At 67.1% G+C, this 111,655-nt stretch carries 109 protein-coding genes, 1 tRNA gene, 1 pseudogene and 3 riboswitches (2 of these 114 only partly in view); of the genes and pseudogenes, 68 read left to right on the top strand and 43 right to left on the bottom strand.

All coding sequences use genetic code 11. From position 1 onward, the window contains the following. The 4 genes in view from ACFX59_RS02365 to ACFX59_RS02350 are tightly spaced (at most 3 nt apart) and all read right to left on the bottom strand, a layout consistent with a single transcriptional unit that may run on beyond the window. On the bottom strand, positions 1–86 hold the start of the coding sequence (locus ACFX59_RS02365) for a hypothetical protein (protein ID WP_387429287.1). Its footprint begins 937 nt before the window's first position; only the first 86 of its 1,023 coding nucleotides appear in the window; its start codon is at positions 84–86; its stop codon lies beyond the left edge, outside the window. 3 nt (positions 87–89) lie between these two features. Further along, positions 90–413, bottom strand: coding sequence for an HNH endonuclease (locus ACFX59_RS02360; protein ID WP_387429284.1), 324 nt, complete (start codon positions 411–413; stop codon positions 90–92). Next, a complete protein-coding gene (locus tag ACFX59_RS02355) occupies positions 410–835 on the bottom strand; it encodes a hypothetical protein (RefSeq protein ID WP_387429281.1) in 426 nt (141 codons plus the stop codon). The genes ACFX59_RS02360 and ACFX59_RS02355 overlap by 4 nt, the downstream gene beginning before the upstream one ends. Next, complete coding sequence (locus ACFX59_RS02350; RefSeq protein WP_387429279.1) at positions 832–1,050, bottom strand: hypothetical protein; 219 nt, start codon at positions 1,048–1,050, stop codon at positions 832–834. Before ACFX59_RS02350 ends, ACFX59_RS02355 begins: the two co-directional genes overlap by 4 nt. A gap of 71 nt (positions 1,051–1,121) precedes the next feature. Here ACFX59_RS02350 and ACFX59_RS02345 point away from each other — a divergent pair, with 71 nt between their 5' ends. From ACFX59_RS02345 to ACFX59_RS02325, 5 genes are all read left to right on the top strand, one after another. Continuing rightward, positions 1,122–1,391, top strand: a complete 270-nt coding sequence (locus tag ACFX59_RS02345; protein WP_387429276.1) for a hypothetical protein — start codon at positions 1,122–1,124, stop codon at positions 1,389–1,391. A gap of 1 nt (position 1,392) precedes the next feature. Continuing rightward, positions 1,393–1,719, top strand: coding sequence for a DUF4236 domain-containing protein (locus tag ACFX59_RS02340; protein WP_387429273.1), 327 nt, complete (start codon positions 1,393–1,395; stop codon positions 1,717–1,719). Positions 1,720–1,786: 67 nt separating this feature from the next. Beyond that, entirely contained in the window at positions 1,787–2,302 is a 516-nt protein-coding gene (locus ACFX59_RS02335; protein ID WP_387429271.1) for a MucR family transcriptional regulator, read from the top strand. Between the two features lie 5 nt (positions 2,303–2,307). Then, positions 2,308–2,556 (top strand): hypothetical protein, encoded by a 249-nt coding sequence (locus ACFX59_RS02330; RefSeq protein WP_387429268.1) that lies wholly within the window; start codon positions 2,308–2,310, stop codon positions 2,554–2,556. 1,186 nt (positions 2,557–3,742) lie between these two features. Beyond that, on the top strand, positions 3,743–4,519 hold the full coding sequence (locus ACFX59_RS02325; RefSeq protein WP_387429265.1) for a hypothetical protein: 777 nt from the start codon (positions 3,743–3,745) through the stop codon (positions 4,517–4,519). Positions 4,520–4,654: 135 nt separating this feature from the next. On the opposite strand, the gene ACFX59_RS02320 is transcribed toward ACFX59_RS02325, so the two are convergent. The 3 genes from ACFX59_RS02320 to ACFX59_RS02310 form a co-directional block, all read right to left on the bottom strand. Next, positions 4,655–5,179 (bottom strand): hypothetical protein, encoded by a 525-nt coding sequence (locus ACFX59_RS02320; RefSeq protein WP_387429263.1) that lies wholly within the window; start codon positions 5,177–5,179, stop codon positions 4,655–4,657. Positions 5,180–5,193: 14 nt separating this feature from the next. Then, positions 5,194–5,589 (bottom strand): hypothetical protein, encoded by a 396-nt coding sequence (locus ACFX59_RS02315; RefSeq protein WP_387429261.1) that lies wholly within the window; start codon positions 5,587–5,589, stop codon positions 5,194–5,196. Positions 5,590–5,696: 107 nt separating this feature from the next. Further along, complete coding sequence (locus ACFX59_RS02310) at positions 5,697–5,915, bottom strand: hypothetical protein (RefSeq protein ID WP_387429258.1); 219 nt, start codon at positions 5,913–5,915, stop codon at positions 5,697–5,699. 441 nt (positions 5,916–6,356) lie between these two features. Here ACFX59_RS02310 and ACFX59_RS02305 point away from each other — a divergent pair, with 441 nt between their 5' ends. The 7 genes from ACFX59_RS02305 (at position 6,357) to ACFX59_RS02275 (ending at position 9,936) form a co-directional block, all read left to right on the top strand. Further along, positions 6,357–7,790, top strand: coding sequence for a hypothetical protein (locus tag ACFX59_RS02305; protein ID WP_387429255.1), 1,434 nt, complete (start codon positions 6,357–6,359; stop codon positions 7,788–7,790). Positions 7,791–8,364: 574 nt separating this feature from the next. After that, positions 8,365–8,619, top strand: coding sequence for a hypothetical protein (locus tag ACFX59_RS02300; protein ID WP_387429253.1), 255 nt, complete (start codon positions 8,365–8,367; stop codon positions 8,617–8,619). Then, a complete protein-coding gene (locus tag ACFX59_RS02295) occupies positions 8,612–8,800 on the top strand; it encodes a helix-turn-helix domain-containing protein (RefSeq protein WP_387429251.1) in 189 nt (62 codons plus the stop codon). Before ACFX59_RS02300 ends, ACFX59_RS02295 begins: the two co-directional genes overlap by 8 nt. Further along, entirely contained in the window at positions 8,797–9,150 is a 354-nt protein-coding gene (locus ACFX59_RS02290; RefSeq protein WP_387429249.1) for a hypothetical protein, read from the top strand. Before ACFX59_RS02295 ends, ACFX59_RS02290 begins: the two co-directional genes overlap by 4 nt. Positions 9,151–9,198: 48 nt before the next feature. Then, positions 9,199–9,531 carry a hypothetical protein gene (locus ACFX59_RS02285; RefSeq protein WP_387429247.1) on the top strand — a complete coding sequence of 111 codons (333 nt, stop codon included), beginning with the start codon at positions 9,199–9,201 and terminating at the stop codon, positions 9,529–9,531. A gap of 56 nt (positions 9,532–9,587) precedes the next feature. Next, positions 9,588–9,746 (top strand): hypothetical protein, encoded by a 159-nt coding sequence (locus tag ACFX59_RS02280; RefSeq protein ID WP_387429244.1) that lies wholly within the window; start codon positions 9,588–9,590, stop codon positions 9,744–9,746. Beyond that, entirely contained in the window at positions 9,730–9,936 is a 207-nt protein-coding gene (locus ACFX59_RS02275) for a hypothetical protein (protein WP_387429242.1), read from the top strand. The genes ACFX59_RS02280 and ACFX59_RS02275 overlap by 17 nt, the downstream gene beginning before the upstream one ends. On the opposite strand, the gene ACFX59_RS02270 is transcribed toward ACFX59_RS02275, so the two are convergent. The 3 genes and pseudogenes from ACFX59_RS02270 to ACFX59_RS02260 form a co-directional block, all read right to left on the bottom strand. Continuing rightward, positions 9,933–10,265 (bottom strand): hypothetical protein, encoded by a 333-nt coding sequence (locus ACFX59_RS02270; RefSeq protein ID WP_387429240.1) that lies wholly within the window; start codon positions 10,263–10,265, stop codon positions 9,933–9,935. The two genes, ACFX59_RS02275 and ACFX59_RS02270, sit on opposite strands and share 4 nt — an antisense overlap. Positions 10,266–10,319: 54 nt before the next feature. Then, entirely contained in the window at positions 10,320–10,919 is a 600-nt protein-coding gene (locus ACFX59_RS02265) for a hypothetical protein (RefSeq protein ID WP_387429238.1), read from the bottom strand. Positions 10,920–10,999: 80 nt separating this feature from the next. Further along, positions 11,000–11,443, bottom strand: a pseudogene (locus ACFX59_RS02260) (hypothetical protein); the annotation flags it as partial. Between the two features lie 127 nt (positions 11,444–11,570). Here ACFX59_RS02260 and ACFX59_RS02255 point away from each other — a divergent pair. The 13 genes from ACFX59_RS02255 (at position 11,571) to ACFX59_RS02195 (ending at position 24,808) form a co-directional block, all read left to right on the top strand. After that, positions 11,571–14,747, top strand: a complete 3,177-nt coding sequence (locus ACFX59_RS02255) for a YdbH domain-containing protein (protein WP_387429236.1) — start codon at positions 11,571–11,573, stop codon at positions 14,745–14,747. Between the two features lie 29 nt (positions 14,748–14,776). Next, a complete protein-coding gene (locus tag ACFX59_RS02250; RefSeq protein ID WP_307100536.1) occupies positions 14,777–14,965 on the top strand; it encodes a YnbE family lipoprotein in 189 nt (62 codons plus the stop codon). Between the two features lie 2 nt (positions 14,966–14,967). Beyond that, on the top strand, positions 14,968–15,348 hold the full coding sequence (locus ACFX59_RS02245) for a YdbL family protein (RefSeq protein ID WP_387429232.1): 381 nt from the start codon (positions 14,968–14,970) through the stop codon (positions 15,346–15,348). A gap of 356 nt (positions 15,349–15,704) precedes the next feature. After that, positions 15,705–16,022: an AtpZ/AtpI family protein gene (locus ACFX59_RS02240; RefSeq protein WP_307100533.1), complete on the top strand. Its 318-nt coding sequence runs from the start codon at positions 15,705–15,707 to the stop codon at positions 16,020–16,022. A gap of 33 nt (positions 16,023–16,055) precedes the next feature. Further along, positions 16,056–16,847: a F0F1 ATP synthase subunit A gene (locus ACFX59_RS02235; protein WP_387429230.1), complete on the top strand. Its 792-nt coding sequence runs from the start codon at positions 16,056–16,058 to the stop codon at positions 16,845–16,847. 80 nt (positions 16,848–16,927) lie between these two features. Continuing rightward, positions 16,928–17,158 carry a F0F1 ATP synthase subunit C gene (locus tag ACFX59_RS02230; protein ID WP_307002385.1) on the top strand — a complete coding sequence of 77 codons (231 nt, stop codon included), beginning with the start codon at positions 16,928–16,930 and terminating at the stop codon, positions 17,156–17,158. Positions 17,159–17,218: 60 nt separating this feature from the next. Next, on the top strand, positions 17,219–17,713 hold the full coding sequence (locus ACFX59_RS02225; RefSeq protein ID WP_261269959.1) for an ATPase: 495 nt from the start codon (positions 17,219–17,221) through the stop codon (positions 17,711–17,713). Beyond that, complete coding sequence (locus ACFX59_RS02220) at positions 17,706–18,368, top strand: hypothetical protein (protein ID WP_387429227.1); 663 nt, start codon at positions 17,706–17,708, stop codon at positions 18,366–18,368. Before ACFX59_RS02225 ends, ACFX59_RS02220 begins: the two co-directional genes overlap by 8 nt. Positions 18,369–18,714: 346 nt before the next feature. Beyond that, positions 18,715–19,035, top strand: a complete 321-nt coding sequence (locus ACFX59_RS02215; RefSeq protein ID WP_309697098.1) for an SMR family transporter — start codon at positions 18,715–18,717, stop codon at positions 19,033–19,035. A gap of 216 nt (positions 19,036–19,251) precedes the next feature. Further along, the gene (gene uvrC, locus ACFX59_RS02210; protein WP_387429224.1) at positions 19,252–21,171 is read left to right on the top strand and encodes an excinuclease ABC subunit UvrC; all 1,920 of its coding nucleotides are present in this window, start codon (positions 19,252–19,254) and stop codon (positions 21,169–21,171) included. A 699-nt stretch (positions 21,172–21,870) separates the two neighbouring features. Then, positions 21,871–22,602: a DNA repair protein RecO gene (gene recO, locus ACFX59_RS02205; protein ID WP_387429222.1), complete on the top strand. Its 732-nt coding sequence runs from the start codon at positions 21,871–21,873 to the stop codon at positions 22,600–22,602. Positions 22,603–22,658: 56 nt separating this feature from the next. Next, positions 22,659–23,702 carry a 3-isopropylmalate dehydrogenase gene (gene leuB / locus ACFX59_RS02200; protein ID WP_387429220.1) on the top strand — a complete coding sequence of 348 codons (1,044 nt, stop codon included), beginning with the start codon at positions 22,659–22,661 and terminating at the stop codon, positions 23,700–23,702. 5 nt (positions 23,703–23,707) lie between these two features. Continuing rightward, positions 23,708–24,808 (top strand): glycosyltransferase family 2 protein, encoded by a 1,101-nt coding sequence (locus ACFX59_RS02195; RefSeq protein WP_387429217.1) that lies wholly within the window; start codon positions 23,708–23,710, stop codon positions 24,806–24,808. A gap of 106 nt (positions 24,809–24,914) precedes the next feature. Here ACFX59_RS02195 and ACFX59_RS02190 read toward each other — a convergent pair whose 3' ends face one another. Further along, complete coding sequence (locus tag ACFX59_RS02190) at positions 24,915–26,159, bottom strand: phospholipid carrier-dependent glycosyltransferase (protein ID WP_387429215.1); 1,245 nt, start codon at positions 26,157–26,159, stop codon at positions 24,915–24,917. A gap of 197 nt (positions 26,160–26,356) precedes the next feature. On the opposite strand from ACFX59_RS02190, the gene ACFX59_RS02185 reads away from it, so the two are divergent. Further along, on the top strand, positions 26,357–28,216 hold the full coding sequence (locus tag ACFX59_RS02185) for a beta-galactosidase family protein (protein WP_387429212.1): 1,860 nt from the start codon (positions 26,357–26,359) through the stop codon (positions 28,214–28,216). 69 nt (positions 28,217–28,285) lie between these two features. Here ACFX59_RS02185 and ACFX59_RS02180 read toward each other — a convergent pair whose 3' ends face one another. Continuing rightward, positions 28,286–28,597 (bottom strand): hypothetical protein, encoded by a 312-nt coding sequence (locus ACFX59_RS02180; RefSeq protein WP_307100514.1) that lies wholly within the window; start codon positions 28,595–28,597, stop codon positions 28,286–28,288. Between the two features lie 129 nt (positions 28,598–28,726). On the opposite strand from ACFX59_RS02180, the gene ACFX59_RS02175 reads away from it, so the two are divergent. From ACFX59_RS02175 to ACFX59_RS02165, 3 genes are read left to right on the top strand one after another with little or no spacing between them, the layout of a single operon-like run. Continuing rightward, entirely contained in the window at positions 28,727–29,935 is a 1,209-nt protein-coding gene (locus ACFX59_RS02175; protein WP_309697079.1) for an aminotransferase class I/II-fold pyridoxal phosphate-dependent enzyme, read from the top strand. After that, on the top strand, positions 29,932–30,330 hold the full coding sequence (gene apaG / locus ACFX59_RS02170; protein ID WP_387429209.1) for a Co2+/Mg2+ efflux protein ApaG: 399 nt from the start codon (positions 29,932–29,934) through the stop codon (positions 30,328–30,330). The genes ACFX59_RS02175 and apaG overlap by 4 nt, the downstream gene beginning before the upstream one ends. Next, positions 30,327–31,118: a LysR family transcriptional regulator gene (locus ACFX59_RS02165; protein ID WP_387429206.1), complete on the top strand. Its 792-nt coding sequence runs from the start codon at positions 30,327–30,329 to the stop codon at positions 31,116–31,118. The genes apaG and ACFX59_RS02165 overlap by 4 nt, the downstream gene beginning before the upstream one ends. A gap of 218 nt (positions 31,119–31,336) precedes the next feature. On the opposite strand, the gene ACFX59_RS02160 is transcribed toward ACFX59_RS02165, so the two are convergent. The 4 genes from ACFX59_RS02160 to parE form a co-directional block, all read right to left on the bottom strand. Beyond that, positions 31,337–32,251 carry an Hsp33 family molecular chaperone HslO gene (locus ACFX59_RS02160; protein ID WP_307100506.1) on the bottom strand — a complete coding sequence of 305 codons (915 nt, stop codon included), beginning with the start codon at positions 32,249–32,251 and terminating at the stop codon, positions 31,337–31,339. Between the two features lie 118 nt (positions 32,252–32,369). Further along, positions 32,370–33,293, bottom strand: a complete 924-nt coding sequence (argF, locus tag ACFX59_RS02155; protein WP_387429202.1) for an ornithine carbamoyltransferase — start codon at positions 33,291–33,293, stop codon at positions 32,370–32,372. 53 nt (positions 33,294–33,346) lie between these two features. Beyond that, positions 33,347–34,537 carry an aspartate aminotransferase family protein gene (locus tag ACFX59_RS02150; protein ID WP_307100501.1) on the bottom strand — a complete coding sequence of 397 codons (1,191 nt, stop codon included), beginning with the start codon at positions 34,535–34,537 and terminating at the stop codon, positions 33,347–33,349. A gap of 99 nt (positions 34,538–34,636) precedes the next feature. Continuing rightward, complete coding sequence (gene parE / locus ACFX59_RS02145; protein WP_387429200.1) at positions 34,637–36,616, bottom strand: DNA topoisomerase IV subunit B; 1,980 nt, start codon at positions 36,614–36,616, stop codon at positions 34,637–34,639. Positions 36,617–36,766: 150 nt separating this feature from the next. Between parE and ACFX59_RS02140 the strand changes: the two genes are divergently transcribed. Next, positions 36,767–37,627, top strand: coding sequence for an outer membrane protein (locus ACFX59_RS02140; protein ID WP_387429198.1), 861 nt, complete (start codon positions 36,767–36,769; stop codon positions 37,625–37,627). A gap of 184 nt (positions 37,628–37,811) precedes the next feature. On the opposite strand, the gene ACFX59_RS02135 is transcribed toward ACFX59_RS02140, so the two are convergent. Then, positions 37,812–38,462, bottom strand: a complete 651-nt coding sequence (locus ACFX59_RS02135; protein ID WP_387429195.1) for a GcrA family cell cycle regulator — start codon at positions 38,460–38,462, stop codon at positions 37,812–37,814. Between the two features lie 87 nt (positions 38,463–38,549). Here ACFX59_RS02135 and ACFX59_RS02130 point away from each other — a divergent pair, with 87 nt between their 5' ends. The 3 genes from ACFX59_RS02130 (at position 38,550) to queE (ending at position 40,968) form a co-directional block, all read left to right on the top strand. Then, a complete protein-coding gene (locus tag ACFX59_RS02130) occupies positions 38,550–39,401 on the top strand; it encodes an ABC transporter permease (RefSeq protein WP_309701153.1) in 852 nt (283 codons plus the stop codon). Positions 39,402–39,635: 234 nt separating this feature from the next. Further along, positions 39,636–40,331, top strand: coding sequence for a 7-cyano-7-deazaguanine synthase QueC (queC, locus tag ACFX59_RS02125; protein WP_387429192.1), 696 nt, complete (start codon positions 39,636–39,638; stop codon positions 40,329–40,331). A gap of 4 nt (positions 40,332–40,335) precedes the next feature. After that, complete coding sequence (gene queE / locus ACFX59_RS02120) at positions 40,336–40,968, top strand: 7-carboxy-7-deazaguanine synthase (protein ID WP_387429190.1); 633 nt, start codon at positions 40,336–40,338, stop codon at positions 40,966–40,968. Between the two features lie 230 nt (positions 40,969–41,198). On the opposite strand, the gene ACFX59_RS02115 is transcribed toward queE, so the two are convergent. The 6 genes from ACFX59_RS02115 to ACFX59_RS02090 form a co-directional block, all read right to left on the bottom strand. Then, entirely contained in the window at positions 41,199–41,996 is a 798-nt protein-coding gene (locus ACFX59_RS02115; RefSeq protein WP_387429187.1) for a LytR/AlgR family response regulator transcription factor, read from the bottom strand. Continuing rightward, positions 41,993–43,132 carry a histidine kinase gene (locus ACFX59_RS02110; protein WP_309697052.1) on the bottom strand — a complete coding sequence of 380 codons (1,140 nt, stop codon included), beginning with the start codon at positions 43,130–43,132 and terminating at the stop codon, positions 41,993–41,995. Before ACFX59_RS02110 ends, ACFX59_RS02115 begins: the two co-directional genes overlap by 4 nt. Before the next feature lie 127 nt (positions 43,133–43,259). Continuing rightward, positions 43,260–46,013 carry a TonB-dependent receptor gene (locus tag ACFX59_RS02105; protein ID WP_387429185.1) on the bottom strand — a complete coding sequence of 918 codons (2,754 nt, stop codon included), beginning with the start codon at positions 46,011–46,013 and terminating at the stop codon, positions 43,260–43,262. 329 nt (positions 46,014–46,342) lie between these two features. Then, positions 46,343–48,475, bottom strand: coding sequence for an NAD-dependent DNA ligase LigA (gene ligA / locus ACFX59_RS02100; RefSeq protein WP_387429183.1), 2,133 nt, complete (start codon positions 48,473–48,475; stop codon positions 46,343–46,345). Between the two features lie 359 nt (positions 48,476–48,834). Beyond that, complete coding sequence (gene recN / locus ACFX59_RS02095; RefSeq protein WP_387429180.1) at positions 48,835–50,499, bottom strand: DNA repair protein RecN; 1,665 nt, start codon at positions 50,497–50,499, stop codon at positions 48,835–48,837. A 216-nt stretch (positions 50,500–50,715) separates the two neighbouring features. Continuing rightward, the gene (locus tag ACFX59_RS02090; RefSeq protein WP_307100473.1) at positions 50,716–51,651 is read right to left on the bottom strand and encodes an outer membrane protein assembly factor BamD; all 936 of its coding nucleotides are present in this window, start codon (positions 51,649–51,651) and stop codon (positions 50,716–50,718) included. A 180-nt stretch (positions 51,652–51,831) separates the two neighbouring features. On the opposite strand from ACFX59_RS02090, the gene ACFX59_RS02085 reads away from it, so the two are divergent. Beyond that, positions 51,832–52,656, top strand: coding sequence for a phosphoheptose isomerase (locus tag ACFX59_RS02085; RefSeq protein ID WP_387429178.1), 825 nt, complete (start codon positions 51,832–51,834; stop codon positions 52,654–52,656). Between the two features lie 61 nt (positions 52,657–52,717). Here the strand turns inward: ACFX59_RS02085 and ACFX59_RS02080 are convergent, their stop codons facing one another. Next, complete coding sequence (locus tag ACFX59_RS02080) at positions 52,718–54,163, bottom strand: S41 family peptidase (protein ID WP_387429175.1); 1,446 nt, start codon at positions 54,161–54,163, stop codon at positions 52,718–52,720. Positions 54,164–54,397: 234 nt separating this feature from the next. Here ACFX59_RS02080 and ACFX59_RS02075 point away from each other — a divergent pair, with 234 nt between their 5' ends. Continuing rightward, a complete protein-coding gene (locus ACFX59_RS02075) occupies positions 54,398–55,594 on the top strand; it encodes a glycosyltransferase (RefSeq protein WP_387429173.1) in 1,197 nt (398 codons plus the stop codon). Here the strand turns inward: ACFX59_RS02075 and ACFX59_RS02070 are convergent. From ACFX59_RS02070 to yajC, 4 genes are read right to left on the bottom strand one after another with little or no spacing between them, the layout of a single operon-like run. Next, complete coding sequence (locus ACFX59_RS02070; RefSeq protein WP_354296424.1) at positions 55,576–55,959, bottom strand: Mth938-like domain-containing protein; 384 nt, start codon at positions 55,957–55,959, stop codon at positions 55,576–55,578. The genes ACFX59_RS02075 and ACFX59_RS02070 overlap by 19 nt on opposite strands. Before the next feature lie 9 nt (positions 55,960–55,968). Continuing rightward, positions 55,969–56,949 (bottom strand): protein translocase subunit SecF, encoded by a 981-nt coding sequence (gene secF / locus ACFX59_RS02065; protein WP_307100464.1) that lies wholly within the window; start codon positions 56,947–56,949, stop codon positions 55,969–55,971. Positions 56,950–56,965: 16 nt separating this feature from the next. Next, positions 56,966–58,570: a protein translocase subunit SecD gene (gene secD / locus ACFX59_RS02060; protein WP_387429168.1), complete on the bottom strand. Its 1,605-nt coding sequence runs from the start codon at positions 58,568–58,570 to the stop codon at positions 56,966–56,968. Positions 58,571–58,574: 4 nt separating this feature from the next. Beyond that, positions 58,575–58,925, bottom strand: coding sequence for a preprotein translocase subunit YajC (gene yajC / locus ACFX59_RS02055; RefSeq protein ID WP_307100460.1), 351 nt, complete (start codon positions 58,923–58,925; stop codon positions 58,575–58,577). A 192-nt stretch (positions 58,926–59,117) separates the two neighbouring features. Here yajC and ACFX59_RS02050 point away from each other — a divergent pair. Continuing rightward, a tRNA-Pro gene (locus tag ACFX59_RS02050) sits at positions 59,118–59,194 on the top strand. A 131-nt stretch (positions 59,195–59,325) separates the two neighbouring features. Here the strand turns inward: ACFX59_RS02050 and ACFX59_RS02045 are convergent. Next, positions 59,326–59,892, bottom strand: coding sequence for a septal ring lytic transglycosylase RlpA family protein (locus ACFX59_RS02045; RefSeq protein WP_354296426.1), 567 nt, complete (start codon positions 59,890–59,892; stop codon positions 59,326–59,328). Positions 59,893–60,001: 109 nt separating this feature from the next. Then, positions 60,002–60,204, top strand: a riboswitch (cobalamin riboswitch). Positions 60,205–60,368: 164 nt separating this feature from the next. On the opposite strand from ACFX59_RS02045, the gene ACFX59_RS02040 reads away from it, so the two are divergent. The 7 genes from ACFX59_RS02040 (at position 60,369) to cobJ (ending at position 69,479) form a co-directional block, all read left to right on the top strand. Further along, positions 60,369–61,439, top strand: a complete 1,071-nt coding sequence (locus ACFX59_RS02040) for a HoxN/HupN/NixA family nickel/cobalt transporter (RefSeq protein WP_387429164.1) — start codon at positions 60,369–60,371, stop codon at positions 61,437–61,439. 22 nt (positions 61,440–61,461) lie between these two features. Then, positions 61,462–61,663: riboswitch (cobalamin riboswitch) on the top strand. Positions 61,664–61,843: 180 nt separating this feature from the next. Further along, positions 61,844–62,881, top strand: coding sequence for a cobalamin biosynthesis protein CobW (gene cobW, locus ACFX59_RS02035; protein ID WP_387429161.1), 1,038 nt, complete (start codon positions 61,844–61,846; stop codon positions 62,879–62,881). 5 nt (positions 62,882–62,886) lie between these two features. Beyond that, a complete protein-coding gene (cobN, locus tag ACFX59_RS02030; RefSeq protein WP_387429158.1) occupies positions 62,887–66,270 on the top strand; it encodes a cobaltochelatase subunit CobN in 3,384 nt (1,127 codons plus the stop codon). Next, on the top strand, positions 66,267–67,379 hold the full coding sequence (locus tag ACFX59_RS02025; RefSeq protein WP_387429155.1) for a cobalamin biosynthesis protein CobG: 1,113 nt from the start codon (positions 66,267–66,269) through the stop codon (positions 67,377–67,379). The genes cobN and ACFX59_RS02025 overlap by 4 nt, the downstream gene beginning before the upstream one ends. Next, positions 67,379–68,008, top strand: a complete 630-nt coding sequence (locus ACFX59_RS02020) for a precorrin-8X methylmutase (protein WP_387429152.1) — start codon at positions 67,379–67,381, stop codon at positions 68,006–68,008. The genes ACFX59_RS02025 and ACFX59_RS02020 overlap by 1 nt, the downstream gene beginning before the upstream one ends. Beyond that, the gene (cobI, locus tag ACFX59_RS02015) at positions 68,005–68,733 is read left to right on the top strand and encodes a precorrin-2 C(20)-methyltransferase (RefSeq protein ID WP_387429149.1); all 729 of its coding nucleotides are present in this window, start codon (positions 68,005–68,007) and stop codon (positions 68,731–68,733) included. The genes ACFX59_RS02020 and cobI overlap by 4 nt, the downstream gene beginning before the upstream one ends. After that, a complete protein-coding gene (cobJ, locus tag ACFX59_RS02010; RefSeq protein ID WP_387429146.1) occupies positions 68,730–69,479 on the top strand; it encodes a precorrin-3B C(17)-methyltransferase in 750 nt (249 codons plus the stop codon). The genes cobI and cobJ overlap by 4 nt, the downstream gene beginning before the upstream one ends. Here the strand turns inward: cobJ and ACFX59_RS02005 are convergent. After that, a complete protein-coding gene (locus tag ACFX59_RS02005; RefSeq protein WP_387429144.1) occupies positions 69,455–70,201 on the bottom strand; it encodes a cobalt-precorrin-6A reductase in 747 nt (248 codons plus the stop codon). The genes cobJ and ACFX59_RS02005 overlap by 25 nt on opposite strands. Here ACFX59_RS02005 and cbiE point away from each other — a divergent pair. From cbiE to cobF, 6 genes are read left to right on the top strand one after another with little or no spacing between them, the layout of a single operon-like run. Next, a complete protein-coding gene (gene cbiE, locus ACFX59_RS02000; protein WP_387429141.1) occupies positions 70,200–71,399 on the top strand; it encodes a precorrin-6y C5,15-methyltransferase (decarboxylating) subunit CbiE in 1,200 nt (399 codons plus the stop codon). The two genes, ACFX59_RS02005 and cbiE, sit on opposite strands and share 2 nt — an antisense overlap. Continuing rightward, on the top strand, positions 71,393–71,749 hold the full coding sequence (locus tag ACFX59_RS01995; RefSeq protein WP_387429138.1) for a cobalamin biosynthesis protein: 357 nt from the start codon (positions 71,393–71,395) through the stop codon (positions 71,747–71,749). Before cbiE ends, ACFX59_RS01995 begins: the two co-directional genes overlap by 7 nt. After that, positions 71,746–72,510 carry a precorrin-4 C(11)-methyltransferase gene (gene cobM, locus ACFX59_RS01990; protein WP_387429135.1) on the top strand — a complete coding sequence of 255 codons (765 nt, stop codon included), beginning with the start codon at positions 71,746–71,748 and terminating at the stop codon, positions 72,508–72,510. Before ACFX59_RS01995 ends, cobM begins: the two co-directional genes overlap by 4 nt. Beyond that, positions 72,507–73,826, top strand: coding sequence for a cobyrinate a,c-diamide synthase (locus ACFX59_RS01985; RefSeq protein WP_387429132.1), 1,320 nt, complete (start codon positions 72,507–72,509; stop codon positions 73,824–73,826). The genes cobM and ACFX59_RS01985 overlap by 4 nt, the downstream gene beginning before the upstream one ends. Further along, entirely contained in the window at positions 73,823–74,545 is a 723-nt protein-coding gene (cobA, locus tag ACFX59_RS01980; RefSeq protein WP_387429129.1) for a uroporphyrinogen-III C-methyltransferase, read from the top strand. The genes ACFX59_RS01985 and cobA overlap by 4 nt, the downstream gene beginning before the upstream one ends. Next, positions 74,542–75,306, top strand: a complete 765-nt coding sequence (gene cobF, locus ACFX59_RS01975) for a precorrin-6A synthase (deacetylating) (RefSeq protein ID WP_387429126.1) — start codon at positions 74,542–74,544, stop codon at positions 75,304–75,306. Before cobA ends, cobF begins: the two co-directional genes overlap by 4 nt. 179 nt (positions 75,307–75,485) lie before the next feature. Here cobF and cobO read toward each other — a convergent pair whose 3' ends face one another. Together cobO and cobU are read right to left on the bottom strand one after the other, a co-directional pair. Then, positions 75,486–76,085, bottom strand: coding sequence for a cob(I)yrinic acid a,c-diamide adenosyltransferase (cobO, locus tag ACFX59_RS01970; RefSeq protein WP_387429123.1), 600 nt, complete (start codon positions 76,083–76,085; stop codon positions 75,486–75,488). Next, complete coding sequence (cobU, locus tag ACFX59_RS01965; protein ID WP_387429120.1) at positions 76,085–76,609, bottom strand: bifunctional adenosylcobinamide kinase/adenosylcobinamide-phosphate guanylyltransferase; 525 nt, start codon at positions 76,607–76,609, stop codon at positions 76,085–76,087. The genes cobO and cobU overlap by 1 nt, the downstream gene beginning before the upstream one ends. Before the next feature lie 27 nt (positions 76,610–76,636). Here cobU and ACFX59_RS01960 point away from each other — a divergent pair, with 27 nt between their 5' ends. The 3 genes from ACFX59_RS01960 to ACFX59_RS01950 are packed head-to-tail and all read left to right on the top strand — an operon-like array spanning position 76,637 to position 79,999. Beyond that, a complete protein-coding gene (locus ACFX59_RS01960) occupies positions 76,637–77,626 on the top strand; it encodes an aminotransferase class I/II-fold pyridoxal phosphate-dependent enzyme (RefSeq protein ID WP_387429117.1) in 990 nt (329 codons plus the stop codon). After that, positions 77,619–78,557, top strand: a complete 939-nt coding sequence (gene cbiB, locus ACFX59_RS01955; protein ID WP_387429114.1) for an adenosylcobinamide-phosphate synthase CbiB — start codon at positions 77,619–77,621, stop codon at positions 78,555–78,557. Before ACFX59_RS01960 ends, cbiB begins: the two co-directional genes overlap by 8 nt. Beyond that, positions 78,545–79,999, top strand: a complete 1,455-nt coding sequence (locus ACFX59_RS01950) for a cobyric acid synthase (protein ID WP_387429111.1) — start codon at positions 78,545–78,547, stop codon at positions 79,997–79,999. Before cbiB ends, ACFX59_RS01950 begins: the two co-directional genes overlap by 13 nt. On the opposite strand, the gene cobS is transcribed toward ACFX59_RS01950, so the two are convergent. The 6 genes from cobS to ACFX59_RS01920 form a co-directional block, all read right to left on the bottom strand. After that, the gene (gene cobS / locus ACFX59_RS01945; protein ID WP_387429108.1) at positions 79,984–80,700 is read right to left on the bottom strand and encodes an adenosylcobinamide-GDP ribazoletransferase; all 717 of its coding nucleotides are present in this window, start codon (positions 80,698–80,700) and stop codon (positions 79,984–79,986) included. The genes ACFX59_RS01950 and cobS overlap by 16 nt on opposite strands. Continuing rightward, the gene (locus ACFX59_RS01940) at positions 80,697–81,254 is read right to left on the bottom strand and encodes a histidine phosphatase family protein (protein ID WP_387429105.1); all 558 of its coding nucleotides are present in this window, start codon (positions 81,252–81,254) and stop codon (positions 80,697–80,699) included. Before ACFX59_RS01940 ends, cobS begins: the two co-directional genes overlap by 4 nt. Next, positions 81,251–82,261 (bottom strand): nicotinate-nucleotide--dimethylbenzimidazole phosphoribosyltransferase, encoded by a 1,011-nt coding sequence (gene cobT, locus ACFX59_RS01935; RefSeq protein ID WP_387429102.1) that lies wholly within the window; start codon positions 82,259–82,261, stop codon positions 81,251–81,253. The genes ACFX59_RS01940 and cobT overlap by 4 nt, the downstream gene beginning before the upstream one ends. Further along, positions 82,258–82,665: a DUF1636 domain-containing protein gene (locus tag ACFX59_RS01930; protein WP_307100414.1), complete on the bottom strand. Its 408-nt coding sequence runs from the start codon at positions 82,663–82,665 to the stop codon at positions 82,258–82,260. The genes cobT and ACFX59_RS01930 overlap by 4 nt, the downstream gene beginning before the upstream one ends. A 91-nt stretch (positions 82,666–82,756) precedes the next feature. Further along, a riboswitch (cobalamin riboswitch) is annotated at positions 82,757–82,940 on the bottom strand. Positions 82,941–83,111: 171 nt separating this feature from the next. Further along, positions 83,112–85,379, bottom strand: a complete 2,268-nt coding sequence (locus ACFX59_RS01925) for a DPP IV N-terminal domain-containing protein (RefSeq protein ID WP_387429099.1) — start codon at positions 85,377–85,379, stop codon at positions 83,112–83,114. Next, on the bottom strand, positions 85,376–88,504 hold the full coding sequence (locus ACFX59_RS01920; protein WP_387429096.1) for a glycoside hydrolase family 2 TIM barrel-domain containing protein: 3,129 nt from the start codon (positions 88,502–88,504) through the stop codon (positions 85,376–85,378). The genes ACFX59_RS01925 and ACFX59_RS01920 overlap by 4 nt, the downstream gene beginning before the upstream one ends. 142 nt (positions 88,505–88,646) lie before the next feature. On the opposite strand from ACFX59_RS01920, the gene ACFX59_RS01915 reads away from it, so the two are divergent. The 6 genes from ACFX59_RS01915 (at position 88,647) to ACFX59_RS01890 (ending at position 92,903) form a co-directional block, all read left to right on the top strand. Continuing rightward, positions 88,647–89,093 (top strand): MerC domain-containing protein, encoded by a 447-nt coding sequence (locus ACFX59_RS01915; RefSeq protein ID WP_387429093.1) that lies wholly within the window; start codon positions 88,647–88,649, stop codon positions 89,091–89,093. A gap of 38 nt (positions 89,094–89,131) precedes the next feature. Then, entirely contained in the window at positions 89,132–89,929 is a 798-nt protein-coding gene (locus ACFX59_RS01910) for a phosphatase PAP2 family protein (protein WP_387429091.1), read from the top strand. A gap of 83 nt (positions 89,930–90,012) precedes the next feature. Then, a complete protein-coding gene (locus tag ACFX59_RS01905; protein ID WP_387429088.1) occupies positions 90,013–91,002 on the top strand; it encodes an SDR family oxidoreductase in 990 nt (329 codons plus the stop codon). Between the two features lie 107 nt (positions 91,003–91,109). After that, positions 91,110–92,015 carry an ROK family protein gene (locus ACFX59_RS01900; RefSeq protein ID WP_309701230.1) on the top strand — a complete coding sequence of 302 codons (906 nt, stop codon included), beginning with the start codon at positions 91,110–91,112 and terminating at the stop codon, positions 92,013–92,015. Between the two features lie 58 nt (positions 92,016–92,073). Continuing rightward, entirely contained in the window at positions 92,074–92,634 is a 561-nt protein-coding gene (locus ACFX59_RS01895) for a glycoside hydrolase family 108 protein (RefSeq protein WP_387429084.1), read from the top strand. Next, entirely contained in the window at positions 92,631–92,903 is a 273-nt protein-coding gene (locus ACFX59_RS01890; protein ID WP_387429081.1) for a 3TM-type holin, read from the top strand. Before ACFX59_RS01895 ends, ACFX59_RS01890 begins: the two co-directional genes overlap by 4 nt. A 4-nt stretch (positions 92,904–92,907) precedes the next feature. Here the strand turns inward: ACFX59_RS01890 and ACFX59_RS01885 are convergent, their stop codons facing one another. Further along, positions 92,908–94,158, bottom strand: a complete 1,251-nt coding sequence (locus ACFX59_RS01885; protein WP_387429079.1) for an aspartyl protease family protein — start codon at positions 94,156–94,158, stop codon at positions 92,908–92,910. A 326-nt stretch (positions 94,159–94,484) separates the two neighbouring features. Beyond that, positions 94,485–96,005 (bottom strand): ATPase, T2SS/T4P/T4SS family, encoded by a 1,521-nt coding sequence (locus ACFX59_RS01880; RefSeq protein ID WP_387429076.1) that lies wholly within the window; start codon positions 96,003–96,005, stop codon positions 94,485–94,487. A gap of 109 nt (positions 96,006–96,114) precedes the next feature. On the opposite strand from ACFX59_RS01880, the gene ACFX59_RS01875 reads away from it, so the two are divergent. Then, a complete protein-coding gene (locus ACFX59_RS01875; protein ID WP_387429073.1) occupies positions 96,115–97,638 on the top strand; it encodes a S1C family serine protease in 1,524 nt (507 codons plus the stop codon). 92 nt (positions 97,639–97,730) lie between these two features. Beyond that, positions 97,731–99,287 carry a hypothetical protein gene (locus ACFX59_RS01870; protein WP_387429070.1) on the top strand — a complete coding sequence of 519 codons (1,557 nt, stop codon included), beginning with the start codon at positions 97,731–97,733 and terminating at the stop codon, positions 99,285–99,287. 270 nt (positions 99,288–99,557) lie between these two features. Here ACFX59_RS01870 and ACFX59_RS01865 read toward each other — a convergent pair whose 3' ends face one another. Beyond that, positions 99,558–100,388, bottom strand: coding sequence for a bifunctional transcriptional activator/DNA repair enzyme AdaA (locus ACFX59_RS01865; RefSeq protein WP_387429068.1), 831 nt, complete (start codon positions 100,386–100,388; stop codon positions 99,558–99,560). A gap of 251 nt (positions 100,389–100,639) precedes the next feature. Here ACFX59_RS01865 and ACFX59_RS01860 point away from each other — a divergent pair, with 251 nt between their 5' ends. The 6 genes from ACFX59_RS01860 to ACFX59_RS01835 all read left to right on the top strand — a co-directional run bounded on the left by ACFX59_RS01860 (position 100,640) and on the right by ACFX59_RS01835 (position 106,127). Continuing rightward, positions 100,640–101,209: a F0F1 ATP synthase subunit delta gene (locus tag ACFX59_RS01860; protein ID WP_307104613.1), complete on the top strand. Its 570-nt coding sequence runs from the start codon at positions 100,640–100,642 to the stop codon at positions 101,207–101,209. 6 nt (positions 101,210–101,215) lie between these two features. Then, entirely contained in the window at positions 101,216–102,745 is a 1,530-nt protein-coding gene (atpA, locus tag ACFX59_RS01855; RefSeq protein WP_007406897.1) for a F0F1 ATP synthase subunit alpha, read from the top strand. Positions 102,746–102,872: 127 nt separating this feature from the next. Beyond that, the gene (locus ACFX59_RS01850) at positions 102,873–103,748 is read left to right on the top strand and encodes a F0F1 ATP synthase subunit gamma (protein ID WP_387429065.1); all 876 of its coding nucleotides are present in this window, start codon (positions 102,873–102,875) and stop codon (positions 103,746–103,748) included. Next, complete coding sequence (locus ACFX59_RS01845; protein WP_387429063.1) at positions 103,748–104,329, top strand: hypothetical protein; 582 nt, start codon at positions 103,748–103,750, stop codon at positions 104,327–104,329. Before ACFX59_RS01850 ends, ACFX59_RS01845 begins: the two co-directional genes overlap by 1 nt. Further along, positions 104,329–105,801 carry a F0F1 ATP synthase subunit beta gene (gene atpD / locus ACFX59_RS01840; RefSeq protein ID WP_307100383.1) on the top strand — a complete coding sequence of 491 codons (1,473 nt, stop codon included), beginning with the start codon at positions 104,329–104,331 and terminating at the stop codon, positions 105,799–105,801. Before ACFX59_RS01845 ends, atpD begins: the two co-directional genes overlap by 1 nt. 74 nt (positions 105,802–105,875) lie before the next feature. Further along, positions 105,876–106,127, top strand: coding sequence for an ATP synthase F1 subunit epsilon (locus ACFX59_RS01835; protein ID WP_007405041.1), 252 nt, complete (start codon positions 105,876–105,878; stop codon positions 106,125–106,127). A gap of 332 nt (positions 106,128–106,459) precedes the next feature. Here the strand turns inward: ACFX59_RS01835 and ACFX59_RS01830 are convergent, their stop codons facing one another. Continuing rightward, positions 106,460–108,631, bottom strand: a complete 2,172-nt coding sequence (locus ACFX59_RS01830; protein ID WP_387429058.1) for a primosomal protein N' — start codon at positions 108,629–108,631, stop codon at positions 106,460–106,462. Between the two features lie 48 nt (positions 108,632–108,679). Continuing rightward, positions 108,680–110,179 (bottom strand): diguanylate cyclase domain-containing protein, encoded by a 1,500-nt coding sequence (locus tag ACFX59_RS01825; RefSeq protein WP_387429055.1) that lies wholly within the window; start codon positions 110,177–110,179, stop codon positions 108,680–108,682. A 360-nt stretch (positions 110,180–110,539) separates the two neighbouring features. Here ACFX59_RS01825 and ACFX59_RS01820 point away from each other — a divergent pair, with 360 nt between their 5' ends. Both ACFX59_RS01820 and ACFX59_RS01815 read left to right on the top strand, forming a co-directional pair. Further along, complete coding sequence (locus ACFX59_RS01820; protein ID WP_307100376.1) at positions 110,540–111,232, top strand: response regulator transcription factor; 693 nt, start codon at positions 110,540–110,542, stop codon at positions 111,230–111,232. After that, positions 111,229–111,655, top strand: partial view of a sensor histidine kinase gene (locus ACFX59_RS01815; RefSeq protein ID WP_387429051.1) — the start only. Its footprint extends 929 nt past the window's final position; the window shows 427 of its 1,356 coding nt (coding positions 1–427); its start codon is at positions 111,229–111,231; its stop codon lies beyond the right edge, outside the window. The genes ACFX59_RS01820 and ACFX59_RS01815 overlap by 4 nt, the downstream gene beginning before the upstream one ends.

Genomic DNA, 111,655 nt, shown 5'->3' with positions numbered 1-111,655 from the left:
ATGGATGAAATCGCGTTTTCGAAAAGTGAAGCCAATGTATCCTCCCGTTTTAACGAGAGAATTGTCGATTGACGTGGCGTGGTCAATCCTCATTGGTTGGCAGGGTGCTGGGGATCGATCGGATAACCATCCTGATCGCACGCACTATCCCATCCGCCACGCTCCTGACGCGCCTTTCCAGCGTCATGGCAGACCTGACAGAGGGATTGTAGCTCACCGTCCCAGAACAAGCTCTCATCACCCTTATGGGCAACGATATGATCCGCGACCGTTGCCGGGGTCACGCGGCCCATCGCCTCACACATCCGACAGAGATATTCGCGGCCTAGCTGGTCGGCGCGGCGATCTTTCCAGCGCTTAAGCCCGTACCAGTTATGCCACACGCGGGCAGCTTCCAACCTGTCGCGCTTCACGATGGCAAGACGATCCCGGTCGTGCTGGTCATCAGTGACCGCTTGGATGCTGATCGGCGACCAAGCGCGAGGCCAGCTTCTACGCTGTGACCGCCCGGTAGGCCGTCGAGTTGTGCAGGCTGAGCGCTAAAGACCATCATATATCTGATGATCCGATCCGCGAGTGCGTCGAGATCAGCGCGGCGGCTGGCGTCGGTTGCGCCACTGGTGCGCCACCTCATCATCTCTTCGATTATAATGGCCGACACATTGTCAGGCGAAGGCCGCAACGCGGCATCGTCAGTTGCGAAGGCGTCGATCAGCGCCATGGACAATCGCGACATTTCGCTGCGACACTGTTCCTCTGTTCGGTTGACCGTGCGCCATGACATCATCTGACGCGTGATGAGCGCTGCAATATCGCCGGTCGTCGGGCTGATCATCGTGAACGCTTCCACCGGATCGCGGTCAGCGCCATTCCCCCCAATGCGATTGCGAGTGAGCCGAGGCACAGGGCTGCGAAGACGTTGGTTTGTAGGATAAGCGCGCTGTCGAGCGGCGCGGGCATCTTGGGGGCCACTACCTCAGTCGCCGCAGATGCCAGCATCAAGACATCGGATAAAAGGAACCAAATCAAAATTTCACGAAGATCACGCATGTAAAACCTCATTGTTGAGCAGAGGTATTTATGCGTCTGGATGTGTTCGCTGATCGTGCTACATAGAATATATGGTCGCCTTCCTCATCGTCGCAGTTCTAGCCTTTCTCGTAATCGGCCTTCGGATTTTGGTCCGAAAGCGGAATGAAATTCGGCGCGCGATGTTGTCAGATGGTTTTGCGCCCCACGAGATGCGAAAGGCCTTGCGTCTTTTCGATCGGAAGAAATACGCTGAAATGGCGATCTATTGCCACGAGATTATCGATAGAAAGGCACTTGCCGTCCATCGCGACTGGACGGATATTTCATCTTATCAACAATTGCCAAACAGGGGAGAGTAAAATGGGGTTTCGGTTCCGTAAGTCGATCAAGATCATGCCGGGCGTTCGGGTGAACGTTAGCAAAAGCGGTTTTAGCACGAGCGTAGGCGGTCGCGGTGCGACCATGAACGTGAGCAAGCGCGGCGTTCGGACAACCGTTGGAATTCCGGGCTCCGGTCTTTCTTATTCGACGCTGCATGGGAAACCCAAGGCGCGCGCGAAGAAAGCGGCCATGCCACAGACGGCGTATAGCTCTCCTGTCCAATCTTCCGGTTCAGGTTTAGGAGTCACAGGAGTGATGGTGACGGCATTCGTTATTCTAATTTTGGCCGCTGTGCTCTTTAGCTGAAGATAATCACTTGTGCATATGGCCATGCAGACTATCTGCGAACGTCTCCCATCCAAGGATCGAAAACATGGCCGACGAAAACTTTGAAATCGACGCTGTCGAACTCGCAACCGAACTGACCGTGGCGTGGCTCGCCAACCCCAACACGCGCACTTCGGCCGACGATGTCCCCGCGTTTCTTCATAAGATGCATGAGACGGTCGCAAGCTTGATGGGCGGTGGTACCGCGACGACCGAGGTTGAAGCTCCGGTCGAATACACGCCCGCCGTTACCGTCCGTAAGTCGTTGGCATCGCCGGACGCGATTATCTCGATGATCGACGGTAAGCCCTATAAGACGTTGCGCCGCCATCTGGCGACCCATGGTCTGACCCCTGAGGAATATCGCGAGCGCTACGGCCTGAAGCCCGACTATCCGATGGTCGCCCAGACCTACTCGGAAAGCCGCCGGGCGATGGCGAAGAAGATCGGCCTTGGCCGCAAGCCCGGCCAGAAGGTCGAAGCCAAGCCCGCCGCCAAGCCGACGAAGGCTCAGGCCGCTAAGGCTGCTGCGAAGGCGCACCTTGGCGGTTCGGAGGGCTGATTATCATGATGACCAATGCAGAGTTGACGAAGCTGAAGCAGCGCCTTGACACCGATTTGGCATCGGCAACACCTCAGGCTTGCATTACAGTGGGGGTAGATGCGTTTCTTGCTTTTGTGGCTAAGGGATGGATCGTCTACAAACCCTTCCAGCCTGTTGGCGTTCAGTCGATTAAAATCGACCTTCCCACATACAATGATCACTTCGCAAGTTGCGACCCCCGACTGCCGCTCGATGATGCGCAGATCAAATAAGTAATCTCGAACACCATCGAGAAAGGAAAAGGGCCGGTGCGAACCGGCCCTTTTTTCATGACATGACGACATTCCGCCCCTGCCCCTCATATCCCGGCTATTCCGCGTCACTTGATGGCACGATCCAACGCGACGCCACGACCAAGCTGGGCAAGCGTGGCAACCAGTTGCAACGACCAGCAACGATCATCGCCCATGTTGGCCGGGGTCGCGCGTATGTGACGCTGAGCGGCAAATTCGTCAGATGGTCAACCTTGGTCGCAGATGCATGGGCGGACGACGATCGGCCAGCGCCGCTTTATCGTGATAGCGTCGTGATCACGTTGGACGAATATCGCGAATGGCTCCGCAACCGGGCTGAGCGACCAGCGGGATAACGTTATCCCGGCGGGGGCGATAACGTTAGCACCACCGCATTCGCCGCAATTTTATCAATGACACGTGAAAAGCTATCGTAGCTATCATCGCCATATATGCGCTTAAACTAACGCGGATATAAAAGCCGGTAATAGCTGCGGTATTATAGCAATCATTAAATGCGTTATGAAGGTCGCTATAACCGCAACCGCTTTCTACAAATGTAGGAAACCAATATGGAAACCACTGTTAGTTTAGATAACAAAAAGAAAGTAAGCCTAACAGTGTGAAGGTAGGTTGGGTTTGAAAAGGACCATGCAACGCCCCTGCAATGCGTATGCAACGTTTAAAGGCGGGATGGCGGCGTTTAAACGCATTGCGACGAAAATTTGGTCAGGTCGCGATTTTTCGCTTGCAACGCGACGAAATCGGACGCAAAACGCATTCCGGGCTGGCGAACCAGCCCGGAAGTGTTGAAGTCGAGGGTGTGAGAGCTTCTCAGCTTCAATTTTGCCAAACCGTCCCGTGGTATGGGCAGAACAGGAGTGGCCTCGTGCATCTCAGGAGAGATAAGCACGGGATGTATCCATAGGCGGCATCCCGTGGGCCTGTCCAGTGTTTTCGAACATTGGGCAGGCCTTTTCTTTATGTAGCGAAGACGCTAAAGTTCACGCAAGATAATTTGGCTAAAGACGGGCCTAACGCAGATTATCGCAATCATTATTTGGGCTGGCATCCTACAGCGCGGATTGCGCCGGGATGCCACATTTGCCTTTATTTCGGAATTTGCCTTGTTCACAGTGATATCACAAGATTGACTGGAACTGACATGGCAGAAAACCAAAACGGACAGATTGTAAAAAAATCATACAAAGCAGTTATTGAGACATTCTCCATATGGGCAGCGGTAGGCTTTGTCATTTCTGGTATAGTTAGCGCGATAACATTCTACAGCCAATTCCGAATGAATTATTTTTCAATTGCCCAACCGACCGACATTGTAATGGGCGGATTCATAAACATATCTCTCGTTGTTGCAATGGTTATCATTTTTTCGATTGGCTTCTATGCTCAATATAACGTTGCGCGCTTTGTATACTACTGCCGCAACCTCGTTAAAGAGCAATCATACGACCAGCACATTTTCGCCAGAAAAGAATTTCGGCATAGGCGCTTTATCAAAGTGTGGGCACCCGCCTCTTACGCTCTTTCTTTAGCCATTGTATTTGGCTTTGACCTTCTATCGAATGAACCGCCGCTTTATGTGGACCGCTACGGCATCCATTTCTCAAAGGCACCATTCGGAGATTATTGGGAAAGACCTCTTTCTGTCGAAGGACTCGACAACCTGTATCTTTCGGCGTCCAGTGATCAATTTGCGACTTGTGGCCACGCGCCCGTGCTATGGATGGGATCAAGCACAGTCATTTTAAACTGTCGGGGCTACGTCCGCCTGATCCAAAATACGGAGAACCTGCCACTCGATCGCCTGTCGCCAACGGACATTGAGCAAATGCGACGCGCTGAATTTTCCGCAACTAATTCTGCCGAGCGTAAATCCACATTGACGCCACCGCCCTCAGGCCCATCGCCCCAGAAGCGCTGATATTGGTATCGTCTCGACTGCGACAATCGTCGCAAAGAACGACCCCGGCTTTCGACGGGTTGAATAGGCGACCTGCCCAAGACGCAAAAAAGGGCGGGAGTGACCCCGCCCTTTTCCCCACTTCACATCTGTCAGCTACTTGGCAGGAACCGTCGTTGCCGCTGGCGTGGTGACAGCCTTGGTTGCGGTGCGTGTGAACACCGCCTCGTCAATCTTGTCCCATGCCGCCTTATAGGTCTGCGGGTCCATGATCGGACGATCTTCGGAGGAGTTACCACCCCAATAACCGCTGGTCGTCTTGGAGTTAACAAAATTCAGGCGCACGCGCGAGGTGCCAGCGGGCATCTGCTCAACAAAGGCCGTCACCTTCGTGTTGCCGCTTCCCTGCTGCTTGGCCAGCGCGTCGAGAAAGCTGGTTTTGTTCTTCATCGGCGACGATGCGGTGATGAAGCCGCTACCCATGTCGGCGTTGGCAAGCTGGTAGCCAAGATCCTGTAGAACGCTGACGACCGATGCGAACAGCACGTCCTTGGTCGTCTCATATTCGTGCGATTGGAGCGCCTGAATCTCCATCGGCGTCAGTTCGGGCTTCTTCTTCGCATCAGCCCCCGAGCCTGCCACCAGTGCCAACGTCGCAAAAGCGATTGCAAACTTCTTCATTTCTACCTCCCCGTTTAAAAATCGCTAGTGCGGCTGCGGAAATCGCTGACCACATCTTTGTTGTCGAACTTGATGATCAGCGTCATCGTCCGCGAGGTTTGCGAGAAACCTGCGGCGGATTTGCTCTGGCCGGTCAAAAAGATCGTCCAGTAGCTTTCCGACGACGACGACTGTGAGACGGTCGCCATACGCTGATAGCTCCAGACCTCTTGGCCAGCACCGTCGCGAGTCGTGATATTTGGCGAACCAAACTTTTCCAGCACCTCAGCCTTGGTGGTCTTGCCAACCTGAAGGTTAAGCTGGACGTTACCCTGCGTCAGTTCGCTATTGCGCTGATCAACAGGGCCGGGCGCGGTCGTCGCGCACGCCGAAAGAGTCGCCAAAATGGCGACGAGCATCAGTCTTTTCATGAAACCCCCTTAATCGTCGCTTCACAAAAGCTTCGTCCGGTAATTTTGTCAACGGTCAACTGATGCCTCACAAGCAAACACTGACCCGAACTACTTGGGCAGGCGTGTCAATCCGGGAAAAACCCTGTCGCACATAAAAGTAATTGAGTTCCTGCAAACACTTTGGTGCGACCAATGCCGGGTTTCGTATACGATGTTTGCGCCGCGATGATCGTCGCGAGGAACAGCCCGGTCACGCGCGTGCCTAGCGTCCACAGCTTCCACAGCGCCTGCAGCGCATCGCTTTGATTGCGCTTTCTTGGGTCAGACCCGTTTTCCCATTTCATCCATGGCACAATACGTCTGTTCTGAGTGAGCAAGGCGAGCGAAGCGAAGGGGCGAGGCCCCGTGCCATGGTCACTCAGAACAGACCGGACGACCGTCGCGCCAGCGATGGTCGGACGCATACATATTGAGCAGATAATCAAACATCGCCTTCCTCACCCATGTCCAAGGCCATGGGTAAGAAAGGCTCAAGACATCTCGAAATTCATGGGTGTCAGTCGGCTATCCGCCTCCTTCTCCCATAATTTCGGCTGTCGTTCTCTTCGATTTCGTTAGTTCATTCGTGTCACACGAAATGGTAAGAGGGACCTATCTATCTAACGATAAAGTGTGACATAGAAATTAGGCACGCGCGTGACATGGTATGGCTATTTTTATATCGACACGCGAAAAGCGTGTCCTGCATAAATAGGAGTGTAACGGATTTAGGAAGACAAAACGGAATGAAAAAACCACTCATTTACTACTATACTGACGGAGCCTGCGGAACAGGAAAGACATATCAGGCCCTATCCAAGATCGCCATGGCGGGCGGTCGCCACCTCTTCGTCGTCGAGAGCAAGAAGGTCATGCTTGAGCGACAATCCAACCTCACCGCTATATCGATCGAAACCGGCCGCTACATGCCATCGTTGGCGATCATGTCGGACGATGATCGGACGACCAAGCGTCTCGGTGTCCGCCGTCGTATTCATGATCTTGCGACCGATTATGCCAACCGCTCCGACATGTGCGTCTTCATCACCCATGAGGGGATGAGAATGTGCGATTTCACCGAGTTCGCTGGCTGGTCGATCTGGATCGATGAGGTCCCGGACATCATGGACAGCGAAAGCCTGTCGATCGGCGTCAGCCGTGTGATGCTCGACAGTCTTTATTCGCTCGCCCCCATCCTGAAAGACGATGGCACCCCCACGGGCTGGTCAGAGGTTCTGTGTCGTGACGCTGGTGTCGATCTCGCGATGATCGCCAGCGATGACATCGCCTGCGGTCTGCGCGCGCTCCACCGTCGCGTCATGGAGGCCAAAGACACAGGTCGGCGGTCGGTGATCGTGAACGGCAACGATTGGTCGGAGTTCGACGCGCAAAACAGGTGCAATTGGTTTTCGCTATGGTCGCCGCTTCACGTGTCCATGTTTACGAACGTCACGTTTCTCGCAAACGCGTTCACCGATAGCCTGACCTTCCAGATTATGCGGTCCATGTGGCCGTCGATCACTTGGCAGGAGGTGCGGACAAATTCGACGCGCCATTTTGAGCCGCGCCGAGTGACGATCCACTATTATGCCGATGGTCACGTTGCGAGCCGGAAGCTGTTTTCAAGCGAGCAAGGGCAGGACAATCTTCGCAAGGTCTGCCAAGATATCAACGACCGTGTTGGCGACCGTCCGCATATTTGGATGTGCAACAAAGCGGACGCTGACACCGTCAAGCTTCCCGGTACCCAACTATCCCCACGGCAGGCCGGTTCTAATGACTACGCAGCCGTCACCGCCGCCACATGCATCTACAGCGTGAAGCCCGACAGCGACCAGCGGAAGGTCTATGAACTGCTTGGCGTGGATTCAGATTATTACACCGAGACGCACGAGCGCGAGACGATCCTTCAGTTCATGTGCCGCACGGCGATCCGCGATCCGAAAAGCGCGGCCAACCTCGACTTCTACGTCTACGACAAGACCCAAGCCGACTACCTTCTGCGCTATTTTGAGCGCGATGAGCGCGGCTATGCGGTTGCAGGGACGGTGATGCATGATCTCGGTTTTGCCAAGATCGAGCGCAAAGTTGGACGCCCCGCCATCACCCGAACCCCAGATGAGAAGCGGGAGTTAGCGCGCCAGCGTAAGGCCGCAAGTCGCGCGCGGAAGGCGGCGTGATGGCGCGAAACAAATAGCCGCACCGCCCGGCCAGCTTGTATAAGTATCTGCGTGACATTCGTTCACACTCCTTGTTTCTCCCTAGCCCCCATGATCAGCACGATCATGGGGGTTTTTTGTGCACCCATCACGGCCTGTTCAAATATTGGCTACCCATCATCGCGACGATTTGAATTCTTCACCTCACGCGATCACCCGCCACGATGCGCAGCCAAGTATCGTGCGCAATCCGGCCGGAAAAATTCTTTCATGTAAAATCAGTGGTTTGTCATTTTTCTCAGGAAAACGCAAGTCCTTCTACCACTTTCTATAGGTTGACGACGAATAAACGTGACTGCCGCCAGCATCGGGGCGGTCGTCTCGAATATTAATCCAGCAGGACAAGAAATCGCTCGGCTTAATAACTCGATATTCAACAATTAAAGCGCCGCTGGGCCATTACTCAAATCCCATTATAAAAGGTGGTATATACAGCGGAACAGAGTCCAAGTATTTCCATGACCGTCGCTTCCGCTAACGGTAGCGGCGCTAACTTAAAACGAACCAACGCTGGTTCGAGTCATGGAGATAAGTGATGGATGATGACGAACTACACCATACAGAGCGCCTGCCAATCTTTAACGATGGTCGCGTTTTGGTCGATCTCTTGACGCGTCGTGGCGGCACGTTTGTCGATATTGAAGCTTTCGCGTGGCGAGAAGGTTCTTACTCTGGCGCACGTGGTCATTGGGCGATGGTCGCGGCGGGTGATCCCGCTGATTGGCCCACTGACATCACCCCAGCGGCGCGCACGGCGGCGATGGCCGAATATGGTCATCATCATGGATGATCTCATCACCGTCACCGAGCTTTGCAGAATGCTGCGGCTGACACGACGCGCGGTGGATAAGCGCCGCAAGGCCGGGACGCTTGGTATCGCTGAACTCAACATCGGCGGCGACGGTCGCCAAGCAATTCCACGATTTCGTCGCAAAGACGTAGAAACTTACCTTCGGAGCAGAGAAGTATGACGACCGATATCACCACCGCGATCAACGCGGAAATTGCCACCATTGACGCATCGATCGCGGAAATGACCGCCCGCCGCGCCGCTCTCGCTGAATGTCGCGCCAAGCTGGAGCCGCAGGCCATCGTCTCTGACGATACCAAACCGCAAATTCAGCCGAAGGGTGCGAAGATTGGCCAAGCCAGCCGAAAAGCGCGACGTGCCGAGCTTACCCAAGCCGAAATCGACATGATCCGCCGATCGGCCGATCATGGCACTTCCCATGGCGAAATCGCAGCTTGCATGGACAATCGCATCAGCCGGTCCACCGTCAGTAACATCGTCAATCGCAAGGGCTATTACGCCAACGTGTAAGTGAGAATATCAGGGCCTTGGCGGCCTAAACATAAAGAAGGATTAAAAATGATTAATGAAAGCGGTCTTCTTTTTGCGGCGTACAGCCGTTTTGCTGTCCTCGATGCGGAGATGCTCAGTCACACTGAACGGGGCACGATTGGCGTATTCGCTGCAAATGTCACTACTTTCTCGCTCGACGGAACAAATCTGATGACCCGTGTCGTCGCTGATGGCGGCGATACAATCTTTGCGCCCTCCGAAGGCCTGACCCTGCAAAGCGCATTCGACTACGTCTGCGAACATTGCGCCGGTCACCATGACGACGAACTGCTGACTGAGGTTGCGCGTCTGATCGAAGGTGGCGTTAGTCCAAAGAAGCTGGACGCCATGGAGCGCTAATTTACGATTTCTGACCCTTATCGGCGGGATACGCGGCCCGCCGGTTAAATATCGTTATGACAAAAGAGCATTTTGAAAATCTTCGCGACTGTCTGCGCGACATATTCCCCGCCGCTGACCCGGCAGACGTGCAGTTCGCCTATCTCTGTGGTGCGATTGATGCCGCGACTGAAATCACCGCTAAGCTGGAGGCGGGCGATGATCCTCAACGTTGAACAGCCCGACTATGCCGCGATGGCGGAGGCAGCGCCGCTGACCGAATGGTCAATCCCACGCCTGATCGCTGACATCTGGGCGGATGGTGATGAGGAGGATCGACGGGAGATTGACCGCCATCTTAAAGCGCGTCGTCGTCAGTGTGAGGCCGATCACGCGGAGATGATGCGGCGCTGGACGTTTAGCTAATTTTGCAAAATTAGGTGTTCAATCCTTTTTGTAAAGAATGAGCTAACGGCTGGCGGCTCGACGCGAAACCCGCGCTTGGCTGCTGCATTGACAGCGTCTTGTAGAGCTTTCATCTCACTGCCGTTCGACGCATCGTACGGAAAACGGTCCACCGAGCCATCTGGCCACGAAAGACAGAAATATCGCTCTGTCTTCGTCAGTTCCTCCTGTTTTTCGGTGGCCGCGATGATTACGCAGACTACCATTTGCCATGCGGTCGTAGGTTTTTCCGGTTCAATTTTCGAGGTATGACTGTCGCGATAGATCGTTGCGATTTGTCCGTTAAGCATTGTGTATTACCCTCTCAATCAATATGATGTTTCGCCTGTTTCGAAATCTGGCGCTCATAGGCGACTGCCGTTATCGTCCATTTTGAGGGCGAGCGACAAAATGCGCTGCACCTCGGCTCTGATCGGGTGAAACTCGAATTTCTCACCAAGAATGATGCAAATGCCCTGATGCGGATCGACCAGCTTGAAAATGTTCGCCAAAAATTCGTCTGCGAGGTCCGCATCATCGACCATAGGGCTTGGGAAGAAATATCCAACGGGGTCTTGGAGTAGGAATTGATCGAGGTCCTCATCGAAGTGTTCGAAGGCGTTGCGTAACCGACGCCATTTTAACGCTGACTCATCATTGAGTAGGAATGCCCCCCGGAGTCGTTTCCCTCTGGCGACCGACAGTCGATTTTCTCTCTTCATTGGCCAAAAAAAACGAGAGAGTGCCCCGGCGTGGGTCAGGCCTTCTTGAACGGTGGCAAAGATTAAGGCTGGCGGCTCGGATGCGGCTACTGCGGCGTCAAACCTTTGAAATGCTGTCTCGGAGCGCTCAGCGGCGTAAATGATCGAGTGGATGTAAAAGGCTTCATACATAGGCGACATGCCGCCGTATTCATCCGCGATCAGAGCCTCTCTTCGCTTCCGCTCGACCTCATCCAGCTTCATATCCTAGCCTCCGTTGCCGATCGGCACCATCTTGATATCGCGCCGACGCTGAAATCACCCCCATAAAAATTCCGCGCGACGTTGCGTACAACCGATTTCCACTTGTTGAGGTGCAGCACCCGGAACCGCTCGACCCCGTGATGCGCCATGTCGGCATGGAGATAGTCGAGCAGCGCCTGCCAGTTGGACAGGACCGGGCGCTTCGCCGCCTCCACCTGCACCAGCCGCAGCGCGCAGGCCTGCGCGATCTTGAGCGCCGCCGCCGCCGTCTCGCCCACCCCGTCGACGCGTCGCAGGGCATTGGGATCGGCGGTCAGCACCCCGCCTATGTCATGGAATTCGCGCAACAGCGCCTTGGCGATCGGTTTGGTGTCGCGGCGGGGGATGGCGGTCGTCAGCAGATATTCGATCAGTTCATGGTCGAGCAATCCGCCACCGCCCAACAACCGGTCGCGCAGTCGCGCACGGTGTCCGGCATGGTCATTCGGCTGATCCCGCTCGTCCCCGCCGCCACCGTCGTCCATGGTCCGCTTCCCCCTTTGCCGGAAAGCATAAGGGCGGCGCGGGGAACTGTCGCCGGGCTTCGTGCGATTGCGTGCGGCGCGACCATAGGGTTATGACACAGGTCAAGACGGAAGGAGTGACATCGGGGTGGAGGGCGCGAACGAGGAAGTCGGCACCCCCGAAAGCCCGATCCGGCGTTTCCGTCGCCTCCAGCGTATCCTGATCGCCATCGCGCTGCTGATCCTGGTCGCGCTGATCGCGCTGTGGCTGGAGCGCAAGCCGCTCGCCGGGGGTTTCATCGATCGCGAACTGGCGCGGCGCGGCGTCCCTGCGCGCTACAAAATTTCCGATCTGGGGACGGGACGGCAAAGGCTGACCGATGTGGTGATCGGCGATCCGCGCAATCCCGATCTGGTCGCCGACTGGCTGGAGACGCGCACCCGGCTGACCCTGTCCGGCCCCGAGGTGACGGGGGTGCGGGCCGGTCGGGTGCGGCTGCACGGGCGACTGGTTGGCGGACGGATCACGCTGGGCGCGCTCGACAAGCTGATGGGGCCGTCCTCGGGCAAGCCCTTCGCGCTCCCCGCGCTGGATGTCGTGGTCGATGATGGCGGCATCCGGCTCGACACGCCGCATGGGCCGGTGGGGCTCAGCCTGTCGGGGCGGGGGGTGCTGAACGACGGTTTCACCGGGCATCTGGCGGCGGTTGCGCCCCGGCTGGTGATGGGCGATTGCGTCGCCACGGGGCTTGCCGCGCCGCTGCGCGTGCGGGTGGTGCGCGAGCAGCCGACGCTGACGGGGCCGCTGCGGCTCGGCAATCTGCGCTGCGGCGAGGTGGCGGTGGCCGATCTGGCGGCGCGGGTCGATGTGACCTTCGGCGCGGCGCTCGATCGGTGGCAGGGGCGTGCCACGGTGGGCAGCGGCGCGATCCGCCATCCCGTCATGGCCGCCGCCGCGATCGAAGGACAGCTCGATTTCACCGGCACCCCCAAGGGCACGCATGGCCGGATGCAGCTGGCCGCGCGCAACGTCACCGCGCGACCGGGCCGCGCCGGGCGGGCGACGATCGCCGGACAATATCTGGTCGGCCCCGTCACCCGCTTCGACGGCCGGATGACGCTGGGGGACGCACAGCTCTCGCCCGCCATGCTGGCGCAGGTCGGGCAATGGGGCGCGGCCGCCGCCGGAACCCCGGTCGGCCCGGTAGCAAGCGCCATGGCAGAGGCCGTGCGGCGCGGCGGGCGGCACTTCGCCGCCGACGTCGCGCTGGCGATCGACAGCGACAAGGGGCCGCGCGGCCCCGGCTTTGCGGTGCGGGTGCCGCGCCTGTCGCTTGCCTCGGCCAGTGGCGGGCGGCTGGCCTTCGCCGATGGCGCGGGGCTGACCTATGACGCGCGGGGGCTGCGGCTCGACACCCGGCTGGCGATGCGCGGGGGCGGGCTGCCCGGCCTGCGCGCCACCTTGCGACAGGATGCGCCGGGCGCGCCGATGCGCGGCACCGCCGAGCTGGCGCGTTACGACGCGGGCGGTGCCAGCCTGGCGCTCGACCGGCTGGTGTTCCAGGCGGCGATGAATGGCGAGACGCAGATCACGACACGCGCCATGCTGTCCGGGCCGATCAGCGGCGGCCGGATCGACAATCTGGTCCTGCCCATCACCGCCAACTGGGATGGCGGGCGGCGCTTGCGGGTCAATCCGAGCTGCCAGCCGCTGGCGATCGACCGGCTGGCGCTGTCGGGGCTCCGGCTGGAGCGGGTCGCGACGACGCTCTGTCCGCTCGACGGCGCGCTGGTCCGCCTCGACGGCGGGCGGATCGGCGGCGGGGCGCAACTGGGGCCGACAAGGCTCGCCGGGCGGATCGGGAGCAGCCCGCTGGCGCTGTCCGCGGCGGCGACCCGGTTCGCGCTGGCCGATCGCAGCTTCACGCTGACCGGCGTCGAGAGCCGCATCGGCCGCCCCGAATCGCCGACCCGGATCGACGCGGCGAGCCTGTCGGGCCGGATCACGGCGGAGGGAATTGCGGGTCAGTTCACCGGCGGCAGCGGCCAGGTCGGGCAGGTGCCGCTGCTGCTGGGGCAGGTCGATGGCACATGGCGGCTGGCCAAGGGCGTGCTGACCCTGAACGGCGGGTTGCAGGTGAGCGATGCCCGCGCCGATTCGCCGCGCTTCCTGCCGATGGCGGCGCGGGACGTGACGCTGACGCTGGCGGGCAGCCGGATCGACGCGAAGGGCGTGCTGTTCGAGCCCACAAGGAATGTGAAGGTCGCCGATGTCGCCATCACCCATGCGCTCGATCGGGGCGCGGGTTCGGCCGAGCTGGTGGTGCCGGGGCTGACCTTTACCAAGGACTTCCAGCCCGAATTGCTGACCCCCGTCACCAAGGGCGTGATCGAGGATGTGCGGGGCGAGATGTTCGGCCAGGGGCGGATCGCCTGGGATGCCGATGGCGTCCGCTCGACCGGCGATTTCGGCACCGAGGGCATCGACCTCGCCGCCGCGCTCGGCCCCGTCACCGGGATTGCGGGCAAGATCCACTTCACCGACCTGCTGGCGCTGGAAAGCGCGCCGGGCCAGGTGGTGACGATCCGCACGATCAATCCCGGCATTCAGGTGACGAACGGCACCGTCCGCTACCAGACGCTGTCGGGCACGCGCATCCGGGTGGAGAGCGGCAACTGGCCCTTTGCGGGCGGCACGCTGACGCTCGACCCGACACTGCTCGATTTCTCGCAGCCGGTGGAGCGGCGGATGACCTTCCACGTCAAGGGCGCGGCGGCCGACCAGTTCCTGCTCCAATTCGATTTCCAGAATCTCAACGCCACCGGCATCTTCGACGGCGAACTGCCGATGGTCTTCGACGAGCGCGGCGGCCGGATCGAGGGCGGGCGGCTGGTCGTGCGGCCGGGCGGGGGCAGCATCGCCTATCTGGGGGCGGTCAGCCAAAAGGATCTGGGACTCTGGGGCAATCTGGCCTTCGGTGCGCTCCGCTCGCTCAACTATCGTTCGCTCCGGATCGACATGAACGGGCCGCTGGCGGGCGAGATGGTGACCGATGTCCGCTTCGCCGGGATCAGCCAGGGCAAGGGCGCCAAGTCGAACTTCCTGATCCGGCGGCTGCAGAAGCTGCCTTTCGTGTTCAACGTGCGGATCAAGGCGCCCTTCCGCGGGCTGCTCGATTCGGCGCAGTCCTTCTACGACCCGCGCCGCCTGATCCAGCGGAACCTGCCCGCGCTGCTGGAGGAACAGAACAAGCGCGCCGCGCCACCCGCCGCCCCGGCCGCCGGGACCCCCATTCAGCGCAGCGCAAGCGAGACCGTGCCATGACCGTAACAGGATTGAAAATGCAGGACAGAATGCCGATCTTGGGGATGACGCGATGGATGCCGGTCGCGCTGGTCCTGGCGAGCGGGGGATGTGTGAACATTTCCGCGCCGGACAAGCCGATCGAGATCAATCTCAACATCAATGTGACGCAGGAAGTGGTATATCGCCTGGACGGCGAGGCCAAATCGCTGATCCAGCAGAATCCGGGGATATTCTGATCATGAAGACCAAGGCGGTGGTGATGGTGGCGGCAGCGGTCGCGCTGATCGGCATTTCGGGCATGGCGATCGCACAACGCGATCCCGCCTATGCCGCCGCGCGCGCCGAAGGATTGGTCGGCGAGCAGCCCGACGGCTATCTGGGCATCGTCGGCGCCGCGACCCCCGCGCTGCGCACGCTGGTCAATAGCATCAACATCCAGCGCAAGGCGGCCTATACCCAAAAGGCGCAGGCCAGCGGCGCGACCGTCGAGCAGATGGCCTTTACCAGCGGCTGCAACCTGATCGCGCAGACCGCGAGCGGCGAGAAGTACAAGACGCCCGAGGGCGTGTGGAAAACGCGCACCGCGGCGGCGCCGGAGCGGGCACCGGCCTGCGTCTGACCTCATACTCCCCTCCCGCAGGCGGGAGGGGCTGGGGAGGGGAGTCCGGTTGCGGTCAGGCGATCGGCTTGAGGAGAGGGGGGATGAAGTCCCGTATCTTCAGAGGCATTGCCGGACGATAGCGCCAGCCCTCCCCCGACCCCTCCCGCCTGCGGGAGGGGAGAAGAAGAACCGGCCCGCGAATCGGACGGTCCTGTCGCTCCTCGGCAACAATCCTTAACGCATCTGTCACAACGCCCACCCCAGGCGGTTGACTTGGGGGGAGGGCCTTTCTAAACGGGCCTCGCCTTGGCGGGGTCGCTCGCCGTTCGCGCGCATTCTCCCCTTCGGTGACGAAATCAGGTGAGGGTGGCTGCGTGGCGGAGAAAGAGCCCGGACAGGACTTTGGCGATGCGGACGATCCGCGTCTGGCCGCGCTGGACAAGCGACTGGCTCAGGCACGCGCGGAGGGCGCATCGCGGCAGGGGGTGAAGGTGGATGCCGACAGGGGATATTCCCAGGGCAGCCGCGTCATCTCCGCGCTGATCGGAAGTCTTGTGGGCAGTGCGTTGATCGGCTGGCTTTTCGACCGCTGGTTCGGCACCGCACCCTGGGCCCTGATCGTGATGCTGTTCCTGGGGATCGGCGTGGCGTTCAGGCAGATCATTCGGATTTCTGGCGAACGCCCGGAGTAACCGGGCGTTCGTCATATGTGGGAACGAAGCAGCGTGGCGGCAGAATCGGGCGGCAAGATTGATCCGATGCACCAGTTCCTGATCGAGCCGGTGCTCGGTCGGCATTGGGTGGTCGGCGGCTACGACCTTTCCTTCACCAATTCCGCTCTGTGGATGGTGGCGACGTTGGTCGCGCTGTGGATCTTCATGATCGGCGGAATGAAGCGCGATCTGGTCCCCGGTCGCTGGCAGGCGGCGGTCGAGGGCTTCACCGGCTTCGTCAATTCGATGCTGACGTCGAATATCGGGCCGGAAGGCAAGCGCTTCCTGCCTTATGTCTTCTCGCTCTTCATGTTCATCCTGTTCGCCAACGTGCTGGGCCTGCTGCCCTTCGGCGTGGTGCCGGGTGTCCATCCCTTCACCGTGACCAGCCATGTGACCGTGACCGGCGTGCTCGCGCTGATCTCGTTCGCGATCGTGCTGATCGTCGGCTTCGGTCGCCACGGTTTCCACTTCTTCGCGCTGTTCGTGCCGCACGGCACGCCGGTCCCGATGATCCCGCTGATCTTCGTGGTCGAGCTGATGAGCTTCCTGGTGCGCCCCTTCTCGCTGGGTCTGCGACTGTTCGTCGCGATGACTGCGGGGCACATCCTGCTGAAGGTTCTCGCCGCCTTCGTCATCAACGGTATCAATATGGGCCCCGGCTATGCCGCGCTTGTCACGCTGCCGAGCTTCCTGCTGATGATCGGCATCACGCTTCTTGAACTGCTGGTCGCCGCGATCCAGGCTTATGTCTTCGCGCTGCTGACCTCGGTCTATCTGAACGACGCCGTCAACCTGCACTGATCCGGGACCCCGGTTCGGGCAGGCGGGCGCGCCGCCACCTTGAATACCCAAACGACCCTTTTTGAACTGGAGTGATTGAAATGGACGCAGAAGCTGCACGGATGATCGGTGCCGGTCTGGCCGCTATCGGCATGGGCATCGCCTCGCTCGGCGTGGGCAACGTGTTCGCCAAGTTCCTCGAAGGCGCGCTGCGCAATCCGGGTGCGGCGGACAGCCAGCAGGGCCGCCTCTTCATCGGTTTCGCCGGTGCCGAGCTTCTGGGCCTGCTCGCCTTCGTGACGATGATCATCCTGGTGTTCGTCGCCCAATAATTCTGATCGGCCGGGCGTCTCGCTGACGATGCGCCCGGCCGATATGGCAACGAGGACTCCATGCCCCAGATAGCACAGATCAGTGCGACCTATGCGTCGCAGATCTTCTGGCTCCTGATCACCTTCGGCCTGCTCTATTTCGTGGTCGGTCGTGGGATGGTGCCCAAGATTCAGGCGACCGTCGACGCTCGCGAAGCCCGTATCGCCGGCGATCTGGCGGCGGCGGAGGCCGCGCGTGCCGAGGCCGACCGGGTCGAGGCGGCATGGCGGGCCGAGATGGACGCCGCGCGCACCGCCGCGATGGCGGAAACCAACGCCGCCAAGGCGCGGGCCACCCATGCCTTCGAGGCGCAGGTCAAGGCGGCCGATGCCGACCTGGCCGAGCGGCTGGGTCATCACGACCTGGCGATCGCCAATGCCAAGGCCGAGGCGATGGCCAATCTTCAGTCCGTGGCGGCCGAGGCCGCGCGCGATCTCGTCGCCAAGCTGTCCGGCGTCCATGTGGGCGAGGATGCGGCGGCCGACGCGGTGCGAAAGGTGAGCGCGCATGGCTAATCATTCCGCTAACGGCGCCCTGACCAACGCCGACGCGCTGGTCGCGCAGAACCTGGCCGATGCGGCCTCGGCCGAGGGCATGGCCCCCCAGCCGATCCGCGAAGGCGATGGCTTGACCGCCAACACGGTCGCGCCCGCCGAGGGCGAGCATCACGCCGCCAGCCCGACCGCGCTGGGTTTCGATTCGACCGGCTGGGTGGCGCTCGCTGCTCTGGTCGTGCTGATCGGGATGCTGGTCAAGAAGGTGCCCGCGATGATCGGTCGTTCGCTCGACCAGAAGATCGCCGCGATCCGCGCCCAGCTCGACGAAGCGACCAAGCTGCGTCAGGAAGCCGAAGCGCTGAAGGCCGAATATGAGGCCAAGGCGAAGGCCGCCCATGCCGATGCCGAGGCGATGCGTGTCCAGGCGCAGCATGAGGCGGGTCAGCTGCTTAGCAAGGCCAAGGCCGATGCCGAGGCGCTGATGGAGCGTCGCGCCAAGATGGCCGAGGACAAGATCGCGGCCGCCGAGCGCACCGCGCTGGCCGAGGTCCGCGCCCGCGCCGCCGAGGCCGCGGCCAAGGCCGCCGGTCTGCTGATCGCCGAGCATCACTCGGTAGAGGCCGACCGGGCGATGATCGACCGCTCGATTGCAGGGCTCGGCCGCCCGAACTGATCGGCGCCAGGGCCAGTGACAGGACCGCGCTTCGGGCGACCGAGGCGCGGTTCGGTCGTTTTTGGCGGCCGAACGACCGCCCACACCGTTCAGGCTGAGCGAAGTCGAAGCCCAAGGGAATCCCTCGCCCTGCGTGTGAAGAGGGCAGGGCGTGGGCTTCGACTTCGCTCAGCCCGAACGGGGGATGGGAAAGCCAATTTCTTCTCAAGCTCGACTTGGGGAGGGGGCCCGCCGGGCCAGGCCCCACATGACATAACCCCGCAAGCACGGGGCCGCATCGCCGTCTCTTCCGGGTTTCCGGCGCCGATGCCCATAGTGCCGAGCCCGTAACCAAGGAGACGCTCCGATGGCATGGGTCATTCTGGGCATTGCCGTGATTACCGAGATTTGCTGGGCGCTCAGCCTGAAATGGGCGGCGACCGTCGCCACCTGGCAGGCGTCGAGCGTGCCGATCCTGCTCAGCTTCGTGAACATGGGCCTGCTGGCGCTGGCCATGCGCGGGCTTGCGGCCGGGACCGCCTATGCGGTGTGGACCGGGCTGGGCGCGGTGGGCGTCGTGATCGGCGGCGCGATCGTCTTCGGCGACAGGATCGCGCCGATCCAGGCGGGCTTCATGGTCCTGACCGTGATCGGCGTGATGGGGACCAAGCTGTTCGCGCAGGGCTGAATTTGGGTTCGCGCGAAGCCGCGAAGACACGAAGAAGATGGTTCGCGCGGAGGCGCAGAGAGCGCGGAGAAAGAAGAAGGTCTTCCGACCGCCACGTCTGGAACGCCTCTGCGTCCTCCGCGCCTCCGCGCGAACAAAAAACCGTCGCGTCTTCGCGTGAACCAAAGCCACCTCACAGGGTAGCGATCCGCCCCCCGCGCTCCTAAATCGGCCGTAATGTCCGAGCCTCCCGTCGACCGCTTCAACGAAGAGAAATCCACCTTCACCCTGCGCGGGGCCGATGCGCCCGATCTGAAGGCGGGGGTGGCGGCGATCCGCAACGTGCTGGCGACGCTGCCGCTGCGGCCGGGCGTGTACCGGATGCAGGATGCGCGCGGCGATGTGCTGTATATCGGCAAGGCGCGCGCGCTGAAGAACCGCGTCGCCAATTACACCCAGGTCGATCGCCTGCCCAAGCGCCTGCAACGCATGGTGGCGCAGACCCGGTCGATGACGATCGTCACGACCAACAATGAGGCCGAGGCGCTGCTGCTCGAGGCGCAACTGATCAAGCGCTACCGCCCCGCCTTCAACGTGCTGCTGCGCGACGACAAGAGTTTTCCCTTCATCCTGCTGCGCAACGATCACGACTTTCCGCGCATCCAGAAGCATCGCGGCGCAAGGCGGGCGGTCGGCAATTACTATGGCCCCTTCGCCAGTGCGGGCAGCGTCAACAACACGCTGAACGCGCTGCAAAAGCTGTTCCTGCTGCGGTCGTGCACCGACAGTTTCTTCAAGGGGCGCGATCGGCCGTGCCTGCTCTACCAGATCAAGCGCTGCTCGGCCCCGTGCGTCGGCCGGATCGACGAGGCGGCCTATGCCGAGCTGGTCGCGGATGCGAAGAACTTCCTCGGCGGCAAGTCGACCCAGGTCCAGGCCAAGCTGGGCGCGCAGATGCAGGCGGCGGCCGAGGCGATGGATTTCGAGCTGGCCGCGATCCTGCGCGACCGGCTGAAGGCGCTGACCTTCATCCAGGGGACTCAGGCGATCAATGCCGAGGGCGTGGGCGATGCCGACATCTTCGCACTGGCGTGTCGCGAGGGGGTGATGGGCATCCAGGCCTTCTTCATTCGCGGCGGCCAGAATTGGGGGCATCGCAGCTTCTTTCCCGCGCACACCACCGACGTGCCTGAGGAGGAGGTGCTGACCAGCTTCCTCAGTCAATTCTATGAGGAGGTGCCGCCCGCCAAGACGATTCTGCTCGACCGTGACCTGCCCGAAGGCGAATTGCTGACCGAGGCGCTGGGCGAGCGCGCCGGATACAAGGTGCAGCTGACTGTGCCCCAGCGCGGCGACCGCCGCCGCCTGCTCGACCAGGCGAAGCGCAACGCGGTCGAGGCGCTCGACCGGCGGCTCGCCGAGTCGACCACCCAGGCCAAGCTGCTGCGCGAGGTGGCGGACTTCTTCGACCTGTCCGAGCCGCCGCAGCGGATCGAGGTCTATGATAACAGCCACATCCAGGGCACCAATGCGCTGGGCGCGATGGTCGTGGCCGGGCCGGAGGGGTTCCAGAAGGGCCAGTATCGCAAGTTCAACATCAAGGGGAACGAAGCGGCGACCAATGACGATTTCGGCATGATGCGCGAAGTCTTCCGCCGCCGCTTCGCGCGCCAGCTCGAGGAAAATCCCGACCGCGACGATGCGACCTGGCCCGACCTGGTCCTGATCGACGGCGGGCGCGGCCAGCTCAACGCGGCCAAGGCGGTGCTGGAAGATCTGGGCATCGAGGATGTCTGTCTGGTCGGCGTCGCCAAGGGCCCGCATCACGGCCGCGAGGGACGCGAGGTCTTTCACATGATGGACGGCAGCGAACGGATGCTGCCGGTCAACGCGCCGCTGCTCTTCTACCTCCAGCGGCTACGCGACGAGGTCCACCGCTTCGTGATCGGCGCGCACCGCGACAAGCGCGCCAAGGCGATGGGCGCGAGCCCGCTGGACGAAGTGCCCGGCATCGGCCCGGCGCGGAAGAAGGCGCTGCTGATGCATTTCGGCACGGGCCGGGCGGTGCGGAATGCCAGCCTAGAGGATCTGCGCAAGGCACCGGGGGTCAGCCAGGCGGTGGCGCAACAGGTGTACGACTTTTACCATAGCCGGTGAGGGCCTCCATTGCTTCCGAAGCCGATCATGGTCGAATTCATGCGTTTGTCAGCGGACGGTAAGCCATAGCGCGATAGCCTGCGCATCGGCCGTGCAGCTTTGCTGTCCGGCGGGAAGAGCCGGTCTGGAAACGGCTTTATCGAAGCGGGAGACGAGCGTGCTGATCGCTTTTGCCATGGTGCTTGCCGCGCAGTCCGTCAGCTCTCCGCCCTCGCACAAGGCGACCGCCTGTTCCGCCTCGGAAATCGTCAGGGTCCCGCCCGGAGACATGCTCCAGCTATTGGACGATTTTAGGGCGAGCCTGTCATCCGGCGACCGTCATCGGCTCGACGGCGCGCTCCCCCGTGGCGTCGATGGCGGGATCGAACGATGCGATCGCGCCGACGGGAGCCGCGCCGCGTGCGAGGTCCATGCCTATATGCCGGCGCTTCGGCGCACCGGGCTGATGTCGAGGTTCCGGGCAAGCATCTGCCCCGCAAGACCGGACGCGCGGGGCCATTCTCCGACGTCGAAGCGATAGGCTTCCCGCTTCCTGCTAGGGCCGATCGATGTTCATGCCTTTCCTTCCCTCTCCCCTGTCCAGGGGAGAGGGGCAGAAGAAGCAATGCTGAATGTCGATCCGCCCTGATTTTTTCGGTTGAGGGGGCAGCGCGGATCGGTCCGCTCGCCATCCATGGCATTCCCCCCTACATCCCCTCCATGCACCGCGTCGCCCCCGCCATCATCCTGTCGGTCCGGCCGCATGGCGAGCATGGGGCGATCGTGCGGGCCCTGACCCGCGAGGACGGGGTGCAGCCGGGTTATGTCCGGGGCGGGCGGTCGCGGGCGCTCAGGCCGGTGCTGCAACCGGGCAACGGGATCATCGGCGAGTGGCGGTCGCGGACGGTCGAGCAACTCGCCGCGCTGACCATAGAGCCGGGGCATAGCCGCGCGGGGCTCCACGGCGAGCCGCTGGCCGCCGCCGGGATCGAGTGGCTATGCGCGCTGACCGCTGCCGCGCTGCCCGAGGAGCAGCCTTATCCGGTCCTCTACGACGCGCTCGACGCGGTGTTGACCGCGATCGAGTCGGCGCCCTCGGCGCGCGGCTGGGCGGGGGCGCTGGTGCGCTATGAGTTGCTGCTGCTGGGGCAGTTGGGGTTCGGGCTCGATCTGGAGCGGTGCACCGTCACCGGTGGAACGGACGACCTGGCCTATGTCAGTCCCAAGAGCGGCGCGGCGGTGTCGGCGGGGGCGGCGTTCGGGTACGAGGCGCGGTTGTTTCCCCTGCCGCCCTTTCTGCGCGAGGGCGGGGCGGGGGACTGGCCCGACATCTTCGCCGCCGGGCGGATCACCGCGCATTTCCTGTCCCGCGATATCCTGGCCGGTCTGCGCCATGATCCGATGCCGGCCCGCGCCCGGCTGTTCGATCGTTTCAAAAGGGCGGTTGCGTGATGCCCGCCCGCTAAGGCAAAGGGCGCTCCGAACTCAGGTAAGACAAGGGGCCAGCCATGGCATTGATCGCGATCCTCGCCGGTGACGGCATCGGCCCGGAAGTGACCGCCGAAGCGCGGCGCGTGCTGGAGGCGCTGGACCTCGGCCTGACCTTCGAGGAGGCCAAGGTCGGTGGCGCGGCGTATGAAGCGGCGGGCCATCCGCTGCCGCCCGAGACGCTGGAGGTGGCGGAACGCGCCGATGCGCTGCTGTTCGGGGCGGTCGGCGATCCGCGCTTCGATACGCTGGAGCGCGCGCATCGGCCGGAGCAGGCGATCCTGGGGCTGCGCAAGGCGTTCGGGCTGTTCGCCAATCTGCGCCCCGCCCGGCTGTTCGAGGGGCTGGAGGATGCCAGCTCGCTGCGCCCCGACATCGCGCGGCGCATCGACATGGTGATCGTGCGCGAGCTGACCGGCGACGTCTATTTCGGCGCCAAGGGCCGCGGCACCACCGAGGCGGGTCTGCGCGAGGGTCATGACCTGATGCGCTATGACGAGGAAGAGGTCGCCCGGATCGCGCGCGTCGGCTTCGAGACCGCGATGCGCCGCCGCCGTCGCCTGCTGTCGGTGGACAAGGCCAATGTGCTGGAAACCTCGCAGCTGTGGCGCGACGTGGTGGTCGAGGTGGCCAGGGATTACCCCGAGGTCGCGCTCGAGCACATGTATGTCGACAATTGCGCGATGCAGCTGGTGCGCGATCCGGGCCAGTTCGACGTGATCCTGACCGGCAATCTGTTCGGCGATATCCTGTCGGACCAGGCCTCGATGTGCGCAGGCTCGATCGGGATGCTGCCCTCGGCCGCGCTCGGCGCGACGGGCAAGGGGCTTTACGAGCCGATCCATGGCTCGGCGCCCGACATTGCCGGGCAGGGCAAGGCCAATCCGTGCGCGGCGATCCTGTCCTCGGCGATGATGCTGCGCCACTCGCTGGGGCTGGGCGAGGCCGCCGACCGGGTCGATGCGGCGGTGGCGGGCGCGATCCGCGACGGTGCGCGGACCGGCGATCTGGGCGGCAGCCTGTCGACCCGCGCCATGGCCGACGCGATCCTCGAGCGCCTCTGACCCCGGTGAGCGCGCTCCTCGAACTCGCGGTCGTCATCCCGACCTTCAACGAGCGCGCCAATGTGCCCGTGCTCATCGCCAAGCTCGACCAGGCGCTGGCCGGGCGGCGGTGGGAGGCGATCTTCGTCGACGACAACAGCCCCGACGGCACGGCGGACGCCGCGCGCGAGCTGGCGCGGGTCGATTCCCGCGTCCGCGTGATCCAGCGGATCGGACGGCGCGGGCTGTCCTCGGCCTGTATCGAGGGGATGTGCGCCACCGCCGCGCCGATGGTGGCGGTGATCGATGGCGATCTGCAGCATGACGAGACGCTGCTGCCGAAGATGCTCGACCGGTTGCAGGCGGAGGACGATCTCGACATCGTCGTCGGCTCGCGCTTCGTGGATGGCGGCGGCACGGGCGACTGGGACCGCGACCGGGTGGCCAAGTCGGCCTTTGCGACCCGGCTGTCGCAGCGGGTGCTGAACGTGAACCTGTCCGACCCGATGAGCGGCTTCTTCATGGTCCGTACGGCCGTGGCGCGCGAGACGGTGCCGCATCTGTCGGGGATCGGCTTCAAGATCCTGCTCGACATCATGAGCGCCTCGCCGCGCCCCTTGCGCGCCGCCGAGATGCCCTATGTCTTCCGCGTCCGGACCGAGGGCGAGTCGAAGCTCGATCATGTCGTTGCGATGGAATATCTGATCGCGCTCTACGATCGGCGGTTCGGGAAGGTGGTGCCGGTGCGCTTCGCCATGTTCTCGGCGATCGGGGTGTTGGGGGTCGGCATCCATATGGCGGTGCTCAGCCTGTTCTTCGTGCTGCTGGGCGCGACCTTCCTGGCCAGCCAGATCGTCGCGGTGGCGGCGGCGATGACGTTCAACTTCTTCCTGAACAACGCGCTGACCTATCGCGATCGCCGCCTGCGCGGGTTCCGGCCGCTGCTCGACGGCTGGGTGTCCTTCTGCCTGGTCTGCGCGGTCGGGGCGATCGCCAATGTCGGCGTCGCGGCCTTTCTGCACGATGCGCGGGCCAATGAATGGGCGGTGTCGGCGTTGATCGGGGTGCTGGTCGGCGCGGTGTGGAATTACGCGCTGTCGTCGCGGTTCGTCTGGGGGCGGTATTGAGCTGGCGGTGATGGCGTGGCGTGGGCTTCGACTTCGCTCAGCCTGAACGGAGCTTGGTACGAAACGCCGTTCGCACTGAGCGAAGTCGAAGTGCACGTCCCGTCCTTCACCGCCAATCGACAAACCACGTCCACCGCACGAACGACTTCGGTCCCGCCAGCGCCCCCGCGGTCAGGATGGGATAGAAATAGACGAACAGACAGGCAGCCGCGACCAGATACGCCTCATCCCAGTCGCGCAGCGCCGCCCGCCACCGATCGATCGCCACCGCCAGCGCGACCGACAGCCAGATGGCGGGCAGAAAGTAATAATAATAGAAGCCCAAAGACTTGGGGATGATCGCCCAGACCGCAAAGCCGCCGATCCACAGCGCCGCCGCGAACCCCGGCCGCACCTCGCGCGTCCGGAGCCAGCCCAGCGCGCAGGCCACCACCGCGACCAGCCCGCCCCACATCACCGCCGGATTGCCGAGCAGGAAGATGCCCCGCTGCGCCCCGTCGGCGACCTCGTAGAAATACCAGATGGGCCGCCCGATCACCGGCCAGCTCCACCAGGCCGATTGATAGGTGTGCGCCGCCAGCACCTGGGTCTGGCGCGCATACATGTCGAGCTGAAAGGGCACGAACCCCGCCACGGTCAGCGGATCGCGCGCATAGAAAAAGGCGGGTGCGAAGGTCGCGGCATAGGCCAGCCCCGCCCCGATGCCCAGCAGCCCCCAGGCGGACCACCAGCGCAGCCCCGGCCAGCGGCTGGGATCGCCGCGCTTCATCACGACGAAACCGATCGCGGCATAGCCCAGATAGGGGACCGCCGCCCATTTGGTCCCGACCGCCAGCCCCAGCAGCACCGCGCCCAGGCCCCAGCGCCACCGGCTTTGCGCGGGCGTGCCGCGCATCGCCCATCCCATGGCGGCGACCGCCAGCACGGTGAACGCCGCCATGAAGCCGTCCAGCATCGCGATCCGCGCCTGCACCAGCACCATGAAGTTGGCGAGCGTCAGCCCCGCGCCGATCGCGGCGGCGCGCGTCCGCCGGGTTATCAGCCAGACGATGGCGAACACGCCGCCGACGATCGCGGTGCCCGCCAGCGTCGACATGGCCCGCCAGCCGAGCGGATTGTCGCCAAAGGCCATCATGCCCAGCCCGATCAGCGCCTTGCCGAGCAGCGGATGCTCGATGTTCACCGGCCCCTCCAGCGCCAGCAGCGCGCGGGCGGCGGGAACGTAATGAACCTCGTCGAAGACCAGCTTGTGCGGCGTGGTCAGCCGCCAGCAGAACAGGGCCTGCGCGGCGACCAGAAGGGCAAGGAGCGCCGGGACCGGGCGGCTGAAGGGGGCGAGCAGGCGGCGCATGGCCCCAGGTCATGACGCCGCAGGGGAAGCGGGGCAATGGGGTTGGTGGCGCTTGACGGGAAAGGGTCGCCGATCCTCCTTTTCAATGGTCAGACAATTTGACGAAAGGCTTTGCGCATGGCACCCATGGCGAAGGGGCAGGGGTGGGGCGCAATCGTCCGACACATCCCGTCCGGTCCAGATTGCGGGAGAGTGACGTGACGCGAGCGGTTCGATCGATCTTGTGCGGGATTCTGGCGGCCACCGCCCTGTCGCCGCTTCAGGCGCAAGGCCCCACCGCCAATGACGGCCCGCCCCGGACCTTCGCGGTGCAGGGCAAGGGTTTTCTGCGCAACGGCCAGCCGCATCAGGTGATTTCGGGCGAGATGCACTATGTCCGCATCCCGCGCGCCTATTGGCGCGACCGGCTGCGCAAGGCCAAGGCGATGGGGCTGAACACCATCACCACCTATGCCTTCTGGAACGCGCATGAACCGCGCCCCGGCACCTATGATTTCAGCGGCCAGAACGACATCGTCGCCTTCATCCGCGACGCGCAGGCCGAGGGGCTGGACGTCATCCTGCGCCCCGGTCCCTATGTCTGCGCCGAATGGGAACTGGGCGGCTATCCGTCCTGGCTGCTCAAGGACCGGAACCTCGTGCTGCGCTCGACCGATCCCAAATATACCGCCCCGGTCGATCGCTGGCTGATGCGGCTGGGGCAGGAGGTCAAGCCGCTGCTCCTGAAGAATGGCGGGCCGATCGTCGCGGTCCAGCTCGAGAATGAATATGGCGCCTTTGGCAGCGACCAGGATTATCTGCGCGGGCTGGAGGCCAGCTACAAGCGCGCCGGTCTGGCGGACGGGGTGCTGTTCACCAGCAACCAGGGCGGCGACCTGGCCAAGGGGTCGCTGCCCAACCTGCCCTCGGTCGTCAATTTCGGGTCGGGCGGCGCGCAGAACGCCATCGCCAAGCTGGAGGCCTATCGCCCTGACGGCCTGCGCATGGTCGGCGAATATTGGGCGGGCTGGTTCGACAAATGGGGCGAGGACCATCACGAGACCGACGGCAAGAAAGAGGCCGAGGAAATGGCCTATATGCTCAAGCGCGGCTATTCGATCTCGCTCTACATGGTCCATGGCGGCACCACCTTCGGCTGGATGAATGGGGCGGATTCGCACACCGGCAAGGACTATCACCCCGACACGACCAGCTATGACTATGACGCGCCGATCGATGAGGCGGGCAATCCGCGCTACAAATACGGGCTGATCGCCGCCGCCATCGCCGAGGTGACCGGCAAGCCCGCCGCCCCCACCCCCGCGCCCACCGTCGCGCAGAGCTTCCCCGTCTCGCCGGTCCGGCGCAGCGCCTCGCTCTGGGACAATCTGCCGCAGCCGATCCGCGCGGCGCAGCCCAAGACGTTCGAGGAACTCGACCAGAATTACGGTTACGTCCTCTACCGCGTCACCGTGCCAAAGGGCCCGGCGGGGACGCTGATGCTCAAGGGCATGCACAGCTATGCGCAGGTCTATCTGGGCCGCAAGCTGGTCGGCACGCTCGACCGGCGGCTGGATCAGGAGACGGTGGAATTGCCCGCGCGGACCGCGCCCGCGACGCTGGACATATTGGTCGAGAATACCGGCCGCGTGAACTACAGCCACGCCATCCGGACCGAGCAGGCCGGCCTGACCGGCGCGGTGACGCTGGCGGGGCAGCCGCTGACCGACTGGCAGATGTTCCGCCTGCCGATGGACGACCTGTCGGCGCTGAAGCTATCGGCGAGGCCCTGCACCGGGCCCTGTTTCTACGAAGCGGAGATGACGGTGGCGCAGCCCGCCGACACCTATCTCGACATGCGCGGGGCGCATAAGGGGCAGCTGTGGTTCAACGGCCATAATCTGGGCCGCTATTGGGGGATCGGTCCCGTCCACACGCTGTTCACGCCCGCACCATGGATGAAGCAGGGGGCGAACCGCGTCCTGTTCTTCGACCTGATCGGGGATGCCAGCGACCGGCTGACCAGCGTGACCAAGCCGATCTATGGCAAGATCACCAACCATCGCGAGGCGCAATAAGGGCGACCGGTTCTGCCCCTCCACCGCCAGGCGCAGCCGGTGGTGGAGGGGCAAGGCGTGCCGATGGGATTATCGGACCGCCGCGGCCTGGTTGGCGACGATCGCGTCGCGCTGTTCCTGGCTCATGGCGCTGGCATTGACGTCGGCGGCCTTGATCGCGTCGGCGCGGTCCTCGGCATAGTCGCGGGTCTTCTCGGCCTGCTTGTCGAGTGCCTTGGCCTCGTTGCGCAGCATGTCCGCCTGGCTTTCCATATTGTCGGCGCGGTTGTCGGCGGCGTCCTCGACGCGGCCCGCCAGCTTGTCGGTGCCCTTGTTGTTGCAGGCCGACAGCGAGACCAGGCTGGCCGCCAGCAAAAGACCGATACGCATCTTCATCGTCATTTCCCCTGTTCGTTTCGGCCGCAACAACCGGATCGTCGCAATTCCGTTCCGCTTCGGTAACGGCTACACTTGGCCGCGCGTGTCCGAATATCCTTGAACCCCGCCCCCCGGACCGGCAAATGGGCTGGCATGAAGCGCAAGACTGGCCAGGACCGTTCGATCACCACCCAATGGCGCCCCGCCACGCAGGCCGTTCGCGGCGGCACCGCGCGGTCGGAATATGGCGAAACCTCCGAGGCGCTCTTCCTGACCTCGGGCTATTGCTATGACCGGGCGGGCGATGCGGCGGCGCGGTTCGCGGGCGAGCAGGAGGGGATGACCTATTCCCGCCTCCAGAACCCGACCGTCGAGATGCTCGAACAGCGCATCGCGCTGCTGGAGGGCGCGGAGGCGTGCCGGACCATGGCGTCGGGCATGGCGGCGATGACGGCGGTGCTGCTCTGCCAGTTGCAGGCGGGCGACCATCTGGTCGGCGGGCGCGCGGCGTTCGGCTCGTGCCGCTGGCTGACCGACACGCTGCTGCCCAAGTTCGGCATCGCCACCACCGTCGTCGATGCGCGCGACCCGCAGGCGTTCCTGGATGCGGTCCGGCCCGAGACCAAGGTCTTCTTCTTCGAAACGCCCGCCAATCCCACCATGGACGTCGCCGACCTGGAGGCGATCTGCGCCATCGCGCGCGAGCGCGGGATCACCACGGTCGTCGACAATGCCTTCGCCACCCCGGCGCTCCAGCGGCCGATGGATTTCGGCGCGGACGTGACCGCCTATTCGGCCACCAAGATGATGGACGGGCAGGGGCGCGTGCTGGCGGGTGCGGTGTGCGGGACCGAGGACTTCATCACCAACACGCTGCTGCCCTTTACCCGCAACACCGGCCCGACCCTGTCGGCGTTCAACGCCTGGGTGGTGCTCAAGGGGCTGGAGACGCTCGACCTGCGTATCCACCGCCAGTCGGAATCGGCTTTGAAGGTCGCGCAGTTCCTGGAGGGGCGTGTCCCCCGCGTCCTGTGCCCGGCGCTGCCCAGCCATCCGCAGCACGAACTCGCCATGCGCCAGATGAAGGCGGGCGGCAGCATCTTCGCGATCGAACTGGATGGCGGGCGGACCCAGGCGCACGGGCTGCTCGATGCGCTGGAGTTGATCGACATCTCCAACAATATCGGCGACTCGCGCTCGCTGATGACCCATCCCGCCTCGACCACCCATGCGGGCGTCGCCGAGGACAAGCGGGTCGAGATGGGGATCGGCGAGGGGATGCTGCGCCTGAATGTCGGGCTGGAGGATGCGGACGACCTGATCGACGATCTCGACCAGGCGCTGCGTGCCGTGGGTCTGTGAAGGCGCTCTTTTCCCATGCGCTGACCACCGGGTCGGTTACGGTCCGGGTGTCGGTCAGCTATCTGCCCGAACAGTCGGAGCCCGAGCGCGGGCGCTGGTTCTGGGCCTATCATGTCCGCATCGAGAATGAGGGCGATCAGCCGGTGCAGCTGCTCACCCGCCGCTGGATCATCACCGATGGGCGCGGCGCACGCCATTCGGTCGAGGGCGAGGGCGTGGTCGGCGAGCAGCCGGTGATCCAGCCGGGTGCGGCCTATGACTATGTTTCGGGCTGTCCGCTGGCGACGACCAGCGGGGCGATGCAGGGCAGCTATCGCATGGTCGGCGCGGACGGCGAGACCTTCGATGCGGCCATCCCCCATTTCGCGCTGATCGCGCCGGCGGTGGAATCGTGAAGCGGACGCATCTGCCGCTGAACGGTTTGCGCGTGCTGGACGCGGCGGCCCGGCATCTGAGCTTCACCCGCGCCGCCGACGAACTGGCCGTGACCCCGGCGGCGGTGGGTCAGCAGATCCGCGCGCTGGAGGATACGCTGGGCGTCGTCCTGTTCCGCCGCACCACGCGCGGGCTGGAACTGACCCCGGAAGCGGAAGCCGGTCTCGCACCGCTCCGCGCGGGTTTCCTGCAATTCGAGGACGCCGTGCGCGCGATGCAGGCGGGCCAGTCGTCCAAGTCGCTGACCATCGCCGCCCCGCGCGACGTGACCGAGAAGTGGCTGATGCCGCGCCTGGCCGCGATCGCCGCCAGTGATCCCGACCTGCGCTTCTCGCTGATCGCGTCGGACGAGGGGCTGGACTTCACCGAGGCGAATCTCGACCTCGCCATCCGCTGGGGCGACGGGCCCGGCGGGCTGGAGGGCGAGGCGATCGAGTCGGACGGGATGATCGCGATCGGTGCTCCTGGCGGTTCCGAAGACGCGCCGCTGATCGCCTGGCCCGGCGCGCCCGAGGAAGGAACGCCGCTGGTCCGCGTGACCGATGCGGGGCTGGCGATCGACGCGGTGGCGGCGGGGCTGGGCCGCGCGATCGTGCCGCAGCTTCTCGCCGAGCGCGATCTGGCCGAGGGGCGCGTGGTCGCCACCGGCGAGGCGGTGCCCTCGCGCATGGGATACTGGCTGGTCGCGCCGTTGCCGCAATGGCGCCAGCAAAAGGTCAAGCTGCTGGTCGAGGCGCTGGGGGGCTAAACCCCAATATACCTCCGCACCCCGGCGAAGGCCGGGGCCCAGTTGCGGTGCGGCTGGGGGAGTGGGTTTGTCGCGCGTGGGAGGCAAAAGCGAGCGGGTGGCGATGCCTCCCACGCAGCGTGTCGCGCCATCTCACCGACATCGAAGCTGGGCCCCGGCCTTCGCCGGGGAACGAGGAGTTGCTCCATTCCTCCCCCTGCAAGGGGAGGAAAAGACGTTCAGGCCGCCGCTTCCGCGTCGAAGGGCACCGGGAATTTCTTCGCGCAGAACGCGCAGTCGACCTGGATCAGTCCCTCGGCATCCGCCATCTCGCGCCGTTCCTCGACCGAGAATTTGGTGATGACGCTGGCGATATATTCCGCCGAGCAGCGGCAGCCGCGCACGATGGCCGGGCTTTCCGACACGCGGACATTCTGCTCCTCGTTGAACAGCCGCCACACGAGCGTTTCCAGCGGCAGCGCGGCGTCGGCCAGTTCCTCGGCCTGCATGGTCTGGCCCAGCGCCTGGACATGCTCCCATTCGGGGTGGTCAAGCTTGACGTGCAGCCGCTCGCGGCCTTCCTCGCCCTCGGGCAGGTGCTGTAGGAACAGGCCGCCCGCGACGGTGCGGCCGTCCGGTCCCTTGGCGATCCCGACGCGCAACAGGCTGGGGATCTGCTCGGACTGGATGAAATAGCTCTCCGCCGCCGCCGACAGCGTCTCGCCGTCGATCGGCACGATGCCCTGATAGCGTTCGCCGGTCACCGCCAGGTCGAAGGTGATCGCCAGATAGCCTTGGCCGAACAGCGCGAACAGCGTCGGGTCGGCGGGCAGTTCGGCCAGCCGGTCCTCGTCATACTGGATATAGCCGCGCAGCTCGCCGCCGCGATAATCGCAGACCAGCAGCCGGATCACGCCGCTGTCGCTGCGCGTCTGGATAGTCAGCTGCCCGCCCGTGTCCTTCAGCGTCGCGCCCATCAGCGCGGTCAGCGTCAGCGCCTCGGCCAGCAGCCGCTCGATCACCGGGGGATAGGCATGCGCCGCCAGGATCTCGTCCAGCACGGGGCCCAGCCGCACCAGCCGGCCGCGCGCATGCTGCTCGGGGATGGTGAACGCGATCGCGCGGTCGAGGTCGGGCAGGGTGAGGTCGGTCATGGTCGTGCCTTTACGCGCCGGGAAACGTCCGGGCGATATGGTGCCGGTGCGGCGGGGGAAAGAGAAAAGGCCGACGAACCCGCCGGCCTTTCCATAGATAGTATGGGTCGCGCGCCGATCAACCGATCTGGCCGAAGCACCAGCGCAGCACCGATTTCTGCGCGTGGAGGCGATTCTCCGCCTCCGGCCAGATCAGCGACTGGGGCCCGTCGATGACGTCGGACGTGACTTCCTCGTCGCGGTGTGCGGGCAGGCAGTGGAGGAATTTGGCATCCGGCTTGGCCAGCGCCATCAACTCGGCATTGACCTGATAGGGCATCATCGCCGCCAGCTTTTCCTCGGCATGGGCCTGGCCCATCGAGATCCAGGTGTCGGTGACGACGATGTCCGCCCCCTCGACCGCGGCGCGCGGATCGGTGGTGCAGGTGGCGCGACCCCGACCCAGTTCCAGCGTGCCGGGTTCCGGGTGATAGCCATTGGGACAGGCGGCGACCACGTCGAAGCCGAGCAGCCCGCCCGCCTCGACGATCGAGTGGAGGACGTTGTTACCGTCACCCAGCCAGGCGACCTTCATGCCGGGCAGGGTCTTGCCCGCCTCGATCACGGTCAGCAGGTCGGCCATGATCTGGCAGGGGTGCGACAGGTCGGTCAGCCCGTTGATGACCGGCACGCTGGCATAATGCGCCATCTCCTCGACCTTGGCATGGTCGTCGGTGCGGATCATGATCGCGTCGGTATAGCCCGACAGGATGCGCGCGGTGTCGGCGATCGTCTCGCCGCGACCCAGCTGCATGGTCCCGGCATCGAGCACGATCGAGGTGCCGCCCAGCTGGCGGATCGCCATGTCGAAGCTGACGCGGGTGCGGGTCGAGTTCTTCTCGAACACCATGGCGAGGACATGCCCGGCCAGCGGGGCGTCGGCATCGATGCGGCCTTTGGTGAAACCGGCGCGCGCGGCCTTGCGGGCCTGGGCATCGGTCAGAATGGCGGTCACACCCTCGGGACCGGCGTCGGCGAGGTTCAGGAAGTGGCGGATCGTCATGGAATATTACTCCGTCGCCCCGGCGGACGGTGCCGCCGGGGTGGCAGGGATCATCAATCGTCGGCGGCGGGGACATAGACGCGCGCGGCGTCGGACAGTTTCGTCGCGAACTCGGTGATGTGGCTCTCGTCGATGGTCAGCGGCGGCAGGATGCGGATCACATTCTCGCCCGCCGCGACCAGCAGCAGCCCGTGATGATCGCGGCAATGCGCGACGAAACGACGGCTGTCGCTCTTCATCTTCAGCCCCTGCATCAGGCCATGGCCGCGCACTTCCTCGAACAGATGATCGAAGTTCGGAATCATCTGCTCCAGCGTCGAACGCAGCCGCTGGCCCATCGCCTCGACATGTTCGAGGAAGCCCGGCTCCTGGATCACGTCCAGCACCGCCTCGCCCGCCGCCATGGACAGCGGGTTGCCGCCATAGGTCGAGCCGTGGGTGCCGATCACCATGCCCTTGGCCGCTTCCTCGGTCGCCAGGCACGCGCCCAGCGGGAAGCCGCCGCCAATGCCCTTGGCCACCGCCATGATGTCGGGCGTCACGCCGTACAGCTCATGCGCGAAGAACTTGCCGGTACGACCATAACCGCACTGCACCTCGTCCAGCACCAGCAGCAGGCCATGCTCGTCGCACGCCTTGCGCAGCCCCTGGAGGAACTCCATGCTGGCCGGGCGCAGGCCGCCTTCGCCCTGGATCGGTTCGACCAGGAAACCGGCGGTGTTCTCGTCGATCAGCGCGAGCGCCGCCTCCAGATCGTCGAACGGCGCATAGGCGAAGCCGGGCAGCAGCGGCTCGAACCCGTCGCGCATCTTGGGCTGGTTGGTCGCCGAGATCGCGCCCAGCGTCCGGCCATGGAACGCGTTGTTGAACGTGATCAGCGTATGACGCTGCGGATTGCCATTGGCGAAGTGATAGCGGCGCGCGGTCTTGATCGCGCACTCGACCGCCTCGGCACCCGAATTGGTGAAGAACACCGTGTCGGCAAAGGTCGAATCGACCAGCCGCTGCGCGAAATGCTCGCCCTGCGGGCTGCCGTACAGGTTGGACACGTGCATCAGCGTCGCGGCCTGTTTGGCGATCGCCTCGACCAGTTTCGGATGGCCATGGCCCAGCGCGTTCACCGCGATCCCGGCGGCAAAGTCCAGATACTGCTCGCCATTCTCGCCGTACAGATAGACGCCCTCGCCTCGGACCGGACGCACCCCGCACCGTGGGTAAACGGGCATCAGGGCGGTGATGGTCACGGGACGTCTCCTTCAAACAGCAAAGGGCGGCTCAATGGGCCGCCCTTCGTCACGATAGCCGATCACCAAAAGCGAGACAACACCGCTCCCGTCATCGCGTCAGGCGTCGATCACCTCTTCGTCCAGCCGCGCCGCATTCTCCTGGATGAAGGCGAAGCGGTGTGCCGGGTTGTTGCCCATCAGCCGGTCGACCAGGTCCTTCACGCCTGCCCGCTCCTCATATTCCTGGGGCAGGGTGATGCGGATCAGGCTGCGGGTCGCCGGGTCCATCGTGGTCTCGCGCAGCTGGCCGGGGTTCATCTCGCCCAAACCCTTGAAGCGGGCGACCTCGACCTTCTTGCCCTTGAACGCGGTGCGCTCCAGCTCGGCACGGTGGGCGTCGTCGCGCGCATAGAGCGACTTGGCCCCGACCGTCAGGCGATAGAGCGGCGGCTGGGCGAGATAGAGATGCCCGCGCCGCACCAGATCGGGCATTTCCTGGAAGAAGAAGGTCATCAGCAGCGTAGCGATATGCGCGCCGTCCACGTCGGCGTCGGTCATGATGACGATCTTTTCGTAGCGCAGCTGGGTCGGGTCGCAATCCTTGCGCGTGCCGCAGCCCATGGCCAGCGTCAGGTCGGCAATTTCCTGATTCTGCAGGATCTTGGTCGAGGTGGCCGACGCGACGTTCAGGATCTTGCCGCGGATCGGCAGGATCGCCTGGGTCTTGCGGTCGCGCGCCTGCTTGGCCGAACCGCCCGCCGAATCGCCCTCGACAATGAACAGCTCGGTCCCCTCGGGGCTGTCGGCGGCGCAGTCGGTCAGCTTGCCGGGCAGGCGCAGCTTGCGCGCCGAGGTCGCGGTCTTGCGCTTGACCTCGCGCTCCGCCTTCCGGCGCAGCCGTTCATCCATCCGGTCGAGCACATAGCCGAGCAGCGCCTTGCCGCGCTCCATATTGGCGGAGAGATAATGGTCGAAATGGTCGCGCACCGCCTTTTCGACCAGCCCGGCGGCCTCGGGGCTGGTCAGCCGGTCCTTGGTCTGGCTCTGGAATTGCGGTTCGCGGATGAAGACCGACAGCATCAGCTCGGAGCCGACCATGACGTCGTCGGCGGTGATGTCCTTGGCCTTTTTCTGGTTCACCAGCTCGCCGAACGCGCGCAGGCCCCGGACCAGCGCCTGGCGCAGGCCCTGTTCATGGGTGCCGCCATCGGGGGTCGGGATGGTGTTGCAATACCAGCTATAGCTGCCGTCGCTCCACAGCGGCCAGGCGACCGCCCATTCGACGCGGCCCTGTTCGCCTGGAAACTCCTGGTTCCCGGAGAAGAAATCGGCGGTGGCGCATTCGCGCCCGCCCAGCTGTTCCTTCAGGTGATCGGCCAGGCCGCCGGGGAACTGGAACACCGCCTCGGCGGGCGTGTCGTCGGTGATCAGCGCGGGCGAACAGTGCCAGCGAATCTCGACGCCCGCGAACAGATAGGCCTTGGAGCGGACCAGCTTGTGCAGCCGGGCGGGCTTGAAGGCGAGTTCGGGGCCGAAAATCTCGGTATCGGGGGTAAAGGCGACGCTGGTCCCGCGCCGGTTGGGGGCGGCCCCCACCGTCTCCAGCGGCCCCAGCGTCGCGCCGCGCGCGAAACGCTGGCGATAGAGGATCCGCTCGCGCGCGACCTCGACCACCGTGTCCGACGACAGCGCATTGACCACCGACACGCCCACGCCGTGCAGGCCGCCCGAGGTCGCATAGGCCTTGCCGGTGAACTTGCCGCCCGAATGCAGCGTCGACAGGATCACCTCCAGCGCCGACTTGTCGGGGAATTTGGGGTGCGGGTCGACCGGGATGCCGCGACCATTGTCGACGATGGTCAGGCGGTTGCCCGGCTCCAGCTTGACCTCGATCCGGGTGGCATGGCCCGCCACCGCCTCGTCCATCGCATTGTCGAGGACCTCGGCGGCCAGGTGGTGCAGCGCGCGTTCGTCGGTGCCGCCGATATACATGCCGGGGCGGCGGCGCACCGGCTCCAGCCCTTCCAGCACCTCGATCGAGGAGGCATCATAGGCGGGCTGGGTGCGGGGCGTGCCCGCGAACAGGTCATTGGACATAACGGGAACTATAGGGGCTGTAGGGCCAGTGCGCCAGCGCCGCCTGCACCGCGCAAATGCGACAAAACTTTGCTTACGTTAAGTTGCGGGATATTTCGGTCGCATCCGTCCGTTCCCCCGGAACCTTAGCCAAGGGACACGGGAGAATTTATGGTGAAGTTTTGGATGGCGGGCGCCGCGGCCTCGGCCTTGTTCGCCGCGCCGGCGATGGCGCAGGACAGCTATGCGACGGGGGACGACCCCGCTCCGTTTTCGGGCGTCTATGTCGGCGGCAGCTTCGGTTACGACGTGCAGCCCAATGATGTCGGCTCGCGCCTGCTGTTCGATCGCAACGGCGACGGCCGGTTCGGCGATGTCGTGACGACCTCGACCGGGGCCAACGCCTTCTCGCCGGGCTTCTGCAACGGCGCGGCGCGCAGCGCGCTGTCGCCCCAGAATGCGGCGACCGGATGCAACAACGACAAGGACGGCATCGCCTATTACGGCCGAGTCGGCATCGACCATCAGGTCGGCAACATCGTCTATGGCGCGGTCGGCGAGTTCGGCAAGTCGGAGATCACCGACAGCGTCTCGGGCTTTTCGACCACGCCCGCCTGGTACACCTTCACCCGCAGCATCGACTGGGAAGCCTCGGTTCGCGGACGCGCGGGCTATGCGGCGAACAACACGCTGTTCTACGGCACGTTCGGCGGCGGCTATGCGCGGATCAACCGGACCTTCACCACGTCCAACACCGCCAATGCCTTCGCGATCAGCGGTGACCGCAACCGCTTCGGCTTCCTTGGGGGGGGCGGCATCGAGCAGAAGATCGGCCGCAACTTCTCGATCGGCATGGAATATATGTACCACCAGTATAACGACGACGAGACCCGCGTCCGCGTGACCCAGGGATCGGCGCCCGCGACCAATCCGTTCGTGCTGGCGCCCAATACGGCGGGCACCGACATTCGCCGGTCGGACGACAAGTTCCGCTGGCACTCGCTGCGCGCGACGGCGGCGTTCCGGTTCTGATGCGAGGGGCGCCCCGTCGCTCGGGGAGAGCGGCGGGGCGTGCACTTCGACTTCGCTCAGTGCGAACGGAGGTTGGTACCTGACGTCCGTTCAGCCTGAGCGAAGTCGAAGGCCACGGAATTACGCCAGCAACGAAAAAGCCCGCCGGTCGCGAAACCGGCGGGCTTTTCTCATCGATCCCGGCTCAGCGGACGCGCGGGCCGCCAAAGGGAAGCGGCGGCGGCGGGCGACGGTCGCGGCGGGGCAGCTGCGCCTGATAGGCGTGGCCGCAATGCTCGACGCAATAGGGGAAGCCCGGATTCACCTTTTCGCCGCAGAAGTGGAAGTCCGGCTCGCCCGGATGGCCGATCGGCCATTTGCAGATGCGGTCGTTCAGGTCGAGCAGCGAGGTCTTGCCCGCAATCTCGGCGCTGGGCTTGGCGGGGACCAGGCGACGCGGCGGGGCGGGCGAGGGCGGGGGCTGCTGCTCGCCGGGCGACTGGCGGACGAAGCCGCCCGGGCCGACCGAGCGCAGGATCGGCTGCGGCTCGCGAGCCGGTTCGGCGGCGGGTTCGGGCGCGGCGGGGGCGGCCCGTTCGGCGCGCACGGGTTCGGGCTCGGGTTCCGGGGCGGGCGGCGGAGCGGCAGGAACCGGCTCGGGCGCCTCGGCCACCGGGGCAGCGGCGGGCTCGTTGGCCTTTACCGGCGACGGACGCGCCTGAAGGCCCAGGCGATGCGCCTTGCCGATCACCGCGTTGCGGCTGACCCCGCCCAATGCTTCGGCGATCTGGCTGGCGGTCTGTCCCGCCTCCCACATCGTCCTGAGCGTATCGATCCGCTCATCGGTCCACGACATTCGAAACCTTTCCTCACTTCATCATCGCACCGGCCAGTCATTGTACCGGGTTGCGGGCGGCCACGGCAACGGTTACGCGCTATGGCGATGAGCAGCCAGCCCCCAATCGGTGAAATCCACTCGGCGGTGCGCGCCGCCCCTGGTGAGCCCGTGATCCGGAACATCAACTGGGGAGGCCTGCGAACCCTCTATATCAAGGAGGTGCGCCGGTTCTTCAAGGTGCAGCTCCAGACGATCTGGGCGCCGTCGGTCACGACCCTGCTTTACCTCATCATTTTCACCACCGCGCTGGGCGGGCGTCATGCCGTGCCGGTGGCGGGGATGCAGGTGCCGTTCGCCGATTTCATCGCGCCGGGCCTGATCGTCATGGGGATGATGAACAACGCCTTCGCCAATGCCAGCTTCTCGCTGCTGGTCGGCAAGATCCAGGGCACGATCGTCGACTATCTGATGCCGCCGCTGTCCACCGCCGAGTTGCTGGCCGCGCTGGTCGGCGGTGCGGTGACGCGCGCGGTGTTGGTCGGGGTGACCGTCTGGGCGGCGATGGCGATCTGGCCGGGCGTCCATGTGACGCCGCACGCCTTTTTCGCGGTGCTGTGGTTCGGCCTGCTGGGTTCGGTGTTCCTGGCGCTGCTGGGCGTGTTGACCTCGATCTGGGCGGAGAAGTTCGACCATGCCGCCGCCGTCACCAATTTCGTGGTCGTGCCGCTGTCGCTGCTGTCGGGCACCTTCTATTCGGTCGATGGCCTGGCCCCGGCGTTCCGCGCGATCAGCCATGCCAACCCGTTCTTCTATGTGATCTCGGGCTTCCGCTACGGCTTTCTGGGGCTGGCCGATTCGCCGGTGACGCTGGGCGGCGCGATCGTGCTGGGCATCGACGTCGCGATGGCGGTGCTGTGCTATGTGCTGTTGCGCAAAGGCTGGAAACTTAAAAATTAAGTCCCTGCGGCTTAACCGCTTTTTCACCATAGAGCCGCTATTCCTGCCTCTCTGCTCCAGCAGCGGAACCTCCTCTTGGCCGGGTTGTCAGCATGCCCGGTTCAGGTCCTTAGCGGGACCGCCTGCGCCGTCGATGCCCCTCGGGGATCGGGCCAGGCGGTCCCGGCCTTTCGCGCCCGGTGATCCATGCGGCATTGCAAGCGCGCGCCAATGGGCGTAGCGGAGGACCCCATCATGACATCTTCTGCTCCCATCGCGGTCGTGCTCGTTTCGGGCGGGCTGGACTCGATGATTTCCGCCGCCTCGGCCAAGGCCGCAGGCTATCGCATCCTCGCATTGTCGGTGGATTACAACCAGCGTCACAAGGTCGAACTGGCCGCCGCCGCGCGCGTCGCCGAGGCGCTGGGGGCCGAGCGGCATATCGTCCTGCCGCTCGACCTGTCGGCGTTCGGCGGGTCGGCGCTGACCGCCGATATCGACGTGCCCAAGGACGGGGTCCAGCCGGGCATTCCCATCACCTATGTCCCGGCGCGCAACACCATCTTCCTCAGCTTGGCGCTGGGCTGGGCCGAGGCGGCGGGCGCGCGCGACCTGTTCATCGGGGTCAATGCGCTCGACTATTCGGGCTATCCCGATTGCCGCCCCGAATTCATCGCCGCCTTCGAGGGGCTGGCCGAGATCGCCACCAAGGCGGGCGTCGAGGGCCACCCCTTCAAGATCCACGCGCCGCTCCAGCACATGACCAAGGCGGACATCGTGCGCGAAGGTACGAGGCTGGGCGTCGACATGGGGATCAGCTGGTCCTGCTACGACCCGACGCCCGAGGGGCTGCATTGCGGCGAGTGCGACAGCTGCCGCCTGCGTTCGCGCGGCTTCGAGGAAGCGGGCATTCCCGATCCCACCGCCTATGCGGTCAAGCCGCAGGGCTGAGGCCATGAGCTATGCCGTCAAGGAGATGTTCCTGACGCTCCAGGGCGAGGGGGTGCAGGCGGGGCGGCGCGCGGTGTTCGTGCGCTTTGCCGGGTGCAACCTGTGGTCGGGGCGCGAGCAGGACCGGGCGAGCGCGATCTGCCGCTTCTGCGACACCGATTTCGTCGGAGTCGACGGCCTGGGCGGTGGGCGCTTCGCCGATGCGGTGGCGCTGGTCGCGGCGGTCGAGGGTTTCTGGGGCACGACGCGCGACCAGCGCTTCGTCGTGCTGACCGGGGGCGAGCCGATGCTTCAGGTCGACGACGCGCTGGTCGAGGCGCTGCATGCGGCGGGGTTCTTCATCGCGATCGAGAGCAATGGGACGATCGCGGCGCATCCGGGCATCGACTGGGTGTGCATCAGCCCCAAGGCGGGGTCGCAGGTCGTCCAGCGTTCGGGGCAGGAGCTGAAGCTGGTCTGGCCCCAGACGGGGATCGATCCGGCGGAGGTCGAAGGCTGGGACTTTGCCAACCATCTGCTCCAGCCGCTCGACGATCCGCGCGCGGAGGCGAATCGCGAGGCGTGCATCGCCATGGTGATGGAACGACCGCGCTGGCGATTGACGCTCCAGACGCACAAGATGCTGGGGTTGCGGTAAGGGTTTTGGGCTGGCGTTGGGGCGTGCGCTTCGACTTCAGCGCGAAGTGCCGAAGTTCATCCTGAGCGGCTGGCTTGCCAGCCAGCCGAAGGGCTCAGCGTGAACGCCTGTGCGGATAAGTCCCATCCTCCGTTCAGCCTGAGCGAAGTCGAAGGCCACGCCCGACGCTAACCCAACGTGGAACGTGCACTTCGACTTCGCTCAGTGCGAACTGAGGTAGGGGGTTACGATCAGTGAACGAACCGTGCCACCACGTCGCGGTAGCTGCGCGAGACCTTCACCTGCGCGCCCGACTCGAGCAGCAGGAAGCATTCGCCATTGGTGTGCGGCTTGACCTGCTTGACCAGGTCCAGGTTGACGATGGTCGAACGATGCACCCGCTGGAACCGCCGGGGGTCGAGTCGCTTCTCCAGGTCCTTCATCGTCTCGCGCAGGACCAGCGAATTGTCGCCTGTGTTGATCACCATGTAATCGCCCGCCGCCTCGATCATCTCGATCGTGTCGACATCGACGCGGAAGATCTGGCCGCGATCCTTGATGTTGATGAGCTTCTCGAAGCGGCTGGCGGCGACCTCGCCGCCTTCGTTTAGGTCGGCGACCGCTTCGGGAGCATGCTCGGCGAGCACTTCCTTCAGCTTCTCGACCTCGTCCGCGCCGCGCTTCTCGTTCAGCCGCTGGCGCACGCGGTCGAGCGTGTCGGCGAGTCGTGCCTCCTCGACCGGCTTCATCAGATAATCGACCGCCTGTGCCTCAAAGGCGCGCAGGGCATGGTCGGAATAGGCGGTGACGAAGACGAACAAGGGCGGTTCGACCTCCATCAGCCCCTGGATCACCGAGAAACCGTCGAAACCGGGCATCTGGATGTCGAGGAAGACGAGGTCGGGCTTGTGCGTCTTGATCGCGCGGATCGCTTCGCGCCCGTTCGAGCAGCGCTCGATGATCTCGACGTCTTCGTGCGCCTGGAGACGGATCTCCAGTCCCTGGATCGCCAGGGGCTCGTCGTCGACGAGGATGGTACGGATGGTCATGCGGCCTCTCTGTTCACATTCTCAAGCTGGAAGGGGATCTCGATCTCGACCGAGAATCCGCCAGCCGGCGCGGAGCGGGATTCGAAGCGGTGATCCGGGCCATAAGCCTGGGCCAGCCGTTCGCGGATATTGGACAGCCCAACGCCGGTCGAAACGCTTGAGGAATGACGCACCTCGTGCAAGCCGGGACCGGTATCGGATACGGCGATCCGCACCCGTTGCCCGACCAGTCGCACATCGACGCGGATATCGGCGCCTTCTTCCTGCGGGGTGACGGCATATTTGATAGCGTTCTCGACCAGCGGCTGGAGCAGCAGCGAGGGCAGCCGGGCGCGTTCGGCCCGCGGGTCGATCTCGAAGCTCGGGCGCAGGCGATCCTCGAAGCGCATCTTCTCGATTTCCAGATAGAGTTTCAGCGTTTCAACCTCTTGCGCCACGGTCACATGCGCCGTGGGCTCATTGGCCAGCGTGTAGCGGAGGAAGGCTGACAGCCGGCTTAACATCGCGTTCGCCCGCTCGGTCTGCTTGAGCAGCACCAGCGTCGAGATGGAATTGAGCGTGTTGAACAGGAAATGCGGGTTCAACTGGTAGCGCAGCATCGCCAGCTGCGCCGACGACGCCTGATGCTCCAGCGCGCGCATCTCGTCGATCTGGTGCTCGACGATCAGATAATAGTTGATCGCGAAATAGAGCGCCGACCAGCCCGCCAGCACCTCGAAGGTGATGAACAGATTGCCGATCAGCAGCGAGACGGTGACCCCCGGCTGGGTCGTGGTGATGAACGAGAAGGAAAAGGCGTTGAGCGCGGCATAGAGGAAGGTCGCGGCCGCCAGCGTCGCCAGCGTCAGGAACACCCCCGCGATACGCGGCAGCCGCCGGTAATAGCCATAGAGGGTCGAGAGCAGCAGCGTGATGCAATAGCCCAGGATCGCCTCGATGATCACCGGGATGATCTTCTCCAGCGAAAAGCCATTGGAGACGCCGACCACCGAACGCTGGACCAGATAGCCGGACCAGCCGACCGCCTGGAGTATCCAGAAGGCGCGCGCCTTGTTCTCGAAAAACGGCCGCACCGACAACTGGTCGGCGGCGGCGGGCGAAGCGGTGCTGGTCGCGACGGGCGAATGGGTGGCCATGGCCGGGTGACATCTACACGGACCACAGGCGAAGGGCAAAGATTGGGGCACGGGCAAAAGAAAGGGCCGCCCTTCCCGGAGGAGGGGCGGCCCGAAATCCAGTCCGACTTAAAAGCCGGGTCGGAACTTAGAATTGCGTGTTGAGCGACACGATCAGTGCGCGGGGCGAACCAATCTGGACGAAGGGCAGCGACGACACGACGTTCGCCGTCTGACCGGCCTGACCCATGCCGCCGACATAGAAGGTGTTGAACACGTTCTGCAGGTTCAGCTGGATGTAGGTCTTGTCGGTGCCAATGCCGGTCCAGCCCAGCGAGATACGCGCGTCCAGATCGACGGTCGTGTAACCTGGCGCATAGGCACCATAGGTCTGGTACTGGATACCGCGCGTGCCGGTGAACGACGCGGGCACGTTGGAGACGGTCGGGCAGACATTGTTGATCAATGCGACCGTGCAGGCGAACTGCGGCAGGTTCTGGTCGTTCAGATAACGACGGCCGGTCCGCTTGGCCTGGACGCCCAGGTCCACCGGGCCGAGTGTAGCCTGGACGCGACCGCCCAGCGTGTAGACGGGCGCACCCGATTCCCGCTTGCCAGCCGTCAAGGCGTAGGTCGGCGCTCCCGCGGTGGTGCAGTTGGTCGTCGTATTTGCTGCGGTCAGCGTGGTTGGGCAGCGACCGAGCACGACGTCGTTCTTGATCTCCGACTTCATGTACGAACCGAAGACGTAGAACAGCAGTTCGTTGATCGGGCGATAGGCGATCGAACCGTCGATGCCGTATTTGTCGACACGGCCCAGGTTGCGATAGATGGTCTGCTGGGTGTCGACGTCATAGGCCGAGGCCAGACGGTTGCTGAACTTGGTGTACCACAGGCCGACCTGCGCCTGAAGGCGGTTGGTGGTGTAGCGCGCGCCGAGGTCGAAGTTATCCGAAAATTCGGGCTTCGGGTTGGCCGCTTCGGTGTTCGCGGGATAATAGATCGTCTGGTACAGATTGTCCGTACCCGGGACCTGAAAACCGCGCGAGTAGTTACCGAAGACCGAGGCGCTGCCGTCGAAGCGATAGGTGAAGCCCGCGCTTGGAAGAACGCGGTTGTACTTCAGGACACGCTGCTGCGGCACGGCATAGCCGGTCACCGTATTGGTGGCGGCGTTGTACGAATAGGGGTTTTGCGCGGCATAGGCAGCATTGGCTGCATCATTGCCCCGACCCAGACAGTCAACATTGCCGCCGCCCGAAGTGACGAAGCAGAAGTTGTTCAAGTCGCGCTTGAACCACGGAGCGCGGATGCCAGCCTGCAGCGTCAGCGTATCGTCGAGAAACTTACCGGTGTATTCACCCGAAACCTGATCCAGGATCGCGAACGACTGGCGATCACGCTTCTGTACCGCAAAGCCATTGGCTGCGAGGATGGGGTTGTTGATCGGGAAAACGTCGAATGGCTGACCATTCAACTGGAGATAGCCCAGTTCGCCGGTCTGGCGATGACGAGCATATTCATGCGTGTAGGCGACACGGAAAGTCTGACCAGGCGCGAAATCGTAGCGGAGCGACGAGATCAGGCCGTAACGATGGGTGACGGTCTGGCTGGGAGCCAGCAGGGTGACGCCGCCGTTCGTGGTGGTCGTGCCGGTGGTCGACGTACGATCCAGCACATCCCCGTCGCCATTCAGGTCACGGCCGAAATAGTAGTTGTTGTTGATGAAGCCGTAATAAGTGACGCCGTTGCGGACAAAGCCACCTTCCTGGCCGCGCACGGTGCCGCCGCCATTGGCCTTGGTATACTGATAATAGGGATCCGCCGACAGGATCAGGTTGTCAGCCAGCGTGAAACGCGAGTTGATGCGGATATTGGCGGTGTTCGAGGGGTTGTAGCGCTCGTCGAAGCTGGTGCCGCAGCTGTTCGGAACGTCGTTCACACCTGCCTGCGGCGTGTCGATCTGGCAGCGCGCGACGTTGTACGGCAGTTCATCGCGGCTGTTGGGGAAGCGGTTGCTCGAACCCGTGCCAGCCGTGCGGACAGCACCGGTCACCAGCGTCGGGGCAGCGGCATTTGGACCGCTGCCGCCGGTCGAGGTGAACACGTTGGTGTCTTCACGCAGCGGAGCCGAACCGAAGAAGTTGTTGCGGTTCTGATTGTAATGGCCCGACACAGCGATGAAGTCGCCGTTGCTGCCGATCGGCTGATAGACCTTCGCGTTATACTGCTGCTTGGCGATCTTGCCGTAATTGTTGAACACGACGTTGTTCGTCGCGCTGCTGCCCGCAATCCAGGCCTTGGTGCCCCACGGCGTGAAGACACCCGTGTTGACCATGCCGAAAACGCGGAAGAAGCTGTAGTCGCCGACTGATCCGACCATGCGCGCGCCGAACGTGTCAGAGGGCATCAGGCTGCGATAGTTGACGGTCGAACCGGTCGCGGCGGCGGTCGGCGAGTCGACATCGGTGGTGCCGAGATTGACGTTGACCTGCTCGATCAGCTCGGGGTCCAACTGCTGGTTGGAATAGATTGCATAGTTGCCGGTGTCGTTCAGCGGTATGCCGTCGAAGGTCTGGCTGATGCGGGTCGAATCAAAGCCACGAATCGTCAGCGTACCACCCGCCGATCCGAAGGGATCGTTGTTCTGGAAGCTGACGCCCGGCAGGTTGTTGATGATCTCGTTGACGCTCTGGCCCGGCGTCTGACGGCTGATGAACTGCTGGGTCAGGACCGCCTTGTTGCGGGTGGTGTCGACCGTCTTCACGCCGCCTACGCTGTCGTTGCGGCTGCCGGTAACGACGACTTCCTCAGCATCGACCGAGCCCGTCGACTGCGCGGCGGCCGCCGCGGGAATGGCGAGCGCGACGATGGCCGCGCCCAGGAAAAGCGAATTACGCATAGATAAAAGGTCCCCTTTTCGCGCGAAGCGGCGCGGTCCGGCCGTGTTTTCCGGCTCGGTTGAGCGTGCCCCTGACTGACGAACATTGCCGTTATGTGACAAAGTTCACGCTTACGACAGGGGGGTGATCACTCAATTGCCGGGCGTTGCAGTTTGGCAACGGTAATGGGAGCGATCACAGCGCCATCACATTCGGATTGCGGCGATTTTCCGGTTCGCAAGGTTCCAGCGGCGCGTTCGGTGGCGACAGGCAAGGGCCGATAAGCGCGCTCGACCGTCGTTGCGAAGGTGACGCCGCCGTCATGATTCGGCGGCGGCGTCGCGCAGGGTCAGCTGGATGCGACCAGCTCGTTCCAGGCGGCTTCGTCGATCACCCGGATGCCCAGGTCCTGCGCCTTTTTCAGCTTCGATCCGGCGCCCGGCCCGGCGATGACCAGGTCGGTCTTGGCCGAGACCGATCCCGAGACGCGCGCGCCCAGCGCCTCCGCCTGGGCCTTGGCCTCGTCACGCGACAGGGTTTCGAGCGTGCCGGTGAAGACCAGCGTCTTGCCGGTGACCTCCGACTCGCGGGTCTGGTGAACGGTGTCGGCGGGCGTCACCTCGCCCAGCAGGTCGTCGACGACCGCGCGGTTATGTTCCTCGGCGAAGAAGTCGAGCAGCGCATCGGCGACTTCGGGGCCGATCTGGGGCGTGTCGATCGCGGCGACGATGGCGCGCTGGCGGCGCAGCTCGAACTTGCGGTCGGGCTCGCCCAGCGCGGGCACCGTTTCGGCGCGGACCTGAAGCGCGGCATCGATCATCGCGCGGAAGCCCGCCATCGAGACGAAACGCCGCGCCAGATCGCGCGCGGTGATCTCGCCGACATGGCGGATGCCCAGCGCGAAAAGGAAACGGTCGAGCGATATGTCGCGCCGCGCGTCGATCGCCGCCAGCAGCTTGTCGACCACCAGTTCGGACATGCGCTCGCGCGCGATCAGCGCCTCGCGGTGCCGGTGCAGCCGGAAGATGTCGGCGGGCGAGGCGATCAGGCCGTCGCGAAAGAACTCCTCGACGCGGACCAGGCCCAGCCCGGTGATGTCGAAGGCATGGCGCGACACGAAATGGATCAGGCGTTCGACGCGCTGTGCCGGGCAGATCAGCCCGCCGGTGCAGCGGATGACGACCTCGCCCTCTTCGCGAGTCGCCAGACTGCCGCATTCGGGGCAGTGATCGGGGAAGACGAAGGGCTCGCGGGCCACGTCGCGGGTCAGGTTCTCGACGATCTGCGGGATGACGTCGCCCGCGCGTTGCAGGACGACGCGGTCGCCGGGGCGCACCCCCAGCCGCTCGATCTCGTCGGCATTGTGCAGCGTCGCATTGGTCACGACCACGCCGCCGACCGTCACCGGCTCCAGCCGCGCGACCGGGGTCAGCGCGCCGGTGCGGCCGACCTGGATGTCGATCCGCTCCAGCGTGGTCTGCGCGCGCTCGGCAGGGAATTTGTGCGCGATCGCCCAGCGGGGGGTGCGCCCGACAATGCCCAGCCGCGCCTGCCAGTCGAGCCGGTCGACCTTGTAGACCACGCCATCGATGTCGAAGGGCAGGTCGGCGCGCTGCGCCTCGATCGTGCGATAGATGGCCAGCGCGGCGGCGGCGTCGGGCACGCGGGCAAAGGCATCGGCGATGGGAAAGCCCCAGCCGCGCCAGGTCTCGACCATGTCGAACTGGCTGTCGACCGCGACCTCGCTCGCCTCGCCCCAGCCATGCGCCAGGAAGCGCAAGGGGCGGCCCGCCGTGATCGCGGGGTTCTTCTGACGCAGCGAACCGGCGGCGGCGTTGCGCGGATTGGCGAACTGGCGCGCCTCCTTGCCCGTCTCGGCCGCCTCCTGTGCCAGCTTGGCGTTGAGCGCGGCGAAATCGGCCTTGCTCATATAGACCTCGCCGCGCACCTCGAACACGCCCGGCGCGGGGATGGTCTGGGGTATGTCGGCGATGGTGCGGACATTCTCGGTCACGTCCTCGCCGATCGCGCCATCGCCGCGGGTCAGCGCCTGGACCAGCCGTCCGTCGACATAGCGCAGCGAGCAGGACAGGCCGTCGATCTTGGGTTCGGCGGTCAGCGTGACGGGGGCGTCCTCGGGCAGCTTCAGATAGCGGCGGACGCGGCCGACAAATTCCTCGACCTCCTCGTCGGTGAAGGCATTGTCGAGGCTGGTCATCGGCCGGGCATGCGCGACCTTGGCCAGATGCGCGGCGGGGGCGGCGCCGACCTGGACGCTGGGCGAGTCGCTGCGGACCAGATGGGGGAAGGCTGCCTCGATCGCGGCGTTGCGGCGGACCAGTGTGTCATAGTCGGCGTCCGAAATCTCGGGCGCGTCCTCGGTGTGATAGAGGCGATTATGATGCGCGATTTCGCGGGCGAGCGCCTCCAGATCGGCGGCGGCTTCGAGATCGGTTTGCGGCAGGGCGGGGAGGGCGGTCACGCCGCCGTGCTAGTCCACCCCCCGCCGGGGGATCAAGACCGCGATGACGTCAGTCCGGCGTCGCGAGGAATGGGCGTATCGCGGGGATGGCGCTATGCCTCGTCATAGCCATGGGCGATCAGCCATGACCGGGCCTGTTCCAGATGGATGCCGACCATCGGCAGGTCGAGCCGATCCGCCAGCGCAAGGCAGGAACGCATTCCCGCCACCAATGCCGTAATATCGTTTGCACTGGGCGGAGCGGGCGTGAAAGGCAAAGGGACAGGCATGCGATGAGTCCGTTCAAGGCGTGCGCAAGGATCGAACGCATCACCTTCATAACTGATCGACATCAAATATAAAATCGAATTGGCGTCGCCCTACAGCGTTTCGAGCAGTCGGTCGGCCTGGGCGCGGGCTTCGTCGGTGATCGTCGCACCCGACAGCATACGCGCAATCTCCTCGCGCCGTTCCGCCTCGCTCAAGGCGCGGACCCCGGTGCGGGTGACGGTGCCGTCATGGCTCTTGGCGATCAGCAGATGCGCCGCGCCGCGCGCCGCCACCTGCGGGCTGTGGGTCACGACCAGCAACTGGGTCCGCCGCGCCAGCCGGTGCAGCCGGTCGCCGATCGCGGAGGCGACCGCGCCGCCGACGCCGCGATCGATCTCATCGAAGATCATCGTCGTCGCGCCGCCTTCCTCGGCCAGCGCGACCTTCAGCGCCAGGATGAAGCGCGACAATTCGCCGCCGCTGGCGATCTTCATCAGCGGGGCGAAGGGCGCGCCGGGGTTGGTCGAAATCTCGAACTCGACCCGGTCCTTGCCTGCCGCCGACCAGCCGGACGGCTCGACGGTGGCGACCACGGTGCGGAATCGCGCGGCGTCCAGCTTGAGCGGGGCGAGTTCGCTCTTCACCGCCTGATCCAGCCGCTCGGCGGCGGCGGCGCGCGCCTTGGAAATCTGGGCCGCGGCCTTGTCATAGGACGCGCGCGCGGTCGCGACGGCGGCCTCCAGCCGACCGATTCCCTCTTCGCCCGCATCCAGCCGCTCCAGCCGCCCGCGCAGCTGTTCGGTCAGTTCGGCGAGGTCGTCGGGCTGGACGCGGTGCTTGCGCGCCATGCCGCGCAGTTCGAACAGCCGGGCCTCGTCCTCCTCCAGCGCACGGGGATCATAGGCGAGTTCGCGATGCGCATCGGCCAGCCGGTCCTCGGCCAGCGACGCCTCGATCACCGCGCGGTCGATGGCGGCCAGCGCCTCGGCCAGCGCGGGGTGATCCTCGCCGATCCGCTCTAGCACGCGGGCCGCCTGGCGAAGTCCCGCCAGCGCGCCGTCGGAGCCCTGCAAATGGTCCTCGATTGCGGACAATTCGCCCGCGATCTTTTCCGAACGCTGCATGGTGCGCCGCCGGTCGGCCAGCGATTCCTCCTCGCCCGGTTCGGGGGCGAGCTTGGTGAGTTCGGCGACCGCATGTTCCAGCCATTCGCGGTCGCGCGCCGCCGTCTCGATCTCCTCGCGCGCGGTGGCCAGCGCCGTCTCCGCCTCGCGCAGCTTCGTCCAGGCGGCGGCGACCGCGCCGGTGTCGATCCGCCCGAAACTGTCGAGCATCATCCGGTGGCCGCGCGGGTTCAACAGTCCGCGATCGTCATGCTGGCCGTGGATCTCGACCAGGAAGGGCGCGATCTCGCGCAGCAGCGCGGCGGAGGCGGGCTGGCTGTTGACGAAGCCCCGGCTGCCGCCATCGGCCTTGACCTGGCGGCGGACGATCAGCGGTTCGCCCGGTTCGACCGCGATGCCCGCATCGTCGAGGATCGTGGCGAGGCGGCTGTCGGGGGCGGGGGGCTCGAAGCTGGCGGTGACGATCGCCTGGCCCGCGCCATGGCGGACAAGGCCGCTGTCGCCGCGCCCGCCAAGGGCCAGGCCCAGCGCGTCGAGCAGGATGGATTTGCCGGCGCCCGTCTCGCCCGTCAGGACGCCCAGGCCTTGGCCGAAATCGAGGTCGAGCGCCTCGATCAGCACGACATCACGGATGGACAGCGCGGTCAGCATGGGGCGCGATATAAAGCCAAATGCCGCGCGATGTTATCCCCCCTGCGCGAAAATGATCCCGATTTGTTCGGGTGGGGCGCGATACATGGCCTTCCTTCCCTGCAAGAGGAGGGGGTCAGCGAAGCTGACGGAGAGGGGGCGCCCTGTGGAGCGCGCGACACCCCTCCCGTCAGGCCAGCGGCCTGCCACCTCCCCGTGCAGGGGCGGAATAAGGGCTTAGCCGGTCGGCGAGCTGTTGTTGCCCGTCGGGGTAGGGCGGCCCGGTGCGGCGGCGCTGGGGGTGGCGTTGCCCGCGCTGCCCGGCAGGGTGACATTGACCGAACCCGGCGTACCCTGCGGCACCACGGGCTGGCCCGGCTGGATCGGCGGGATCGTCTCGACCGGATATTCGCGCATCAGCTTGTACGCGCGGTTATACCAGTCGCTGCCCGGATAATTGGCGCCCAGCACGGCGGCGGCGCGTTCCGCCTCGGGACGCACGCCCAGCGCCAGATAGGTCTCGGTCAGCCGCAGCAGCGCCTCGGGCGTGTGGCTGGTCGTCTGATACTTGTCGACCACGGTGCGGAAACGCATCGACGCGGCCAGCCACTGGTGCCGGTCCTCGTAGAAGCGGCCGATCTCCATTTCCTTGCCCGCCAGGTGATCGTTGACCAGATCGACCTTCAGCCGCGCATCGGCGGCGTAGCGCGAATTGGGATAGCGGCGCATCAGCTCGCCCAGCGCGTCGAGCGCCTGGCGGGTGATCTTCTGGTCGCGGGTGACGTCCTGGATCTGCTCATAATAGCCGAGCGCGATCAGATAATAGGCATAGGGCGCGTCGCGATTGCCGGGATGGACCGAGATGAAACGCTGCGCCGACTGGATCGACTGGGTATAGTCGCGGCCCAGATAATAGCTGAACGCGCTCATCAGCTGCGCGCGGCGGGCCCAGATCGAATAGGGGTGCTGACGCTCCACCTCGTCGAACAGCAGCGCGGCCTCCTTATAGCGGCCCTGATCCAGCCGGTTCTTGGCGGCGGTATAGAGCGTGCCGACGTCGCGCGCGACATAAGGCAGGTCGGTGCGGGTACGGTTGCGGGCGCAACCCGCGATCGGAAGGGCCAGAGCGGCGATGAGCGCCAGCGACAGCGCACGGGAACGGGGGTTACGCATCGCGCATGTCCTTAGCGCAGCCGGACGGCGGGGAACAGTCCTTCCGCACATGCGTCTGCGACGGATGCGAAACGACGCGGCTTGCCATCGATATATGGGTCGCGGCATGGGCGGGGCAGGGCGGAACGGCCCATGGCGCCGACGGTTTTCCCGTCGCCCGATCGGAAGGAAGATAGACCCATGCCCGCCACGCTGCTCCATACCCACCGCGTCGAAAAGCCCTGGGGCCGCCATACCCTGTATCCCGGCTTCGAGGATGCGCCCGCCGACGGCGCGCCGATCGGCGAGGTCTGGTTCCAGGCGCCGGGCGACACTTCGCCCGACCTGCTCATCAAATATCTGTTCACCAGCGAGAAGCTGTCGGTCCAGGTTCATCCCGACGACGAACAGGCCCATGCCCGTGGCCTGCCGCGCGGCAAGGACGAATGCTGGACCATCCTGACCGCCGAGCCCGATTCGACCATCGCGCTGGGCCCCAAGGCGCCGATGACCAAGGAACAGCTGCGCGCCGACGCGCGCGACGGCTCGGTCGAGGCCGATCTCGATTGGGTGCCGGTCAAGGAGGGCGATTTCTATTACGCGCCCTCGGGCACCATCCATGCGATCGGCGCCGGGCTGACCGTGATCGAGGTGCAGCAGAACAGCGAGACCACCTACCGCCTCTACGACTATGGCAGCGACCGCGAGCTGCATCTGGAGGACGGGGTCGATGTCGCGCATCTGACCCCCTATCAGCCGATCGTGTCGCCGGGGCCGGCGGGCGAGGGGCGCGATATCCTGGTCGAAGGGCCGAAATTCGTGCTGGAACGCTGGGCGGCGGGCGAGCACGCCGTGGCGCTGCCCGAGGGGCGGACGGCCTGGCTGATCCCGATCACCGGATCGGGCAAGGTCGCGGGTGTCGCGTTCCAGGCGGGCCAGTGCCTGACCGTCACCGGCGCCGAGACGGTGACGCTGTCGGGCGACGGCGATGCGCTGTTCGCCTATGCGGGGACGCAGCGGCTGTAAGCCGGAGGTCCCGGACGGAAAAACGCCCCTCCCGCCGCCTGGCCGGAGGGGCGTTTTCGTATCAGAACAGGCCCGGCACGTCGCGCTGCGCGACCGAGGGGCGTTCGGGCTGGAGCAGCTTGCGCGCGCCGCCCGACAGCGACTGCGCCGTCGCCGTCGACGCGCTGATCGGGGTGCAGGTCTTGCCCTGGAGGAAGTCCAGCGCGGCGCGGGTCGAGGCTTCCTGCGGATCGCCCATCTTGCGGGTCAGGTCGTCGCCCGCCTTGCAACTGGCGGGCACGACGCTGGCCAGGCCGTTATAATAGCCGCCCTGCTGATTGGCGTTCTGGATCGAGATGGCGATGACGCGCAGCCGGTCGTCGCACTCGCTCTTGTCGAGCGCGATCTGCCCCACCGGCTTGCCATAGGTGTTGGCGCCGATCAGCCCACTATTGGACCCCATATAGGGCAGGGTCCGGTTCACCACCAATTCGCTGGCCGAGGCGGTGCCGCCCGTGCCGATGAAGGCGAGCCGGGTCGGCACGATCGATTCGGCCTGGGGCGCGAAATAGGTGGTGGTGTTGTTCGACGCCTTGCTGGCGCGGAAGGCGGTATAGCCCATCACGTCCGACGTCTGGCGATTGCCGCCCAGCAGATTGTTGAACAGATCGGCAATGGTGATCGCGCCGCCGCCATTATAGCGCAGGTCAACGACGACCTGGGTGATGCCCTGCTGCTTGAAGGTCGAAAAGGCGGCGCGCAGCTGCGGATCGGCGGTGCTGATGAAGGTGCGCAGATTGATATAGCCGTAACGCTGGCCGTTCTCGACGATCACCTGGGTACCGTAATTGGGCGACACCGGCTGGAGCGTGAAGGCCGACTTGGTCAGCGTGACGGTGCGGACATTACCCGACGTGTCGGCGACCTGGAGCACGCGGGTCGTGCCCGCCGTATCGGGTCCGAGCGCGTTGGACAGGCCGTTGTTCGGATCGGCGCGAACGATGTCGGCGATCGACTGGATATTGGCGGTCGTGGTGCCGATGCCGCGAATCTCGGTCCCGCGATCGATACCGGCGGCCAGCGCGGCGCCGCTCTCGAACGATTCGGCGACCATCAGCCTGGTCTGCGAGGCGTCGGCGGTCAGGCGGAAGCCGAAGCCCGCATCCGCACCCGAATTATAATAGGCATCCTCCTCCTTGATGGAGGTGATGTAGGTGAAATAGCGATCCTTGCGTTGCGCCCGTGCGGTCGCGGTCAGCGCGTCGATATAGTCGCTGACGGTGGAATAGGGGGTGGGGTCGAGGCTGGCGGGCAGCGTCTCGGGGAAGAGATACCATTCGTTCATCTGCGCCGCGACCCAGTTCTGCCGGTTGCGCAGCGAGCAGCCGTTCGTCGCAGTGCCGCCCGAACCGCTTCCCGAGCCGCCCCCGCCCGAAGGGGTGATCGTGTTCGACCCGCCATCGCCGCCACAGCCCGCCAGCGTCGCGGCCAGGGCCAGCATCGTGCCCAAACGTCCGAATCGCGTCATGAAATGTCCCACCCTGTTGGTCTGGACTGGATAGCCCATGGCCGTAACTGTGTCAGGAACGATCTGTCGCGTTGATGAACAATTCTTAACTGTGGCGAGTCAGGATGGGTATTTGATCGCGCAAGATGATCGCATGTCCATCATCTTTCGCGGCCATGGTTTTTGCCACCACCCGTTTCCGGGCTAGGATGAGCGTCGCGCATCGTGGGCGCGCCGACCGGAGTTGAAGGATTGATGCTGAACGTCCTGACCCTGTCGAGCCTGTTTCCCGATGCCACGCGCCCCAATTTCGGCATTTTCGTCGAGCGGCAGACGGCGGCGCTGGCGCAGCGGCCCGGTGTTTCGGTGCGCGTGGTCGCGCCGATCGGCTTGCCGGTCTGGCCGCTGGCGCGCGCCGCCCGGTTCCGGGCGCAGGCCGCGCTGCCGGTGGCGGAGACATGGCATGGGCTGTCGGTCGCCCGACCGCGCTTCGTGACGCTGCCGGGCACGGGCGGGCGGTTCCATGTCGCCGCGCTCGTCCGGGCGCTGTGCCCGCTGCTCGACCGGCTGTGGGAGGAGCAGCGGTTCGACGTGATCGATGCCTCCTTCTTCTTTCCCGATGGTCCGGCGGCGGTGGCGCTGGGGCGGCGCTATGGCGTGCCGGTCTCGATCAAGGCGCGGGGCGCGGACATCCATCATTGGGGGCGGGCCCCGGCCACCCGCCATCAGGTCGCCAGGGCGGCGGCGCGGGCGGACGGGCTGTTGGCGGTCAGCGATGCGATGGCCGACGACGTCGCCGCGCTCGGCGTGGCGCGACAACGGGTACGGGTCCATCATACCGGCGTCGACCAGGCGATCTTCCAGCCGATCGACCGGTCCGCCGCCAAGCAGGCGCTGGGAATCCGGGGGCCGCTGGTCGTCTCGCTGGGCGCGCTGATCCCGCGCAAGGGGCATCATGTGGTGATCGATGCGGTCGCCCGGCTGCCCGGCGTCGAGCTGTTGATCGTGGGAGAGGGGCCGGAGCGTGACGCGCTCGCCGCGCAGGTCGCACGGTTGGGCATGGGCGAGCGGGTGCAGCTGGTCGGCGGCATCCCGCACCAGGCGTTACCGCCGCTGCTGGGGGCGGCCAATGTGATGGCGCTGGCCTCGGCCTCCGAGGGGCTTGCCAATGCCTGGGTCGAGTCGCTCGCCTGCGGGACGCCCATCGTCATCACGCCGGCGGGCGGGGCGGGCGATGTGGTGACCAGCCGCACGGCGGGGCGAATCACCGCGCCCGAGGCCGAAGCCTTTGCGGATGCGATCCGCGATGTGCTGGAGCAGGCGCCCGACCCCTGGACGGTGCGCGCGGCGGTGCGCGACTTTACCTGGGCCGCCAATGCCGCGGCGCTTCATTCGCATCTGGCGGGGCTGGTCGCGCGCCGCCAGGCGGCCGGTCAGGCGTCGAGCGGGTAGAGCGCGGCGACGATCTTGCGCCCCTCGGAGCGCAGCACGCCCCAGGCGCGGGCGGCGGCACGGCTGTCCATCGCCTCGACGCCCAGTCCGCGCGCCTCCAGCGCCTCGATCAGCGCACGCGGCGCGCGGCGCAGCGTCGCGCCGGTGCCGAGCAACAGGAATTCCGGCGCCTCGTCGATCAGCGACGCCACCGCCTGGGCATCCAGCGCCTCGAAGGGCGGCGGGCTCCACGGCTCATGCCAGTCGGGCGAGAGCAGCAGCGAAGGGTACGCGATCTCCCCGACCCGGAAGCCCGTGGCGGCAAAGCCACGGACGATCGGGCCGGGGGCGGTCGGATCGCGGGTGATGCGGATCGAGTCGCTCATGCGCCCGGCTCACCCCTCTCGCGGGGTGATGCGCTCGGCGTCGGCGATGCTGCGCTTGTCGGTCGTGCCCGGCTTTTCGCGGTTCGGCTCGGCGCGCAGGCCCAGCGTGATGAGCAGCGAGGACGAGACGTAGATCGACGAATAGGTGCCGACCACGATGCCCAGGATCATCGCCGCGGTGAAGCCGCGCAGCACATGGCCGCCCAGCAGCAGCAGCGCGATCAGCGCCAGCAGGATCGTGACCGAGGTCATGACCGTGCGCGGCAGCGTCTCGTTGACCGACAGGTTGATGATCTCGCGCATGTCCATCTTGCGATAGCGGCGCATATTCTCGCGGATGCGGTCGTCGATCACGATCTTGTCGTTGATCGAATAGCCGATGATGGTCAGGAACGCCGCGATGATCGTCAGGTCCAGCTCGAACTGGGTGATCGCAAAGAAGCCCAGCGTGACGAGAAGGTCGTGGACGATGGCGACGATGGTCGACACGCCGAACTGCCATTCGAAGCGGAAGATGGCGAACAGGCCGATGCCCAGGATCGCCAGCACCACCGCCAGCACGCCATGCTTGATCAGTTCGCCCGACACCTTGCCCGACACCGTGTCGTAACGGCTGAACGTCGCGCCGGGGAATTGCTGGCCCAGCGCGGTCTCGACCTTGCGGACGACGGCGTTGGTCGCGCCTTCGTCGTTGGAGGCCGGGGCGGGCAGGCGGATGCTGATGGTCCGGCCGTCGCCGACCGTCTGGATATTGGCTTCGCCGACGCCCAGTCCGTCGATGACCGAACGCACGCGGTCGGCCGAGGGCGGGGTGGGGAATTTCTCCTCGATCATCAGGCCGCCGACAAAGTCGACGCCCAGATTGAGACCCCTGGCGAATGTCACCCCGACCGCGAGCAGGGTGAGCGCGAGCGTCAGCCCGAACGCCCAGCCGCGCAGGCGGACGAAGTCGATGTTCGTGTTGTCGGGGACGAGTTTCAGGAGGCGCATGATCTGTTCTCCTGCCTCAAATATTGATGGTCTTGGGCTTTTCGCGGCGCAACCACAGCGCCACGAGCATCCGCGTGAAGGTAACGGCGGTGAACACGCTGGTCACGATGCCGATCAGCAGCACGACCGCGAAGCCCTTGACCGGGCCCGAGCCCAGCACGAGCATGATGACGCCCGAAATGGCGTGGGTCACGTTCGCCTCGAAGATGGTGCGGCTGGCTTCCTTATAGCCCAGCTCGACCGACTGGATGACGCTTCGCCCGCGCCTGCGTTCCTCGCGGATACGCTCGTTAATCAGCACGTTGGCGTCGACCGCGGTGCCGATGGTCAGGATGAAGCCCGCGATACCCGGCAGGGTCAGCGTCGCATTGAGCATCGCCATGACCGCCAGGATGACCAGCACGTTGATGACGACCGCGATGTTCGCATAGATGCCGAACCGGCCATAGGTGACGGTCATGAAGACGATGACGGCGACCGCCGCGATCGCCGACGCCAGGATACCGGCGCGGATCGAATCGGCGCCCAGGTCCGGGCCGACGGTGCGTTCCTCGACGACCTTCAGGTCGATCGGCAGCTTGCCCGAACGCAGCGAGATCGCCAGCTGGTTGGCGCTGTCGACGGTGAAGTTGCCGCTGATCGAAGCGCGACCGCCCAGGATCGGTTCGTTGATATTGGGAGCGGACAGCACCTGGCCATCGAGGATGATAGCGAACGGCTTGCCGGTATTTTCCTGCGTGATCCGCGCGAACTTGCGGCCACCCTGCGCGTCGAAGGTGATCGCCACCTGCGGCGCGTTGGTCTGCTGGTCGAAGGTCTGCTGCGCGTCGATCAGCTGGTCGCCCGAGATGATGACCGGCCGCTTGACCGCGATCACCGGCGCGCCCAGCGGATTGCCCGGATAGGGCAGGACCTGGCTGCCGGCGGGGGCATTGCCCTTGACCACCTCAGCCGGGTTGGCGGTCGTGTCGACCAGCTTGAACTCCAGCTTGGCGGTCTTGCCGATCAGGTCCTTGAGCTGTTGCGGATCCTGAAGACCCGGCACCTGCACCACGATGCGGTTGCTGCCCTGCTGAAGGATCGTCGGCTCCTTGGTGCCCAGCGCGTCGATACGGCGACGCACGACTTCGGTCGCGGTCTTCATCGCGGTGTCGACCGCCTGGGTCAGGCCCGCCTGGGTCGGCTTCAGAACGAAGCGCGAGGTGTCGACGACCTGGATGTCCCATTCGCGCTGGCCGGTCATGCCCGCCCCGCCGCCGGTGATCGACAGCAGCCGCTCACGCGCCGCATCGACCTGGGTCGGATCGCGCAGCATGAAGCTGAGCTGTCCGCCCCGCACCGAGATGTCGCCGATCTCGATGCGCGGATTGCCGCGCCGCATCTCCGCCGCCACCTGGTCGCGCATCGTCTCCAGCCGCGAATTGGCCAGGTCGGCGGTGTCCGCCTCCAGCAGCAGATAGCTGCCGCCCGCCAGATCGAGGCCCTTGTTCACGCGCGGGTGCGGAATCGAACCCCAGGTGTTGGTGACGCTCTCGGGCAGAAAGCTCGGGATCGCCAGCAGGCACAGGGCCGCCAGCAGCGCGACGATGGAAGCGACCTTCCAGCGGGGGAAATCCAGCATCGGGTCAGTCGTTCGCGGGCTTGGCGTTCGGATTGACCACGTCGGTCAACGTCGCCTTGACCACCCGGACGCGGACGTTCGGCGCGATCTCGACCTCGACCAGCTGGTCCTCGACGCGGGTCACCTTGCCGACGATGCCGCCCGCCGTGGTGACCTGATCGCCCTTCTTGACCCCCTCGATCGAGGCTTGCAGCGTCTTCATGCGGCGCTGTTGCGGGCGGATCATCAGGAAATAGAAGACCACGAAGACGAGGAGCAGCGGCGCCAGGCTGAGGAACGAGGCGGCGCCGCTCGATGCGGTGGCCCCGGTGGCGGCAGCCATCGCGGCGACTGGGGCGGTGAAGGGAATGAACATTCGGACCCGTCTATGCTGAATGGGCACGGGCACCCGCCGACCGCGAACGATCGACCAGCCCCCATGTCGGATAGCCTGCCCGCTACCATCGCAGGCGAACAGGCGCAATGGAGCGCCGGATGTGGGGTGCGCACTATCTTCACATCAAGGCTTGCATCCTTCGGAAAACCCGCCTAGAGGCCGCCGCTCGGTCGGGGCGTAGCGCAGCCTGGTAGCGCATCACACTGGGGGTGTGGGGGTCGCAGGTTCGAATCCTGTCGCCCCGACCAATCTTCTTCCAACATTGGCGGATGACGGCGGAGCGGGCGAAAGCCCGCTCTTTCGTTATGGGCGATATGCCGATCGTCGTCCCGGCGAAGGCCGGGCCCTTGGCGGCCCTCATCGCCGGGAGGACGGACATTTACCGCACCGTCATGCCCGCCGCCGCGATCTGCGACAGCAGATTCGCCCGCACTGCATCCGATACCGGCGGCAAGGGCCGCGCCGCCTTGCCGTGGCGCAGGCGTTCGCGGTCCTTCTCGTCCGGCTCCACCCGCCGCACCCGTACCGCCGCCTTGCCGACCGCGCGCAGGCCGAGCTGTTCGGCGGCGCCGCGCGACAGGTCGATGATCCGCGACGATCCCGCGAACGGCCCGCGATCATTGACCCGCACGATGATCCGCCGTCCCGTGTCCAGCGCCGTCACCTCGACATAGCTGGGCAGGGGCAGGGTGGTATGCGCCGCCGTCGCCCAGCCGGGGCGGAAACGCTCGCCATTCGCGGTGCGCTTGCCCGATTCGTTGCCATACCAGCTGGCATAGCCCAGCATGTCATAGGTCGCGTCCTCGGCGGGCACATAAGTGACGCCGCGCACCGTATAGGGCTTGCCGATCCGCACCGGATAATCGCTGACCGGCCGGTAATTCCCGCCCGAACAGGCCGCGACCAGGCACGCCGCCGCCGGCGCCCAGCGGCGCCATCTTCTCACATCCACCATGTGATCCGGATTAAGCCGCGCGTCCGGTCCGATAAAGCGGTTTGCGCCTCCACCCGCCGCAGACTATCCCCATGCCGACCGGCAAGGGCTTTCAGCCCGACCGCCGGTCAATCGCGCCGGTGCCCCTCGGGGCTTGAAACGGGAATGGGGTGAAGATCCCCAGCTGTCCCTGCAACTGTAAGCGGTGAGCGAGCGACGCCGGTCCCTGCGACAGGGGACAGCCACTGGAGCCATCCGGGAAGGCCGTGTCGCGTGCGCTTCGACCCGCAAGCCAGGAGACCTGCCGGTGCGAGTCGCTCTTGCCGCGATCCAGGGGATGGTCACGGGCTGGATATATTGTATCATGCGAGCGACGCCCATCGGCCGAGACGAATCGGCCATCCCGCCCGGCGTGCGTCCGTGGGGTGGGATGGTGACCGCGACAGCGGAGTTCGGCCTTTGTCGCAATGACGCCGGGGGTATCACCCATGTCCTACCATCATGCCGGAGCGCCGCGCGCCCGGTTGCCGCTGAAGAAGCGGGTCGCGCTGCTGATGGGCGCGCTGGTCTTCGTCAATATCGCCGTCTGGGGCTGGGCGCTCAGCGTCTTCGCGGGCAACAGCCTGATGCTCGGCACCGCTTTGCTCGCCTATAGCCTGGGGCTGCGCCATGCGGTCGATGCCGACCACATCGCCGCCATCGACAATGTCACCCGCAAGCTGATGCAGGACGGGCAGCGACCCATCGCGGTCGGGCTGTGGTTCGCGATCGGCCATTCCGCCATCGTCCTGATCGCGGCGACCACGGTCGCGCTCGCCGCCAGCACCCTGTCCGACTTCGAGGCGTTCGGGCAGAGCGGCGGGACCATCGCCACCATCGTCTCGGCGAGTTTCCTGTTCGCCATCGCGATCATGAACCTGATCATCCTGCGCGATGTCTGGACCCGGTTCCGCCGGGTCGCGCGCGGCGAGCCGATGGCGGAGGCGGACGCCGCGATGATGTTTTCGGGGCAGGGGCCGTTGTCGCGCCTCTTCCGTCCGCTGTTCCGGCTGATCCGGCGGAGCTGGCACATGGCGCCGCTCGGCTTCCTGTTCGGGCTGGGTTTCGACACCGCGACCGAGGTCGCCATTCTCGGCCTGTCGGGCGTGCATGCGGCGGACGGCGTGTCGCTGGCGACGATCCTGGTCTTCCCCGTGCTGTTCGCGGTGGGCATGGCGCTGATCGACACCGCCGACGGGCTGGTGATGCTGGGCGCGTATGAATGGGCGTTCGTCCATCCGCTTCGCAAGCTCTATTACAACATGACGATCACCCTGGTCTCGGCGCTGGTCGCCCTGGTGATCGGCGGCATCCAGGCGACCGCGCTGCTCGCCGAGCGGTTCGGCTGGACGGCGGGGCCGTTCCGCTATGCGGGGGCGCTGTCGGAGCATTTCAACGTGCTGGGCTTCGCCATCGTCGGGCTGTTCGTGGTCTGCTGGGGGGCGAGTTTCTTCCTCTATCGCTGGCGCGGGTTCGCCGCGATGGAGGCGCGAATTGCCAAGCCCGGCGCGGCGGGATAAATGCCGCACATCGGGGCCGAAACGCCCCGAAGATCGCGCCGGTGCCCCTTGGGGCTTTGAAACGGGAATGGGGTGCAAATCCCCGGCTGTCCCTGCAACTGTAAGCGGCGAGCGAGCGATGCTGGTGCCCCATCGGAGGCACGGCCACTGGAGCGATCCGGGAAGGCGCATCCCCTCGCTTTGACCCGCGAGCCAGGAGACCTGCCGGCGTCATGGTCGCTCTTGCCTGGACCCAGGGGGTGGTCGGGGCACGGTTCTCCGTCGGGGAGCGACGAAGCCATGCGGCCGGGGCCGCATCGGTCGCCGACACGCGGGGCGGACGCATTCGACTGCGCCCGTCCGTCACCGCTCCGGCGATCGGTCCCGTGTCCGTGCTCGCTCGTCCGGCGCGTCGGAGAAATAGCATGCGTGACCTCAGCAAGGTCCCCGTCACCATCGTCACCGGCTTTCTGGGCGCCGGAAAGACCACGCTCATCAGCCACCTGATCCGCCATGCGGGCGGTCGCCGCCTGGCGGTCGTCGTCAACGAATTCGGCACTTTGGGCGTCGATGGCGACATCCTGCAAAGCTGCGCCATCCCCGACTGCCCGGCGGAGAATATCGTCGAGCTGGCCAATGGCTGCATCTGCTGCACCGTCGCCGACGACTTCATCCCCACGGTCGAAAAGCTGCTGGCGATGGAGCCGCGCCCGGATCACATCCTGATCGAGACCTCAGGGCTCGCGTTGCCCAAGCCGCTGCTCAAGGCGTTCGACTGGCCCGCCATCCGCTCGCGCATCACCGTGGACGGCGTGGTGGCACTGGCCGATGCGGAGGCGGTCGCTGCGGGCCGCTTCGCCCCCGATCTTGACGCGGTGGAGGCGCAGCGCGCCGCCGACCCCAGCCTGGACCATGAAACCCCGCTGTCCGAGGTGTTCGAGGATCAGCTGGCGTGCGCCGACCTCGTCCTGCTGACCAAGGCCGATCTGGCCGGGCCGGAGGGCATCGCCAAGGCACGCGCGATCATCGCCGCCGAGGCCCCGCGCCCGCTGCCCATGGTCGAGGCGGTCGATGGCATCGTCTCCGCCGAGATCGTGCTGGGCCTGGGAGCCGCCGCCGAGGACGACATCGCCGCGCGCCCCTCGCACCATGACGGCGCAGACGATCACGAGCATGACGATTTCGACAGCATTTCCGTCATGCTGGGCGAGGTGGAGAGCCCCGAGGCGATCGCCGCGCGCATCGTCACGCTCGCCGAGCAGCAGGATATCCTGCGCGTAAAGGGTTATGCGGCGGTCGCGGGCAAGCCGATGCGGCTGCTGGTCCAGGCGGTCGGCCGCCGCGTGCGCACCAGCTACGATCGGCCCTGGGCGGCGGGTGAGCCGCGCGGCACCCGGCTGGTCGTCATCGCCGAGCATGACCGGATCGACCGCGCCGCGATCGAGGGCGTGCTGAAGGGCTGATCCTCGTGCATCTCGTCTTTCGCGAGAGCCATGGGCTGGAGGAACAGGCGGTTCCGCAGGATCTGGGGCAACGCCCCGGTGACGTGGTCGTCCTGTCCTTTTCCGACAGCGACCTGAGCGCCTTTGCGGCGGGCTGGAGGGCAGGGGGATTTCCCTGGTCGCTGCGGCTCGCCAATCTGGCGGCGCTGGTCCATCCGCTGTCGGTCGATACCTATGTCGAGCAGACGCTGGCGCATGCGAAGGCGATCCTGATCCGGTTGATCGGTGGGGCGGCCTATTGGGAATACGGCCTGCGCGAGGTCGAGCGGCTGGCGCGGGAACGCGGGATTGCGCTGGCGGTGCTGGCGGCGGACGGGCGCGAGGATCAGCGTTTGATGGCGGCGTCCACCGTCGATCAGGCGGTGGTGCGGCGGCTGACGGCGCTGTGCGATGCGGGGGGAGCGGAGGCAGCGGCTGCCGCTCTGGAGGCGCTTGCGGCACTTGTATCGCCCGTGGCCCTTGCCCCTCCCCAACCCCTCCCCCTGCCGGGAGAGGGGCTATATGGGCACACGTTAGCCACAAACACGCCCCTCCCGCAGGCGAGTTGTGGGTCGGCCATGCCCGCGGCATGGCCTGAACGATGCGGGGCATCGTTCACCCGCAACTGGGATGGGGGAGGGCCCTCTCCGCACGTGGCATCCGTCGGAGGCTTGTCCCCGAACGGCATAGTCTGCCCCGCCGCAACCCTGCTCACCACAACCCGCCCCCGCGTCCTGATCGTCTTCTACCGCGCCTATCTCGCCGCCGCCGATCTGGAACCCATTGCCGCCCTCCACACCGCGCTATCCGAACGCGGCTTTGACCCCATCGCCCTGTTCGTCCCTTCGCTGAAGGCCGAAGGCGCAGGCCCGTGGATCGCGCGCTGGGTGAAGGCGCTCGCCCCCGCCGCGATCGTCAACGCCACCGCCTTCTCCGCACGGGGCGAGGACGACACCACGCCGCTAGACGGGGCGGGCGTGCCGGTGTTCCAGGTCGCGCTCGCGACCAGCGACCGCGAGGGTTGGGCGGGTTCGGCGCGGGGCCTGTCGCCCGCCGACCTCGCCATGCATGTCGTCCTGCCCGAGATCGACGGACGGCTGTTCGCAGGGGTCATCAGCTTCAAGCAACCCGGCGAGCGCGACCCCGATTTCGACATCGCCCTGCGCCTCCACCGCGCCGAGCCCGCGCGGATCGCCGCCGTGGCGGACAAGGTTGCGGGCTGGGCGAGGCTGGCGACGACCCAGGCGGCGGAGCGGCGGCTCGCGATCCTGCTGTCCACCTATCCGGGCAAGGACTGGCAGGCGGCGCATGCGGTCGGGCTGGACGGTTTCGCCTCGGCGCAAGCGATCCTCGCCGACCTGCACGCCGCCGGTTATGATGTGGAAGCCCCGTCGGATTTGCCCGCCGCGTTGCTCGCAAACCGGATCGCATGGCCGGTGGCGGCGTATCACGACGCACTTTCCACATTGCCCGAAGCGTTGCGCGCCGATCTGTTCGAAAGCTGGGGCGCGGTCGAGCAGGACCCGCTGGTCGAGGGCGACGCCTTCCATTTCCCCGCGCTGACGCTGGGCAAGGCGATCGTCGCGCTCCAGCCCGAACGCGGCCGACCGAGCGCGCGGGGCGAGGACTATCACGACCTGTCGCGCTGTCCCCGCCACGCCTATGTCGCCTTCTATCTCTGGCTCCGCGCGCAAGCGATCGACGCGCTGGTCCATGTCGGCGCGCATGGCACGCTGGAGTGGTTGCCCGGCAAGGCGGTCGCGCTGTCCGACGCCTGCTGGCCCGAGGCGCTGGCCCGTGACTGGCCGGTCCTCTATCCCTTCATCGTCAACGATCCGGGCGAGGCGGCGCAGGCCAAGCGGCGGCTGGGTGCCGTGACCCTCGGCCATGTCCCCCCGGCGCTGGTCCAGGCGGAGACGGGCGCGGGGCTGGGGCGGCTGGAGGCGCTGCTCGACGAATATGCCAATGCCGATGGCCTCGACCCCGCGCGCCGCGACCGGCTGCGCGGCCTGATCGCGGAGGAGGCGGACAGCGTCGGGCTGGGCGAGACGCTGGGGCTGGCGGGGGCGGAGGATCCGCTCGCCCGGATCGACGCCTTTGTCTGCGACGTGAAGGACAGCCAATTCGGCGAGGGGCTCCATGTCTTCGGGCGCGGCGAACAGGGCGCGGCCGAGCGGGCCGGGCTGCTGGCGGGGCTGGACGGACGACGGGTGGCGGCGGGGCCATCGGGTTCGCCTTACCGGGGCCGCGCCGATGTGCTGCCCACGGGCCGCAACCTCTATGCCATCGACCCGCGCGCGGTGCCGAGCCGCGCCGCGCAGACGCAAGGGGTCAAGCTCGCCGAGGAACTGATCCGGCGGCACATGCAGGAAGAGGGCGATCACCTGCGCACCCTGATCGTCGATCTCTGGGGATCGGCAACGATGCGCACCGCGGGCGAGGAATTCGCCATGGCGCTCCACCTGATCGGGGTCGAGCCGCTATGGGACCATCGCTCGGAGCGGGTGACGGGGTTCGAGGTGATGCCGCTGATGCGCTTCGACCGGCCGCGTGTCGATGTGACGTTGCGCGTGTCGGGGCTGTTCCGCGATGCCTTCCCGCATCTGGTCGCCTTGTTCGGACAGGCGGTGCGCGCGCTGGGTCAGCGGGACGAAGAGCCCGAATGGAACCCCTATGTCGGGCAGGCGACACCGCGCGTCTATGGCCCCGCGCCCGGCCGATACGGCATCGGGCTGGACCCCGAGGCGGGCTATGACGAGGCCGCGCGGATCGCAGCGGGGGAAAGCTGGCTCGCGGCTTCGGCGACCGCGCTCGACGATGGCGACCGGCGCGACGCGGCCGGGATCGCCGCGCGGGTGGCGGGGGCGCAGGCCTTTGTCCATGTCCATGACCTCCCCGAAAGCGACCTGCTGCTGGCGGCGGACTATGCCGCGCATCAGGCGGGATTCGCGGCGGCGCGGGCGGCGCTGGGAGAGGGGGCGGCGTCGCTCTATCATCTCGACACGCGCGATCCCGCCAGCCCCAGGGCGCGGACGCTGACCGAGGAGATCGCCCGCACCGTCCATGCCCGCGCCGCCCATCCGCGCTGGGTGGCGGGGATGATGGCGCATGGCTTTCGCGGCGCGGCGGAGATCGCGGCGACGCTCGACCATCTGGGCAGCTTCGCGCATCTGGCAGACGTGGTCCCGGCGTCGCTGATCGACCTGTATTGGGATGCGACGCTCGCCCGTGACGAGGTGCGCGACTTCATGGCGCAGGCCAATCCGGCGGCGCTCGCGGCGATGGAGGCGCGGTTTGCGGCGCTTCATGCGGCGGGGCTGTGGCGGACGCGGCGCAACTCGGTGCTGGCGATGCTGGACGGCCCGGCATGAGCGGGTTCGTGGTCAAGGGCTGGTGCCCCGATGCGTGGCGGCCGATGATGGCGGGCGACGGCCTGCTGGTGCGGGTGCGCCCGGTGCTGGCGCGGTTGACCGGACCCCAGGTCGAGGGGCTGTGTGCGGCCGCGATCCGGCATGGCAATGGCCAGATCGACCTGACGGCCCGCGCAAATCTGCAACTGCGCGGCGTCGCCTATGCGGGCTGGCCCACGTTGATCGAGGAATTGCAGGCGCTGGGGCTGGTAGACGCCGACCCGGTGCGCGAGGGGCGGGGGGCGATCCTCGTCAACCCCGACTGGTGTGAGGGCGACGACACGCATGCCATCGCCGAAGAACTCCGCGCGCGTCTGGCCGAACTGCCCGAGCTGCCCGGCAAGGTGGGTTTCGTCGTCGATGCGGGGCCTGCGCCGATGCTGACCCACGCGCCCGGCGATTTCCGTATCACGCGCGCCGCCACGGGGGAGTTGCTGTTGCGCGCCGATGGTCGTGCGAGCGGTGTGGCCGTCACGCGGTTTACCGCCGTCGATGCCTTGATCCGGCTGGCGCACTGGTTCGTCGAGAGCGGTGGCCGCACCGCCGGGCGGATGGCACGTCACGACGCCGCTCTACCCGGTTGGGCGAACGGCGATATCGTGCCCGCCGCACCCGTCGTACCGCTACAGCCCGGCACGCATCCGATCGGTGCGGTTTATGGCCTGCCCTTTGGTCGAATCGACGCCGCGTCGTTGGCCACCTTCGATTGCGCGGTTCGCCTCACCCCCTGGCGATTGATGATCGCGGAGGGCGTCGCACCTGCGCCCGCTATTGGAATGCTGCTGTCCGATAGCCCGATCCTGCATGTCGACGCCTGTGTCGGCGCGCCCGCCTGTCCGCAGGCGAGCGTCGAGACCCGCGATCTCGCCGCCCGCCTCGCGCCGGTGATCGAGGGGCGTCTGCACGTCTCGGGTTGCGCGAAGGGCTGCGCGCGGGCACGGGCGGCGGACTGGGTGCTAACCGGGCGCGAGGGCGCTTTCGATCTGGCCCGCCACGCCCGCGCCGGGGCGGCACCGCTTCACACCGGATTGTCGCCCGAGCGGGCGGTCGCGCTTCTCGGAGCCTGTTGATGCCCTATAGTTACGAAACCGATGGCGCGGCGATCTATCGCCAGTCCTTCGCCATCATCCGCGCCGAGGCGGAGCTCGCCCGCTTCGATGCGGAGGAGGAGCCGGTCGCGGTGCGCATGATCCACGCCGCCGGGCTGGTCGAACTCGCCCCGTCGATCCACTTCTCGCGCGGCTTCGCGACGGCGGCGCGGCAGGCGCTGGCGGCGGGCGCGGCGATCCTGTGCGACGCGCATATGGTCAGCGAGGGCGTCACGCGCGCGCGGCTGCCCGCCGACAATCCAGTGATCTGCACCTTGCGCGATCCGTCGGTGCCGGCACTGGCCAAGGATATGGGCACGACCCGCTCCGCCGCCGCGCTGGAGCTGTGGCGACCGCATCTGGCGGGGGCGCTAGTGGCGATCGGCAATGCGCCGACCGCGCTCTTCCACCTGCTGACCATGTTGGAAGACCCCGACTGTCCGCGCCCGGCGGCGATCATCGGCTGTCCGGTCGGCTTTGTCGGCGCGATGGAGTCGAAGGACGCGCTGTGGGAGGCGATGCCCGTCCCTTGCGCCATCGTGAAGGGCCGTCCGGGCGGCAGCGCGATCACCGTGGCGGCGATCAACGCGCTGGCGAGCCGCGCCGAATGACGACGGGCACGATCCACGGCGTCGGCCTCGGCCCCGGTGCGGCGGACCTGATGAGCGTCCGCGCCGACCGGCTGGTGCGCGGGGCCCGGCACGTCGCCTATTTCCGCAAGGCCGGGCGGCGCGGCCATGCGCGCACCATCGTCGAGGGCATGTTGCGGGACGACGTGGTCGAATATCCGATGGACTATCCGGTCACGACCGAGATCGTCTTTACCGACCCGCGCTACAATGAATGCCTGTCCGCCTTCTACGCGACCTGCACCGCGCATATCCTGTCGCTGGTGCAGCGCGGCGAGGATGTGGTGGTGCTGTGCGAGGGCGATCCCTTCTTCTACGGCTCGTTCATGCACCTGCACAGTCGGCTGCTTCCCCATGCCCCCGTCGCGGTGGTGCCGGGCATCACCGGCATGTCGGGCGCCTGGACCGCCAGCGGCGCGCCGATCACCTGGGGCGACGATGTGCTGACCGTCGCGATGGCGACCCTGCCCGAGCCGGAACTGACCCGCCGCATCGCCGAGACCGATGCGCTGGTCGTGATGAAGATCGGCCGCCATCTGCCCAAGCTGCGCCGCGCCATCGCGGCGGCGGGGCGGTCGGAACAGGCGTGGCTGATCGAACATGCCGCCCAGGCGGGCGAGCGCGTGCGGCGGCTGGCGGAGGTGGAGGACGCGCCCGCGCCCTATTTCTCGATCGCGCTGATCCATGGGCAGGGGCGGCGGCCATGAGCGGCTGGCTGATCGTCGCGGGGCTGGGGCCGGGGGCGGGGGCCATGGTCACGCCCGAGGTGTCGGCGGCGCTGGCGGAAGCGACCGATGTGGTCGGCTATATCCCCTATGTCGCGCGCGTCCCCGAACGCCCCGGCCTGACCCGCCATGCCAGCGACAATCGGGTCGAGCGTGACCGCGCGCTCCATGCGCTGGAAATGGCGGAGGCGGGCGCGCGGGTGGTCGTGGTCTCCTCGGGCGATCCGGGCGTCTTCGCCATGGCGGCGGCGATCTTCGAGCGGGTGGAGGAGGACCCGGCGCGGTGGCACGACCTGGACATCCGCGTCCTGCCCGGCATCACCGCGATGCTGGCGGCCAGCGCGCGGGCGGGCGCGCCGCTGGGGCATGATTTCTGCGCGATCAACCTTTCGGATAATCTCAAGCCGCAGGCGTTGATCGAGCGGCGGCTGCGGCTGGCGGCGGAGGCGGATTTCGCCATCGCGCTCTACAATCCCCGGTCCAAGGCGCGGCCCGATGCACTGGACGCAGCCTTTGCGCTGCTCCGCGAGACGTGCGGCGACGACCGTCCGGTGCTGTTCGCGCGCGCCGTATCGACGCCGGAGGAGCATCTGCGCATCCTGCCCTTGCCCCAGGCGCGGGGCGAGATGGCGGACATGCGCACCGTCGTTATCATCGGGTCCAGCCGCACGCGGATGATCCCGCACACGGGCCGCCCGATCCTCTACACCCCCCGGACGACGCCGTGATCGAGCCAGTCGAGCACCGCCGCGACGCTCTCCACCTGAGGCCGGTCGGGGATGAAGGGGCGGTCGATCATCACGACCGGCAGCCCGAGCTCGCGCGCCGCCTCCAGCTTGGCCCGCGCGCCCGCGCCGCCCGCATTCTTGGCGACGATCAGCTGGATGCGATGCGCGCGCAGCAGGGCCCGTTCGCCCGCGAGCGTGAAGGGACCGCGATCCACGACCAGATGATGGCGCGGCAGGGCGGGGACCTCGGCGGCATCGACGAAACGCAGCAGATAGAAATGCTGCGCAGCATCGGCGAAGTCCCCGATGGTCTGGCGACCGAGCGCCAGGAAGATTCGTGCCGCCTCGCTGCCCAGCGCAGCCACCGCCTCCGCCGTATCGGTGACGCGAATCCAGCGGTCGCCAGGGCCGGCTTCCCAGGCGGGTCGGGTCAATGCGAGCAGCTTCACGCCCGCCAATTCGGCCGCCGCGATCGCATTGGCGCTGATGCGCGCCGCGAAGGGGTGGGTGGCATCGACCAGATGCGTCACGCCCTCGCGGGTCATATGATCGGCCAGCCCCTCGATGCCGCCAAAGCCGCCGACCCGCGTCGGGATCGCCTGCGCGCGCGGCGCTTCGGTGCGGCCCGCATAGCTCAGCACCGCGCGCTCGCCGCGCTCTGCCAGCGCGGTGGCCAGCGCGCTCGCCTCGGTCGTGCCGCCGAGCAGAAGGATATGGCGCATGGCTGACTCCGGACCTTGGCTGACGATCGTCGGGATCGGCGAGGATGGCTGGGACGGCCTGACCGCCCCCGCGCGCGCCGCGATCGAATCGGCCGATAGCGTGATGGGCGCGGCCCGTCACCTGTCGCTGCTGCCCGAGCGGGGCGCGGCGCGGCGCATCGTCTGGCCGGTGCCGTTCGCGGACGGGGTGCCGATGCTCCTCGACCGGCGGGGGGAACGGGTGGTGATGCTCGCCTCGGGTGATCCCTTTTGGTTTGGCGCGGGGTCGGTCGTGACCCGCCATCTGGAGCCGGGCGAGTGGATCGCCCATCCCGCCCCCTCGACCCTGTCGCTGGCCGCCGCGCGGCTGGGCTGGCCGGTCGAGACGATCCGGAGCGTCGGGCTGCACGCCCGGCCCATCGAGACGCTGCGCCCGCATCTGGTGCCGGGGCGGCGGGTGCTGGCGCTGATGCGCGACGGGGCGGCGGTGCCGGGGCTCGCGGCCTGGCTGGTCGACCAGGGTTTCGGCGACAGCGTGTTGACCGTGCTGGAAGCGCTGGGCGGGCCGCGCGAGCGGGTGCGGCGGACGACGGCGGCGGCGCTCGACGGGACCGACATCGCGCACCCGGTGGTGGTGGCGATCGAGCCTGCGGGAGACGGCCGCGCCCTGCCTTGCGCGAGCGGGCTGGACGATGACTGGTTCGCGCATGATGGACAGATCACCAAGCGCCCCGTCCGTGCGCTTGCACTATCGGCGCTGGCTCCGCGTGCAGGCGAGCTATTGTGGGATATCGGCACCGGTTCGGGGTCGGTCGCGATCGAATGGCTGCTGAGCGACCCGACGACCCGCGCCATCGGTTTCGAGCGCGATCCCGACCGGCTGGCCCGCGCCCGCGACAATGCCCTGCGGCTGGGCGTCGAGCGGCTCGAACTGGTCGAGGGGGATGCGCTCGACCGGCTTGCCGACCGGCCGCATCCCGATGCGGTGTTCGTCGGCGGCGGCCTGTCGCGGCCGCTGGTCGAGGCCTTGCGCGGCCTGCCCCGGTGCCGCCTGGTCGCGCATGCGGTGACGCTGGAGACGGAGGCTTTGCTGGCCGAGTGCCATGCCCGTTTCGGGGGCGAGCTGTTGCGGATCGAGCTGGCCCAGGCCCGGCCGCTGGGGACGAAGCGCGGCTGGAAGGCCAGCTATCCCATCGTCCAGTGGCGGGTCGCATGGTGATCGCCGGGTTCGGATGCCGGGCGGGGGCGACCCCCGATTCCTTCCGCAGCGCGCTGGCGGCGGCGGGGATTCGCCCCGATGCGCTGGCCGTGCCCGCCGACCGCGCGGCCGTCATCGCCGAATTTGCCGAAGGGCAGGGCCTGTCCGTCTGTCCGATCGACGCGGACAGGCTGCACCACATCGATACGCCGACCCGCTCGATCGTCAGCCTCGCCCGTCGTGGCGTCGGCAGCGTGGCCGAGGCCGTCGCGCTCGCCGCCGCCGGGCCGGGCGCGCGGATCGTCGTGCCCCGCCTGATTTCCTCCGACCGCATGGCGACCTGCGCCATCGCCCAAGGACCCGACCAATGACCGTTCACTTCATCGGCGCCGGACCCGGTGCCCCCGATCTGCTGACCCTGCGCGGGCGCGACCTGATCGCGGCCTGTCCGGTATGCCTTTATGCCGGATCGCTGGTGCCCGAGGCGGTGCTGGCGCATTGCCCGCCGGGCGCGAGGATCGTGAACACCGCGCCGATGACGCTCGAGGAGATCATGACCGAGATTTCCGACGCGCATCGGAAAGGCCATGATGTCGCCCGGCTCCATTCGGGCGACCTGTCGGTCTGGTCGGCGATGGGCGAGCAGGTGCGGCGGTTGCGCGAACTGGGTATCCCGGTGTCGGTCACGCCCGGCGTGCCGTCCTTCGCGGCGGCGGCGGCGGTGCTGGAGAGCGAGCTGACCCTCCCCGGCATCGCCCAGTCGGTGATCCTGACCCGCACCCCCGGCCGCGCCAGCGCCATGCCCGAAGGGGAGTCGCTATCCGCCTTCGCGGCGACGGGGTCGACGCTCGCCATCCATTTGTCGATCCATAACCTTGCGAAAGTGGTCGCGGATCTGACTCCGCATTATGGTGCGGACTGCCCGGTCGCGATCGTCTGGCGCGCGAGCTGGCCCGAGCAGCGGATCGTCCGCGCGACGCTGGCAACCATCGAGGCCGCCGCCGCCGATGGCCCGGAGCGGACCGCGTTGATCCTGGTCGGCCGCGTGCTCGACCAGAGCGACTTCGCCGAAAGCCGGCTGTACGCTGAGGGTTATGACCGCCGCTATCGCCCCGGGAACACGATCGAATGACGCGGCCATCGACTCCGGGCCTGATGATCGCCGCGCCCGCTTCGGGCACCGGCAAGACGACGGTGATGCTGGGCCTGCTCCGCGCGTTTCGCGATGCGGGGGTGGCGGTGCAGCCGTTCAAGAGCGGCCCCGACTATATCGACCCCGCCTTCCACCGCGCGGCGTGCGGGCGGGCGTCGTTCAACCTCGACGGCTGGGCGATGCCTGCGCCGCTGCTCGATACGCTGGGGCAGCGGGGGGCGGATGCCGAACTGGTGCTGGCGGAGGGCTCGATGGGGCTGTTCGACGGCGTCGCCAGACCCGGCGCGACCGGCATGGGGAGCAGCGCGGAGACGGCGCGGCGGATGGGCTGGCCGGTGGTGCTGGTCATCGACGTGTCGGGACAGGCCCAGTCGGCGGCGGCGACCGCGCTGGGCTTTGCGCGCTATGACCCCGACCTGCGGGTGGCCGGCGTGATCCTGAACCGCGTGGCGAGCCCGCGTCACGAGCGGCTGGCGAAGCTGGGGTTCGAGGAGATCGGCCTGCCGGTCTTCGGCGCGCTTCCCCGGCGCGGCGATCTGGTGCTGCCCGAGCGGCATCTGGGGCTGGTCCAGGCGGTCGAGCATCCCGAACTCGACCGGCTGATCGGCGACTATGCGGCGTTCCTGGCGGCGCATGTCGACTTGGAAGCGATCCGCGCGGCGGCCTATGCCAAGACCGTGCCCGCTACCGACGTGATCCTGCCGCCACCCCCGGCGCAGCGGATCGCGCTGGCGCAGGATGCGGCTTTTTCCTTCGTCTACCCGCATATGCTGGAGGGCTGGCGCGCGGCGGGTGCCGAAATCCTGCCTTTCTCGCCGCTCGCCGATGAAGCCCCCGATGCGTCGGCCGATCTGGTCTGGCTGCCCGGCGGCTATCCCGAACTTCACGCCGGGCGGCTGGCCGCGGCGGAGCGGTTCCGCGCCGGGCTGGCCGACCATGCCCGGACCAGGCCGGTCCATGGCGAGTGCGGCGGCTATATGGCGCTGGGCGCGGCGCTGATCGATGCCGAGGGCGTCGGCCACCGGATGGCGGGGCTGCTCGGCCTCGTGACCAGCTATGCCAAGCGCAAGATGCATCTGGGTTATCGCCGTGCGACGCTGCTGGGCGAGGTGGCGGGGATGCCCGAGGGCGCGGTATTGGGCGGGCATGAATTCCATTATTCGACCATCCTCGAACAACCCGACGCGCCGCTTGCGCATGTCGTCGATGCGCAGGGCGAGGCGGTGCCCGAAACCGGATCGCGGCGGGGGGCGGTGACCGGCACCTTCTTCCATCTGGTGGCGCGCTGGTGGTGAGCGGCTTCGTCCATCTGGTCGGCGCGGGGCCGGGCGACCCCGAATTGCTGACGCTCAAGGCGGTGCGCTGCCTGGGGCGGGCCGATGTCGTGCTGTTCGACGATCTGGCCGCCGGACCAATGCTGACCCATGCGCGGCCCGGAGCCGAACTGATCGCGGTGGGCAAGCGGGCGGGCCGCGCCTCGCCCAAACAGGCGGAGATCGACCGGCTGCTGGTCGATCACGCCCTGGCGGGCAAGCGGGTGGTGCGGCTGAAATCGGGCGATCCCGGCATTTTCGGGCGGCTGGAGGAAGAGATAGTCGCGCTGAAGGCGGCCGGTATCGCCTTTGAGATCGTCCCCGGCGTCAGCGCGGCGAGCGCGGCGGCGGCCGCCGCCGCCATTCCGCTGACCCGGCGGGCCGAGGCGCGGCGGGTGCAGTTCGTGACCGGCCATGACGTGACCGGCGCGCTGCCCGCCGACCGCAACATGGCGGCGCTGGCCGATGCGAGCGCGACGACGGTGGTGTTCATGCCCAAGCGGACCTTCCCCGCGCTGGCCGAGGCGCTGATCGCGCATGGCCTGCCGCCCGAAACGCCCGCGCTGATGGCCGAGCATGTCGGCTGTCCCGACCAGCGGCTGACCCGCTCGACCGTGGGCGGACTGGCCGCGCGACTGGCGGAGGGCGTGTCGGCCAAGGCCGCGCTGATCCTCTATGGCCCGTTGATGGAGGATCTGTGATCCATCTCGACCTGATCGGCATCGGCACGGGCAATCCCGACCACCTGACCCGCGCCGCCGAGGCCGCGATGCGCGCCGCCGACCTGATCCTGCTGCCGCGTAAAGGCGACAAGGTCGAGCTGATCGACCTGCGCCGCGACATTTGCGCGCAGGTGCTGGTCGGGGCGGAGGTGCGGGTGGTCGAGTTCGATCTGCCGGTGCGCGCGGCGGAGGGCGCCTATCTCGATACGGTCGAGCATTGGCATGACGCGATCGCCGAATGCTGGACGGCCGAAATCGCGAAGGCCCTGCCGGATGGCGGCCGGGTGGCGCTGCTCGTCTGGGGCGACCCCTCGCTCTATGACAGCACGATCCGCATCGCCCGGCGGCTGGCGGCGGTGGAGCGGGTGACGGTGGTGCCCGGGATCACCAGCCTCCAGGCGCTGTGCGCGGCGCATGCCATCCCGTTCAACACGGTCGGCGCGCCGGTGATGGTGACGACCGGGCGACGCTTGCGCGAAACTGGCTGGCCGCAAGGGGCGGACAGCGTCGCGGTGATGCTCGACGGCGGGTGCGCCTTCACCACGCTCGATCAGCCGGATGTCACGATCTGGTGGGGGGCGTATCTGGGCATGGCGCAGCAAGCGATCGAGTCCGGGCGGCTGGCGGACGTCGCCGAGCGGATCGTCGCGCGCCGGGCGGCGCTGCGGCGCGCGCATGGCTGGATCATGGATGTGTATCTGCTGCGGCGGGGCGGGGATCTGGCGGGGGAGGGGTTGTGACGATGTCCCTCAACTCGCCGCTAGCCGCTCCCCTCCCGCAGGCGGGAGGGGATGGGGGAGGGCTGCGCCCCAAATTGTGTCGCGCGTGGCCGAGCCCCCACCCCAAACCCCTCCCCCCTTCCGGGAGGAGGGGCTTAAAACGGATTGCCTCGCCGCAAGCTTGTGCCGGGATGACGGGGTCAGAACTCGATGCCCTTTTGCGCCTTCACGCCCTGTTCGCGGAAGGGATGCTTCACTTGGGTCATGTCCGTGACCAGATCGGCCGCCGCGATCAGCGCCTCGGGGGCGTTGCGGCCCGTGATGACGACATGGGTCATCGCGCCCTTTGTCGCCAGCACCTCCAGCACCTCGTCGACCGGCAGATAGTCATAGCGCAACACGATGTTCAACTCGTCGGCAACGATCAGGTCATAGGCCGGGTCGGCGATCATCCGCTTCACCTCGTCCCAGGCGGTGCGCGCGGTGGCGATGTCGCGGGTGCGGTCCTGGGTGTTCCAGGTGAAGCCCTCGCCCATCGCGTGGAAGTCCACCTCGGGAAAGCGCGCCAGCACCGCCGCCTCGCCGGTGGTCATCGCGCCCTTGACGAACTGGACCATGCCGACGCGCATCCCATGGCCCACCGCGCGGATCACCATGCCCAGCGCGGCGGTCGTCTTGCCCTTGCCCTTGCCGGTATGGACGATGACCAGCCCCTTTTCGGCGTCGCGCGCGGCGACCATCCTGTCCTGCGCGACCTTCTTCTTGGCCATGCGCTCGGCATGTTCGGCGTCGGTTCGCATCATTTCTCTCCTGAAAGACGAAGGGGCAGCCCGGCGACCACCAGGTCGGTCGCGTCGCACACCCGCGCCAGCCGCTGGTTCAGCGACCCTTGCGCATCGCGGAAGCGGCGGGCCAGCGCATTGTCGGGGACGATGCCGAAGCCGACCTCGTTGCTGACCAGCACGACGGGGCCGGGCGCGTCCGCGATGGCGGCGACCAGCGCATCCCCCGCCGCCGTCAGGTCGGCCTCGCCCAGCAGCAGGTTGGTCAGCCACAAGGTCAGGCAGTCGACCAGCATCACCCGGTCGGCACGTCCATGCGCGGCCATGGCCTCGGGCAGCGCGAGCGGCGCCTCCACGGTCGACCAGCGCGCGTCGCGGTCGGCCTGGTGCCGCGCGATCCGGTCGCGCATCTCCGCGTCCCAGGCCTGCGCCGTCGCGATGAAGCAGCCGGTCGGCGTCATCGCCTCGGCCAGCGACTGGGCATGGCGGCTCTTGCCCGACCGGGCACCGCCGAGGACGAGGATGGTGCGGGGCGTGCGCATGCCCGTCCGCATCGCGGGAGCCGGGCTGTGACGCAAGCGGAAATGGCCGCGCTGACCTATCATGGCGGCCGGATCGATGCGGCCAGGGCGCTGTTCCCGAACGCGCCCGCGCCGTGGCTGGACCTGTCGACCGGCATCAATCCGGTTCCCTGGACGCCGCCCAAGGGGCTGGATGTCGATGCGGGGCCCTTGCCCGATCGCGGCGCGCTCGCCCGGCTGGAGGCATTGGCAGCGGCGCATTTCGGGGTCGCGGCCGACCGCGTCGCGGCGGTGCCGGGCAGCGAGATGGCGTTGCGACTGCTGCCGCTGCTCGGGGTGGCCCAGCCGATCGTGGCGCTTCGCCCCAGCTATGGCACGCACGGCGCGATCGCCACGACGCGCGTCGATCATGCCGCGCTGGAGAACTGGGCGGGGCAGACGGGCAGCCTGTTGCTCGCCAATCCCAACAACCCCGATGGGGTGGTTCATACCGGCGGGACACTGGCCCGGCTGGCCGAGGCGCAGGCGCGCGCGGGCGGCTGGCTGATCCTGGACGAAGCCTTTGCCGATGCGATGCCGGATCCCGGTTTCACCGGCGGCGCGCGGGTGGTGGTGCTGCGCTCGTTCGGCAAATTCTTCGGGCTGGCGGGTGTGCGGCTGGGCTTCGTGATCGCCGCGCCCGCGCTGCTGTCGCGGCTTCGCGACCTGCTGGGCGACTGGCCGGTATCGAGCCATGCGATGGTCTGGGGCGGCGCGGCCTATGCCGATCGCGCATGGATCGCGGCGACCCGCCTCGCGCTGGTCGAGCGCGCGGCGGCGCTCGATGCCGTGCTGGCGCGGCACGGGCTGGTCGCGAAGGGGGCGTGTCCGCTGTTCCGCATGGTCGAGACACCCGATGCGGGGTCTGTTTTCCACCGGCTGGCGGCGGCGGGGATTCTCGTCCGCCCCTTCGCCGACGCGCCCCAGCGGTTGCGTTTCGGCGTGCCCGCCTCGGTCGCGGAGCTTGCGCGGCTGGACAAGGTATTGGACCATGGCTGATCCGATCGCGCTGGTGGCACTGGCGCTCGATGCCGCGATCGGCTGGCCCGATCGGCTCTATGCCTGGGTCGGGCATCCGGTGGGCGGCTTTGCCCGGTTCCTCGATACCTGCGAACGGCATGGCAACCGGCCCGACCGGTCCGAGGCGACCCGCCGGGCGCTGGGGGTCGCGACGATCCTGACCCTGATCGCGCTGACTGGTGCTGCGGCATGGTGGCTGGACCGCGAGGCGCATCTGTTGTTCGGCCGATGGGGCTGGATCGCGAGTGCGGTCCTGGCCTGGCCTGCGCTGGCGCAGCGTAGCCTGTACGGGCATGTCCGCCCCGTCGCCGATGCGCTGATGCGTGGCGACCTGCCCGCCGCCCGCTCGGCGGTCGCGCGGGTGGTGGGGCGCGATACCCAAAGGCTGGACCAGGCGGGCGTGTCGCGCGCCGCGATCGAGACGCTGGCGGAGAGTTTCTGCGACGGCATCGTCGCGCCGCTCTTCTGGCTGTTGCTGCTCGGCCTGCCGGGCGTCTGGGTCTATAAGGCGATCAACACCGCCGACAGCATGATCGGGCACAAGGAGCCGCGCTGGCGCGCCTTTGGCTGGGCGGCGGCGCGGATCGATGACGGCGCGAACTGGATACCGGCGCGGATCGCCGGGGTGCTGGTCTGTGTGGCGGGCGCGGGCGGCTGGGCGGTGATGAAGCGCGATGCGCGCGCCCATGCCTCGCCCAATGCGGGCTGGCCCGAGGCGGCGATGGCGGGGGCGCTGGGCGTCGCGCTGGCGGGGCCGGTGAGCTATGACGGCGTGACCCAGATCAAGCCCTGGATCGGGCGCGGCGGCCGAAGCGCGACGCCCGCCGATATCGTGACGGGCTTGCAGATCTATGCCCGCGCCTGCCTGTTGCTGTGGATCGTCGCGGGGGGTGTCGCATGGCTGGCGTGATGATCCAGGGCACCGGGTCGGATGTCGGCAAGTCGGTGCTGGTGGCGGGGCTGTGCCGGGTCTTCGCCAATCGCGGGCTGACCGTCCGCCCGTTCAAGCCGCAGAATATGAGCAACAACGCCGCCGCGACGCCGCAGGGCGGCGAGATCGGCCGGGCGCAGGCGACCCAGGCGATGGCGGCGCGGGTCGAACCGCATGTCGACATGAACCCGGTGCTGCTCAAGCCGCAGGGCGACCGCAGTTCGCAACTGATCGTGCGCGGACAGGTGCGCGGGATACTGCCCGCCGCGAAGTGGCGCGAGGGGCGGATCGGGCTGCTGCCCAAAGTGGTGGAATGCTATCGCCGGTTGGAGGCGGATTGCGACCTCGTCATCGTCGAGGGCGCGGGCTCGCCCGCCGAGGTCAATCTGCGCAGCGGCGACATTGCCAATATGGGCTTTGCGCGCGCGGCGAACGTGCCGGTGGTGCTGGCCGGAGACATCGACCGGGGCGGGGTGATCGCGTCGCTGGTCGGCACCAGGGCGGTGATCGACCCGGCCGATGCCGCGATGATCCGGGGCTTTTTGGTCAACAAGTTTCGCGGCGACCCGGCGCTGTTCGCCGATGGCATGGCGCTGATCACCGGGCATACCGGCTGGCATTCGCTGGGGCTGATCCCCTGGCTGGCGGACGCGCGCCGCCTGCCGAGCGAGGATGCGGTGGCGCTGGAACGGCCCGCCGCCGGGGCCGGGGGGCGGGTGGTCATCGCCTGTCCGATCACCCCGCGCATCGCCAATTTCGACGATCTCGATCCGCTGCGCCTCGAACCCCAGGTCGATCTGGTCATGGTCCGCCCCGGCCAGCCCATTCCCGATGCCGCGATGATCGTGCTGGCGGGATCGAAGACGACCATCGCCGACCTGGCCTTCGTCCGCGCGCAGGGGTGGGATATCGACATCGCCGCGCATCATCGGCGCGGGCGGCCGGTGCTGGGCCTGTGCGGCGGCTATCAGATGCTCGGGCGGCGGGTGGCCGATCCGGATGGCGTCGAGGGCCCGGCGGGCAGCGTCGCGGGGCTGGGGCTGCTGGATGTCGAAACGGTGCTGACCGGCGAAAAGACGGTGCGGCCGGTGACGGGCGAGGCGCTGGGCGCGGCCTTTGCGGGGTATGAGATTCACCTTGGCCGGACTGAAGGGCCGGATGCCGCGCGTCCGGTCGGGCACCTCGCCGATGGCCGGGCGGAGGGCGCGATGAGCGCCGACGGGCTGGTCGCGGGCAGCTATGTCCATGGCCTGCTGGGCGAGGCGGGGCAGCGCGCGGCGTGGCTGGCGCGGATCGGCGTGGCGGGGGCGGGGCCCGATCACCGCGCCGATGTGGACGCTGCGCTCGACGCCATCGCCGCCGTGCTGGAGGCGCATGTCGATTGCGACGCGCTGTTGCGGATCGCTCAGGACGCCAGATAGAGGAGGGCGACGATCAGCAGGCCGGTCTCGGTCATCTCGATCCCGGCGCCGTGCACATCGCCGGTCACGCCGCCCAGCCTTCGCCGGAACCAGAACGACAGCGGCAGGATCAATAGCGGCGTGACGGCGATGGGTGGACAGGCCAGACCCAATAGGACCGCCGCCAGCAGCCAGGCGATCATGTCGAACGGCCGCACCGCGCGCGCCACCAGTGCCCCCAGCCCGCCGGGGCGCAACGGCGGCAGGACGCGCGCCCAGACCAGCGGACCGACCCGCGCCGCCGCCGGGATCAGCGCGAGCATCGGCCAGGCGCGCGCGGGTATTGCGTGGATCAGCACCAGCTTGGCGAGAAGCTGCATGACGAGCGCCACGACGCCGAAGCTGCCGATCTGTGGTTCGGCCATCACCGCCAGCAGCCGCGACCGGTCTCCATGCGCGGCGCCCAGCCCGTCGGCCAGGTCCGCCAGCCCGTCGAGGTGCAGCGCCCCCGTCACCCAGACCCAGGCCGCCAGCCCCGCCAGCGCCCCCGCCCAGGGATCGATATGCTGGCCGAGCCACGCCGCCCCCGCGACGATCGCCCCGACGACCAGCCCGGCGACCGGATAGAGCCGGATCGCCGCCGCAAAATCCGCCTCGTCCGCTGCGACGCGCGGCATGGGCAGGCGGGTCAGGAAACCGAGCGCGAGGATCAGCGGCTTCATGCCGTGACCAGTCCCATCACCTGCGCCGTGCGGGGGCGGCCGTCCCACACCTCCAGCGTCAACAGGCTGGCATAGGGCAGTGCGAAGGCCCAGACGGCGCGGCGGTCGAACCCGCACAGGATATGCAGCGCCGCGCGCATCGCGCCGCCATGGGTGACGACCAGCGTCGGTTCGGGCGGCAGCTCGGCGATGGCCGCCGCGACGCGCGCGACGAGATCGGACCAGCGCTCCCCGCCCGGCGGAGGGGCGGCATCGGGATCGTCCCAGAACCGGCCGAGCGCGGTCCGGTCGATCGCTTCGGGCACCAGCCCGTCCCAGTCGCCGAAATCCAGTTCGCGCCAGCGGGGATCGACCGTGGCGGGCCCGATCCCCTCGGCACAGGCGCGCGCGCGCGACAGGTCCGAACTGATCCGCCGGGTCACCGCCAGATCGCGTCCGCGCGCGGCGCAGGCGGCGATGCCCTCAACCGTCGCCGGGCTGTCGGTCCACCCCAGCATCCGCCCCGCCGCCTCGGGCTCGCCATGCCGAAGCAGATGCAGGCGAAACGCGCTCACGCGCTCGCCACGCCCGCCTCGGCAAAGGTCGCCATGCCGTCATGCGCCGCCAGCGCCGCGCGGATGACCTGGACCGCCACCGCCGCGCCGCTCGCTTCGCCCAGCCGCATGTTCAGCGACAGGATCGGCACAAGGTCCAGCCGCTCGAGCAGCCGGACATGGCCGGGCTCCGCCGAGCAATGGCCCGCCAGGCAATGGGCGGTGATCCCGGGATTGACCAGTGCCAGCGGTGCGATCGCGGCGGTGCCGATGAAGCCGTCCAGCACCACCGGCACGCCGCGGGTGCGTGCCGTCAGGATCGCGCCCGCCATCGCCGCGATCTCCCGCCCGCCCAGACGGCGCAGCAGTTCGAACGCGCTGGTCAGATGCTCGTGGTGCAGCGCCAGCCCCTCGGCCACCACCGCCGCCTTGCGCGACAGGCCGCGTGCATCCACCCCGGTGCCGGGACCGACCCAGTCGGCGGGATCGCCCCCGAAACTGGCGGCGGCCAGCGCGGCGGCGGGGGTCGTGTTGCCGATCCCCATCTCGCCCAGCACCAGCAGGTCGGCATCGCCGACCGCCGCCGCCCCCGCCGACAGCGCGGCCAGGCATTCCGCCTCGCTCATCGCCGGGCCGGTGGTGAAGTCGACCGTCGGCCGGTCGAGGTCGAGCGGCACGACCGACAGCTCCAGCCCGGCGGCGGCGGCCAGCGCGTTGATCGCGGCGCCCCCGGCGGCGAAATTGGCGACCATCTGTGCGGTCACCTCCGCCGGAAAGGCGCTGACCCCGCGCGCGACCACGCCGTGATTGCCCGCGAAGATCACCGCACGACCGCGATCGATCCGGGGCCGCTCGCGCCCCTGCCATCCGGCCAGGAAGATCGCGATGTCCTCCAGCCGTCCGAGCGAGCCCGGCGGCTTGGTCAGCTGCCCCTGCCGCCGCGCGGCGGCGTCGCGCGCGCCGGTATCCGGCTCGGGCAACACGGCCAGGGTCGTCTCGAAGCTGGCGATGGTCGGGAAAGCGGTCATTCGACGATGAATCCCTCGGGCGGCGTGCGGGTCAGGAAATGGCCCTTAACCCCTTGCGGCCATTGCTTGTAGGGCACCTGTCCCCAGTCGCTGTCGGCATAGGCGCGCGCATAGTCCAGGATCGCGCGCGCGGCCTCCTCGTCCGGGGCGAATTTGCCCATCACATAGCCGACCTTGCCGGGGCAGCGAAGATGGACCGTGCAGAAGGACTGGCAGGCAAAGAGGCAGGGCATCTCCTCGACCGCCACGTCCGCATAGGCCGGGTCGGAGGCTTTCACCGCGCGCAACGCCTCGACCAGCAGCGCGCCGCCGCGCCGCCCTTCGGCGTCCTCGCGCGCGTCGTCGGACAGGCGACAGGTGTTGCAGGCGACCACGGCGGGGCCGTTCGCGGCGGGTTTCAGCATGAACAGGGCTCGGTCATTGGGGCATGTCTCCACAAAGGCGCTGTCGTCGCGCGAGGGGATAGCCCCGTCCGCCCGGTACACCCTGACCGGCCGAAAGACGACCGCGACGGGCAGGTCTCCTGGCTCGCGGGTCGGTGCCGGTCCGCCGCCTTCTCGAGTTTCCCCAATGGCGTCGTGGCGAACGGCTCGCCGCTTACAGTTGCAGGGGCAGCCGGGGCGTCGCACCCCGTTCCCTTTTCATCCCCCGAAGGGGAACCTGTCGCGGGCCGAGCGATAGGCGCGGGGAGGGCGGGAGGCAACACCGCTATTCCCTTCCCAACCCCCGCCGTCCGCCCCGGCGAAGGCCGGGGCCCAGTTGCGGTGACGTTCGTGGGGCGCCTGATGGAACGCCGAAACTGGACCCCGGCCTTCGCCGGGGTGGTGCTATTGTGGCTGAGGGAAGGGTACTATTCCTCCCCGCGCAACGCCTTCAGGAAAAAGGCATATTGCCGTCGCATCGCATAGGCCACCGGGCCGGTGCTGCGCCCGGCGGTATGCTCGCCGCCGGGGATGACCAGCAGGTCGAAATCCTTGTCCGCCTTGATCAGCGCATCGACCACCTGGGTCGTGCTGGCGGGATCGACATTGGAGTCCTGTTCGCCGACGACCAGCATCAGCTTGCCCTGCAACTGGTGCGCATGGACCACGCCCGACGCGTCCAGATAGCTCTGGTCGACCGGATAGCCGAGCCATTGTTCGTTCCAGTCGATCTTGTCCATCCGGTTGTCGAAACACCCGGCATAGGCGACCCCGGCCTTGTAGAAGTCGGGGTGGAACAGCAGCGCGTTCAGCGTGCTCTGCCCGCCCGCCGAGCCGCCATAGATGCCGACGCGGGAAAGATCGACGGCGGGGTCCTTCGCCGCCAGCGCCTTCATCCAGGCGATCCGGTCGGGAAAGCCGCTATCGGCCAGGTTCTTCCAGGCGACGTCGTGAAAGGCCTTGGAACGGTTGGCGGTGCCCATGCCGTCGATCATCACGACGATGAAGCCCAGATCGGCGAGCTGCTGCATCCCCATGACCTTGTCGCCGCCCGAAAAGCCGCCGAACGGCCAGAAGGCCTTGGGCACGAAGCTGTCATGCGGCCCGGCATAGATGTTCTCGATCACCGGATAGCGCTTGGCGGGGTCGTAATCGCGCGGGCGGACGACCAGGCCGTGGATATCTGTCCGGCCGTCGCGGCCCTTGGCGGTGAAGCGCTCCGGCGGGCGGAACCCGGCGGCGGTCAGCGCGGTGATGTCGCCCTTTTCCAGCGTCTGGATCAGGCGGCCGTCGCGCGCGTCATGCAGTTCCATCGTCTCCGGCAGGTCGGTGCGCGAATAGACGTCGACATAGGTGGACATGTCGGGGGAGAAGCGGACCTCGTGCGTCGCATTCTCCTGGGTCAGCCGGGTCAGGTTGCGGCCGTCGAAATCGACCCGGAACCATTGCTTGTAATAGGGATCTTCGCCGGGCACGAAGCCGCTGGCCGAGAACCAGATCTGGCGCTTGTCGTCATCGACCTTCGCGATGTCGCGGACGATCCATTGGCCCTTGGTGATCTGGCGAACGATCCGGCCGGTCGTGCCGTCGATCATATAGAGATGCCGCCAGCCGTCCCGCTCCGACGCCCAGAGAATCTCGCGGCCCATATCCTTTACGTCGTGCGACCAGATGCGGTCGCGAAAGACGAAGGTCTTCGCGGTTTCGGTCACGGCGGCATGCGCCTTGCCGGTGTCGGCATCGACCGCGATGATCTTCGCCTCGCCGAAGCCGCGCTTCAGATCGTCGAAGGCGAAGCTCCTGCCATCGGCCCGCCAGGCCGGGGCCGACAGGGTATAGGCATTTGCGAACAGCGACGGGTCGATCTCGGTCCGCCTGCCGTCGGCGACGCGGAACAGGACGGGCGCTTCCTGATCCACCGCGTCGCCGGGCTTGGGATAGAGTTGCTGGACGACCTCGGGCTGGACTTTGCCCGGCGGCGCGGCGAGGACGCGGGTGACCATGCGGGGATAGCCGGGGCGGACGCGCTGGAGCGCGACATGCTGGCCGTCCGGGCTCCAGGCGATCGTCTCGGGATCGTAGAAATTGGCGGGGCTGCCGTCCTGGGACCGCCACAATTCCTTGCCGCCCCCCGCCTCGCGCACGACCAGATTGTCGTCGAGAACCAGCGCCTCCAGCCTGCCGTCGGGCGAGAGGCGGGGATGGTTATCGGCGGGCACGCGCAGGTCGCGCACCACGCCGAATCCGCGCGGGCGGCTGGGGTTTTCCGGCGGGACGACGGTGCAGGCGGGCCGGGCGAGGACGCAGCGATAGGTGACGCCGTCCTCATAGCCGATGCTGAAGGTGATCGCCGAACGATCGGGCGTATAGGCGAAATGATCGAAGGGCAGGCGGAGCGGCGCGATCGGCTTGCCCATGACCCTGGCCAATGCGGGGGCGAGCGCAGCAGCGTCGAAGGCGGGGGCCTTGGCGCGGCTGGTCGCGTCCACATCGACGAAGGCGAAGCCGCCCGCCACCGTCTTGCGATAATGGAAATGCCGTCCGTCCGCGTCCCACTCGGCGGGGGAGGCGATGTCACGGGTCAGCCATTGCCATTGCTCGCGAAGGGCCAGCGACTTGGCGATGCGGTCGGGCACGCCCTGCGCGGCGACCGGACCGGCGGCGAGCAACAGCGAAAGCGTCAGCAGGGTCTTCAACGGGCCGCTCCAATGGTGAAGCTGTAGGTCAGGGGCTGGAGCGGAATGCGGTATGGCATGTGCGCCCGGCCATCGAGGTTCCAGCCGGTATCGCCGCCGACTCCGACCTGCGCGGCGTCGATCAGCAGCGTGCCGTCGCCATGCGGGCTGATGTCCGAGCTGTGCGCTTGGGACGGCGGCTTCATCGCCAGGTCGGCATAGGGGAAGGGCAGGGCGTTGACCGAAAGCGGCTGCGCCCCCGTCACGCGGAGCCCGACGCCGGTGCCGGTGAGTTGCAGCCAGCGCACATCGGTCTTGTTGCCGCTCTCCTGCGGGCGGGCATAGTCGTGATACTGGTCGGCCAGCGCCCCGCTCCAGCGGGCGATCATCGCGCCGGTCTTGCGGTCGGCATAGCTTTCCCACGGGCCGCGCCCGAACCAGCTGAGCTGGGTGAATTGCTGCCCCGGCGTCGCGAAGGCGAGGCCGACGCGCAGGGGATCGGGCAGCGTCGCGCGCAGCGGCGTGAAGCGGACGGTGGCCGTCGCATTGCCGTCCGGCGCCATGGTCCAGCGGGTCTGCATCTTGACCGATCCGACGCCCATGTCGTGATCCACGACGATGGCATCGCCCTCGCGCCGGATCGCGTCGAGGCGGCGATGCTCGGAGAAATATTGCCACATCGCATGGCTCTTGGGCACGCCCGCGCCCACGTCATTGTCGGTCGGTGCGCGGGTGAAATCGGGGGTGCCACCGGTCAGCAGCGTCTTGCCGCCCCGCGCATAACGGCGGACGAGCCCGGTCGTCCGGTCGATCTCCAGCACGGCATCGCCCGCCGCCAGCGTCATCGAATCGGCGCTTTCCTGCGGCGCGACCGACCCGGCGGGCACGGCGGCGAAGACCGGGCCGGTCAGCGCGAACTGGTCCCAGCCGACGACATGGCCCGCGGGCAGCGGCGGGATCGCCCCCGCTTTGGTCCGCGCGCGCAGGATCAGCGAACGCTCGGCCGAGGCATCCCTGGGCGCGGGCAGGGCGAAGGACAGGGGCGCGCTGGCCCCCGCCGCCACGGACGGCGTGGCGATGCTGCCGCGGGCCGTCTCGACGCCATTCTCCAGCACCGTCCAGTCCAGCGTGAAGCGCGAAAGGTCGATATGGTCGTGGCGGTTGACCACCTGCCACCCGCCGTCCTTGTGGGTGAAATGGATCGGCGACTGGACATGCGCCATCTCGTAATATTCGGGGTCGGGCGTCCGATCCGACTGGATCACGCCGTCGCCGACCGGGCTGTCGTCGCCGTGCAGCCCGGCATCCTTGGGATCGGGATCATAGTCCAGGCCCTGTCCCCAATAGGGGCGGCCGTCCTTGTCCTTCAGGATCATCGTCTGGTCGACCCAGTCCCAGACGAAGCCGCCCTGGAGTTTGGGATATTTGCGGAATACGTCCCAATAGCCCTGGAAGTCGCCCAGGCTGTTGCCCATCGCATGGGCATATTCGCACAGGATCAGCGGCTGGGTGAATTCGGGCCGCTGGGCATAGTCGGCCAGCTTCTCGACATCGTCGTACATGGGCGCGAAGATGTCGACATAGGCATTGGTCGGATGTCGCCAGCCGCTCATGCTGTAACCCAGGAAGTTGATCAGCCGGGTCTTGTCGTGCTGGCGGATCCATTTCGCCGCCGCCTCGAAATTGGGGCCGACGCCGCTTTCATTGCCCAGCGACCAGAAGATGATCGAGGGGTGGTTGCGATCGCGCTCGACCATCCGCTGCACCCGGTCGAGATGCGCCGCCGCCCATTCGGGCTTGTGGCCCAGGTTCAGCGTCGGATCGCCCTTTTCCTGGGTGAGGCTCAAGTAACCGTGGCTCTCGATATTGGCCTCGTCCATCACGTAGAGGCCATATTCGTCAGCCAGGTCGTACCAGCGCGGGTCGTTGGGATAGTGCGAGGTGCGGACCGCGTTGATATTGGCGGCCTTCATCAGCTCGATATCCTTGCGCATCGTCTCTTCGGACACGACGCGGAAGGTATGCGGGTCATGCTCGTGCCGGTTGACGCCGCGGATCATGATCCGCTTGCCGTTGACCCGCACCTCGCCGCCCGCGACCTCGACGGTGCGGAAGCCGATGCGGCGGCTGGTCGCCTCAATCAGCTTGCCCTTCGCGTCGAGCAGTTCGACCAGCAGCGTGTAGAGATTGGGGTCCTCGGCGCTCCACGTCTTCACCGCCGGAACCTCGGCGGCGATCGTCGCGGTCGTGCCGGTCGGCGTCGCGGTCCGGGTCAGCACGACCCGCTTGCCGTCGAGCAGCGTGGCGCGCACCGAGGTCGCCTGCGCCGCGCCCGCCAGGTCGATCGCGGCCGACAGCGTCCCGTCGCGATAGTCATGGGTCAGCCCGGCATCGATCGCCAGATCGCGGATATGCGTCTGCGGCGCGGCATAGAGGGTGATCGAGCGTTCGATCCCGTTGACCCGCCAGAAATCCTGATCCTCGAGGTAGCTGCCGTCCGAATGGCGATAGAGCTCGATCGCGATGGTGTTCTTGCCCGGCTTCGCGGCGCGGCTGATGTCGAATTCGGCGGGGAGCTTGGAATCCTCCGAATAGCCGATCTTCTGGCCGTTGACCCAAAGATAATAGGCCGCCCCCGCCGCGCCGATGTTGAGGAGCAGGCGGCGTCCGGCGAAATGCGCCGGAACGGTGAAGTCGCGGCGATAGGACGCGACCTCGTTCAGCCGGTGCTCGATAAAGGGTTCGTTGCGCGGAAAGGGATAGCCGCTGCCGACGAAGACCGGACGGCTCAGCCCCTGCGCCTGGAGGATGCCGGGGACCGCCACGTCGTGCCAGCTCGAAACGTCGCGCGCCGGGTCCTCGAAGCCGATCGGGCGCGCCTCGGGATTGGGCGACATGTGCACCTTCCACGTCCCGTCGAGCGACAGGTGATAGCGCGACCGGGCGACATCGCCCGCCAGCGCCGCCGACCGCGTCTCGAACCCGGCGAAACTGCTGTGCATCGGCTCCGCGCCGATCCGGTTGATCGCGGGATTCTCCCAATCGGGGCGGGGCGGGACGGGTTGGGGAGCCGGGGGTTGCGCCAGCGCGCTGCTCGCCATCATGGCCGACAGGCTTGCCCACAGGGCCAGTCGCTTCGTCGCCATATCCCATCCTTCTCCTCTGAAACCGCGCCATGCTAGATTATACGGAATACAATTTAAAGGCATGGTCGTCGGATTTAGCGCTTGTCATCCATGATACAAAATATCATTAGCCGCTGCCGGGGGGCGAATGGGAAAGGCCCGGATGATGACCGAACGCAACGATGGCGACGAGGCGGCGCTGGCCGCCATGCCGGGAGGAGCGCCGCATCATCGCGGCGGCTGGGGCGTGGACCGTCTGGCCATCTCGGCATCGACCCTGTGCCTGATCCATTGCCTGTTCCTGCCCGTGCTGGCCGCCTTCCTGCCCGCGCTCGCCCAGTGGACCGACACCGGCGAGGCGTTCCATCTCGTCATGCTGGCCATCGCGGTCCCGCTGAGCAGCTTCGCGCTGATCCGGGGATGGCGGCAGCATCGCGTGGTGGGCCCGCTGCTGGCCGGCGCGAGCGGTCTGCTCCTGCTGATGTTCGGGGTGATGCTCGACCATATGCTGATCGGCACGATCCTGACCGTCGGTGGCGGCATCACGCTGGCGCTGGCGCATATCGCCAATCTCCATGCCACCAACATGCGGCTGCTGGCCGCGCTGTAACCCGATTTCTTCAACCCGAGCCGTGAGTGGGGGACGCCGTGTCCAAATCGAAGTTCGTCGCATCCTGTCTGGTCCTGGCCCTGATGGGCACCGCCGCGCTGGCCGAAGTGCGCGAGGGGGACGAGCCGCCGCACTATCTGCCCGCAGGCGGGTTCGACCTGCTCGCGATCCTGCCGCCCGCGCCCAGGCCGGACGATGCGCGCGGCAAGGCCGACCGGGCGATCTTCCGCCAGACGCGCAAGCTGGTCGGCACGCCGCGCTGGGCGCTGGCGACCAACGACGTGAAGCTGGACGATGCGGACATGGCGCATGACTTCTCCTGCGCGCTGGGCATCACGCTGACCCCGCAGAACGCCCCGGTGACGATCCGGCTGATCGACGCGGTCGGCTCCGACACCGCGCGCGCCACGGGGATCGCCAAGCGCTATTACAAGCGGCAGCGCCCCTATCTGATCGACCGGGGTCCGGTCTGCCAGCCCGCATCCGAGCTCACGGGCAGCTATGACTATCCCTCGGGCCACACCACGGCGGGATGGACCTGGGCGATGCTGCTGGCCGAGATCGCGCCCGACCGCGCGACGCCGATCCTGGCGCGCGGGCGGGCCTTTGGCGAAAGCCGGATCGTCTGCGGCGCGCACAATGCCAGCGCGGTCGAGGGCGGGCGGCTGTCCGCCACCGTGACGCTGACCGCGCTGTCGCAGAGCCCCACCTTCCAGCATGACCTGGCCGCCGCGCGGGCCGAGATCGACGCGCTGCGCCGGAACCCGGCGACGCCGCGCCCGGACGCGGCCGCCTGTCGGCAGGAGGCGGCGCTGGTCGCGCAACCGATCTTCTGACCATTCACCCGTTTCATGACGGAACTGTCATCCGCCGTACCTGTTCGGGTGGGGCGGGCGGCTTTTCGGCAAGGAACGGGATTATGGACAAGATTTCGGCATCGCGGCGCGCTGTCCTCGGTGGAGCGGCGGCGGCCGTCGCGGCCCCTGCGGTCGCGGCGCAGGCGACCGGCCCCGCGGCCACGCCGGTCAACACCGTGCAGGACCCGGTCAACCGTTACCCCAGGCCGCCCTTTCCCCGCCAGCCCCAGGCCTGGCCCGGCCTCGCCAGCAAGATGCAGCCGCTGCCCGATCATGGCGAGAAGAGCTATCGCGGCTCGGGGCGGCTGTCGGGGCGCAAGGCGCTGATCACCGGCGGCGATTCGGGGATCGGGCGCGCCGCCGCCATCGCCTATGCGCGCGAAGGCGCCGATGTCGCGATCAACTATCTACCCGCCGAGGAATCGGACGCACGCGAGGTCATCGCGCTGATCCGGGCCGAGGGGCGCAAGGGCGTGGCCATCCCCGGCGACATTCGCGATCCCGCTTTTTGCCGCAAGCTGGTCGCCGGTGCCGTGCGCGAGCTGGGCGGGCTGGACATATTGGTCAACAATGCCGGGCGCCAGCAATCGGTCGAGGACCTCGCCGATCTGGACGAGGCGGCGTTCGACTGGACGATGAAGACCAATATCTATGCGCCTTTCTGGATCACCAAGGCGGCGCTGCCGCATCTGAAGCCCGGATCGGCGATCATCATCACCGCCTCGGTCCAGGCCTTCCAGCCCTCGGGCAATCTGTTCGACTATGCCCAGACCAAGGCGGCCAATGTCGCCTTCGCCAAGTCGCTCGCCAAGCAGCTCGGCCCCAAGGGCATCCGGGTGAACGCGGTCGCGCCGGGCCCGTTCTGGACCCCGCTCCAGCCCTCGGGCGGGCAGCCGACCGACAAGGTGGCGAGCTTTGGCGAGGATACGCCGCTGGGCCGTCCGGGCCAGCCCGCCGAGCTGGCGGCGACCTATGTGACGCTGGCCGCGCTCGAACAAAGCTATGCCACGGGGCAGGTGTTCGGCGCGTCGGGCGGTACCGGCGTGGGCTGAACCGTCCCGCTCCCGCCAGGCTTTTTGCAGCCTCGCTCTTGACCGCGACGCGCGGTTTCGCGCAGGCGCGCACATCTTAGCGAATAAGAGTCTGGCGGGAGAATGGAATGACCGAGGCACAGGATCGGATCGTCGCGGGGGTCGAGCTTGGCGGTACGAAATCGATTGTACTGATCGGGCGCGGACGGGACATTCTGGTATCCGAACGGTTGCCGACGACCACGCCCGCCGTCACGCTGGCCGCGCTGCGCCAGCGTCTGGCCGAATGGCGCGACGAATATCGGCCCGAGGCGCTGGGCATCGGCAGCTTCGGCCCGATCGCGCTGGACAAGACCGGCATGGACTATGGCCATATGCTCGCCACCCCCAAGCCCGGCTGGGCGGGGGCGGACGTGGCGGGCGCGCTGGCCGAGGGCTTTGGCGATCGCGTCGCGATCCATACCGACGTGACCGGCGCGGCGCTGGCCGAGGGGCAATGGGGCGCGGCGCGCGGCCTGTCCGACCATGTCTATGTCACCATCGGCACCGGCGTCGGCATGGGCATCATCGTCAACGGCCAGCCGGTGTCGGGCCGGATGCACCCTGAGGCGGGCCATGTCCGCGTCCGCCGGGTGCCGGGCGACACCTTTGCGGGCTCCTGCCCGTTCCACGGCGATTGCCTGGAAGGGCTGGTGGCGGGCCCCGCCATCGCCGCGCGCACGGGCAAGCCCGCCCAGGAGCTGGCGGCGGACGATCCCGCCTGGGGCTTCGTCGCCGATGCGCTGGCGGAGAGCTTTGCCGGGCTGTTCCTGACGCTGGCCTGCGGGCGGATCGTCATCGGCGGCGGCGTGGGCGTGGGCCAGCCGCACCTGCTCGACATGGTGCGGGCCGCCACGGTCGAGAAGCTGTCGGGCTATCTGCCCTTCGTCGACGCCGCACAGGTCGCCAACCGGATCGTCCATGCGCAGCTGGGCGACCAGGCGGGGCCGCTGGGCACGCTGGCCCTGGCGCGCAGCGTCCTGCCCCAGGCGTAAAATCCCTGTCCTACAGCGAACCGATATGGTTCTTTCCCTCCTGTCATGGGAGGGTGATATGGGACAGGGGAACAAGACGGCGGGGGTCGATGCGCTGATCGCACAGGTGATCGCGCGCGAGGGCGATTACAGCGATCACCCCGCCGACCGGGGCGGCGCGACGCGGTTCGGCATCACCGAGACGGTCGCGCGCGCCGACGGCTATACCGGGCCGATGCGCCGCCTGCCGCTGGCGCGGGCGGAGGCGATCTATCGGCGGCTCTACTGGACCGCGCCGGGGCTCGACCGGGTGGGTGCGCTGGCCCCGACGCTGGCCGAGGAGCTGTTCGACACCGGCGTCAACATGGGGCCGGGGGTGGCGGCCGGGTTCCTGCAACGCGCGCTGACCGCCCTGAACCGGGGCGGGCGAGACTATCCCGACCTGGTGCCCGACGGGCGGATCGGCCCCGCCACGCTGGCCGCGCTGGCGGCGTTCCTGCGGCATCGCGGGGCGGCGGGCGGGACCGTGCTGCTGAAGGCGGTCGAGGCGTTGCAGGGCGAACGCTATCTGACGCTCGCCGAGCGGCGGCCCGCCAATGAGGCGTTCCTGTACGGCTGGCTCGCGGACCGGCTGTCGTGACCGGCGGCGACGGCATCGACGAAGCGGCGGGAGAGGGCGGCGATGCCTGGACCCGCCGGGCGCGGCCGACCTTCCTCTATGTCATGTACGCGCTGCTGCTGTGGAGCATCCCGATGGGGCTGCTCGCCGGTCTGCGGCCTGGCATGGCGGCGGCGATGATCCGGGGCATGGCGCAGTATCTCGCCGCCATTCCCGAGCCGCTCTATGCGCTCTTCGGCACCGGCTATCTGGGCTATACGGTGGCGCGCGAATGGGGAAAGCGGCGATGACGGCTCAATAGAAGCGCGCCAGCGTCAGCGAGCGGTCCTGGCCGTCGCAGGTGCGCAGGCGGACGACGGTGCCGGGCTTGCCGACCGTCCAGCGGGCGAGCGGGCTGTCGACATAGTCCTTGGGGATCGGCTGTCCGTCGATGGCGCAGATGGTGTCGCCGTCGCGCCAGCCGGTCTTCGCCGCCGGGCCGCCGCGCATGACGTGCAGCACGCGCAGCCGGTCGCCCGCCACGCCCATCAACAACCCCGCCGTCGAGCGCAGCATGGGCTTGTCCGCATCGGGGCCGGGCGACAGGATCATCCGCCCCGCGCCGGGATCGAGCAGGACGCGGTAGCGCTGGAGAAAGCCCGACCCGATCCGTCCCGCCGCGCCGACCGATTCGCTGAACCCCTGCGCGGGCTCGATCCGCACCTCGACCTCATGCGCGGTGAGCGTGCCCAGCCGGACCGTGGGGACGATCGCCAGATCGTTGATACTGGCCCCCGCCAGCCCGAAGCCGATCGCGGTCGTCGTCGGCAGCGCGGACAGCCGCGCCGCGCGCCATCCCGCCTGGGTCACGGTCAACGACGATCCATCCCCCGTATCCACGATCACCGGCGACAGCTTGGCGGCCCCCAGGCCGACCGCGCTTTCATAGACGCGCCGCTCGGTCGAGACGGTCAGCGGCGCCGTCGCCCCGGTAAAGGGCATCCGGCCCGAGGGGATCAGGCGGAAGCGCTTGGCGGCATAGTCGATGTCGAGCGCATGGGCGGCCAGCAGGTCGCGCCCGACCAGCAGGTCGACCGGCGTCGCATCCCCGGTCGCCAGCGCGGGCAGCGGCGCGACCACGACGCCGCCGCCCCTGCGGGTCAGACCGCCCAGCGCAAGGGTGCGCGTGGGCATCCATCCGACCGCCACCGCGCCGCCGATCGCGCTGGCCTCTCCGCCGGGGCGCACTTTGGCCTTGGCGGCGACGGGCGAGTTCTTGGACAACAGGGTGAAGCTGACCCCGGTGTCGAGGATCGCCGAGACGCGCTGCCCGTCGATCGTCATGGCGAAGCGGATCTGGTTGCCGGGGGTCAGCTGGAAGGGAATCCAGCGTTGCTCGGCATCGGGGGCCAGCGTCTGGACCCCCGGATCGCGCGCGGCGGCGGCGACGATATCGTCCGCCCCGGCACCGGACGCGGCGGGCTTGGAAGCCTGATCGGCACGGGGGACGGCCATCGCGGCGGCCAGCAGGAACGGGACGGGGAGCAGATAGAAGAGGCGAGGCATCGTGCCTCAACGCCTAGCCCAGCCCGAAGCTGCGCGCGCGGGAAATCGCGCGCGCCCGGCGTTAGGTCGGATCGACATTCAGTATTGCTTCTTCTTTCCTCTCCCCTGGACAGGGGAGAGGGTTAGCGACGCTTGCCAGCCTGCTGGCTAGCGCAGCTTGGGTGAGGGGTTGAGCGAGCCCAAGGGCTCGCGCGCTCGCTTCGCGAGCGCCCACCCCTCACCCAGCTCCGACTAAGCCTTTACTCTTGCAAAGATTAAGTCTGCGCAACCCTCTCCCCTCTGCGAGGGGCGAGGGACAGAAAGGCATCGCTGAATGTCGATCGGCGTTAGAGGCATGCCTCCAGCAGCGCCTCGTCAAAGCCGTATTGCTTGGCCTTTTCCAGCGTATAGGGGCGCAGGCCCGCCGAGCGGAACTCGCCGATGATCTTGCCGTCGGTGCCCTCGTCCAGATAGGCGAAGGCGAACAGCTCCTGGGTCACGATCACCGGGCCTTCCATGCCGATCACCTCGGTGATGTTGGTCACGCGGCGGCTGCCGTCGCGCAGGCGCTTGACCTGGATGACCAGATCGACCGAGTCGGCGATCTGGCGGCTGATCGCGTCCTTGGGCACCTTGATGTCCGACATCATCACCATATTCTCCATGCGGGCCAGCGCCTCGCGCGGGGAATTGGAGTGGAGCGTGCACATCGACCCGTCATGGCCGGTGTTCATCGCGGCCAGCATGTCGAAACATTCGCTCCCGCGGATTTCGCCCAGGATGATCCGGTCGGGCCGCATGCGCAGCGCGTTCTTCACCAGGTCGCGAATCGAGATCTCGCCCTGGCCCTCCAGATTGGCGGGACGCGTCTCCAGCGGCAGCCAGTGCGGCTGTTGCAGGCGAAGTTCGGCAGCGTCCTCGATGGTCAGCACGCGCTCGCCGGGGTCGATCATCTTGGACAAGGCGTTCAGCATCGTCGTCTTGCCCGAGCCGGTGCCGCCCGAAATGACGATGTTGAACCGGCACGCCCCCGCGATCTTCAACAGGGTCGCCATGTCCTGGCTCATCGATCCGCCCGCCGCCATCATGTCGATGGTGATCGGCTTGGCGGAGAATTTGCGGATCGAGATGGCGGTGCCGCGCAGGGACAGCGGCGGCACGATGACGTTGACGCGACTGCCGTCCTTCAGCCGGGCATCGGCCAGCGGCGTGGTCTGGTCGACGCGGCGGCCGACCGAGTTGACGATTCGCTGCGCGACCTGGAACAGATGCTCCTCGTCGCGAAAGCGGATGGGGGCGAGTTCCAGCCGGCCCTTGCGCTCGACATAGGTCTGCTCGGGGCCGTTGACCATGATGTCGGTGATGTCGGCATCGGCCAGCAATTCCTCGAGCGGCCCCAGGCCGAGCAGTTCGTCGACCAGCACCTTTTCCAGCGCGAATTGTTCGCGCCGGTTGAGCGTCAGCTTCAGCTCGGCCAGCACCTCGCCGATGATCGGGCGGAATTCCTCGGCCAGCTCGTCCTTGCCCAGCGTCGCGGCGGCCTCGGGATCGACGCGTTCGAGCAGGCGGGGTAGGACCTGTTCCTTGATCCGGTGGATCGACGCCTCGAAGCCCTCGCCGCGCGCGGCGGTGCCGTCGACCGGGGCGGCCTGGCGTTCGGCCAGCCGCTGCATCGCATCGGCGGCGGTGGCGGGTGCGGCGCGCGGGCCCTCGGCAAAGGGGGGCGGGGACAGCGGCTGTCCGGCGGCCGCCGAATCGCCATCGGGGCGCGGAGCCGGGCCGGGGCCGTGCATCGGCCGCGCGACGCCGAAGGCGGGGCGGCCCGCTTGCCCGCTTCCCAGACCGTGACGGCTACCGAACGCACTCATCCCGCAATTCCCCATGACATGGCGGGCAGGGGTAAATGGCAAGATTTACCATAAGCCTAACCGATCCCGGTTGCGGGGCATGGAAATGGCGGGATATGGCGCGCAGGACATGTTGAGCCGGTTCGTCCTCGCCCGTTTCCTGCCGCTGATGCTGGCCGTGCTGGGACTGATGCCCGTCACCGCCGGGGCGGACGACATCGCCGCGACCGCGCGCGGGGTGGTGCGGGTCGTCACCATCGCGATGGTCGATGATCAGGTGGCGGGGTTCGGCCATGGCTCGGGCTTTGCGGTCGCACCCAACCGGATCGTCACCAACGCGCATGTCGTCGAACTCGCCGAGCGCTATCCCGACAATGTCGTGATCGGCGTCGTGCCGTCCGAAGGCAGCAAATCCTATCAGGGCCGGGTCATCGCCTATGACGCGCACCGCGACCTGGCGCTGATCGAGGTCAGCGAGGCCAAGCTGCCGACCGTGGCGCTGTTCACCGGCCCGGTGACCGAGGGGGATCAGGTCATCGCGCTCGGCTATCCGGGCAATGTCGATCTGGCGACCGCGCAGTCGGCCGCCGACTATATCCGCCCGCTGTCGCCCGTCCGGTCGCAGGGTGTCGCCTCGGGCCGCCGCGCGCTGACCGGGATCGAGGTGCTGCTCCACACCGCCAGCATCGCGCGCGGCAATTCGGGCGGCCCGCTGCTCGACCCGTGCGGGCGGGTGATCGGGGTGAACTCGGCGCTGACGCGCGCGGATGACGGCGATTCGACCTTCGGCTTCGCGATCGCCGATACCGAGCTGATGGCATTTCTCCGCGCCGCCAAGCAGCCCTATACCGCGGTCGGCATGCCCTGCACCTCGATCGAGGAGCGGCTGCGCGAGGACAGCGCGGCGGATGCGCGCGCGATCGCCGATGCCGCCGCCGCCCGGCGCGAGGCCGCCAACACCGCCGCGATCCGTCGCGAGGCCGCGCTGGCCACCGCCCGCGCCCAGGCCGAGCGGTCGCGGGAGAATGTCATGGCGATCGCCGCGCTGCTGCTGGTCGGCGGCGCACTGGGCATCGGCGCGGCGGGGCTGCTCGAATCGCGCGGTCGACGGCGGCCCGCCATCTGGACCGTGTCGGCGGGCGGGGCGGCGATCGTCGCGGCGGTGGTCGTGTTCCTGCTGCGCCCCTCCGGCGAGATCGCGCTGCCGCCCGAAATGACGACGACACCCAGCGCGTCGCCGCCGGGCAAGGCGCTGGGCGCGCTGATCTGCACCCTGGAGCCCGATCGCAGCCGAATCACCATATCCTCCACCGCCGAGGCGCGGCTGGACTGGGGCGCGGACGGCTGCGCCGACCGCAACGTCCAGTTCCTGGAAGGCGAGGGCGGGTGGCAGCGTATCCTGGTCCCCGATGACGAGCAGACGGTGACCGTCGCGCGCTTCGACCCCGTCACGCGCCGCTATACCCAGACCCGCTATCTGCTGCCCGCCGCGACGATGGAGGCGATCCGCAAGCTGCGCCAGCCCGCCACCCCGCGCGCCTGCACCCGCGACGATGCCGCGCTCCAGCGGCTGCAGAGCGAACAAGCGCAGATCCGCCAGCAACTGCCGCCGCTTCCCAACGAGAAGCTGGTCTATAGCTGCCGCTCGACCTGACAAAGTCCGGGGGCAAGGCCCTATGGGGCTTGCCTCGATCCTTCCTTGCGGTGAGAAGGGGCCTTGGCTGAAGCGGCTTGGGAGGGCCGGGGATGATCCTGGGGGGAATGCGCGCGCGTCGCTGGATGGCGGCGGCGCTGATGATGGTCTGCACGGCGTTTCTGGGCAGTCCGGCACAGGCCGAATGGCGCGAGGCGCGCGCCCGGCACTTCGTCATCTATGGCAACATGTCCGAGGACGCGATCCGCGCGATGGCGACGCGGCTGGAGCAGTTCGACGGCGTGCTGCGCTATTTCTACCATCTGCCCGAGGTCGACGGGCAGGAGAGCAACCCCGTCACCGTCTATGCCGTGGCCAATGTGGCGGCGATCCGTCGGCTGTACGGCAAGGACGGCGATCATGTCGCCGGCTTCTACCAGCCGCGCGCCTCGGGTTCGGTGGCGTTCACCCCGATCCGGGGCGATGGCGACGGCCCCAATGCGCTCCAGCCGCAGATCGTGCTGTTCCACGAATATGGCCATCATTTCCTGTTCGGCAATTCGACCGTCGCCTATCCCGCCTGGTTCTCGGAGGGCTTTTCCGAGTTCGCCAGCACGGCACGGTTCGATCGCGACGGGGTGATGGTCGGCGTCGCGGCGCAGCATCGCGCCTATGGCCTGCTCGACAGCAGCAAGCTGCCGATCGAGACGCTGTTCGATTCGTCGCGGCGCAAGCTGGGGCCCGCCGAGCTGGATCAGGTCTATGGGCGCGGCTGGCTGCTGACCCATTTGCTGATGTTCGACCCGGCCCAGAAGGCGAAGTTCAATCGCTATCTGACGTTGCTCAACACCGGCACGCCCAGCATCGCGGCGGGCGACCAAGCCTATGGCTCGCTCAAGCAGCTCGACCGGGAGCTGGAGAGCTATCTGCGCAAGAGCCGGATTCCGGGGATGCTGATCCCCTATGACCGGCTGCCCAAGCCGCAGGTCGCGGTGCGCGTGCTGAGCCCCGGCGAACAGGCGCTGATCGAGCTGCGGATGCGGTCGGATCGCGGCGTCGACCAGACCAGCGCACGGCAGGTCTATGAGCGCGCCGCATCGCTCGCGGCCTCCTATCCGCAGGATGCGGTGGCGCAGGGCTGGTTCGCCGAAATGGCCTATGACGCGGGCGAGGATGCGGCGGCCGAGGCGGCGGCGGACCGCGCGCTGGCGGTCGACGCCAAGTCGCAACAGGCGCTGCTCTACAAGGGGCTGATCCATCTGCGCCGCGCCCAGGCCGAACATAGCAGGGATCCGAAGCGCTGGGGGGAGGCGCGCAGCTGGATCATCCGCGCCAATCGCGCCGATCCCAATGCCGCCGAGCCGCTGGCGATATTCTATCGCAGCTTCGTGATGGCGGGCGAAAAGCCGCGCGAGTCCGCCGTTCTCGGGCTGGAGCGTGCCTTTCAGCTGGTGCCGCAGGACAAGGGGCTGCGCTTCACGCTGGCGGCGCATGAGATCGGCGCCAACCATATCGATACGGCGAAGGGCCTGCTGCGCCCGCTCGCCTTCGACCCGCATATGCCGCCCGACAATCCGGCGGCGCAGCTGCTGATGCTGCTCGACGCGGGCAATGGCGATGCGGTGCGCAAGGCGCTGGGCGCCATGTCGGGGCAATCGCCCGGCGAATAGGCCTTAGGGCCGATCGACATTCAGCGATGCCTTATCCTTCCCTCGCCCCTCGTCAGAGGGGAGAGGGTTGCGCAGACTTGGTCTTTGCGAAAGCAAAGGCTTAGTCGGAGCTGGGTGAGGGGTGGGCGCTCGCCAAGCGAGCGCGCGAGCCTTTGGGCTCGCTCAACCCCTCACCCAAGCTGCGCTAGCCAGCAGGCTGGCAAGCTTCGCTAACCCTCTCCCCTGTCCAGGGGAGAGGGAAGAAGACGCAATCCTGAATGTCGATCTGCCCTAGCCGCAGGTCCGCCACGCGCCCGCGACCGCCGCGATGAAGGCGGTCCGTCGCGCGGGTTCGGCGAGCAGCGGGTCGGGCGGGGTGGCGGCGGCGACGGCGCTGGCGAGGCGGTCGCGGGTCGTCCCCTCCGCCGGCCGGATCGTGGCGGAGGGGAGGGATTGGCGCAGGCCCGCCGCGTCCCCCTCAAAGGCGATCCGCGCCACCCCGCGCGGCGTGACCGCCACGAGCAGCGCGCCCAGCGGGGAATCGACCACCGCCCATTCGATCGTCACGCCCTCGCCGCCGCGCCGCCACTGGCCGGGCGCCATGCCCAGCCGCTGTTCGCTGTCGGCGTAGAATCGGCTCGGCCCGGCATAGCCCGCCTCGTACACGGCGTGCGTCACGCTCGATCCGTTCGCCAGCGCCCGCGCGGCGCGGTCGGTGCGCAGCGCGCGGGCATAGGCGGCGGGCGTCACCCCGGTCGCGCGTCGGAACAGCCGGTGGAAATGATGCGGCGCATAGCCGACCCGCGCCGCCAGGTCGTTCAGCGCGGGGGTGCCTTCCATGGCCTCGAGCAAGGCGACCGCCTCGGCCACCGCCTGCCGGTCGCGCGCGACGTCGTCGGGCAGGCAGCGCAGGCACGCGCGATAGCCCGCCGCCCGCGCCGATGCGCCATCGGCATGGAAGCGGACATGTTCGCGCCGGGGTCGCCGGGCGGCGCAGCTGGGGCGGCAATAAATGCCGGTGGTCTGGACCGCGACGACGAACTGGCCGTCCGCCCGCCGGTCCCTGCGGCAAAAGGCATCCCAGGCGGCATCCACATCGAAAAGGCGGGGCAAGTCAGTCATTTCAACGGCTTCCGACGATCCCCGGCCTGGGGACGGGGGCATGATAGCAGCGCCGCTGTGGCATACATCCCACGGCCTGCGCCCAAAGCCGTTAAACTTGCGTCACCATCCTGTCACAAGATGCGCCACGCAGCTTGCATCCCAAGGTTCCCGATGCTAACCGCCCGCCAACCCATCGGAGGCGCGTTTTTCGCGCCCCGTTCCCCATGGGGCCAACCCGTTCGTTGTTCGAGGAATTCGCATCCGTGGAGATGTCCGGCGGTACTATAAGCGGCACAGGCGGCATCCAGGCGAGCCTGGGTGGACGTTATGCGCTCGCGCTGTTCGAAACGGCCGTTGAGGGCCGTTCGATCGACACGATCGAGGCGAGCCTCGTGACCCTTCGCGATGCGCTGGCCGCCGACAAGGATCTGGCCGCGCTGACCAAGAGCCCGGTCGTGGCGCGCGGGGCCGCCGTCAAGGCGATCCTGGCGGTCGCCGACACGCTGGGTCTCGACGGCGTGACCAAGAATTTCCTCGGCGTGCTCGCCGAGAATCGGCGCCTCTCGGCGCTGCCGCAGATCATCCGCGCGTACCGCCAGCTGGCCAGCCGCCATCGCGGCGAGGTCGCCGCCGAGGTGACGAGCGCCCACCCGCTGACCGAGGACCAGGTCGCAGCGCTCAAGCAGCAGCTGCGCACCCGCGTCGGCCGTGAGGTTTCGGTCGACCTGTCGGTCGATCCCGACCTGCTCGGCGGGCTCGTCGTCCGCATCGGTTCCCAGATGATCGATAGCTCGATCCGCACCCGTTTGAATGCGCTCGCCAGCGCGATGAAAGGCTGACGTTCCATGGATATCCGCGCCGCAGAAATCTCCAAGGTCATCAAGGACCAGATCGCCAATTTCGGCACCGAGGCCCAGGTCAGCGAGACCGGTCAGGTGCTGAGCGTCGGTGACGGCATCGCGCGCATCTACGGCCTCGACAATGTCCAGGCGGGCGAGATGGTCGAGTTCGCCAATGGCGTGCAGGGCATGGCCCTCAACCTCGAAGCCGATAATGTCGGCGTCGTGATCTTCGGCTCGGACGCCGAGATCAAGGAAGGCGACACCGTCAAGCGCACCGGCACCATCGTCGACGTGCCGGTCGGCCGTGGCCTGCTGGGCCGCGTCGTGGACGGCCTGGGCAACCCGATCGACGGCAAGGGCCCGATCGAGGCGACCGAGCGTCGCCGCGTCGAGGTGAAGGCGCCGGGCATCATCCCGCGCAAGGGCGTGCACGAGCCGGTGCAGACCGGCCTGAAGGCGATCGACGCCCTCGTCCCCGTCGGCCGTGGCCAGCGCGAGCTGATCATCGGCGACCGCCAGACCGGCAAGTCGGCCGTCGCGATCGACGCCTTCATCAACCAGAAGACGGTCAACGCGGGCACCGACGAGTCGAAGAAGCTCTACTGCATCTACGTCGCCGTGGGTCAGAAGCGCTCGACCGTGGCGCAGCTGGTCAAGACGCTCGAAGAGAATGGTGCGATGGAATATTCCATCGTCGTCGCCGCGACCGCGTCGGAGCCCGCGCCGCTTCAGTTCCTGGCGCCCTACACCGGCACCGCGATGGGCGAATATTTCCGCGACAACGCGATGCACGCGCTGATCGTGTTCGACGATCTGTCGAAGCAGGCCGTTGCGTACCGCCAGATGTCGCTGCTGCTGCGCCGTCCGCCGGGCCGTGAAGCATACCCTGGCGACGTCTTCTATCTGCACAGCCGTCTGCTCGAGCGTGCGGCCAAGATGAACGACGCCAATGGCGCCGGTTCGCTGACCGCGCTGCCGATCATCGAGACCCAGGCGGGCGACGTGTCGGCGTACATCCCGACCAACGTGATCTCGATCACCGACGGCCAGATCTTCCTCGAAACCGACCTGTTCTTCGCGGGCATCCGCCCCGCGATCAACGTCGGCCTGTCGGTTAGCCGCGTCGGCTCGGCCGCGCAGACCAAGGCGATGAAGAAGGTGTCGGGCTCGATCAAGCTGGAGCTCGCCCAGTATCGCGAAATGGCCGCCTTCGCGCAGTTCGGCTCGGACCTCGACGCCTCGACGCAGAAGCTGCTTAACCGCGGTGCGCGCCTGACCGAGCTGCTCAAGCAGCCGCAGTTCAACCCGCTGCCCTTCGAGGAGCAGACGGCGTCGATCTTCGCGGGCACCAACGGTTACATCGATAACGTGCCGGTGGCGCAGGTCGTCCGCTACGAAGCGGCGATGCTCGCTTACCTGCGCAACGATCATGCCGATGTGCTGGCGATGATCCGCGACACCAAGGATCTGGGCGACGAGGCCAAGGGCAAGCTCAAGGCCGCGCTCGACCAGTTCGCGAAGATCTTCGCGTAAAGCAGACATAAGCCCTCTCCCCGCTGGGGAGAGGGTTGGGTGAGGGGCCGCCCCAAGCGACCTCGCCCGTGGCAACCCCTCACCCCGACCCTCTCCCCCGAGGGGAGAGGGAGGCAGAAGGACGAAGATGGCGAGCCTCAAGGCCCTCAAAATCCGGATCAACTCGGTCAAGTCGACCCAGAAGATCACCAAGGCGATGAAGATGGTCGCCGCCGCCAAGCTGCGCCGGGCGCAGGACGCGGCGCAGAATGGCCGTCCCTATGCCGAGCGGCTGGAAACGGTGATGGCCGGCATGGCCGCGCGCGTGGGCGGCGTCGGTGCGTCGCCGCTGCTGGCGGGCACCGGCAAGGACGATGTCCAGCTGCTGGTCGTCGCGACCTCCGAGCGTGGCCTGGCGGGTGCGTTCAACACCAACATCGTCCGCGCCGCGCGCCGCAAGGCCGAAGAGCTGACCGCGCAGGGCAAGACGGTGAAGTTCTATATCGCGGGCAAGAAGGGGCGCGTGCTGAAGCGCTTCTTCCCGAACGCGATCCTCGCCGATCATGACATGAGCGCGATCAAGGCGCCCAAGTTCGACGACGCGCGCGTCATCGCCGACGATCTGATCGCCCGCTTCGAGCGCGGCGAGTTCGACGTGGCGCACTTGTTCTATTCCAAGTTCGTCTCGGCGCTGGTGCAGGACCCGGTCGCGCAGCAGCTGATCCCGGTGCCGATGCCCGCACCGACCAAGGCCGAAACCTCGGTCGAGGCGGTCGCCGAGTTCGAGCCGAGCGAAGAGGACATCCTCGACGCGCTGCTGCCGCGCAACGTCGCGGTGCAGATCTTCCGCGCGCTGCTGGAGAACCAGGCCGGTTTCTACGGTTCGCAGATGAACGCGATGGACAATGCCACCCGCAATGCGGGCGACATGATCCGCCGCCTGTCGATCCAGTATAACCGCACGCGTCAGGCCGCGATCACCACCGAGCTGGTCGAAATCATCTCGGGCGCCGAGGCGCTCTGATGAAGGCTGCGCTCCTTCTTGGCCTGACGGTCGCACTGGCCGGATGCGGCCAGGCGTCCGATCAGCCGAAGGACGCACCCCGCGCGACGCCGACGCCGCTCGTGACGGGCGGCTGGGCCACCGTGTTTGGCCATGCGGCCGAGACGGTCAGCCTGCTCGACCGGATGGGCTTTCGCATGACCGGCTACGCGCCCGTCCAGGGCCAGTATCGCGCGGTCGCGCAAGCCACGCCGATGGCCGATCCGTCGGTGACGCCGGTCAACATGGCCAATCTGATCGTCGAGGGCGATGCGAAGGCGCTGAACACGCTTCGCTTCACGCTCGATCTCGTCAATCTCGACTCCAGCCCGTTCGCCAAGACGCAGTTCATCCGCTGGGTGACCAAGCCGATGGATCAGCTGGGTCTGGACGGCAAGGATGCGGTTGCGGCCGCGATCCAGACCGAAAGCGCCACCACCGGCCATCTGACCGGCGCCGATTACCATGTTACCCGTGACAAGATCGACGGTGGCCGCCGTCTGGTCGTGACCTTTACCCGCCCCGAAGCTATGTCGGGCTCTACCGAACCAAGGAAGCAATGATGGCAACCGCCGCTGAGGACATCCGGCCGACCACGGCCACCAACAATGTCGGCACGATCGCCCAGGTCATCGGCGCGGTCGTCGACGTTCACTTCCCCGATCACCTGCCCGCGATCCTGTCGGCGCTGGAGACGGATAACAACGGCACCCGTCTGGTGCTCGAAGTCGCGCAGCATCTGGGCGAGAACACCGTCCGCACGATCGCGATGGACACGACCGAGGGCCTGACCCGCGGGCAGAGCGTGACCGACACCGGCAACCAGATCCAGGTTCCGGTCGGCCCCGCGACCCTCGGCCGCATCCTGAACGTCGTCGGCGAGCCGATCGACGAGCGCGGGCCCGTCGCCACCGACCTGCGCGCCCCGATCCACGCCAAGGCGCCCGAGTTCGTCGAGCAGTCGACCGAGAGCGCGATCCTGGTCACCGGCATCAAGGTCATCGACCTGCTCGCGCCTTATGCGAAGGGCGGCAAGATCGGCCTGTTCGGCGGCGCCGGCGTCGGCAAGACGGTTCTGATTCAGGAACTGATCAACAACATCGCCAAGGGCCATGGCGGCACCTCGGTCTTCGCGGGCGTCGGTGAGCGGACCCGCGAGGGCAACGACCTGTATCACGAATTCCTCGACGCGGGCGTCATCGCCAAGGACGCCGAGGGCAACGCGATCAGCGAGGGCTCGAAGGTCGCACTGGTTTATGGCCAGATGAACGAGCCGCCGGGCGCCCGTGCCCGCGTCGCGCTGTCGGGTCTGGCCATCGCGGAATATTTCCGCGACCAGGAAGGCCAGGACGTGCTGTTCTTCGTGGACAACATCTTCCGCTTCACCCAGGCGGGTGCGGAAGTGTCGGCGCTGCTGGGCCGCATTCCCTCAGCCGTGGGCTATCAGCCGACCCTGTCGACCGACATGGGCGCGCTGCAGGAGCGCATCACCTCGACCAACAAGGGCTCGATCACCTCGGTGCAGGCCGTGTACGTGCCCGCCGACGACTTGACCGACCCGGCGCCGGCCACCTCGTTCGCCCACCTCGACGCGACGACCGTGCTCAACCGCGCCATCTCGGAACTGGGCATCTACCCGGCCGTCGACCCGCTCGACTCGACCAGCCGCGTGCTGGAGCCGCGCATCGTCGGCCAGGAGCATTATGAGACGGCCCGTGCGGTCCAGTCGCTGCTCCAGCGCTACAAGGCGCTGCAGGACATCATCGCGATCCTGGGCATGGACGAGCTGTCCGAAGAGGACAAGCTGACCGTCCAGCGCGCCCGCAAGATCCAGCGCTTCCTGTCGCAGCCCTTCCACGTCGCGGAAGTCTTCACCGGCATCTCGGGCAAGTTCGTCCAGATCGAAGACACGATCCGCTCGTTCAAGGCGGTGGTCGACGGCGAGTACGACCATCTGCCGGAAGCGGCCTTCTACATGGTCGGCGGCATCGACGAAGCCGTCGCCAAGGCCGAGAAGCTGGCTCAGGAAGCCTGATGACAGGGGGGACGGCGCGGTCCGTCCCCCTCTTTCCTCTCCCCGGCGGGGAGAGCGATGCGAGATACTAGACCATGCTGCACTTCGAACTCGTCACGCCCGAAAAGCTCCTCCGCTCGGAGGAGGTGCATATGGTGGTCGTTCCCGGCACCGAGGGCGATTTCGGCGTGCTGGAGGGCCATGCGCCCTTCATGTCGACCATCCGGGACGGCGCGATCCAGGTGTACCGCACCGACAAGGGCGAGCCGGAATCGATCCAAATCCGCGGCGGCTTCGCCGAGGTGGGCCCCAAAGGCCTGACCGTGCTGGCGGAGCATGCGGGGTAAGGTTTTTTCCTTACCGGGGTTTTGAAACGGTCGTGGCGGAAGCCGCGGCCGTTTTCGTTTGTGGTGAGGGGCAGGGCGTGGCCTTCGACTTCGCTCAGGCTGAACGGAGCGGGGGTAAGGCGGCTATCCCCAATCGCCGTTCAGCCTGAGCGAAGTCGAAGGCCAAGGGAAATCACCTCCACAGTCAGTAAGCCCCTCCCGCAGGCGGGAGGGGTTTGGGGAGGGCATGGGTTCTCGCAGAGACCATCGCTCGCGGCTTTCCCTCCCCCATCCCCTCCCGCAGGCGGGAGGGGCGTGCCCGGGGCGGACGACCTGCTCCACCCCCACAGCGCTCACAAGAAACTATACGGGTCCACATCCACCGCGACGCGCACCTTGGTGGACCATTCCACCCCGCCCAGCCATTCGCGGATCACATCCTGCACCGCCAGCGCCCGCCGGGCATGGACCAGCAAGCGGAACCGATGCCGCCCGCGCAGCATCGCCAGCGGGGCGGGGGCGGGGCCGAAGACGTGCATGCCCTCGACCTTGGGCGCGGCGCGGGCGATCATGGCTGCGGTCGACTGGGCCGCACCCTGATCCTCGGACGAAATGATGATCGCGGCATAGCGGCCGAAGGGCGGGGCATCGGCATCGCGCCGCGCCTCGGTTTCCGCCGCGTAGAAGGCTTCGGCATCGCCCGTCACCAGCGCCTGCATCACCTGCGCCTTGGGGCTGTGCGTCTGGATGAAGACATGGCCCGGCTTGGCGCCGCGTCCCGCGCGACCCGATACCTGGCGGATCTGCTGGAAGGTGCGTTCTGCCGCGCGCAGGTCGCCGCCATCCAGCCCCAGATCGGCGTCGATCACCCCCACCAGAGTCAGATTGGGGAAGTGATAGCCCTTGGTAATCAACTGCGTGCCGACGACGATGTCGATGTCGCCCGCCTCCATCCGCCCGACGAATTCCGCCGCCTTGGCGGGGGACCAGATGGTGTCGGAGGTGACGACCGCGATCTTGGCCTCGGGGAACAGCGCGGTCGCCTCGTCCGCGATCCGCTCGACGCCGGGGCCGCAGGCGACCAGCGTGTCCTCGCCGTCGCATTCGGGGCAGGCGCGCGGGGTGGGCAGGACATGGCCGCAATGATGGCAGGCCAGCCGCCGGACCAGCCGGTGCTCGACCATCCAGGCGGTGCAGTTGGGGCACTGGAACCGATGCCCGCAGGTCCGGCACAGGGTCAGCGGGGCATAGCCGCGCCGGTTGAGATAGAGCAGCGACTGTTCGCGCTTCTCCAGCACCTGCTTCATCGCCGCGACCAGCTTGGGCGCGATCCAGCGGCCGCGTTCGGGCGGGTCCTGGATCAGGTCGATCGCCTCGATCGTCGGCATCTGCGCCGGGCCGAAGCGGCCGGGCAGCTTGACCTCGGTATAGCGGCCCAGCGCGACCTGTTGCCGCGTCTCGATGGCGGGCGTGGCGGAGGCGAGGATGACCGGGCACGGCTCGAACAGGCCGCGCATCACCGCCACGTCGCGCGCATGATAATGGACGCCGTCTTCCTGCTTGAAGCTGGTCTCATGCGCCTCGTCGACGACGATCAGGCCGAGATTGGCATAGGGCAGGAACAGCGCCGAGCGCGCGCCCACCGTCACTATCCCCTGGCCGCTGGCGATCGCCCGCCAGGCGCGCCGACGCTGCGATGAGCGCAGGCCGGAGTGCCACGCCACCGGCTCGCAGCCGAAGCGGTCGTGGAAACGCTTGAGGAACGGCTCGGTCAGCGCGATTTCGGGCAGGAGGACCAGCACCTGCCGCCCCTCGGCCACCGCCTGCGCCACCGCCTCGAAATAGACCTCGGTCTTGCCCGATCCGGTGACGCCGTCGAGCAGCACCGGCTGAAAGCTCCGCGCCGCCACGCCCGCGACCAATATGTCCGCTGCCGCGCGCTGGTCGTCGGACAGGGTCGGGCGGTGGTGATCGGGATCGGGAAGGGGGAAGGGGCTGTCGATATCGACCTCCACCCCCTTGATCGCGCCGTTCTTGACGAGGCCCCGGATCACCGCGTCGGACACGTCCGCCATCGTCGCCAGTTCCCGGATCAGGCCCTGTCTGTCGCCGATCCGCTCCAGCGCCTGCGCGCGCTGCGGGGTCAGGCGGTCGGGGACATGGCCGGTGACGCGATATTCGGTGACGGTCCGCGCCCCCTCCAGCGCGGAGGTGGAGGACAGCGCCATCCGCACCACCGCGGCGGGCGGAGCGAGATAATAATCCGCCGTCCATTCGATCAACCGGCGCAACGGGGTCGGCAATGGCGGGGCATCGGCCACGCCGAGCAGCGGGCGCAGGCGATTGTCGCCGACCTCGGCGTCCGAGGGCATCCGCTCGGGCTCCCACACCACGCCCAGCAACTGGCGGGGGCCGAGCGGCGCGACGACGATCGATCCCGGCTCGACCGCCATGCCCTGGGGAACGCGGTAATCGAGCGGGCCGAGGGCGGAATTCAGGACGAGGACGCGGGCGCGCGAGGACATGGACCCGCTATATGGGGTTGGCCGGGCCCGAGGAAAGGGCCGAGCGCGTCAGCTCGCCTGTCGCCGATCGTCCTGCCGCCGATCCCCCTGGCGCCGGTCGTTCTGGCGCCTGTCGCCGCGCCGCCGCTCGCCGACCCGCTCACGCTTGGCGCCGTACAGGCGGCTGTCGGCGTGATGCATGAAATCGCGCGTCGTCGCGCATCCCGGCGGCAGCGTCGTGAGGCAGACCGTGCCCGAACAATGCATGGTCAGGCCCTCGGCGGTGACGGCGATGATCAGCAGCGCCTCGATCCGCGTCCGGATCCGATCGGGATCGGCGAGGAGCGTGGGGTCCTGGACGATCACGCCGAACTCGTCACCGCCCAGCCGCGCGACGAAACAGCCGTCCAGCCAGTCGCTGCGCAGCCGCTGGCCGACGACACGCAGGACCTCGTCCCCGGCGGGGTGGCCGAGCGTGTCGTTGACGAGCTTGAACCCGTCGAGATCGATCAGCACCAGCCCAAGCGGGGTGTCGTTCGCCGACGCCTCGGCGATCGCGGTTTCCAGCGCACGGTCGAACGCGGCGCGGTTGGCCAGCAGGGTCAGCGCGTCGGTATCGGCGTTGCGGCGAAGCTGGGTCTCCAGCAGATGCCGCTCGGTCACGTCCTGGAACATGCCGACCACCCCGCTCGGCCGCCCGTCCAGCATCTCGCGCTCGCCCATCACGCGGACCCGGCGACGCCGCCCCAGCGCGGTGATGAAATCCAGTTCGATGTCGAACGACTCCCCGGTCCGAATGGTCTGCTCGATGGTCGAGCGCAGCTGGTCGCGCGACTGGGGCGGGTAATAGGACAGGCCCTGTTCGACCGTGAACGTCTTGCCCGGCGGCAGTTCGTGGATGCGGTACACCCCCTCGGACCAGGTGGCGTGTCCGTCCGCCAGATCGATCCGCCACGATCCGATCAACGCCAGCCGCTCGACCTGGCGCACGGTATGTTCCTTGGCGCGCAGGTCCTCGGCCTGGCGATCGCTCAGCTCGGCCATGGCGGTGGCCCGGCGGGCGATGGCGCGCGCGGCGATCAACGCCTCGGCCAGCCTGGCGAGATGGCGCAGCGTCCGCTCCCCCGCCGCGCTCAGCGACCGAGGGCTGGCGTCCATGACGCAGAGCGAACCGATCGCCTGGGGGGTGCCGTCCAGGTCGGGAACGCGGATCGGCATGCCCGCATAGAAACGGGTCGCCGCCTCGCCGGTGACGAAGGGATTGGCCGCGAAGCGCGGATCGCGCGTCAGGTCGGGCACCATCATCAGGTCGGGGGCCTCGATCGTGTGGTCGCAAAAGGCGACCTTGCGCGGCATCTCGCTGGGCAGCGGGCCGACCGCCGACTTGACCCAGAAACGGTCGCGATCCGCCAGGGTCAGCGCCGCGACCGGACAGCCGAGCATATCGGCGGCCAGCGAGACCAGCGCATCGAACTCGGCCTCCGGCTCGCTGTCGAGCAGCGCATGAGCCTGGACGGCGGCCATGCGGCGCTCTTCGCGGGAGGGCATGGGCAGGGGATCGACCTTCATGACAGACATTCATAAAAGCAAGTCTTGTCAAAATCTTAAAAATAGATCGGGAAGCGGAGCCTTTATTTGCTCCGAAGCCGTGGGCATCGCTGGGCGGGCCGGGTGCAGGATGACGTATTTTTCACGTTATGGTCACCCCAGGGTATCCCGTCAGCCTGTAGCCCTGCGGTCACAGAGTTCGAAGAGCTCGGCGCCCGACACTCCCGGGGGTGCCGTCGGGGCCGGCGGAGAGCGCGCTTTCCGCCGGCCTTTCACTGGCATCGCTTATCCGGGCGGCGTGATCGACCGGCGACGGTCGTCCTTGTCGCGGCACCGATCCTGATTGACAGAAAGTCGTCCGATGCCGGAGCAGACGAGCCGATGAGTCGCAAAATCCTGATCGTCGAAGACGATGCTTCCACCGCCGCCTATGTCGCCAAGGGACTGGCCGAGGCGGGCTATGCCGTCGAACAATGCGGGGACGGGCGCGACGGCTTGTTCCTGGCGAGCGAAGGCATATTCGACCTGATCATCGCCGACCGGATGCTGCCCCGCCTGGACGGGCTGGCGATGGTCAGCGCGATCCGCGCGGCGGGGATCTCCACGCCGGTGCTGATCCTGTCGGCGCTCGCCACGGTCGACGACCGGGTCGACGGCCTGAAGGCCGGGGCCGATGACTATCTGTGCAAGCCCTTCTCCTTCGCCGAGCTGTCCGCGCGGATCGAGGCGCTGGTCCGCCGGTCGGACCGCACCGCGTCCGAGCCGACGCGGACCAAGCTGAGCGTCGGCGACCTGGAGATCGACCTGCTGGCACGCACCGTCACCCGCGCGGGCAAGATCATCCCGGTCGGCGCGCGTGAGTTCAACCTCCTCGAATTCCTCGCCCGCCATGCCGGGCAGGTCGTCACCCGCACGATGATGCTGGAGAAGATCTGGAACTATCATTTCGACCCCGGCTCCAACGTGGTCGACGTCCATATCGGGCGGCTGCGGCGCAAGCTGGAGGAAGGCTTCGGCACTCCGATCCTGCATACGGTGCGCGGCGCGGGCTATCGGCTGGCCGTGGAGGGGTGAAGTTGCGCCTGACGATATCGGCGCGGATCGCGCTGCTGTCGGTCGTCCTGGCGCTGTTGTCCAACCTCGTGCTGGTCGGTTTCATCTGGAAACAGACCAGCGCCGATGCGGTCGCCGCGCTTCATCGCGAGATCGTCGAGCAGGCGGATGCGCTGCGCGCCGTCTGGCGGACGGGCGCGTTGCCCGCGCTGGCCGATGCCATCACCCATGCGCGCGAGCCGGGCGACGTCACGCTGGTCCTGGCCATCTATGACAGCCGGGGGCACCGGATGGCGGGCTATGCGCCGCGCCATCTGGCGGTGCCGCTGGCGGATACGCCGTTCCGCATCGCCATGCTGGGGGGCGAGGGTGTCTGGGCCTCGCGCGAGGCGGGTTATACGCTGCATCCGATCGGCGACGACTGGTTGCTGGTCGGGCGTCCGC

This window comes from Sphingomonas sp. NCPPB 2930 (genome assembly GCF_042867205.1).
Classification (GTDB): Bacteria; Pseudomonadota; Alphaproteobacteria; order Sphingomonadales; family Sphingomonadaceae; genus Sphingomonas.
Note: the sequence above shows the minus strand (reverse complement) of the source record. Positions and strands in the feature narration are given on the sequence as shown.

Bases quoted from the DNA above. Each gene is read 5' to 3' on its own strand.
- ACFX59_RS02355 (WP_387429281.1), bottom strand. From the start codon at position 835: ATGATCAGCCCGACGACCGGCGATATTGCAGCGCTCATCACGCGTCAG.
- ACFX59_RS02350 (WP_387429279.1), bottom strand. From the start codon at position 1,050: ATGCGTGATCTTCGTGAAATTTTGATTTGGTTCCTTTTATCCGATGTC.
- ACFX59_RS02345 (WP_387429276.1), top strand. From the start codon at position 1,122: ATGGTCGCCTTCCTCATCGTCGCAGTTCTAGCCTTTCTCGTAATCGGC.
- ACFX59_RS02340 (WP_387429273.1), top strand. From the start codon at position 1,393: ATGGGGTTTCGGTTCCGTAAGTCGATCAAGATCATGCCGGGCGTTCGG.
- ACFX59_RS02335 (WP_387429271.1), top strand. From the start codon at position 1,787: ATGGCCGACGAAAACTTTGAAATCGACGCTGTCGAACTCGCAACCGAA.
- ACFX59_RS02330 (WP_387429268.1), top strand. From the start codon at position 2,308: ATGATGACCAATGCAGAGTTGACGAAGCTGAAGCAGCGCCTTGACACC.
- ACFX59_RS02325 (WP_387429265.1), top strand. From the start codon at position 3,743: ATGGCAGAAAACCAAAACGGACAGATTGTAAAAAAATCATACAAAGCA.
- ACFX59_RS02320 (WP_387429263.1), bottom strand. From the start codon at position 5,179: ATGAAGAAGTTTGCAATCGCTTTTGCGACGTTGGCACTGGTGGCAGGC.
- ACFX59_RS02315 (WP_387429261.1), bottom strand. From the start codon at position 5,589: ATGAAAAGACTGATGCTCGTCGCCATTTTGGCGACTCTTTCGGCGTGC.
- ACFX59_RS02310 (WP_387429258.1), bottom strand. From the start codon at position 5,915: ATGAAATGGGAAAACGGGTCTGACCCAAGAAAGCGCAATCAAAGCGAT.
- ACFX59_RS02305 (WP_387429255.1), top strand. From the start codon at position 6,357: ATGAAAAAACCACTCATTTACTACTATACTGACGGAGCCTGCGGAACA.
- ACFX59_RS02300 (WP_387429253.1), top strand. From the start codon at position 8,365: ATGGATGATGACGAACTACACCATACAGAGCGCCTGCCAATCTTTAAC.
- ACFX59_RS02295 (WP_387429251.1), top strand. From the start codon at position 8,612: ATGGATGATCTCATCACCGTCACCGAGCTTTGCAGAATGCTGCGGCTG.
- ACFX59_RS02290 (WP_387429249.1), top strand. From the start codon at position 8,797: ATGACGACCGATATCACCACCGCGATCAACGCGGAAATTGCCACCATT.
- ACFX59_RS02285 (WP_387429247.1), top strand. From the start codon at position 9,199: ATGATTAATGAAAGCGGTCTTCTTTTTGCGGCGTACAGCCGTTTTGCT.
- ACFX59_RS02280 (WP_387429244.1), top strand. From the start codon at position 9,588: ATGACAAAAGAGCATTTTGAAAATCTTCGCGACTGTCTGCGCGACATA.
- ACFX59_RS02275 (WP_387429242.1), top strand. From the start codon at position 9,730: ATGATCCTCAACGTTGAACAGCCCGACTATGCCGCGATGGCGGAGGCA.
- ACFX59_RS02270 (WP_387429240.1), bottom strand. From the start codon at position 10,265: ATGCTTAACGGACAAATCGCAACGATCTATCGCGACAGTCATACCTCG.
- ACFX59_RS02265 (WP_387429238.1), bottom strand. From the start codon at position 10,919: ATGAAGCTGGATGAGGTCGAGCGGAAGCGAAGAGAGGCTCTGATCGCG.
- ACFX59_RS02250 (WP_307100536.1), top strand. From the start codon at position 14,777: ATGCCGATCTTGGGGATGACGCGATGGATGCCGGTCGCGCTGGTCCTG.
- ACFX59_RS02245 (WP_387429232.1), top strand. From the start codon at position 14,968: ATGAAGACCAAGGCGGTGGTGATGGTGGCGGCAGCGGTCGCGCTGATC.
- ACFX59_RS02230 (WP_307002385.1), top strand. From the start codon at position 16,928: ATGGACGCAGAAGCTGCACGGATGATCGGTGCCGGTCTGGCCGCTATC.
- ACFX59_RS02225 (WP_261269959.1), top strand. From the start codon at position 17,219: ATGCCCCAGATAGCACAGATCAGTGCGACCTATGCGTCGCAGATCTTC.
- ACFX59_RS02220 (WP_387429227.1), top strand. From the start codon at position 17,706: ATGGCTAATCATTCCGCTAACGGCGCCCTGACCAACGCCGACGCGCTG.
- ACFX59_RS02215 (WP_309697098.1), top strand. From the start codon at position 18,715: ATGGCATGGGTCATTCTGGGCATTGCCGTGATTACCGAGATTTGCTGG.
- uvrC (WP_387429224.1), top strand. From the start codon at position 19,252: ATGTCCGAGCCTCCCGTCGACCGCTTCAACGAAGAGAAATCCACCTTC.
- recO (WP_387429222.1), top strand. From the start codon at position 21,871: ATGCACCGCGTCGCCCCCGCCATCATCCTGTCGGTCCGGCCGCATGGC.
- leuB (WP_387429220.1), top strand. From the start codon at position 22,659: ATGGCATTGATCGCGATCCTCGCCGGTGACGGCATCGGCCCGGAAGTG.
- ACFX59_RS02190 (WP_387429215.1), bottom strand. From the start codon at position 26,159: ATGCGCCGCCTGCTCGCCCCCTTCAGCCGCCCGGTCCCGGCGCTCCTT.
- ACFX59_RS02180 (WP_307100514.1), bottom strand. From the start codon at position 28,597: ATGACGATGAAGATGCGTATCGGTCTTTTGCTGGCGGCCAGCCTGGTC.
- ACFX59_RS02175 (WP_309697079.1), top strand. From the start codon at position 28,727: ATGAAGCGCAAGACTGGCCAGGACCGTTCGATCACCACCCAATGGCGC.
- ACFX59_RS02160 (WP_307100506.1), bottom strand. From the start codon at position 32,251: ATGACCGACCTCACCCTGCCCGACCTCGACCGCGCGATCGCGTTCACC.
- argF (WP_387429202.1), bottom strand. From the start codon at position 33,293: ATGACGATCCGCCACTTCCTGAACCTCGCCGACGCCGGTCCCGAGGGT.
- parE (WP_387429200.1), bottom strand. From the start codon at position 36,616: ATGTCCAATGACCTGTTCGCGGGCACGCCCCGCACCCAGCCCGCCTAT.
- ACFX59_RS02140 (WP_387429198.1), top strand. From the start codon at position 36,767: ATGGTGAAGTTTTGGATGGCGGGCGCCGCGGCCTCGGCCTTGTTCGCC.
- ACFX59_RS02135 (WP_387429195.1), bottom strand. From the start codon at position 38,462: ATGTCGTGGACCGATGAGCGGATCGATACGCTCAGGACGATGTGGGAG.
- ACFX59_RS02130 (WP_309701153.1), top strand. From the start codon at position 38,550: ATGAGCAGCCAGCCCCCAATCGGTGAAATCCACTCGGCGGTGCGCGCC.
- queC (WP_387429192.1), top strand. From the start codon at position 39,636: ATGACATCTTCTGCTCCCATCGCGGTCGTGCTCGTTTCGGGCGGGCTG.
- queE (WP_387429190.1), top strand. From the start codon at position 40,336: ATGAGCTATGCCGTCAAGGAGATGTTCCTGACGCTCCAGGGCGAGGGG.
- ACFX59_RS02115 (WP_387429187.1), bottom strand. From the start codon at position 41,996: ATGACCATCCGTACCATCCTCGTCGACGACGAGCCCCTGGCGATCCAG.
- ACFX59_RS02110 (WP_309697052.1), bottom strand. From the start codon at position 43,132: ATGGCCACCCATTCGCCCGTCGCGACCAGCACCGCTTCGCCCGCCGCC.
- ACFX59_RS02105 (WP_387429185.1), bottom strand. From the start codon at position 46,013: ATGCGTAATTCGCTTTTCCTGGGCGCGGCCATCGTCGCGCTCGCCATT.
- recN (WP_387429180.1), bottom strand. From the start codon at position 50,499: ATGCTGACCGCGCTGTCCATCCGTGATGTCGTGCTGATCGAGGCGCTC.
- ACFX59_RS02090 (WP_307100473.1), bottom strand. From the start codon at position 51,651: ATGCGTAACCCCCGTTCCCGTGCGCTGTCGCTGGCGCTCATCGCCGCT.
- ACFX59_RS02085 (WP_387429178.1), top strand. From the start codon at position 51,832: ATGCCCGCCACGCTGCTCCATACCCACCGCGTCGAAAAGCCCTGGGGC.
- ACFX59_RS02080 (WP_387429175.1), bottom strand. From the start codon at position 54,163: ATGACGCGATTCGGACGTTTGGGCACGATGCTGGCCCTGGCCGCGACG.
- ACFX59_RS02075 (WP_387429173.1), top strand. From the start codon at position 54,398: ATGCTGAACGTCCTGACCCTGTCGAGCCTGTTTCCCGATGCCACGCGC.
- ACFX59_RS02070 (WP_354296424.1), bottom strand. From the start codon at position 55,959: ATGAGCGACTCGATCCGCATCACCCGCGATCCGACCGCCCCCGGCCCG.
- secF (WP_307100464.1), bottom strand. From the start codon at position 56,949: ATGCGCCTCCTGAAACTCGTCCCCGACAACACGAACATCGACTTCGTC.
- secD (WP_387429168.1), bottom strand. From the start codon at position 58,570: ATGCTGGATTTCCCCCGCTGGAAGGTCGCTTCCATCGTCGCGCTGCTG.
- yajC (WP_307100460.1), bottom strand. From the start codon at position 58,925: ATGTTCATTCCCTTCACCGCCCCAGTCGCCGCGATGGCTGCCGCCACC.
- ACFX59_RS02040 (WP_387429164.1), top strand. From the start codon at position 60,369: ATGTCCTACCATCATGCCGGAGCGCCGCGCGCCCGGTTGCCGCTGAAG.
- cobW (WP_387429161.1), top strand. From the start codon at position 61,844: ATGCGTGACCTCAGCAAGGTCCCCGTCACCATCGTCACCGGCTTTCTG.
- ACFX59_RS02025 (WP_387429155.1), top strand. From the start codon at position 66,267: ATGAGCGGGTTCGTGGTCAAGGGCTGGTGCCCCGATGCGTGGCGGCCG.
- ACFX59_RS02020 (WP_387429152.1), top strand. From the start codon at position 67,379: ATGCCCTATAGTTACGAAACCGATGGCGCGGCGATCTATCGCCAGTCC.
- cobI (WP_387429149.1), top strand. From the start codon at position 68,005: ATGACGACGGGCACGATCCACGGCGTCGGCCTCGGCCCCGGTGCGGCG.
- cobJ (WP_387429146.1), top strand. From the start codon at position 68,730: ATGAGCGGCTGGCTGATCGTCGCGGGGCTGGGGCCGGGGGCGGGGGCC.
- cbiE (WP_387429141.1), top strand. From the start codon at position 70,200: ATGGCTGACTCCGGACCTTGGCTGACGATCGTCGGGATCGGCGAGGAT.
- ACFX59_RS02005 (WP_387429144.1), bottom strand. From the start codon at position 70,201: ATGCGCCATATCCTTCTGCTCGGCGGCACGACCGAGGCGAGCGCGCTG.
- ACFX59_RS01995 (WP_387429138.1), top strand. From the start codon at position 71,393: ATGGTGATCGCCGGGTTCGGATGCCGGGCGGGGGCGACCCCCGATTCC.
- cobM (WP_387429135.1), top strand. From the start codon at position 71,746: ATGACCGTTCACTTCATCGGCGCCGGACCCGGTGCCCCCGATCTGCTG.
- ACFX59_RS01985 (WP_387429132.1), top strand. From the start codon at position 72,507: ATGACGCGGCCATCGACTCCGGGCCTGATGATCGCCGCGCCCGCTTCG.
- cobO (WP_387429123.1), bottom strand. From the start codon at position 76,085: ATGCGAACCGACGCCGAACATGCCGAGCGCATGGCCAAGAAGAAGGTC.
- cobU (WP_387429120.1), bottom strand. From the start codon at position 76,609: ATGCGCACGCCCCGCACCATCCTCGTCCTCGGCGGTGCCCGGTCGGGC.
- cbiB (WP_387429114.1), top strand. From the start codon at position 77,619: ATGGCTGATCCGATCGCGCTGGTGGCACTGGCGCTCGATGCCGCGATC.
- ACFX59_RS01950 (WP_387429111.1), top strand. From the start codon at position 78,545: ATGGCTGGCGTGATGATCCAGGGCACCGGGTCGGATGTCGGCAAGTCG.
- cobS (WP_387429108.1), bottom strand. From the start codon at position 80,700: ATGAAGCCGCTGATCCTCGCGCTCGGTTTCCTGACCCGCCTGCCCATG.
- cobT (WP_387429102.1), bottom strand. From the start codon at position 82,261: ATGACCGCTTTCCCGACCATCGCCAGCTTCGAGACGACCCTGGCCGTG.
- ACFX59_RS01930 (WP_307100414.1), bottom strand. From the start codon at position 82,665: ATGCTGAAACCCGCCGCGAACGGCCCCGCCGTGGTCGCCTGCAACACC.
- ACFX59_RS01920 (WP_387429096.1), bottom strand. From the start codon at position 88,504: ATGGCGACGAAGCGACTGGCCCTGTGGGCAAGCCTGTCGGCCATGATG.
- ACFX59_RS01915 (WP_387429093.1), top strand. From the start codon at position 88,647: ATGATGACCGAACGCAACGATGGCGACGAGGCGGCGCTGGCCGCCATG.
- ACFX59_RS01905 (WP_387429088.1), top strand. From the start codon at position 90,013: ATGGACAAGATTTCGGCATCGCGGCGCGCTGTCCTCGGTGGAGCGGCG.
- ACFX59_RS01900 (WP_309701230.1), top strand. From the start codon at position 91,110: ATGACCGAGGCACAGGATCGGATCGTCGCGGGGGTCGAGCTTGGCGGT.
- ACFX59_RS01895 (WP_387429084.1), top strand. From the start codon at position 92,074: ATGGGACAGGGGAACAAGACGGCGGGGGTCGATGCGCTGATCGCACAG.
- ACFX59_RS01885 (WP_387429079.1), bottom strand. From the start codon at position 94,158: ATGCCTCGCCTCTTCTATCTGCTCCCCGTCCCGTTCCTGCTGGCCGCC.
- ACFX59_RS01880 (WP_387429076.1), bottom strand. From the start codon at position 96,005: ATGAGTGCGTTCGGTAGCCGTCACGGTCTGGGAAGCGGGCAAGCGGGC.
- ACFX59_RS01875 (WP_387429073.1), top strand. From the start codon at position 96,115: ATGTTGAGCCGGTTCGTCCTCGCCCGTTTCCTGCCGCTGATGCTGGCC.
- ACFX59_RS01870 (WP_387429070.1), top strand. From the start codon at position 97,731: ATGATCCTGGGGGGAATGCGCGCGCGTCGCTGGATGGCGGCGGCGCTG.
- ACFX59_RS01865 (WP_387429068.1), bottom strand. From the start codon at position 100,388: ATGACTGACTTGCCCCGCCTTTTCGATGTGGATGCCGCCTGGGATGCC.
- ACFX59_RS01860 (WP_307104613.1), top strand. From the start codon at position 100,640: ATGTCCGGCGGTACTATAAGCGGCACAGGCGGCATCCAGGCGAGCCTG.
- atpA (WP_007406897.1), top strand. From the start codon at position 101,216: ATGGATATCCGCGCCGCAGAAATCTCCAAGGTCATCAAGGACCAGATC.
- ACFX59_RS01850 (WP_387429065.1), top strand. From the start codon at position 102,873: ATGGCGAGCCTCAAGGCCCTCAAAATCCGGATCAACTCGGTCAAGTCG.
- ACFX59_RS01845 (WP_387429063.1), top strand. From the start codon at position 103,748: ATGAAGGCTGCGCTCCTTCTTGGCCTGACGGTCGCACTGGCCGGATGC.
- atpD (WP_307100383.1), top strand. From the start codon at position 104,329: ATGGCAACCGCCGCTGAGGACATCCGGCCGACCACGGCCACCAACAAT.
- ACFX59_RS01835 (WP_007405041.1), top strand. From the start codon at position 105,876: ATGCTGCACTTCGAACTCGTCACGCCCGAAAAGCTCCTCCGCTCGGAG.
- ACFX59_RS01830 (WP_387429058.1), bottom strand. From the start codon at position 108,631: ATGTCCTCGCGCGCCCGCGTCCTCGTCCTGAATTCCGCCCTCGGCCCG.
- ACFX59_RS01825 (WP_387429055.1), bottom strand. From the start codon at position 110,179: ATGAAGGTCGATCCCCTGCCCATGCCCTCCCGCGAAGAGCGCCGCATG.
- ACFX59_RS01820 (WP_307100376.1), top strand. From the start codon at position 110,540: ATGAGTCGCAAAATCCTGATCGTCGAAGACGATGCTTCCACCGCCGCC.